Here is a 93579-nt window from a genome sequence, read left to right as displayed (position 1 = left end):
GTGAGGAAATAAAGGCTAGGAAGCACTGGAATCAGGTAAAAGAGATTAAAATAAAGCTAATAGTAAACAACCTTGGCAGGTATGCCAAAATTGTTTGTTTGATTCAAATGAGGATTTCTACAGAGCCACATTTAACATTTATATTATACCCAACCAGACACTATAATTCTGACATTCACTAAGTTCTAAATTATTAAGTTCTGTTAGTATTAGGAGAGATAAACTTATAGATATAATAATATTCTCATATATAAATCATAGGCAATTTTTTCAAAGGAAAAAAGGATTGTTAAGACAATTGAAATTACTGATTCCCATCCAACGGCAACAATAAAAACGTACTACGTGCTCAAAATTGTAATTCCAAAAAAGTGATCGTGCGTATTCTGTTCGCAATCTAAAAAATATCTCTCGAGCTACTTAGAAGAAGTTCACAAGAAGCTTACAGCCCGTCCACAAATGCCCCTATCCTATCAAGTGCCTCTTCTATCTCTTCCTTTGAAGTAGCATAGGAACAGCGCAAAAAGCCTTCTCCGGCTTTCCCGAATACATTGCCCGGGATTGTGACCACTTTCTGCTCGAAGAGCAGGCGTTCGGCAAACTCTGCGGAGCTTAATCCGGTATTCTGGACTGACGGGAAAGCATAGAAAGCACCTTTGGGCTCGAAGCAGTCGAGACCAATCTTGTTCAATCCACTGACGATAAGGTGGCGGCGTCGGTCGTAGTCACGCACCATGCGCTCCATTTCGTAGCTGCCGTTGCGGAGTGCTTCGATGGCTCCGATTTGAGCAATTATAGGCGCACAGAGCATACAGTATTGGTGGATAAGCATCATGGAAGCAATGATCTCTTTGGAAGCCATGGCAAATGCCAACCTGAAACCGGTCATTGCATATGCTTTGGAAAAACCGTTGAGCAATATTGTTCTGTCACGCATCCCTTCCAGAGAAGAAAAGCATGTGTGATTGCCATTATAAGTAAGGCAGTCATAGACCTCATCAGAAATAACCATGATATCATGTTCCGCTACAACATCAGCTATACCTTCAAGGTCCTTCCGGCCCATAGTAGCACCGGTGGGATTATTCGGGTAATTAAGAATCAAAGCCTTGGTCTTGTCAGTGATGACCGCCTCAAGATCTTCCGGCAAAAGCCTGAAATTGTTCTCAATACCAGTTATGACCGGAACAGGCACCCCCCCGGCAAACATTACTGAAGGCACATAGGCAACATAGGATGGCTGAGGTATTATAATCTCGTCACCCGGATTTGTAATAGCACGAATAGCAACATCAAGGGCTTCACTGACACCGGATGTTACCAGTATTTCGGAATCGGGATTGTAAGATACGTTATATTTACCTGAGAACGAACCTGAGATCTCCTCGCGGAGTTCGAGGAGACCATAATTGGATGTATAAGAGGTTTCTCCGCATTCTAAAGAATGGATACATGCCTCTCGAATATGCCAGGGTGTGACAAAATCCGGTTCACCTACGCCAAGAGAGATCGCATCATCTATTTCAGACGCAAGATCGAAATAGCGACGGATTCCTGAAGGGGGCACCTGTTTCATTACATTCGCAATGAATCCGGATGGGCGGCATGTTCTTCTCATACATCAGACTTCCTTTATCCATAATTTTCAGGCATGAGTTAAGGAGTGACAGGTAAACGCGCAACATGATCCTGCTCATGAAGAATCACTCCATCCTCCTTATAGGTCTTAAGGACAAAGTGAGTTGTAGTATGCTGCACCTGATCAAGAGTGGATATCTTCTCCGCAACAAAGAAAGCAACTTCTTTCATTGATCTTCCGGATACGGTGAGGGAGAGATCATACTGCCCGGAAAGCAGTCTCACAGACCGGACCTCGGGGAACTTATAAAGTCGTTCCACAAGAGCCTGATATCCGAGCCTGCGCTCAAGGCTGACCTTCAGTTCGATTATAGCATATACATTCTCATCACCTGCAAGGTCCCAGTCGATAACGGTCTTGTATTTACGGATGACACCGTTATTCTCCATTTCCCCGACCATCCTGCTAACATCTTCAACAGGAATACCCGTCAGGGTTGCAACTTTTTCATGTGAGATCTTCGCATCTGCCTCGAGGCATTCCAGGATATGACGCGTTTTTCCATCCATATTCAGCAACCCATTATAACGAAAAAAAGATGAGATTTCAGATCATTCGATCAATACTGCGTTCACCACACCATCCTGGCCAGGACGGCTTGTGATCTTAGCATTGCCGAGAGCGGTCTTTACTACTGAACCTTTAGTAAGGATATTACGCCTGACGTAGTGTTCACTTGCAGCATTGCCAACAACTGTTTCAATGTCTGATCTCCGGGTCTTTCCCTGTGAATCGGTAACGTTTGCAACATTACACTGCAAAAGTCTGACCTTCCGGTTACCACCTGTTGTGGATATGTTCTTCCTCTTGGTCTCGTTTACGTGTGTGTCAGCAGACTCACGTCCTAATTCGAATTTTCTCTTACCACGGGCTGCCCTTATCTTGGCGCCTGTATATGTTCTTCTGGATCTGCCTTGCCATTTCATGATATATCCTCTTGATTGTGAAAAATGAACTTGATTTTGTTCTAACTAAATATGACTTATGGACGTACCATTAATAATAAGATTGTATATGAACTTTTCGAACGATTTCATTGCCACCCCTTACAAAATAGCATCACATAGTAAAACAAAGAGACCTGTTTTATTGAAATAATATACATTTGTAAAGCAATTAATAAATATCCCAATAACTAAATAGAACCCATGCTTCGTGTAATTTTTCTAGGGACAGCCGGATCTCTTCCAACAACTAACCGAAACACCTCGGCCGTAATGGTCAATCGTGACGGCGAGCTCATGCTCTTTGACTGCGGAGAGGGAACGCAACAGCAGATGATGCGGGCAAAAACAGGAATGAAGGCCCTGACCTCCATATTCATATCGCATTTCCATGCCGACCACATACTTGGCATACCAGGACTGATACAGACAATGTCATTCCACGGAAGGACGGAACCTCTCAAAATATACGGGCCGCACCACGTGCATGAGTTTGTACAGATATTGAGTGCACTGGGATACTATAAACTGCACTTTGAGATAGAGGGGGTCGATCTTGAGCCAGGAGACATTATCAAAAGAGAGGGATACTCGATACAGGCTATCAAAACAGAACATAGTGTACCAAGTCTTGGCTATGCTCTTGTTGAGGAAAAGCGTACCGGGAAGTTCAATCGTGAGAAGGCGACTGAGCTTGGCGTACCTCCGGGACCACTCTTTTCCAGACTACACAGAGGTGAAGCTATAGAGATCAATGGAAGAACAATCCTGCCAGAAGAAGTTGTGGGACAGTCACGTCCCGGAAGGAAGATAGTCTATAGCGGAGATACACGTCCATGCAACGCCATACTGGAAACAAGCAGGGATGCCGACATTCTCATCCATGACGCTACACTGGCAAAAGATCAACAAGAATGGGCCATCGAATCAATGCACACGACTGCTGAAGAAGCAGCTAACCTCGCAAAGAAAGCAAATGTCCGCCAACTCATACTGACTCACATCAGTTCCAGGTACTCGGACGACGTAACACCCCTTTTTGAAGAAGCAAAAGCGGTCTTTGAGAATGTTACTGTCGCCGAAGACATGATGGAGATCGAAGTACCATATCAGGATAGAACTGAATTCAAAAACAAAACAAACAGATAGGTTCAGAGGAAAGTCCAGTCCAGTTTCCGGTCGTCTGCATCGTAGAGAGAAACTTCTGTTTTCATCTCCTCAATTCCGTAAGGAAGAGATTTCACGCCTATGTATAGAGTGTCACCGGGGCCATAACTGAAGCCTTCCTGCTTGACCTTTCCGAAATATACGCGCCCTCCGGACCGAGTCTCTTCGACAACAACTCCTTTCCACATGAGGGAGTCGATCACGTTAATAATAACACACTCAAACCTATCAGATTCCTTTACCTCAGACATGTCTCACCGATATAGTTGTCAGATTTAAAAAGATGATCCTTAAATGTACAGGCTTTCAGGATCCAATTTTGTCTGGACTTTCATTATTTTCTTAACAGAGGTACGCAGATCATCCTGAGTAACATTTTCCCTGTCCTCAATGATAACATTATGAAGTGCGGTTTTGAGCACCTTACCAACAAGATCCCTTCCTGAAAGCCCTTTTGTCATCTTTGCGATGACTTTAAGATTAACATCTTTTACAGGGATCGGGAATGTCTTTATGTTCGATTCGAGTATTGCAAGACGCTCATTTTCATCAGGCAGGGTGAACTCTATCTCCTCTTCGAACCTGCTGCGTACAGCCGGATCGATCGTATCATTACGGTTGGTAGCCCCTATTGTGCAAATACCCGGACGTTCGACAATCCCGTCCATTTCCGTAAGTAATGAATTGACTATCTCGGCCACATCTCCACGCAATTCCTGATGCCTCCTGTCAAGGGCAATAGCATCCAGTTCGTCAATGAAGATAATACACGGAGCCATTTCCTGCGCACGTTCATAGAGCTGGTGTATCTGACGAGCACCTTCACCCACGAACTCCCCTATCAGTTCAGTAGCTTTGACCGGAAGTATAGGGACATGGGTCTTGTTCGCAAGAGCCTTGGCAAACATGGTCTTGCCAGTCCCGGAAGGTCCGAAAAAGAGCACGTTCCTTGGCGCCCAGCGTCCGAACATTTCAGGCTGTTCCAGAAAACGTTCGATAAGCCTGCATTTTCGCCTTGCGCTGTGCTGTCCGATCACATCATCGAAAAAGACATCACTTGTGAATTCGACAGTAGGCGCACTGCTGACCACTAAATCTTTCACTATAATCTTGGTCTTGAGTCCAATTACAGATTCACAAGGTTGCACTTCTGTGATCCGGTAAGCAAAATCCGGATACATTCGCTTGTCGAACAGATATTCACCCTTGCGGGCAACGAATCCATCCCACTGCTCCCGGGCATAATGTTCGAACACACCCGGATTCTCGATCTCCGGATACTCTTCCAGAACACTGGCCATAGGATAACCTGCGGGCTCAAGAACCAGAAACTCGGCGGTACTTTCAACAGGGTTCTTACTGGGATCCCTGATCACTTTAGTATTTACTTTTTGAACAGTCCTTACGATGAATATCATCCCTTTCAGGTATATTATATCTTAAATGAATCGAAGCAATATTAAACTTAACCCTTAAGCTTCAGATACACACTTTTTAAAACACCTACATCAATAAAATACTATATTGACAATATATAAATATATTAAGATATAATATAATTGTATAAATATGGATAGTTCTGCAATTAAGCGCCTGAAAAAGGATGCGCACATGAAGATTCCGAACCTTGCCAATAGTGTATTCTTTCTTATCGTATGCGTCTTTGGAATAATCATAGTAGCATCATTTATACTAACTGACGAAACGGACATGATAGTCCTGAGTTCCGTCCTGATAGCCGCGACCTTTTCAGTTATAATATACGCAAGTTCCCGTATTGACAAGATGAACCTGGAACTGGAGGAAAAGATCCGTGAACTCAAGGATGAAAAAGCAGAAGTAGAGAATCTGGTGGAACAGAATTCAAAGATAGAGACCACTCTCACTTCGCTAATATCATTGTTCATTGCTCCGAAGGATGTAGACAGGGCAATAAGAGAAACGCTGCAGAGAACAGGAAATTTCTGCAATTGCGAGTGTGATTATCTCGTACTATTTGGCAAGGATGGAAATTCATTTCATATCCAGTCTTACTGGAGCCGTGAGAATCCGCAGAACAGGAAAATGATGTTCAAGAATCAGGACATGTCCGGTTATCCCTGGATGGCCGAAAGAATAAATGAAAAAGCAATACTGTCGATTGCAGACATTAATACTCTTTCAGGCCACGCATTAAGGGAAAAAGAAATAATGAAGGATCATGGCATTCATTCACTGATCATTGTCCCCATAGATATTGACGAAAGGATAATAGGGTTCATTAGCATCGAAAATCCGGACATTCCGGAAGAAAGCAGCGATGAGTGGAAGCAAACTCTGAAGATCCTGTCAGAACTCGTCGGAATGGCTATGCAGCATAAATTCTTCCTGAGTGACCTCAGCCTCTTCAAGAACCTGATCGATAAATCGAATGACCTTATCTTTGTGATCGATTCTGTAAAAGGCATCATTATCGATGTGAACAAAACAGCTTGCTACGAGCTGGGTTATTCCAGAGAGGAAATTCTGAAAATGTCTGGAGATAAAGCTGAAAAAATGCTTGGGAGTCGTTTCTGGGAAAAAGAGATACAGGACATATGCGGGAACAGATTCCTTGACATTGACAAAACGATAACCACAAAGGAAGGCAGATCCATACCTGTTGAGATAAACGTTACGTTCACAGACCACGAGAACACAAGCTATGCACTCGCAATAGTACGTGATGTGACAAAACGCAAGGAAGTAGAGGAGATCCTGAAAAACACACAGGAGAGGGTGGAGTTAGCACTCAAAGGTGCGGACCTGGGTATGTGGGACTGGAACATCCATACAAATGAGCTTATCTACAATGAAAGATGGGCAGAGATGGTAGGTTATGAGGCACGTGACATCAGACCGGATTTTGGCTCATGGATGAACATGATCCATTCCGAGGACCTGCCATCCGTAAAGGATAATATCGACCTCCACCTCAGTGAGAAAACACCTTTCTTTGAGTCAGAGTTCAGGATGCAGAACAAAAATAGTAACTGGCAGTGGATACTCAGCCGCGGGAAAGTGGTTGAATGGACAGGCGACAGTGAGCCTTCCAGGCTTGCAGGCACTACCATGGACACCAGTGAAAGAAAGAAGTTCGAAGAAGAACTTCGTTATTCCAACGAACTTAAAGACCTCTTCACGGATATCATGAGACATGATCTGTTAAATCCTGCCGGCAACATCAGGGGATTTACAGATCTTCTTCTGGAGCTTGAAGACAACGAAAAAAAGAAAAATATGGTTAACAGTATAAAGCGCAATAACGATAAACTGATCGAAATGATAGATATTGCTGCCAAGTTCGCCAAACTTGAATCTATTGAAGAGATCCGCCTTGAAAGGATGGACATAGGTGCAATACTAAGGAATGTGGTCGAACAGTTCGAACATAGCCTTGAGGACAAGCAGATGACACTTGAACTGAGAGCAAATGGGACCTATTATTCCATGATTAACCCGATCATAGAGGAGATCTTCGCTAATTTTATTTCCAACGCAATTAAATACAGCCCTGAGGGCGCACTGATAACAATAGATATAGTTGACACAAATTATTACTGGAAGGTAAATGTTACTGATTCCGGCGAAGGCATACCTGATGATGTCAAGGAGCTCATATTCGATCGTTTTAAACGTGTCAACAAAAAAGGCGTCAAAGGAACGGGACTGGGACTTGCGATTGTCAAGAGGATAGCCGAGATAGTCGAAAGTGAGGTCGGAGTGGAAGATAATCCAGAGGGACAGGGTAGCAGATTCTGGATCAATTTAAAGAAAGCTTACAATAACACAGATCAAACTGTGCCTGAAGACACTCTGACGCAAGAGAGTTTACCCCCAAAATCTTTAAGGCAGATGTCTCCTATCAGACCATAATTCTGATAATGATTAAGAGGCGTTTGAATGGAATTGGATGAGCTCGTTATTACAAGGGCTATAGTAGAGGAATATACCAGGACATTCCTTGATTATACGGATGTTGATGTCGCACTTGTCGGAGGAGGACCGGCAAACCTGGTTGCTGCCAGGTATCTGGCCGATGCAGGAGTGAAGACTGTGATATTTGAAAAGAAACTCTCCATAGGAGGAGGGATGTGGGGCGGAGGAATGATGTTCCCACGAATCGTTGTGCAGGAAGAGGCAAAAAACATCCTGGATGACTTTAATATCAACTATCACGAATATGAGAAAGGTTACTTTGTTGCAAGCTCCATAGAATCCGTGGGAAGGCTCATAACCGGCGCTACAGCGGCAGGTGCAGAGATATTCAACCTGATAGATGTAGAAGATGTAATGATACGTGAGAACGATGCAGTATGTGGCCTTGTCATAAACTGGGGACCCGTATCCATGAGCCGTCTTCATGTTGACCCCCTTGCCATCCGTGCAAAACTTGTCATTGACGGCACAGGACATGATGCAGCCATCTGCAGTACCATTCAGCGTAAGATACCCGGTGCACAGATGGGAGAACTCGGAGTCATAGGTGAAAAACCAATGTGGGCTGATGTAGGTGAGCGCATCCTTATGGAGACAACAAAAGAAGTCTACCCCGGACTCATAGTCACCGGCATGGCAGCAAATGCAGTTGCAGGCGCCCCCAGGATGGGACCAATATTTGGCGGCATGATGCTATCAGGAAAAAAAGCTGCCGAAATTGCCATCGAAAAGCTTGGAAAATAAACCTGATACCAGGACATCCATTCCATAGTATTTCCAGCAGTTCCAAGCTTTTTCAAAGGAAAAGTTTATCTAAGAAACGGACATCTATAGGGTGCTTTCAAGCAAACGCACCTTCTTCAAGCCGGGGTAGGGTAGCGGTTATCCTGTAGCCCTGTGGAGGCTACGATCCGAGTTCGATTCTCGGTCCCGGCCCCATTTATCAGTTTTTATTTTCATCGATTTATTAATTAGTCATATTATAATTAGTTTTATATTACATATTTAAAAATCTTGAAAAGTGAATTTTTGACTTTGCACCGGAATTCAGGCCATTACCGAAACCGGAAAAAGTTAACTAATAAATTCTAATATATTGGTCCCTGGTCTCATTTAACCTGCAGGTCAGACATAGACAAAAAAAAGAAAAATACCACAAAATTGGTACAAGCCCTGTAAATGAAGAATTTATACAAATAGACAACAAATGAGCCTGTATATTAGTATAGTTTCCCAGTGTATTATGTTGCAAATATAACGGACGGACAACTACACTGAATTATATGGATTTTTGCATAACTACTGGAACTCATGGATTTTCAGTTGTCTTCGATTACACATCTTCTCTCCCGGTATATCAACAGGATAAGCTCCTGTCAGGCAACCAATACAGAGGTCATCCCTATCGAATCCGATCGAATCCACCAGACCTTCGATGCTCAGATATCCGAGAGAATCTGCATTTATAACAGCTTCAACACCCTTTGTTGTCTTGTGAGCCGCTATCAGCTCATCCCTTGAGGCCATATCTATACCCAGATAGCACGGAGCAACTATAGGAGGGCTGCCGATCCGGGCATGAACTTCCCGGGCACCTGCTTTCTTTATCATATCAATAATACGCCGGGAGGTCGTTCCCCTTACAACACTATCGTCAATAAGAATTATACTCTTGTCTTTAATGTTCTCAGCAATAGTATTCATCTTAAGGCGAACTGCAGTCTCACGCATAGCCTGCCCGGGCAAAATAAAGGTCCGCCCTATATAACGGTTCTTCATGAGGCTCTCTTCATAGTCGATATTGGACTCACGGGCATAACCTATTGCAGAAGTGATTCCCGAGTCAGGCACAGGAGAGACCATGTCGGCGTCCACAGGATAGTCCTTTGCAAGCCTCTCGCCTATCCGTTCTCTCACCTTGTAAACAAGCCTGCCATCTATAATAGAATCCGGACGTGCAAAATAGATATATTCGAAAACACAATGTGCAGAATTGACTTCGTGGAAAAGCTGGTGTGATTCAATATCACCGTCAAGGAACATCACCAGCTCTCCAGGTTTGACATCTCTGAGCAGTTCTCCATTCAAAGTATCGATGGCCACACTTTCCGAAGCCACAACATATCCCGAATCGATGGTGCCTATGCATAGAGGTTTGAATCCAAATGGATCCCTTACAGCTATAAGCACATCATCTATAAGAATAGTCAGTGAATAAGAACCGTTCAACTGCTTCATCACGTTGCTTATCGCTACTACTGAGTCGTATTTAAGAAGTTCTTTCACGAGAAGATGTGCTATGACCTCGGTGTCCGAACTTGCAACAAAGATATGACCCTCTGTTTCAAGTTTTTTTCTAAGTTCAGGACCGTTGATAAGATTACCGTTATGGGCTATTGCAACACTGCCACTCTTGTATTTGACAATGAAAGGCTGGCAGTTCTCAATCCTGGAATCACCCGTTGTGGAATAACGCACATGGCCTATACCCACTTTGCCTTTGAGCCCCAGAAGATCATTCTTTTTATAGACCTCAGGTACAAGCCCCATACCCTTGATAGAGTGGGCTTCTTTACCATCATAGACAGTTATACCCGAGGACTCTTGCCCTCGATGCTGTAATGCATACATGGCATAATACATCTGAAGTGCAGCCGGTACAGGATGTGATTCATCACCATATTTGACCACACCCACAACACCACATTCTTCACGCATTTTAATCCCGGGTGTGTAAAAAAAAACGGGCAGTTAAAATTTGCACTTTGCCTGCCACTGGTAACTTCTCATGCGAGGTGTCTTCCCGAAACCACAGGAAGTACACTGTTTTGTATGAATATTGAGTGAGACACTACCACAGCGCCTGCACTTTACGTGTGTGCGCTTTTGCCTTTTACCCATTGAGGGAGTACCTTTTGACATTTATTATCACCTTTTGACTTGAATTTATAAATATAATCGCATACCGGTTGGAATGACACCTGATATGGCTATTAGTTCTTATATTTTACGTTCGTTTCAGGGGGAAACGTAGACAATGTTATCACCTCTGATAACAACACTACCCAGCTTCCTCAGGATATCTCCTTCTTTCAGTTCTTCCGCTTCGTCAAGTACAAGGTTCATGTGAACATCGTAACCCTGAAGTTTGCCCCTAAATTCTCTTGCACCTTTTAGTCTCACGATCACAGGAGTGTTCAAAGCATTGTTCAATATATCAAGAGGTCTATTTCCCATATTACTTGCCTTCATTAAATAAATTCGAATAACTATAATTTCACGTATCTAATTTGTCTGCGTACATATACGTCTTGTGATGCACCATTGGTGTGAATACAGTATATAAAACTATCGTAAAGAGACGTTTTGAGGAAAATATCTGAACTGAATTGCCTTTCTATACGACCAACTATTATTTAACTTACAAGTCTTTAAGCCAGCATCATTATAAGATCAAAGCAGGAAGTAGCAAAAGGAGAATTCATATGACAAAGGTAACTGTTGTAATGACGATCGCAGGGTCGGATTCCGGAGGTGGCGCCGGCATAGAAGCAGACATCAAAACCTTCTCGGCACTGGGAGCGCATGGAACATGCGCCATTACTTCAGTCACATCACAAAACACCATGGGAGTCCTGAGTGCCTTTGATCTTCCGGAAGAAGTCATCAGGAACCAGATAGATGCGGTTTGCAGTGATATGCACATAGAATGGGCAAAATCAGGAATGTTATCCTCACCGGGCATTACTTCAACTGTGGCTGAGATGGTCAGTAAGTACGGCATCAAACTTGTCGTGGACCCCGTAATGGCTGCAGAAGCCGGCGGGGCCCTGCTCAGAAAAGAAGCAATAGCAACTCTAAAAGAAGATCTTCTGCCTCTAAGTTATGTTGTCACGCCCAACATCAGTGAAGCTGTGGAACTGTCCGGCATGAAGATCACAAATATTGAGGAAGCAAAGAATGCTGCCCGGGCGATCGCAGGGACAGGTGTCAAAGCAGTCATTGTCACCGGAGGCCATCTTGATGCATCAGATGTCGTTTATGAAAGTGAAACTCAGGAATTCACTGTAATCCCTGGAAATTTTGTAAGGGGAGGGACCCATGGCTCAGGATGTACATATTCAGCTTCACTTACATGCTTCCTTGCACAGGGAATGAGTCTGCCGGAAGCTGCCAGGAATGCAAAAGAATTCATAATCAGGGCCATCCAGGGAAGCAAAACGGTCGGAAAAGGTGTTGGACCCGTGAACCCGCTGGCAGGAATGCTATCGGATTCAGGGAGATATGCAGTCCTGGAAGATCTCAAAGAGGCAGCCAGAATTATCAGTTCCTCGGACAGCTTCGGATACCTTATCCCGGAAGTGGGATCCAATATTGCAATGGCCATCCCCGATGCAAAGGATAAAGCCGATGTTGCTGCTGTTGAGGGAAGGATCGTCCGGCTCAGGGGTTTGCCAGAGGTTGTCGGAAATATCGACTTTGGAGCAAGCAGCCATGTTGCCCGCATAATACTGGCAGCAATGAATTACGATTCCCGGATAAGGGCTGCCGTGAATGTGAGGTATTCAGAAGGAATTATAGAAATATGCAGGCAAATGGACCTGAGCACATCTTCCTTCGACAGGAAGGATGAGCCTGAAAAAGCCCAGACGATGGACTGGGGCACCTGCAATGCCATCGAACGGCACGGAAGTGTACCTGACATAATATATGACAAAGGGGGACCCGGCAAGGAGCCCATGATCAGGGTCCTCGGTAAAAACGCAAGAAATGTCACAAGTATTGCCATTAGCATATCTGAAAGGTATAAGAAGATACAGACAGAACATGCCATACCTGCAGACAATTAGCAACGAAAATATGTATTGCATAAGTGTTGCACCAAAGAGTGAACGAAAATGGAAAATAAGACATTCAAAGACCTAAATCTTTCCGAAGAGACAATAAGAAGTATCAGGGAGATGGGCTATCTGGAACCGACTGAGATCCAGAGTCAGGCCATCCCGCTGATAATGGAAGGAAAGGACATAATAGGTCAGGCAAAGACCGGCACCGGCAAGACAGCTGCCTTTGGGATACCACTTGCAGAACTTATAGACCAGGATACTGAACTCACACAGGCAATGATACTCTGTCCTACCAGAGAACTGGCAAACCAGGTAGCAGAAGAACTTGCAGGCATCTCAAAGTACAAAAAGGGATTAAGCATAACAGCAGTTTATGGAGGACGTTCCATGGGACAACAGACACAAGACCTGGAGAATGGCGTCCAGATAGTTGTTGGTACCCCCGGAAGAATAATTGACCATATCGAACGCCAGCATATAAAAATGGACAATATTAGGACAATGATCCTTGACGAGGCTGATGAAATGCTCAAGATGGGATTCAGAGAGGCCATTGAGAAGATACTGGACCTTTCTCCGAAGAAAAGACAGACCCTCCTCTTTTCCGCAACTATGCCAAAACCCATACTTCGTATCACTGATGTATACATGCAAAGTCCGCAACACATAAAGATTACGGGGAAAGAGATGACAGTGCCCGAAGTGAAGCAATACTACTACGAAATGAAAGACAATATGAAAGTAGAGGCCCTGCACCGCCTGATAGATGTTGAGAACATCAGGCTGGCCCTTGTTTTCTGTAACACGATCAAAGAAGTAGATAAATTGTATATCAAACTGGGATCCCGCGGACATGCTGTGGAGACCCTTCATGGAGATATCAAGCAGAAGCGTCGGGAGAAGACCATTGGTAATTTACAGGAAGAGAAGATCAATATCATTATTGCAACAGATGTTGCAGCCAGAGGCATTGATATTGATAATATAGAAGCGGTTGTGAACTATGATCTGCCCCAGGAGATCGAGACCTACATTCACAGAATCGGCAGGACCGCAAGGGCGGGAAGACCCGGGACAGCCTATTCCTTTGTGTCAAAGAACGAAATTGGTAAGTTAACATCCATACAAAGGCATACAAAAACAAAAATCGTTCCAAGGGAGATACCTTCTGTTAAGGATGTAGAGAAGGTAAAGGAAGCTCAGGTAGCAGACAGGGTCAGAATGAGCATCAGGTCAGGAAATCTTCAACGATATGACGAATGGGTCGAAAAGCTTGCTGCTGAAGGAATTAGTCACAGAGAAATTGCTGCATCCCTTGCAAAATTACTACTTAAGGAAGGAAAGAACAGGCCCTGAACGATTCTGGAGATACATAAATGAAAGATTTTGTGATAATAGGCCATAAGGCATTGACAACTGGAGATTTTTCTCTTAACGACCTGCCGGGTTCGGCCGGACGTATGGACATACTTTGCAGATGTATAAATTCTGCACTATTTCTTTCGCACGGAATGAGGCGGGACATAAATGTGCATCTGGTATTGCTTGGAGAACCTGACCCGGGTAAGATCGTCCGTTTTAACGGAGAAGAACTCAGATACCTGAATCCTGACGAAAGAAGCAGTGGCTCACTGATCAAAAAGGCACTTGAGAAGGATGCAACTGATTATGAGACACGTTCTACCCCGGGAGTATGGATCCGCCGCGGAGGGTTGGAAAAGCTCATAAAAGAATTCAGAGAGGAAAAGAGGAATATATACTATCTCAGGGAAGACGGAGAGGATATTGGAAAGATTAATGGCTTAGCGCAGAATGCTGTATTCGTTCTCGGGGATCACATGGGAGTCACTGACGAAGAGGAAGATATCATAAGCCGCGATAGCTCCGCAACATTATCCATCGGACCACTTTCACTCCATTCAGACCATTGTATAACTATTATCCTGAACGAGCTGGACAGGCTTGAGCAGCCGCAACCCAAAAAGGATTAATTAGAGGTCAACCATTTCGTGGCAATCATTCATGAGCCAGATAATATTACAAGTGATCAAATGACAATACTTGAAACTGCTAAAAAAATAATCGATGAGGGTCCCATCTGTGATAACTGCATTGGAAGGCAGTTCGCGAAATTATCCACAGGTCTTACGAACGTGGAGAGGGGACGTGCCATAAAACTTGCCCTTGCCATGGAGGGTGACCTCCTATTGAAGGAAAAGGGAGATGACACCATCCTGAAAGAACTTGCACAGAGTAGTCCTTTTGCAAGAAAGAGCCTTGGCATCACCGAAGAAGATAGTCAGTGCTGGGTCTGCCTGGGGCTGTATGACAATCTTGGCATATGGGCTGACCGCGCCATTGAAGCTATCGGTGACATCGAATACTCCACCTTCCTCGTAGGAACAAAAATCAGTGGATTGCTTGCGGAGAATGAGGAGATACTCTGGAGCGAGTGCGGGATCACGTATGCCGAACAATTCAAGAGCGAGATGAACAGGGAAGCCGGAAAGCTCATTGCAGCACGTAACGGTAAAGAGGTAGAGTTCGAAAGACCTGACATCCTTGTCACCCTCGACATTGCAAACGATAAGGTAAAGCTCCAGATACGCTCGCTTTACATCCAGGGCAGGTACAGGAAAATCGCGAGAGGCATTCCGCAGACCAGGTGGCCCTGCAGGACATGCGGCGGAAAAGGCTGTGAAAGATGTGATCTCACAGGTAAGCAATACCCCGAATCGGTGGATGAGCTCATCCGCGAAGAAGTTGTGAAGATGTGTGATGCTACGGATACGAAGTTCCATGGAGCCGGAAGGGAAGATATCGATGCACTAATGCTTGGTACCGGAAGACCCTTCGTGGTTGAGGCCCTTGAGCCATCCATACGCTCCATTGATGTGGCCGAACTTCAAAAGAGGATTAACGCATTTGCCAGTGAGAAGGTAGAAGTCAGCGACCTCAGGATAGTGACCAAGGAAGTAATAGAGAAACTGAAAACATCCCAGGCGGATAAAGTTTATAACTTAAAAGTTACATTCAATGAGCCAGTTTCCAAGGAAAAGCTTATATCTGCCATCAACAGTCTGATTGGAGTTGAGATCTCACAGAGAACACCACAACGTGTATCCCACAGAAGGGCTGATCTGATCAGAAAGAGAAGTGTTCATGACATGCAGCTTCTGGAATTTACAGATGAGCATGCTGTCATACAAGTGCAATGTGACGGCGGATTATACGTCAAGGAACTTACGTCCGGTGATGAAGGAAGAACGCAGCCAAGCCTAACAGGTGTACTGGGTATACAGGCAAAGGTTACTGAACTGGATGTCATGAATGTTGACATTTAAGCATCTGCCAGGTCCACGGACAAATCATAAACTAATCATTATATAAAAATAGAATTTAATCGAATCTAGTTGATCAACGGAGGAAAAATCATGCCAACATCACACGGAGAGAAATGCTGTACACGCTATAAACTGAAGAAAACTGTTAGAGAAAGGGGACTTTCACCAGTAAGCAAAGCCATCCAGGAGTTTAATGAAGGACAGATGGTACACATCGACATCGATCCCAGTGTACAGAAAGGAATGCCACATGCCAGGTTCCAGGGAAAGACCGGAAAGGTTACGGGTCAGCGTGGCCGTGCCTACCTGCTCCACATAAGGGATGGTAATGCTACAAAAGAGATAGTCTCCCTTCCACAGCATCTGAAATTACAGAAGAATAACTGATCAGGGATATTTTCAGATATTGACCTGAAATTCCCATAACGTCAGATATATCTCTATTGCCAACAATGGGGATAATATCAGACATTTTTTTAACGATGTCAGACGAGAGAACTAGTTAATTTTTGAAAGAGTGTATATCAATGATTGTGAAGCAAATTCTGAGCGAAGAGATGTTGACCCTTCCGGAAGTGAAGGGAGTTTTGCACGAGATTATGGAAGAACGTTTACAGAACGAAGAAGAGCTGGGATATGAATTACGTAAAGCCATAAATCATGCGGACATGTTCTCAAAATCATCGCCGGAAAAATCAAGGGAACTTGTGAACAAGCTTCTTGAGCTTGAAAAGATGAAACCTGAGATTGCGATCAGAATCGCAGATATCATGCCCCAGACAAGGGATGAGCTCAGGTCCCTCTATGCAAAAGAGAGATTCACTTTAGTCGAAGAGGAACTTGACCAGATGCTTGAAATGGTCGAAGAAGCAATGGATTAGATTTATATCATATACATCCTTTTTTAAGAGCAAGAATAATTTATCATTAGCAGTGGGTACACCGGAGAGAAGATATGACAACAAGGGGAAAGCCACCAGAAAAAGAAGAATTTGCATGGGTCCTGGATTACCTGCCGTATGGAAATACTGATGACAGGCGGCCATCCTATCAGAAAAAGCCAGTGGTACAGGTGGTTGGTGAAAAGAATTTCGCCCTTATAGAACTTGTACCGAAAGAAGGCAAGATCCCCGATATCCAATCCCGAGTATATATTGGTGAAGGGGACAGGGACGAGATAGACCATGTCAAACACAGGATATCGTACAGCACCCTCAGTCAGGGTGCTCAGTTAGAACTTCCATTCATCCTGGAGATAAACGTTAAGCATGATGAAGAGAAGTTTGTGAAATTCTTTAATGAAGCACATCCCATAACCAACAGGCTTCACATGCTTGAACTGTTACCGGGAATTGGGAAAAAACTGATGTGGGCCATTATAGATGAAAGGAAGAAAGGTCCGTTTAGCAGTCTTGAAGAACTTCACGAAAGGGTCGGAGGAGTACATTCACCACAGAAAGTGATATCAAACCGTATCGTTGAGGAACTAAAGGACGACAATATAAAATACAGGCTGTTCACCCTTCCTCCCAAACGCCCAAAACAATAAAAGGTGTTCTTTTCTTGGTCAGGGATATTCTCAGGAAATATGGCATCCGCGGAGGAAACCATGACCAGCATTTTCTTGTGGATGAACACATGCTTGACAGGATAGTCAATGCAGCAGACATCCAGCCTGATGAGGTCATACTTGAGATTGGGGCAGGCATCGGCAACCTTACCGAGAGGCTAATGGTACACGCAAAAAAAGTGATTGCCATAGAGCGTGATCCGGCCCTTGTTGATGTACTTATGAACCGTTTTGGCGGAACTGAAAAGCTGGAAATCATCCATGCTGATGTCCTTGATGTTGATTTTCCAAAGTTTGATAAAGTTGTTTCAAATCTTCCATATTCCATCTCCTCTGAAATCACTTTCAGGCTCTTGAAGCATGAATTCAGCCTGGGGATCCTGATGTACCAGTACGAGTTCGCAGAACGTATGGTAGCCCGGGCAAACTCTGGAGATTATAGCAGGCTTTCAGTGAACACACATTATTTTGCTGACGCGTCTATTATAATGAAGGTCCCCAGAGGAGCTTTCTCACCGCCACCTGAAGTGCTGTCCGCCGTTGTGAAACTTGTACCCCGGCCTTCAACTTTCAAGGTTCTTGACGAGAAATACTTCCTTGAATTCGTTACTGCTGTTTTCGGACAGAGACGCAAGAAAATGAGAAATTCCATCATCAGGAACAAACAGCTGCTTGGCATCCCCGACATGAGAGAATTCATAAACGAACTACCCGAGGAAATGCTTGGAAAGCGACCTGAAAATCTTGAGCCTGCAGAATTTGCATACCTTGCGAACCTCTTGTACAGGCATAAACAAGGTATTTAGATGGTCACTATCAACTACAGGAATGCTGCGGTGAAAATTGCAGAGAGCGTCTACGAACCTGCAGAAGATTCTTTTTTACTTGCGGATGCGGCACTTGAAGTCTGCATCGACGGCATGAAGGTGCTGGAAATAGGAACAGGAACAGGTTTTGTGGCTTCCGTCGTGCAGGCGAACAGAAACATCGAACTTACCGCCACAGAGATAAACCCTCATGCAGCCCTGTGTGCAAAGTCCAATGGTGTAGCGGTCATCAGGACAGATATGTTTGCCGGCATAATAAAGGAAAGGCATTTCGACATCATCATTTTCAATCCGCCATACCTGCCGACATCCGATGAAGAGAAAGTCCCGGGATGGCTCAACTATGCCTTCGATGGCGGAAAGGATGGACGTAAAGTCATCATTCGCTTTATAGAAGAAGTCAGCAGCCATCTGAAAGAAGAAGGGACCATAGTGATTATGATATCCTCATTAACGGACATAGAAGAAGTCAAAGCACTTATGTACAGGCACGGATTCAAAACCCGCATAATTGCACGTACCAAATGTTCTTTTGAGGAACTGGTAGTAATTGAAGGAAAATTCAGCTAAAGCACCACGCTAATTAAGTTAAACTTATCTTTTCTGATGAAATACCGATACTCTTTAAGTTCTGAATTTTAACTGCCTGCTTTTCAATATAAATATAAAATAGATCAATTGAAATAGAATAAGGTTACTAAATAAAGTAACATTTGAACTTTAGCAGTATCCTTAAATCATCAATGATTTTCAGCGGCGAGAGTTAATGAGGAATATAACAATAATCGGCCATAAGGAAAAAGCAAACAATAAGCTTGTATTCATGCTTGGTAAGATAGGCCTTTTAACTCACGTTCTAAATCCTCTTGAAAATACATACCAGAGAGAACTGATTAATGAGAATCCGGATTTGCTTTTTTGTTACGCACATTTGAACGAAGGAATAGTTGGTCACGCTCTCCAGTACTCCCGGGATAAGCAAATACCAATCGTATTCATAGTTATAGAATTCTCAGATGATCTTTGCCAAAAAATACTATCGACCGAATATGTCTGGTACGTTAAGGAACCCTTTGAAGAGAATGTGCTCAGACTGATAGTCGAAAGAGCACTCCTATCCGTGAATAAGTGTAATCCTGATACCATTAACGAAATAAACGAACAAAGCTTACAGCTTGCACTTGAAACTGCCAGACTTCAATTGTGGGAGTGGGACTTTAAAGATGATCATATAATACGGGAAACAACACGAGGAGTTAGTACCGTTATACCGCTTGGGATCTTAAATAGAGATTTTGATGCATTTCACAGTTTTATTCACCCTGATGACAGGAAGATGTTCCGGGAAAAGGTAGGACTTTGCCGGGAAGGAAAGTCAATACATGTAGAATTTCGAAGTATACCTTTTGAAAAAAAGACCTACTGGCACTCTTTATTTCTTAAACCCCTGTTCGGTGAGAATGGGAAGCCTGAAAAGATGATGGGTATCTCCCAGGACATAACACAAAGAAAAGAAACAGAAAAAGCCCTGAAGGAAAGCGAAGAAAAATTCCGTCTCATCGCTGAAAGTGCGAACGATGTTATATGGATACTTGACAGGAATAAGAAATTCATGTACATCAGCCCTTCTGTTGAAAAACTCAGAGGTTATACTCCTGAAGAAGTCATGGAACTGCCTCTTGATAAGAGACTGACACCTCATTCCTTTGCACTTATAGACAGCATACTTGAGACATTTTTCAGGGAGTTTAAAAAAGGCATCATTCCAGATACACCCCGCACAATCGAAGTCGAACAACCATGTAAAGGCGGGTCAACCGTATGGACCGAGTTACACATCAATCCTGTTCTTGATGATGAGGGGAATTTCAAGTTGTTCCTTGGTATCAGCCGTGATATTACCGAACGCAGAAAGCATGAAGCTGAGCTGCAAAGACAAAAAAATATGTTAGACTCGATTTTTAACCTTGCACCCACAGTGATGCTACTGGTGAACAAACACGGAATAATTGAAAAAGTCAACAAGGCAGCCATGGAATGTACAACAAGAGATAAAGAGAACATAATAGGCCATAGAGCTGGAGATGTATTCTCCTGCATCAATGCTTTAAAAGGTAATGGGTGTGGCATGAATGTAAATTGCATCCAATGTGTCTTTAAAAAAGCAGAACAGGAAACTCTTAGAAAACGTTCTGGGGTTCAGAAGAAAGAAGGTACAGTAAGATTTCTCCTGCCCAACGGAAGTCAGATGTCACGGAGTTTTCTGGTATCAACATCCTACATAGATATGGGGAGCGAGCCAAAAATAATAGTTAGTGTCGATGACATTACAGATATCAAAAAAATTGAACGATTTGTAGTAGAATCAAAAACAGAAGCTGAAAATGCGAATCGTGCCAAGAGCGAGTTTCTTGCAAATATGAGCCATGAACTCAGGACACCACTCAATGCAATTATGGGTTATTCTGAAATTCTGCAGGACCGGAACTTCGGAGATCTGAGCCAAAAGCAGAAAAAGTTCGCGGAGCATATCCACACAAGTGGAAAACACCTCCTCGAACTTATAAACAATATACTTGACATTTCCAAAGTGGAATCAGGGAAGATGGAGGTGCACTTCCGGGAGCTCCAGGTACTTGATACGATGAGAAACGTACAGAATGTAATCTCACCTCTTGTAAAAAAGAAACATATTGAACTAAAGTTTTCTGTTGACCCGGACAAACTGTCCCTGAATGCCGATGAGATTAAGTTCAGACAGATACTCTATAACCTTCTGAGCAACGCAGTCAAGTTCACTCCTGAGAAAGGGCTAATAAAAGTGGTTGCACGTAAGAAGGACAATATGGCAGAAATATCTGTAACCGATACCGGTATAGGAATATCGGCAGAGGAGCAAAGCAAACTGTTCACGCCCTTCCATCAGATAGATTCCTCTATATCCAGGAAGTATCAGGGCACAGGCCTTGGACTGGCACTTGTAAAAAGGTTCGTCGAACTACACGACGGTGATATAACAGTCGAAAGCGAACCCGGAAAAGGAAGTACATTCACTTTCACAATACCCATCCGAGATGAAGATGTCTTAATAACTGATGCGGAGATTGAGTCATCCGCAGATTAAGGCTTCAGTGCAAGCTTAATAAAAGCACATGAACCTTTTTGTATTTTTATCTAAAGTAAATCATAAATAAATTATACATACCTTTTTTAGTATTTTTAAAAAAACATACAAAATAACTTTAAATACATAAGATACTAATCAGTAATTGACCTACTTTTTCTTGAAAGTATAGAAGTAAAGGTGGTATGATGGTAAAAGACAGTTTGAAAACTGTAATTGTTTTTTTGGTGTGCTTTGCTGTGCTTATGACATCTTTTATTATGATGGCAAATGCTTCCGAAGTAACACCAGGTATTGTTATTGATGAAAACACACAAATAAGTATAACATCTATCGAACTTACATCTGAATCTGATACAAGCCTTTCACCAATGGTGACTGAAACCGGAAAACTAAGCCTTTCAGTTGACGGATTGGGAACTGCCGGCACCGGAATCATCCAGGTTGAAAAACCAGCTGGTGCAACAGTAAGATCAGCATATATGGCTGCTGCCTCTCTCTGGGGCCCAAACCAGATTGCAGATGGCCAGATAGAGATAGATGGCCAGGATGTTAACTGGGATGACTTTGTCTACAAATATACTTACAATCACTGGGCAGATGTCACATCCCTTGTAAAGGCAAAGATCGACAATGCTCCGGCAGGAAGAATCGATTTCACAATTACTGAAGAATATTCCTATAACATAGATGGAAGTGTACTAGTAGTTATCTTTGACGATCCAAGCCAAGTCAATGACAACACTATTGTCCTACTCTTCGGTGCACAGGATATTGATGGGGACACTTTCAACCTGCTTCTTGCAGAACCCATCAACAAAAGCGTTCCTGACATGAGCTTTGATATGGGACTTGGCATATCATACAGCTATCAGTCAGGTTCATCACAGTACAGCATTGTTGAAGTGAACGGACAGAGACTGACATCCGCAGCCGGTGGATCAGATGACGGGGAAATTGCATCCAATGGCCAATTAATCACTGTCGGCGGGCTGGATGATAGTAATGAGAATCCTGTCAGCCCGTTCCAGACAGCTTATAACGACCAACGCCTGGATGATGAACTGTATAACATCCTCTCATTTGTAGAAAGTGGCAACAGCACAATTTCTGTATACACAAGGAATCCATCAAACGATGATAATATTTTCTTTGCATACTTCAATCTCAAATCAACCGTAGCTGTAGTAGGCGAGGGCATTGTACTCGGACCGGCATCAGCAACTAACCCTGTTGGAACTTATCATACAGTAACAGCAACTGTTCAGGACAATAACGGTGATCCTGTTGAGTCAAAAGAAGTTAATTTTGAGATCCTTTCAGGACCCCACCAGGGATTGACAAACTCAGCATATACGGACAGCAATGGTGAAGCAACATTCACTTACCTTGGTACTGATGATGGAAGCGATGTGATTATTGCCAGCTTTATCAATAGCCAGCAATCGACCGTTTACTCCAATCAGATCACAAAGGTCTGGGAAGGGATTACTTCTGACAAACCAAATGAGGATAAAACTGAAATTCCGGAATTCCCGACAATTGTACTTCCAATTGCAGCCGTACTAGGTCTGGCATTCGTATCCATGAGAAAGAAGAATTGATCGATCCATCTATTCTTCTTTTTTACCTGTTTTTTTATTTACCCATAAATAGTTTGAACTATCGACCCTCCGCTGGCTTTCCGGTATGAATAAAAAAGGTAATGAAGACCGATATTTCTATGCTCACATGAACCCATCGATCAGTTCATTCACAAGCTCGGTCTTTGGTTCTTTCCTGACAAGAGGACCGGACTTCAGCGCATCAAGGCTGTCCCCGAAAACAGGCCTTTCGTTGACATAAAGCACGCCAAGAGGTATCCTTTCACCCCATTCCAAAGATTTTTCGAAGGCTTTAACCCTGTCATTTAAAGGATATTCACTTTCATCCATTTCATAGACCCTTTCTGAATACCATTTGAATGTGTTAAGTTTGTTGAAAGTGACACATGGCTGGAGTATGTCAACAAGTGAAAAGCCTTTGTGCTCGATGGCTTTACTGATAAGTTCAGTAAGATGCTTTATATCACCTGCAAATCCCCTGCCGACAAACGAGCAGTCCTGTGAGATTGCCAGGGCAAGCGGATTAAGCTGCCTGTTGAATACCCCTTCCTGATTGACCTTTGTCTTCATGCCACGCTCGCTTGTGGGTGATGCCTGACCCTTGGTAAGACCGTATATCTGGTTGTTATGAACGAGCAGGGTCACATTCGGATTCCGCCGTATAGCATGTATGAAATGATTGCCACCTTCTCCATAGCAGTCACCGTCACCCGCTATTGCCATGACTGTCAACTCATGGTTCACAATCTTCGCAGCTGTAGCCGGCGGAAGGGTTCGCCCATGCAGTCCGTTAAAGAAATTACATTTAAGGTAGTGAGGAAGTTTTCCAGCCTGCCCTATACCGGAAACCAGCAACATTTCATTGGGAGATCTTCCCAGATCCACAAGAGCTTTTTTCAGGGCTTTGAGTATTCCGAAGTCACCACAGCCCGGACACCATGCCGTATCAAAGTTCCCATAATCTTCAACGCTTACCATTTATACCACCCCCTTTTCCCTCAGGGCATCTATTATGGACTCCGGAGTGAAAGGAAGCCCGTCGTACCGGACAACATTATCATACATCTCAATCCCGGTCTCAGCTGCAAGCAAGCGAGCGAACTGGCTCAACCTGTTATTCTCAACACATATCTTCTTTCCAGACCCTGCAAGCAACTTCCTGATCTTTTCTGCCGGAAGTGGGTATACGTGGGTGAAATGTACCAGATTTACAGAGTGGCCCTGCCCGTTGAGAGTATCCACAGATTCAGCCAGAGGTCCGTAGGTTGAACCCCACCCTATAAGAGTCAGCTCGGCATCCTCAGGACCGTGAACACCGGGGACCTGCATCTCTTCCCTGAGTAGTTCCAGTTTGTTCATTCTTTTGTGAACCATACTTATTCTGTTCTCCTGAGTCTCGTCTATATGTCCGAATTCATCATGTTCGTCACTGTCAGCACCAACAAGCACTCCATCCTGTCCGGGAAGAGCCCTGGGAGAGATTCCACTGGAAGTTATCTTGTATCTCCTGTACTCTCCCTGCATGCCTTTTATGTCCTCATCAGACAGCAGATGCCTTTCAATAGAGATCTTTGCCTGATCAAATCTTTCACAAGTGAACAGAGAGTCTGCAAGATACTGGTCGCTCATTACAATAACAGGTATCTGATACTTATCTGCAATATTGAAAGCCTTGGCAGTCATATAGAAGCAATCCTGGGGAGTACCAGGTGCAAGGACACATCGCGGGAACTCACCCTGTGCGGCATGTATTGCAAATAACAGATCACCTTGCTCGGTCATCGTCGGAAGACCGGTCGCCGGCCCCGGACGCTGTGCCTGGAATATAACCACAGGAGTTTCAGTTATGCCTGCAAGACCAAGCGCCTCCACCATCAGGCAAAAACCTCCCCCGGACGTAGTCACCATAGACCGTGCACCTGTAAAAGATGCACCCAGAACCATATTCAGTGCAGCGATCTCATCCTCGGCCTGTTCAAATACCAGACCGAATTTGTTGGCCTTGCCTGCAATATAGTTCATCACACCGGTTGAAGGAGTCATGGGATAGGAGGAAATGAACTGCAGGCCCGCGGCCAAAGCTCCCAGGCCTACGGCCTCATTTCCTGAAATAAGCATTTTGTTGTGATGTTTTTCAGGTTGCTCGATACCGAACTTGCAGCCATGTGGATAGTTATCCCTTGCATGATCATAACCCGCTCGTGCGGCCTTGATATTATTGTCAATAACTTCCTGGCCCTTTTTCTTGAATATTGAAGAAAGTACTTCTGCCAGGACATCAAAGTCCAGGCACATAAGACCCATAACTGCCCCGACTGCAACAGAATTAGCATATAGCTTATTGCCGCCGGTGTCTTTTGCGATCTTCAAAAGAGGCACATGGAAAAGAGAGTCGTGCTCTTCTTGCGGTTTAACAGTATCCATGTCAACTATCACAACCCCATCTGTCATCTCATCAAGATGTTTCTCAATAGAAGCCCGGTCAAGAGCTACCAGCATGTCAACTTTCTCATCCATTGCTTTTATGCTTTCATCACTGATGCGCATCTGAAAAGTATTATGGCCACCCCTTATCCTTGACAGATAATATTGCGTGCCGAAAACAAAAAAACCACATTTCATCAAAGTCCTTGACAGGACACTTCCAATCGTATCCAGGCCCTGACCTGCTGCTCCACCTATTTTTATAGTAAGATCCACTTTCATTGAAATCCCCCTCTTGGTTCTAATCATAATTTCCAGATATGTAGACCGGGAAACAATTCAACCCGGCAGATACATTAAAAGACTTTACTACCACACATTTGAATTATTCGACTCCTGGCCTTATATTTGTAACCGTCCTATTTAATATTCGATAATAAAATAGGAGAATAAATATTTAAAGATAAGGATATATTTATATAAGATACAATATATCATAATCTGTAGAGATAAGAAAAACAAGGCGCAAAGTGATATAAATGGAAAGGATGCCAACGGGTATTGAGAACTTGGACAAGAAGATCGGGGGCGGCTATCCCAAAGGCAGAGGCATACTTGTAACTGGTGTCCCGGGAGCAGGGAAGACTATTTTCGGACTGCATTTTCTGCATAAGTCCTGCATGGATGGAAAAAAATGTATTATGGTCGCAACCGAGGAAATGCCTGAAGACCTTCTGGAACAGGCAGCCATGCTCGGACTTGGCCTTGATTCTTTCATCGAGAAAGGAAATCTGCGGATCAAGCCTGTTGTTGAGTTCAGAACCGGAGGCATTGCACGTGATTCAATGCTCACTGAAGAGTTCAGTGACACTGAAATAGAGATCATTGAAGAAACCGGCCTGGACAGACACATCAGACCCGATCAGACCGGCTTTAATATAGAGGAGATAGATCTTATCGATATCGTAAGGCTTATTCCGGAAGGTACGGATGTCGCTGTCATCGACAATATCGGAGTTCTTGCTTTCGGACTGACTGCAAAGGAATTCAGGGACAGGTTTGACACATTGAATCGCCTGCTTGCAAAACAAAAGACCACCACCCTGCATATAATGGACGAAGCTGCATATGAAATGACACACAGGATAGCGGATTATTCCACCCACGGGGCGGTAAAACTATTCGTGAAAGAGAATCCTTATACAGGAAATAATGAACGGTTCTTAAGCATACCAAAGATGCGCAGCACCAAAATTGCCCTTGATGTAAATGTATTTGATATTACTGCTGCAGGCATAAAGCTCAAGGGTTCAAAAAGTAAACTTGTTGAGATCTGAATTACACAGGAATATCCATTCCCAGCATTATCCTGAATCTTTCATTTTAGGATTTTATGTTAATATATAGTATTTTATTACAATAATCGTGCATAGCGATAGTTATAAAAATAATTAAAATTAAATACTTATATATAAATAAAATTTATAAATATGTTGTAGTATTGCATATTCAGAGGAGTTGTTAACATTCCCAGCGATCAGAAAGCAAAAATCCTCATTGTTGATGATGAAACAATGAATATAGAATTACTCCGGGCATACCTGGAAGACAGATATAGTGTAATCGCTGCCACCAATGGTCATGAAGCAATTGAAAAGGTCAGGAATGAAATTCCGGACATAATTTTACTTGATGTAATGATGCCTGAAATGAACGGGTACCAGGTATGCGAACATTTAAAAAACGATCCGGAAACACAGTTCATCCCGATAGTTATGGTAACAGCACTTTCCGGCAGGAACGACTGGATCACAGGTATTGAAGCAGGAGCCGACGAGTTTCTGACAAAACCTGTGAACAAACTGGAACTTCTTACAAGAATCAATTCTTTGCTCAGACTAAAGGACCTACACTTCGATCTGTTAGCTGAAAAGAATAAACTGGAGCTTCAAAACCGTATACGTTCAGTGCTTACCCAGATAATTCCGGCTCTATTGAAAACACTACCTCCAGAGCAAAAGAACATTGTTATCCATCAGATGATAGATATGGTCGTAGAAGCTATTTTTGAGAATGTCAACACCGAAAGTGATATTCTTGGATATGAATGCATAGGTGAGCTTTGCTGTCAGATAATCAACCAGCTAGGCTCCAATTTTGAAGTAGAGAACATGGATGAAGGCAAAAGCTTTACTATAAAAGGTGACACTTGTCCATGGGGTAAAGAGGAAGCCCGATCCAACCCCATACTCTGCACACTTTCCAGAGGGATATTCTCAAGGATCATACACATGAGAGAAGAGGACATGGAGGTAGATGTCCTTGAGACCATGGGAAATGGAGACGAGCATTGCCTGTTCGAACTGACAAAGCTGGATTAAGGTATGAGGTCAAGTATCCTTATTGCGAGATAAGCTGCATTGGCACCGTTATCCACACCCACACTTGCAACCGGCACCCCAGGAGGCATCTGGGCTGTTGAGAGCAGGGCATCCAGACCCATCATTTTTGCGCTGACCGGGACACCAATAACAGGCATCTTGGTCTTAGAAGCGATAACTCCCGGCAGAGCAGCTGACAGACCGGCAATTGCAATATAGACTTTTGATTCGCTCTGGGATACATACTCATCGAGTTTGTCCGGATTGCGATGTGCCGATATTACCTGCACATCATAGGAATATTTACTGTTATCCAGCACGCCGGTTACCCTGTTAGCAATAGCTCTGTCTGATTCAGAACCCATTATCACTGCAATATCTATCATATATTTTCTCTCCTATGGAAGATTTCCTTCACCGCTTAATTCATGCTGACGTTCAATGTTCATACGTATAAGGATCTCAAATATCTCTTTAATTGATGAAGTATCAAGATTTTTTTCGGTAGCAGCATAAACAGCACGGTCAAGAACCACATGGTTCTGCCCCCTGTCATTTATCTGCATGCCTTCTTTCTGTTTTGATTCAAGAACTTTTTCTGCAAGACCGACCCTTCTGTGGATTAGCTCAATGATCTCATGGTCTATCTTTTCAATTTCCGTACGTACTTCATTTATAGTGGTCATATGTTCCGCCATCTAAAGTTTACTTGCGCCCCTGTTATTAATCTTCGTACTTATCAGAGTTCCGTTTACACCGCACTCTTCCCATGCTTTCCCGAGAGAGTGTGCAGACCGGTCATTCACAAGTGCAACGTAGGAAGGACCGGTACCCGATAATGTTACACCCTTTACACCAAGTTCCAGTGCACGCATTAGGAACTCCGCATCAAAATCCAGTGCGCTGCAATACAGGAAACCATTAAGAGTCATAGCCTTTTCATACTCCCCTTCCAGAGAAAGACCGTATGCCATATCCACCCATGGAGCTACCAGTTTAGAACGGCCTACATTTGTAGAAGAACTAAAAGATTTCCTGTCAGGTGCAAATATCAACACCCTGGATTCCTTTTCAGACCTCCTGACAAGTTCCATTTCCCGATTATCGGTAACAACAAAACCTCCGAAAAAGGAAGCGCATGCATCATCAAAAGCACCGGTTATGGTAACACCCGAATCTTTAGCTGCTCTTACTCCCAGCTGAATAGCTTCCGAAGGGTCTATTTCCTCACCTATGGCATCAAGTGTTGCGAGCACTGTTGCGTTGGCGGCTGCACTGCTGCTTTTCAGACCACTTGCAAGCGGGACTTCAGTTCTTGTCCTCACAACGCCACCCATCTCAATCCCGAAATGTTCCAGCACATACTCCACAGACTTTACAATCAGAGTCGTATCAGCATCAGACACACCTTCAATATTACCCCTGATAGTTGTCCTGTCGCGGGATAACTCCACGTCTGCATACGTCTTCAGATCAATCCCGAATGCTGCACCTTTCCATGTAGCTATTGCGTTGATAACAGTACCTGCACCAAGCGCATAGGCACTTCCTTCCCTAGTCATTACTGCTGCACCATTTTTGATAACGAAGATAACAATATAACAATGTACAAAGTCCATCAGTTAATATCTGCTACTTTGATGATACCGGAGTTTCTTCCATATCTGTGTTGCAACATAGATGGCAATATGCTATTTAAAGTTTCAGAAATACAAGATATAGAGTAATGAGACATTAGATACATTTATTACACAATACGAGAAAACAATTCATAGAACAGGAAACAACCTGTTCGGACAAACTACAGGGGGAGTAAGATTATGGTACCTTCTACTAATGCGTGCAGTGTTATGAAGAAAGGACAGCGGTTTAGCTGTGAAGAATGTGGAATCACTTTTGAAGTCGTCAGCGAGTGCAGTAGTGGTTGCGGAGATGAGTGTGAAATAACACTTAATTGTTGTGGGAAAGAGATGAAACTGGCCGAAGGATAAAATATAAACCGGTTTTTATCCATTTCAATTTTTTAACAATACCTGACAGTTTTGTATATCACAAGACCTCAATATCCTATCTTATAATTTTATATAGCATATAGCGTGGTTTGCTAGTTTTATATCACAAGTTTTTCCTTGAGCTGAACATAAGAACTTTCGTATGCTTCAAGAATAAGAGGGTCCGGAATTTCTCCACCAGTCCTGTTACCTATACAAAAACCTATGCCTTCCACCTTCTCCGAGTTTTTGCCCGCAGTATCGCCCAGGGTCATCATGTGGAAGCGCGACCTTTTAAAATCAGAATAAACATCTGCAAAAGTATCATTTCCAATATCATACAGGAGAAGTACACCGCTGGAAACTTTACCATAGAACTTGATTTTCTCATATGTCTCTTTTTTCACCTTTGACTGGTCATTATGCAGCGAAACACTTTGCAGATCCACTATAACATTGAATCCTTTTTTTTGTTTCAGACCCAGGGGCAACATATCAGGCGATAATTTTTGATATGCAGTCCCAAGTTCATCAAATTCTTTTGCAACATCCGATTTTTTTTCGTTTATTACAATAAGGCATTCTATATCCCGATCTTTTCCAAGCAATTGTGATATTTCCTTTGCAAATATCTCACAACCGATTATACTCATCAATGACATATACATTGCTCCTTATCCCGTATTCGGGCAGGTCCCCGGGTAGAAGAGCCCCCAAAGAAGAGCCCAGTGACAGCAAAAAGAATATTCTGCATACGGGAATGTTTCGGTTTTGTATCCATCTATATATTTCCCAATAGGAAATGGGGGTTCAGGTAGTATATATAATCAGCGAATGATCCCTGTTCCGGCAGAACACAAACATTCATTGCAAATTCCCCGTGAAAAAGTTATAGAACAGTAGCAGATATAAACGATACTTTTATAACAAATACGCGTTACTATAATTACAATTCTCTAAGAAATACAATTCAAGAGAAACAAAATCAGTGACGCGATAATTTAGAATTGAATTTGTGGTTAACTTGATGATTCTTACATTCGGCATAATCGAGTTTACCTTAAAAGGCGTATTCATGCCACAAAGAAAAGAAAAAATGCTCAATAATGGAACGTTCTACGGATCGCTTATAAGGTGGAGTTTTGCCTAAGTGCTTGCATAACGTATCCGTCAACAGCAACGACCTGAAGAAGCATTTGGAGTTACAGGCAGGATTACGGAGAGATCAGATGAACGAAGTAGTGTTTGGAGTAAAAGACGATAAGCAACTGATATATATCCCTGAGAAATGTATTGGTTGTGGAACGTGCACCACGGCATGTCCTAAAGATTCTTTAGTTATCGGTTCAGTAGGAGCCGTTGCAAGAGGACTTATAGACAAGGATTTTCTAGAAAATCAGGAAGAACTCTGCATTTTATGCGGGATCTGTGCTAAGACATGCCCGACTGGCGCACTTGAACTGAGACAGGCCGGAAAGTCTGTAAATGACAACAGCTACATCAGCGTTGCTCTTAAAGATACAACTGTCAGCGACAACTGTGTGCATTGTGGACTCTGTGAGCAAATATGTCCGCAGGGCTGCATAGAGGTCAAACAGTGGCTTTCGGATGATGGAAGCGCAAGTGTTGATGGTGAAACGATAATAGACCAGGAATGCTGTATTCACTGTGGATGGTGTATGGAAGTATGCCCTGTTGATGCTATTGCTGTGGAAAAACCATTCCAGGGTACATGGCACAGGGACGAGGATACCTGTACCGCATGCAGAACATGCGTGGATACCTGCCCATGTAATGCACTTTTCAACCCCGACTGGGAAGCGGGTCAGAGAGTGGACAAGGTTGCACAACGCCCTGATGCATGTATATACTGTGGCGCCTGCGATATGTGCTGCCCTGTAGATGCAATAACAGTTACCAAGACAGCTATTGTACCTGATGTTGAAAAGAAGGGGCTCCTTGAGAAGAAGCTGCTTAACGTGGAAATGCCAAGACCAACACTCACATCCGTACTGGAGACCGACGAGGAAGCATGCCTCGGATGTGGAAATTGTGTCATAGTATGTCCTGTGAACGCAAGCGACGGGGAAGTCGGAGCCGGTTACCTCAATGAGGTCGACGGTAAGAAACTCCTTGAAGTGAGGAACGGTACGGTTAAGGTTGTTGATCAGAGTATATGCGGATCAGACGGAGCTTGTGCCATGATATGCCCTGTAGATGCTATAAAACTTAAGAAAAGGGAGTTATAAAATGGCTGGAACTATAGCAATTAAAAATGGACATGTTTTCGACCCCCTCAACGAGATCAATGGGGACAAGATGGATATCTTCATCAGGAACGGAAAAGTTGTTACTGAACTTTCCGCTTCAGAACTGAAAGATGCCAAGGAGATCGATGCGAGCGGCAAGACCGTAATGCCCGGTGGTGTGGACTCACATTCACACGTTGCAGGAGCAAAGGTAAACGTCGGCAGGATGATGAGGCCGGAGGACCACTATAAATTCTACCAGAAGAAAACACCGATCACGCATTCCGGATGTGGATATAGTGTGCCTTCAGTATACCTTGGAGGATATGAGTATTCCAAAATGGGATACACAACTGTCTTTGAGGCAGCAGTCCCACCAATGGAAGCCCGCCACACACACGAGGAAATGCGCTCGACTCCAATGCTGGACATGGGTGGATACCTGGTTCTTGGAAATAACTGGTTCCTTATGAGATATCTCAAGGAAGGAGATATGGAAAAGGCTGCAGCATACGTTGCCTGGATGATGAAGACACACAAGACCTACGGAATAAAATGTGTGAACCCTGCCGGTGTAGAGAACTGGGGATGGGGAGAGAATGTAAGTGCCCTTGACCAGGCGAACATTCATTTCGAGGTCACTCCTGAAGATATCATCAAAGGACTCACCGAGATCAACGAGATGCTTGGATTCCCGATGCCGGTGCACCTGCACGCAAACAATCTGGGACATCCGGGTTGCTGGGAGATCACAAGGGACTCGCTCAAAATACCAAAGCCCGTCAAGGCAAGGCCAAATACAAGTGTCGAATGGGCTGAGACAAAGGTCAACCCGAAAAGACATGAATCCGTTTACCTTACACACTGCCAGTTCAATGCATTCGGCGGAACATCCTGGAGAGACTTCGAGTCCGGAGTAAAAGGAATCACCGACTATGTGAACAACCATGAGCATGTTGTAATGGACAGTGGGTGTGTCCCGTTCGGTGACGCAACAGTAATGACCGGTGACGGTCCTGCGATCCACGACCTCTATGTACTGACCGGACACAAATGGTCCAACACCGATGTAGAGTGTGAATGTGGTTCAGGAGTATTGCCTTTCACATACCTGAAGAACAATCCTGTACACAGTGTACAGTGGGCAATGGGTCTTGAGGTATTGCTCTACGTGGACGACCCCTGGAAGGTTATTATGACAACAGATAGCCCCAATGGCGGACCATTCATAAAGTACCCGCAGGTAATTGCCTGGCTTATGTCAAATAAGGCAAGACAGGATACCTTCAACGAATGCCACAAGTGGGCACAGGACAGGACCGACCTGAGTGCCGAGGCAAGGGAGATGTCACTCTATGACATAGCCACCATAACCCGTGCAAACTCTGCAAGGACCATTGGTATGTCACACAGCAAAGGCACCCTTGGCATAGGCGCGGACGGAGATGTAGCAATATATGACATCGATCCTACAAAACTCGAGGTAAGCGATTATGAGAGTATCATAAGAGGCTTTGAGAACGCCGCCTACACCATCAAAGAAGGTCAGGTAGTTTCTCAGAAGGGTGAGATAGTTGCAATACCTGAAAAGAAGACATACTACACTGACATATCAACCAGTGCAGACGATGAGAAGAACATGCTTGATGATGTCAAGAACTGGTTCAAGTACTATACTATCGGTTTCAACAACTACCCGACACCGGATAAGTACCTTGCAAACCCGACTCCCATCAAGATAGACGCAGAGGTGTAATTACATGGCAGAAGTAATTCTTAAACCAACAGGTAACTTCAATCTGACAGTTGAAGGTGAAGTTATCACACCTGACAACTTTGCCGGTAAGAATGCCCAGGAGATCGGGCAGCTGCTTGTCTGGCAGGGACCGCAGGAATACCCTCTCTCTAACTATTTTGAAGTAAAGGGAGATGGTGCGGCTTCTGCAGAAAAAACCAGCATTATCATAGACGGCGATGTCACACGGGTCAAGCGTATAGGTGAAGGTATGACCGCCGGAAGGATCCTCGTCAAAGGCTCGACTGGCATGCATGTAGGTGCAGATATGAAAGGCGGAGAGATCATTGTTGAAGGCGATACCGATTCCTGGCCAGGAATGGAAATGAAGGGCGGCCTGCTTCATATTAAAGGAAATACAAAGGATCACGTTGGTTCCGCATACAGAGGCAGCTGGAATGGTATGACCGGTGGACGCATAGTCATTGACGGTGATGCCATCAACCAGGTTGGTGGCGGTATCAGCGGAGGAGAGATCATTATTGGCGGCAATGTCAAGCACTTCTGCGGGATCCGTATAAATGGCGGTCTTATCGTTGTAAAAGGAAACGCTACCAGAGCAGTTGGAGCAGAGATGACAGGCGGCACTATCGTTGTCGGAGGTACCATTGAGAGATTCACTCCGGGCTTCGAACTGGCAGAAGTTGAGTCAGATCTCAAGTTCAATGACATCGAGTGTTTTGGCGAATACAAGAAATTCACAGGAGACTACGCCATCCCACAGAAGGGAAAAGGCACACTGTATGTTTCCTGTACGAATAATGAGTGTCTTTGAGGTGATATTCATGCAAGCATTACTCAATACAGGAAGTACTATCAACGAAGGCAAACTCGCCAAAGGTGGTAACAAGTACTCCGAAGAATACACAAAAGAATGTGCTGTCTGCTGGATGTGTGCAGAGGACTATGCAATTCTCGGATGCCCCGAGAAAGTTGCTGTAATATCCAGAGATGGAAAGCACATGGTTGCAGTTTACCCGAAGGTTACTGAAGCAATGATGTCCGGTCACGTATTCATACCAAGGTCGATATGGGCCAATGTGGTTGTCGAGCCAGACACTTTCTCCACGGGTTCACCACGTTATAAAGGAAGCCCCGTTACTGTTGAACCTACCAATGAAGAGGTCCTCAGCGCCGAGGAAATAGTCCTGAAGCTGTATATGGGAGGTGAATAAAATGGTCTACAAGAACATTATCTGCCCTGTCTGCGGAGGTTCATGTGATGATATTCAGGTTGAACTCAAAGAAGGTTCAATAGACGTTCAGAACGCATGTAAAATGGGTAACGCCAAATTCCAGGAAATCGTGAGCCATCACAGGATCTTAAAACCCACGATCCGAGAGAACGGCAAGGTCAAAGATGTCAGTTGGGAAGAATCCCTTGATAGAGCAGCAGAGATCCTGGTCAATGCAAAGCGTCCACTCTTCTTCCTTGGAAGTGAGACATCATGCGAAGCCCAGGAAGTAGGGATGCATATTGCTGAATACCTTGGCGGTGTAGCAGACTCCAATGCAACTATCTGCCACGGACCAACCGTTATGGGAATACAGGAATCCGGCATGGTAGGAGCTACAGCCGGTCAGGCAAAGAACAGGGCTGACATGATAGTCTATTGGGGTGTCAATGCACTGGAATCCATGCCAAGGCACATGTCAAAGTACGGTGTTTTCCCGAGAGGTTACTGGACAAAGAGAGGAAGATTTGACAGGAAACTCGTTACTGTGGATCCCAGAGTAACCCCGACAGCCACAGCATCCGATCTGCATATGCAGCTCAACCCGAACACCGACTACGAACTGCTCAGTGCTCTGTTCACCATCCTTAACGGCAAGGAACCACATCCATCCGTTGAAGATATCACAGGAATACCTCTTTCCGTCATGAAACAGACCGTTGAGATGATGAAAGAATCAAACTTCGTTGCTATCTACGTAGGTCTTGGAGTCTCATCCTCATACGGAAAGCATAGAAATATAGAGATTGCACTGAACTTTGTGAAGGAAATGAACAACTATACAAAGTGTAACATCGGTGCGCTCAGAGGTCACTGTAATGTGGCGGGATTCAACCAGCTTGCATCCTACCTCTATGGTTACCCGTTCGGTGTTGACTTCATGAAGGGATACCCAAGGTACAACCCCGGAGAGACCACGACCGTGGACCTGCTCAGGGAGAAGGATGTCGATGCAGCATTTGTCATGTCAGCAGATCTTGTAAACCACATACCTGCAGACTGTGCAAAGTATCTCGCCGAGATCCCAATGGTCTGTGTCGATATCGCACCATGTCCTACAACAACCGCATCGGATGTTGTACTGCCAGGTGTTATAGATGCAATGGAATGTGACGGTACCTTCTACAGGCTCGATAACGTGCCGATACACTTCGAACCGTTCACAGACTCTCCTTTTTCCGAGACAAAGAGCAACGAAGAAACCCTCAAGATGCTCTTTGAAAAGATAAAGGCCAAAAAGGAAGCATGAGTGAGAAACGGTACTCAGAGAGGAACAGGAAGACCGAGGTCTTCCGAAAGGATGAGGAAAATATTTCCTCTCCCTTTTATGCACCAATGGAGTGCCTAGAGATCACTGGTAACAACAAACAACACATCAATGTGGACGTCATTCTGGAGAAAAGGTTTGATCTTTTCGTAAACAACGTTCATGTAACCACTTTTTTTGCAAGTCCGAAAGAACTCGAAGAGCTTGCTCTGGGATTTCTCGTTTGTGAGGGATTCATAGAACCTCATACTAAAATAGATTCCGTCAGTATAGAAGACAGATCTATTTCATGTGAGATTGAGATCAATACTCCTGAACTGGAAGAACTGACACACCTTGAGAGATGCGGAACCACATCATACCGCAAGGATGTTGTCAAACATATTGATTCCGGTACATATTTTACCACTGATGCAATCATCCGTGCAGTAGGCCAGTTAAAAGAAGTAGGAAGGGTCTGGCACAGGACCGGAGGAACCCATACATCTATTGTCTGCAACGACCAGGGAAAAGTACTCTGCTTTTGCGAGGATGTGGGGAGGGCATGTTCTGTAGACAAGGCCGTTGGCAAGGCCCTGCTCAATAAAACAAATCTTTCCAGATGCGCCCTGGTAACCACAGGTCGGCTTGCCTCCACGATGGTATCAAAAGCAGTTAACGCAGGTTTCCCCCTTGTTGCGAGTAAGGGAGCCACCGTGCGCGAGGCTGTGGAGCTCGCACGCGAAGCCGGCATAACTCTGGCGGCTTTTGTGAGGGAAAGAAACCTGTATGTATACTCAGGGGAAGAGCAGATAATCTGACCTTCATGAAGCATACTAAAATAACAGCCACAGTTAACACTGAAATCAAAAACATTATATCATATAATCCCATACTAAACCCTCGTTAAGTAACACATTTATGATTAAGAATAATACTAGCATTTAAAAAGAAGGATATATCATGAGCGAAAAAATCGGAATTTTAGCTATTGGGCACGGTAGTAGATTACCTTACAACAACCAGGTTGTAACTGAGATCGCAAATATGATCTCAGGGAACCATCCTGAGTACATCGTAAAGGCAGGCTTTATGGAGAACAGCGAGCCTACAGTTGAAGAAGCACTTCAGTCCTTTGAAGGCACAGGAGTAACAACAATAGCTGCTGCACCTGTCTTCCTTGCATCCGGCATTCACATCACAAAAGATATCCCAGAGATTCTCAAACTTGATCCTGAGACAAACGAAGGTGAAATCGAATTTGACGGACAGAAGGTCAAGATCGTCTACGCAAAACCTCTTGGAAGCGACAAGCTCATTGCAGAACTTATTTTCAAGAGAGCACAGGAAGTTCTCTGAAGTTATTCATCTTTGTTGTAATAATTACAACAACTTTTTTTAACGTCTGCATAAGCTTGCCTCATTGTTTTTCAGGGCATAGATTTTCTACAGAAAATTTGCATAGTCAGTTCATTTAAGAGAGACTATGATCAAAAACCTGGATATTCCCGAAACTGAAACTGTTATGGATATCTGGTTAAAGGTAAATATTACTGCACATCAATTCATACCAGAACATTACTGGATTAGAAATTATAGCGTTGTCAAGGAGCAATACCTTCCGGTTTCTACAACATTTGTTTACAAAGAAGACGGCATGATCAAAGCATTCATAAGTGTCATAGACAATTCATTTATTGGTGCATTATTCGTTTCAGAAGAATACCAAGGACAGGGCATTGGCAAAAAACTGCTGGATCATTGTAAATACTTATACAGTGGCTTAGAATTGAGTGTTTATACGAAAAATATACAAGCAATTAATTTTTACAAAAAATGTGGATTTATAATCAGAAAAAAGCAACTCAATGAAGATTCCGGTTTTTGGGAATATATTATGTCATGGAAAATAGAGGCATAATTACCCTCTGAAAAACATATCCATGAGAGAGTTGAAATAACTGACTTGAGACTTCCATTAAACTAAACCTTTACAGAGGCCATATCCTGTCACTTCACTTACATCTAAAATATCCGAAAATGCAATTCTACATCAAAAATGAAGGTCATTTCGCCCTTGCTTTCTGCATGGGACCTTCATGTATCTTCTCCAGTGCCTCCAGCATTTTCTCCAGGTTTGCATAGGGAATACCTGCGATCATCTCTTCATTCCTGATATCAGTAGACCTGCGACATCCGAAACAGCCCAGACTCATGTTCATTTTACCCGTTAGCAAAGGGATTATCGTGGAATCAACACATGTAGCCTGGAAGGCTGCCGTATTGAAAGCCTGCCGACCTCCCTCGAAAAAAGTAGCTGCGGGAACCAGCCAGTATAAGGTTTCAGGGAGGTCCACCAGAACCACCACATCTGGTTTGAAACTGAAATCCTTAAGAGAACCTACAACCGTTGCGATAGCACTGCCTTCTTCTAACTCAGAACGCTGCTTTATCATATTTGCAGCTGCATCGGCACATTCGAACATACCTATATTTGCATGGAAATCCCCTGTTCTTACCTTCCCGGGAGTCACTATCATGCCCAGGCTCGATGCACCCACCACACATGCATGTTTGTCAGCAGGAATCACAAACGATTCACCTTTCCTTGCCCTCATGATAGACTGGCAGTGCCTTATGTTGGACACTGGCTCCCGGAATCCTTCAGGAATCTTTTCTCCCGTCCTGATGATCTTGACAGCTACAGGTTCATATTTAAGATCAAGCAATTTAATAAGCTTATCAGATATTTCCGCATTTCCCATTTATATGCTCCCTTATAAGTCTATATTGTAGATTTATTCCTTACATTTATCAATCTTTCTGAATGCAAGAAATATTGGACGAACAAACATTCGAGAAATACAGATCAAAAATACAGTATAACTGATTCTGAGATAAGTGGAAAGTATCCCGCAACCTTAAACAGAAAGAAGTAAAGCAAGGTCGAACCCTGCTTATGGAAAATAAATGTTATATCCTGTTTCAGTTTCAATTGAACATTGCTTTAGCAGCACTCACCATATCTTGTAGCTTATCGACCGGAACGCTAATAATCATTTCCTCGTCCTCTATCTGCGTGTATTTTCGGCTTCCACTGCAACCTATGGTGACCCCGGCCTCACCACTCAGGTAAGGCAGTGCAACACCATCGCCGCAAAGGCTTTGTTTACCTGCAAAACTCGAGTTAATCCTTCCACCTTTGGTGTGAAGCACAGCCTGCGAAAGTTGCATTACCTTCCTTGGAGGAGTGACGATAACAACAACATCAGGTACGAAGTTCGCCTTCTCCAGAGGAGCATATAATATCGCTTTTACAGAATAGGAATCAACATGAGGAATATTTTCCATAGTACTTTTTGCAGCCTCAAGACTACCGAAGTGGTTGAGATTGAAGTACAATTCCCCGCTCTTCAATTTTTCGCTCATTTCCCCGAGACCCATGACCGCAGCACCCCCCTTACACTGATGGTCACCTGCTGTCGTATAGAACTGTGAGCCCGTCCGCCTCACATTGTCGATCATCTGACAGTGTCTTGTGGCTTCCCCAATCTTTTGTATACCTTCAGGAATGTCCTTTTCATCATTAACAAGACCTACTGCTACAGGTGATGTTTCCAGATCCAGAATGTCCATCAGTTCTTTACCAAGTTTGTTAATTTCCTCGATTTCCATAATTAAGCTCCTAATGAATTGCAATATCTAATGTTGTTTACGGGTTTGTATGATTCATACACAACTGAAATATATAAGGCTTTTCAGCATGATAAAGTTTAACGAACTTCTGCCATGCACATACTACCTTCAAATCGGGCAGATAGAACCGAAGAATCACCTGTGCTCATATGCTTTGGAAAGTTCCCATTCTGCATTCAGAAGATGAGACAGGGTTGAGGAGAATTCCTTCCCGTTGGTCCATATGGCCTTAAGATCCATATTTTCCTTCTCCTGCGTAATCACGTAGACCAGTATCTCCGAATTATCGACCATTATGACAAAACTTTTCAGTTTACAGGAGAGGTCCAGTCTAGTTTTCACCCGTATAGAGGCAAGAGGTATATTCTTTGAGAGATTACAGGCTTCATTCTCAGTGGAACTGACAAATCGGACTTTAATACCTTCACATGTCTTTTTATTAAAAAGATGTATGATAGCCTCATAATCCTTTTTCAGTGGGGAGTATTTCTCAGCAAGCATACTGAATGGCATGGAAGAGCTCAGGACAAGAATCTCCTCCTGTGCATTACCCATCAACTGGATGATCTTGTCCATAACATTTCTTACACCACTAATCGTCCAGATAGCTTCTTCAACTTCCTCTTGGGCAGAGATGCGGTATATGCGGTCCAGTTCCAGGAGGATGTTGTCACATTCTTCTGCAAAACTGCGCTGGAGTTTATTAACAGCAGCTTCGGGAGGAATGCACTTATAGCAAGCCGGCCTAGTTTTCTGGACCTCAATTATCCCTTTTTTTTCAAGTTTTCTCAATGCTCCGTATATAGCTGAACTCGGAACCCCTGAATCACTGCTCAGAGTAGATACTGTTGCAGCCTCGTTCTTCACCAGCGCAACGAATACCCTGGCTTCATAAGAGGTCAGACCGATGTTCTGGAGAGATTCCAGAAGCATTGTTATGCTGACCACCCCAAATACAATGTAGTGGCATTATGAAGAAAATCCGGAGAGGATATCACTTATCTCCTCCCCTGCCATTAAGCAATTTCCTGCTGAATACATAAACAAGTCCCAGAATAACAAGAATAACCGCACCGACAACAGCGATATTTGTCAAACCGGAACCTGAAGCGCCCGCTGGAAGGGTTTCTACCCGAATCTTGATCGTATCCGATATCTGGCTGTGCCCGTCACTGTCCTCATACTTGATCTCACTGTTAATGGCGTATGCCTTAGACACAGCACTCTCATCGACCTTCAATCTGAATACCGCATCCGTGGTCTTCCCGGGTGCGATTGAGCCAATGAATGACTGGTCATCCGTGGTGCTGAAAGGGTCATCAGCACTTATCCTGACGGTGGCATCGCTTATGGGCTCTTCACCGACGTTCTTGTAAGTGACACGCAATAGTCCTTCCTTACCGGCCTCGAGTTCACCTGTTATATTCACGACCTCAAATTCGGCCTTCTCTTTAACAACAACAGAGATCGGCTGTACCTGCTGGCCAACAGCATACCATAATCCCACCTCCATGTTTGTAATACCGAGATCAGTCTCATGATCACCACTCACCTGTACATTCTCCTGGTAGCCATATTGCAGCAGCAGATCAAGAGGATACTCCCCTGCCGGGGCATTCTTTGATACCTCTATGTTGAACCTCACAGGATTATCCAGTTGCTGGCCACTGGAAAGAGAGCCTGCTTCCTGAGGACCAGATTTTACCCTGATATAAGGGCTGCTTGAATTCAGCATTGCAACAATACCAATTGCAGTGGTCCGTTGTGCTTCATAACCCATTTCTGATCTTTGTAGCTTATGTTCCAGATCTGAACCGAAAGGTGCCTTGTCCTCTGATTTGAAACCGGTGATAACACCTTTGTTCATGAGATTGATGCTAAGTGTCACCTCATCACTTCGGGAAAATTCATTATCCCCGATGAGTGTGGCGCTAACATCCGGACCACCGTAAACTGTATAGTAGTTCTCGTCAAAATTGAAGAAATCAGGGAGTTCCAGGCTCACTGTTGTCATTTCCTGCGCGTATGCCTGTGAAGAGAACAACACCAGGAAGACCATCAGGACAACCGGAACTGACCTTAGTATGTTTTCGATTTTAATCATATCTATTCCTCTTCATTGTTCTTGCGTTTGTTATTGCCACTATTCCTTACATTTTTTCTTATGTTCTTGATGATCAACACCAGCCCCATGACCGCAAGGCCAGCAAGGGCAAGGCCCGTAATATTGAATTGTCTAACAGGTGTTCTAAGGTCTACGTTGACCTTCATGTTATCCGAAAAGGCTTTCTCCTCGTTCTCGTCGACATACCTGATCTCACTGTCGATACCGTAAGTCTTTTCCACTGCACTGTTTTCAGCGCTGATATCAAAGGAGACAGTTCTGCTCTCGCCGGGCTTGAGAGTCCCCAGGCTCCTCAGGGAACCTTCCGAGCTCAGTGGTTTCATAACAACTATCCTTGCCACTGCATCCTTTGCAGGGAGCTCTCCGGTATTCGTATATGTTACATTGATAGTTCCACTCTGACCAGCCGTCAGTTCACCGGATACATCACTAACCTGAAATTCAGGTTCAGGTTTAACAATAACAGGTATCTGCATTGTGATGTTAGCTGTTGTGTAATAGGTAGCATGGTCAGTAGACAGCCCTAGCTGGACAACTTTTCCGGTAGTCATCCTGACATCACTCTGGTATTCGTATACCACGGGCAGTTCCAGAATATAAGTACCTGCAGGAGCATTATTCGATATAGTCAATGTGAATGCCAGGGGATTATCCGGCAACTGCCCGGGAACTATCTTATCCAGTGTATGACTATTGGTTGCCGGGTCCACTTCAATGAGGTCCGTACCTGATATCAGAGTAGCCTTTACTCCGTATGCTGTGGTCCTCCGGGCCTCATATTCCAGTTCTGCCTGAGAAAGCTGGTGCTGGCTTTCCGAATCACCCACACTCTTAATCGACTTCACACCATAGAGAACACCCCTGTTTGCCAGGACTACATCCATCCGGGCTGTCTCGCCCCTGTTGAACTCCGTATCACCAAGTACCGATACGGAAAGCGTCGGTTCTCCATAGGTCTTGTAGTAGTTCTCTGTGTACTCATAACTGAGAGGAATGTAGTCCTTTGCAGCTGCCTGTGGCAAACACATGGCAAACATAGATACAATGAGGATACAGACCAACAGGCAGGTGAAAAATATGCTTTTATTGCTGATCTTTTTGCTTGGGTCATTCATGTAACATTTACCTCCTGAGTTCTTTCATCGGACCGTATCGGAAAAGCCCCGGCTCTTTGTTTTAATCTTTTTTTGTTTTTCCTGTTCTCGCGATTTTTGTCCAGGAACACGATCACGGCCGGGAATATAACAAATGTAGCCACCAGGGCAAGTACTACATCTATGACAGTTATTATACCGAAGCTACTCGTAATGACAAAAGGTGAAGCTATAAGTGCTGAAAAACCGAACACTGTTGTCAGGCCCGAAGTGAATATAGCCTTACCGATCTTCACACTGGCTTCCTGCATCGCTTCTTCGGGTGTTGCACCCCTGTCTTTTTCCTCAAAGTACCTTTCCATCATTAGTACAGCATATTCCGAACCAATACCAAGTATAAGGGCTCCGAGGGTTGCGGTCATCGGAGTGTACTCCATTCCCGAATAGTACATGATTCCGCCTGACCAGCCAACCACCATTATCATGGTTATAACTGGTGTCAGGGCCTTGAGATAGTCACGGTAGATCACAAGAAGTCCGAAAAAGACCAGCATGATACCCAGAAGAGTCATCATTGTCCTTCCTGACGTCAGAGCCGATATAACTGCAACGAAAATCATAGACCCTCCGGTGATGGTGGCACTTGTTCCCGGCGGGGGAGCCATCCAGATTATGTCTTCCTCTACTATATTCCCCAGGGCTTCAATACCTTCCAGACCAAGCTGCTCCATTGCATTGCCGATATTGAGATTGAGCATTGTCATGGAATTACCATGCATGTACCTGTCCCTGGTGGTGTCTGGCATCTCTGCATAAAGTGCCTCTACATCTGCCCTGTTATCAGGGATAGTACCCCCGTTCATATCCTTAACGACATCAACTATACTGCTTGAACCATATATGTGATCCCTGCCCTCTATTTCATGCCTGGAGAACTCATCCATCCACTTAAGCAGTTCAGGATCAGCATTGTCAGCGGTCTTTATGATAATATTAAGTTCGTCGCTCCCACCAAGGATATCACCCATATGTTGCAGATCAATCAGGCCCGGCATGTCCTGCGGCACAAAGGTTTCAGTGTCGGTGCTAATGGGAACCATTGTATCCACATAGATACCACCGACACAAAGCAAGCTTGCGACCGTCAATATAATGAATGGATGATGTATGGATACAGTAGCGATCTTTCCGATCACCCTGTCAAGCAGGCCAGAATCTTTTTCCGCATCAATGGAATTGTTCCCTCTGGGTGCAGAGCCGGGTCTTAGTTTCCTGATAATATTAGTTTTACCCAGCCTGTGAAAGCTATAGATAACTGTCACTCCGACAAACAGAGATGAGAGGAAGCACATCACTATACCTATCATCAGAAGCTTCCCGAAGTCCTGTATCATGGGAACGGATGAGGTGAATAAAGAGAAGAAACCAAGGGCGGTAATTATCAGTGCAATGAGCACCGCCGGACCCGTATGCTTGATAGTTTCCACTACCGCCTCTTCTGCAGATTCACCCTTTGCAAGTTCTTCTTCAATACGATTGTGGAACTGGATGGCATAGTCGATCCCAAGGCCGATGAGCACAGGAAAAGCAGCCATTGAAACCATGGTCATCGGGATATTCAGATATCCCATGGCCCCGAATGTGAAGATAATTCCAAGTAGAACAATAGGTAAGGGTAGCAATCTCCAGCGTACATGTTGGAACGCAAGGTACAGGATAACAATCATCAAAATAACGGAAAGCATGAGTAAAAGACTCATACTTGACATCATTTCATCATTCATCGCCATATTGAATGCAGGGTTCCCTGTCACAATTATAGTATAATCCGCCGGGAAACCTGCCAGTTCCACAGATCTCTCGGTTTCCCTCAGGATATCCTCCTGCATTGCTTCGGAGGCGGACCCTGAAAAAACCACAGATACTACCGCATGGGTTTTATCGGGAATGAAAACCCGAGGTACGCTTGATCCGATGATTTCATCGATTACTTCTGCATCACGGGGAATCTCACTTCTGCCTGTTGCCCGGTAGTTTGCATCCTTGATCACAGACGAGGCAGAAGTCACCTCCAGCACATTCGGGATGTTCTGTGTGGATTGCTGGAGCCGGTCCATCGCCTTTAAAACTTCATACTGGGAGACATCACCCCCCTCCACCATCACAACAATGGACTCTGTACTGAACAGGTTCAGATACAGATGATCGAAATCCTGGTAAAGTTTCGAATCTTTGTCTACAAAAGTATCCGTGCCTGATGCCATTTCGATCAGAGACGCACCCTGGAAGGAGATGATCATCAACAATAATGCAATAATTATGATGGGTATGGAATTGTCTTCAATAAAAACTCCAAGTTTCTCAAAATTGTTTTTTATGATTGACACTCCTTATTATTGATTTGAATAATAAAACTCCTTTTTGGTTGTTTTAATCGTAACGTTGCTATTTAAAGGTTTTACCCTTAAAAAAACCGAAAATAAGTGAAAATATAGTAGGATCAATAGGGAATTATTTGAGGTACAAATCTTATTTCCCGCAGCATAGAGGTATTGGAAATACCTGTTTTGTCTGTGATCAGGCATATTCCCTGCAAATATTTCATAATTAGGACAGATTTGACTATATATCGACATTTGAGACTATTCATTGTAAACTGTAATATTTAACTTTTTCCATTTTATCAACACATTTTATCAACAGATTTACCACAGGCATTACCATTAACAAAACAGAGATCCAAGTATAGAAATTCAAAAGAGTAGAGGCACCTCTTTCCAAAGATGCCTCTTTTTTGGGGTGGTTGGATTGGTGGTACTGAATTCACGACAAAATTTGCCGTGGGTACACGGATAGAAATTAGATTATTAATACATAATCTTTTCTATTAATCGAAACATCTGAATATATAAAAGTTAAAGTGACTGGATATATTAGAACCAAACCTTAATACAGTGTGAAATGAGAAAGAAACCACTCTTGTCAGTACAAAGAGAAGCAGTGAACTTAAAGATTTTACTCTGGAAAAAAGCAATTAAGAGTTGAACTATCTGCATTAATATGATCATGTTTAAGCAAAAAAGTTACAATCTTGAAATTACAGAAGATATACATCCCGTAACTGCAAAATTTTTATTTAAAACCTAGACTTAGTTGTTTTAAACTTTGAAAAACAATAATTATCAATCAATCAATCAATCAATCAATCAGTGAAGAGGGCAGATAAATGGATAATGAGAGATTACTAAGAGACCTGGGGCTTACGAAATATGAATCATCTGCGTACGCCACACTCATAAAAGAGGGAGTTACAGGTGCCCAGGAACTCTCACGTATATCGGGCATCCCTGTGGGGAAGATATACGAGGTGCTTTCAAACCTGAATAACATGGGACTTGTGGAGTTCCAGAGATCAAGACCCAGGAAGTACAGGGCAATAAAACCGGACGTTGCCCTTGATAATCTCTACGCCAGAAAGGAAGAGAATACGAAAAGTGAGCTTGAGAGTTTCAAGCTGAAGATATCGGAACTCAGGGATAGCTTTTCCGACAGCAATTACCCGGACCACACCGAGATCAAGTTCTGGTCAACACTCATCGGCGAAGAAGACATAGTCAGGAGTATAAAGAACACGCTGGATGAAACTGAAAAGGAGATCCTGCATGTCAAGTCCATGAAGGTAAAAGAGGTAATGGAAAGCAAGATCAAGCGCCACAAGGACTTTAACCCTGACATTCTTCTCCCCCCTGTGACAGATGAATTCATCAGGGCTGCAAAATCAGGAATCTGCATAAAAATGCTATTGCCTGCAGATTTTTTTGTAATCCACCTGAAAGATAAATACAACCAAATCCAGGATACCGATGTCAGGAAAACGATAAAAGAGAATCTTGAAGTAAGGATTCTCGAGTGCGACTATGATTTCGTGGTAATAGATGATAACGTGGTGTACATACCCATCCCCGACCCTCTTAACCCGGACGGACTGCTCGGAGAGATGAAGATATTCGACAAAGAGTACGCTGAAAAACTGCGAAAGAGGTATGAGGAATTGTGGGCGAGGGGGAAGAGGACTGTGCTGGAGTGAGAGGTTATTGATCTTGTTTTTTTTCAGGGTTTTACTTATTTTAGGGAGGTTCCAATTGTACCAGTATCATGTGAGTGGGGGGTAATAGTAATAACCAAAAAACGCAACGATATTAGAATAATGACAGAATATATGCCGGATTAATTTCTTAAGTGTCTTCCATTATTAATTTAGAAACATGGGTTTTATCGTTGAAACGTTCACTAATATAAGGTACAAAAACGTCTTTATCTTGCGCTTCCTTAAACATCTCCTTAAGATGCTTATCATTTCTCATTCTTGTATAGAAAGCCCAGTAATCACATTCATCTAATGCCCAAATTGGCATGTTCTTTTGACTTCTCCATATTAGAAAATCTTCAAATAAATGTGCATCTGGTTGATTCAAAATCGTTCTGAGATCAAAATAATTGAAAACACATACTGGATGCTTGCAGTTGTCTAAAGCATTATTAGGCAACAAAGGTTTTACTCTAATATTTGGAAAAATACCTTCAATTACTACAATAATTCCACAAATATTTTTAATCCCATATTTCTTCATATATTTTGAATTTTTGTATGCAATACCTCGCTCTCCTTGTTCTATTCCTTCTTTTATTGCCCTTTTTATGTCCTTTTGTATTTTGTTTCGTTTTCCTTTTAGAGAATCTGAAGAAATATTTCTACTTTTACATTCTATAAACCAACTTGATCGCCTTAAATTAAGCAGACAATCAAGTTCAAATTCTTCATACTCAATGTTCTCATAAATCGTTTTTTTAGCAGGGATTTCTTCAAATAAGTTAAAAATTATGTTTTCAAATTCCTTACCTTTCGATGATCTATATTTTTTAGTTTTTTGAAGTAAATAATCCATTTTATGGGGCAAATATTGGATTAAAGCTAGTGGATTTATGAGGATAATTTTGTCCCTATAGCAGAAAAGAGGATATTCCCGAAACCTTAAATCAGGTTCAGTTTTAATTCTATCGAGGTTAAATGCATATAGCTCTAAATATGTATCGAATTCATCTCGAGTTAAAGAGGAAGTTAACTCAGCTAATTTTTCAGTTTGTACAATTATTTCAAACAATTCATCATAATAAAGTGTAGATATGTTTTTCCATTCTTCTATGTATTCATCGTCAGGTAAAGCAATAAAATTATTATCTAAGTACTCTTCCTTTGTAGTAAATTGATATGGTTTAAGACATGAACTTTGAGACAGTCTATTCGTGTAAGTATTAAATATAATCGTAGAAATAGCCACAAACACATGGAGAGAAATGTTGTATTTTTCAAGAAAAATATCTTCATAACTACCATATCGTAAAAATATGTACTTGAGAACATTTTCTATGCTAAGATTGGAAGTTATGAGGCTATCTTGTTGTTGGAATAACATTTTTAATATTTCAGTTTCAGAGTTATTGGGCGTATCAGAGATTGAAGTAGATACAATGCTCTCAAAAATATTGAAGTTGTCATTGGTTTCGCACAAAAATTGCTTAATCAGAGACTGTGTTAATCCTCTTCTTTCAGAGTTATATTCATGAATAGCCGTTAATTCATAAAATTTATCTAAATTAATTACACCCATACATTATGAAATAATTATAACAATCTTATAAAAGTATATTGTTCAATGTTTAACGCCGTCCCACATTTCCAACCTTTCCCTAACATGAGCATTCAAGTTAAAAGGCTTATGCGCTTCAGCATTCTTTTTCATGTAGTGTAATGTAACCTTAGAGAATCCCATCTCCTTCCATTCAGTATAAGAAATACCGAGCATTTTCTGTAGTATATTGCTTTATTTGTCGTTAGTATTCCATAATCTCGTAAATACTTGTTTTAGCTTCCACATAGGAATTAGTAGCTACGTCCATCGTTCCATCAGTGTTGATAATCTCCATATCAAAGAGTGTTGCAAACTCGGAAGCGTTTCTATGAAAATTATTATCTTTATATTTTTGATTGTTAATCTTGAAAAGAAGACTATACATCGAGTTGCTTAGATATTTTTTAGCATTTTGATAAGATTCAGTAGATTTGTAATCAGTTTCATTCATGATAGATAACCACATTGGAGTTGCATATATAGCCCCTCTGCCGTTGCCAAGTAGCATCGTTTTTGTATAGATCTCATTTCCTCCAAGTGCTACGCTAACACAGTCATCAACAATGTTTTTTTCATCATCCCTCAGAAAATAAACCGGGCAATCAAGCCTCTGCAAATCATCCTGTACTTCTTCAGAACTATAACCACATTTCCCATAGAAAAGAAGGATTCCATCTGATATTTTTGACATTTCTTTTGCATTCAGATATACTTCAGATTGTAAATAATCAATATCAGAATGCAGATCCTTTCTCAGAAGATTTACAACAACTGTTAATTCTCGTTTTTTCTTCCGATTTAAAGCATCGTACATTTGCTTTAAAACCGGAATACTCGAAAACATTTTCGTGAAACCATCAGGTGGACTTCTATTACTTTCAGAAACCATAGAATATAACCTGTCAGATGAAAACACAAAAGGCTTGAGATTCTCAGATCTAAGTTTTTGTACAAATCTGAAACTGTTTATGTTCTCTACTACAAACAAATGTTTAATTTCAAGGTCTGTTGAGAGAACATAAACTAATTCATCTTCGAGCATTTCGCAGGCGACTATACTTAAAAGAGGCATAATTCTTTTTTACATGATTTTGTTCTTTATTTCATCCTTTATTGAGAAGTAGCATTTCTCGAATATTTCCTGATTACCACTTACCTCAAAGGTAGTATAGCCGAACAAATTTGCATATTCTTCAATCTTTGCATCAATATCTTTTACGTATGTCAGGCCAGTATTGACCTTTGCAACCCTTGAATATCCTGCCATGTCGTTGACCATTTTAGCCATCTTGAGCGATTTTTCAGGATCTGGAGCATATTTATCAATGCTTAGAAGTTCTCTCCATGAATTAGCATACATGGGTGTGAAGAAAAAAGCAGGTTCTTTACTGTGGGTTTTAAGCAGCTTCAGATAATTAGCTCCACCACCAACCGTAGCTCCGATGCAGTCATCCACAATTCTCACATCATCCCTAAGTATTCGGACGATGCAACCATCTTTTTCAAGGCAGAAATCCTCTTCTACTTTCCCCAAAACATTACCACAAAGGCCGTAAAAAAGAAGTATGCCATCGGAGAAAGGAATCATTTCCTCAATAGTCTGATATACTTCGGATTTCAGCGTTTTTGGTACTGCATGAAGTCCAAGTTCCAGAATATTAACTATTACAATTGATTGATATTCATCCGTATCCCCGAGAAGATCTGATATTTTTTCAAAAGGAACTATCTCATAAGAGACATGCTGTTCATTCAGTTTTTCTCTAAATTCTGAAATGTTATTGTTTTCTACGATTATGATCATATCAATTTCAGAATCATTAGTAAAAAGCCACACAATTTCATCTTGCATTATCTTACATGAGATTATACTCATAACGGGCATTATCAATCTCCTCCAATATTATGTACTTTATTTGATTCATTTCTTTAGAGCAAAAAGTAATCTAATAATATAACATGCCTACCTATATGTAGATAGGCACATGATTGAATAAAAAATCAATCCCTCCATCCAAGACTAGATTTGATCGAGGAAATTGATCTTACAAGTGTTTTTCTACCTTTAATACTGGATAGTAGTCTGGCTCCCATCAATGTTACGAATACATCTTCCGCACGTGCTTCAACTGAATCTGAAAAATTAAATTCCTTCTGTTCCAGACCAGTTCTTAGAACATTGGTGAGCCAGTCACGTATATCGTCCAGTAGCAATATCTCTTGCTTTTTAACTTTCTCAGGGAGTTCTTCATAATCAATGATTACTGAACCAGGAGGACAGATACTTTTCCCTTCCTCAAACTCTTGCAATGCATAATCGAAATAATATTGAAGTTGCTCACGAGCAGACTTTTTGGACTCCACCATTTGTACAATAGACATGGCTAAGTTTTTTCTTCTTTCTTCAAGCAAAGCAGCAACTAGATCTTCCTTTTTTGGGTAATAATGATGTATTGAAGCATTTTTTATACCAAGTTTTTGGGAAATATCCTTGTAACTGAATCCATTATAGCCTCTACATTGCAAAAAATGCCCAGCATAATGGAGTATCTGTTGATTAGTAGGGTTAAGTTCTGTCATAGAAATCTACATGTTTTCTTATTCTTATAATAATTGAATAATACTCATGCATTAAATACCTACCTATATGTAGGTAGATAATAGTTGATACGGAGAAAATTAAAAAAATCGGATTAATGAAAGGACACCAAAAAAATCAAACGGTTCAAATATACTGTCGATGCTTGCACGTATTTAATAGAATAAGCTCTAACGGCTCTGTAGAAATCCTCATTTGAACTGAATCGAATTGACAACCCTGGCTTACCTGTCAACGTTGTGTGCTATTATTTAATTGGCTTGTAGAAAATAGGTTTTCTACAGAACCGCTCTAACCGTTTGCCCTGCAAACACAGTATTTGCACAAGGACATTTCCTCTACTATATGCTTACTCTTTGCAGGACAATAATAAACGCCATCATTTTCAAAGATCTTCTGATTTTCATTTACGTACATTCCCAGTGGGTGGAGTGGTTCTTTCGCTATAAAGGCAAGATATGTGGAAATAATGCGAGTATATTCCTTCAAATCCCTTTGATAGGAGGCATACTCATCCATATACTTGTTAATCCTGAATGTAAAATCTTCAAGTTTTTCAATGTCTATTTCCTCTAAATTTTCTGGGCAATCTCTTTCTTTTAGCTCAGAAAACTTCTTGCGATTATATCTTGCAAGACATTAGATATTGTACTGGAGAATTCTACAAGGACTCTGAGTATCTTCTTTTTCGTTTATCCTTGTTAAATACTCAGAAGATGTGTTGACAGCTTCTTTCTTTAATATGAGCAATAGTTCACAGGAATTAATATGGAATTCCCCCAATTTCGCATATTGGATATCTTTTAAGCTATGTCTTTATGTTTGTCGCTTTATCCTTTGTGTCTGTCTATTCTTGTCTCTTGTCTGTCTCCTACATTTGTCTCCTGAAGTCATGTAGAAAACAACAAAAAGGATAGCTAAAGGACAATAAAATCAACCATTTGAGACAAGCTTCTCCCACTTATCCAAACGTTCCTTATTATGGGTATTGAGTGTAAAAGGCTTATCACCCTTCGCATTCTTCTCCACATAATGCAAAGTACCTTTAGAGAATTCCATCTCCTTCCATTCAGAATAAGAAATACTCAGTATCTTCTGCCTGAACTCCTCTGAAGTCTCCCCTTCAACAGTATATTCAGACTTGCTAAAATCAACACCCCATATTCTAAACAAAGACACTGAGCAAGCTCCCTCATTTACAATAACAGAGCACAGCCCCAATAAAATACAATCAATGTTTATATTAGAAGCACATTATAATTTACATAGTATCGTATTGGTACGATACAAATTAGGGGCAATTACAGCTAATACAATTTATTTTTAAAACTAATATTTAAGAAAGGTCTGTTTCTGCCTCTGAAGAAAACATTACGGAGGAAAAAAGATGGGATTGATCGATGTTATAGCAGGTGTGGCAACCGGCGGACTCTACACGTTGGGTAAATCAATATATCAGGCAGGAAATGCAGCAGAAGATGCAGGTGATGCTGCAGAGCAAGCCGGACTTGCAATCGCGGTGATCGGCTCAACTATAGAAACACTGGGAGAGCAGCTTGTCTCAACACTGGAGGAGACCGAAGAGCTGCTCACGGTCAACAGGCTTACACCAAGAAGCGAGGACGATCTCTGGGATGAGGAGAAGGCAAGACTTGACAGTCTGAAGCAGGAAAAAACAAGGCTTCTGAATAAACTCAGCGAACTGGGTGTTGAAGATCCTTCGAATTTCAATATTGATTTCTGGGACATGGTCAGTGATATGCAGGATATCCTCAAACAGTTCCGGCTAATAGCTAGACTTGCCGCTGTGAACAAAGAGATACATGATATATTCTACCAGGAACCCGGCATTCTCTCCACAGGTATCTACAATGCAAAGGAAGTGCTGGAACGTTTTAACACAGTAGAGCAGCCCATGGTGGAGGACATACTTGCCTCGGTGGATGACAATCTGGAAGTAAGTGGGGAAGTACTGCAGGAAGTAAAGAAACTCTTTATTACAAAGAAAAAGGTACCTGTTCCGGTCAGCGAACTCATTCCTTCGATCAGGGACCAGCTTGAAGCAATAGATGCTGACAAACTCTATTATGAAAAACTGCTTGAAAGAAAAAGTGTGCTCACTTCCGGTATTGCAGATGTGATTAAAACATACCCTGAGAACACCGTAAAAATAGATATGGGTACGATAAACGTCCCGAAGGAAGATATCTACGATGCCGGGATACTTGATGATCTTATTGATATCGGTGGTGTTTATGACGGAGTGATAGACGACGGCACAATTGCTGATGAGGTCACAAATCCCGGAGGAATAGCGGACGATATTATAGATTCGGGAAAAGAACACGGCGGAGTTATAAATCCCGGCGATATCTATGGAAAAGATACGGGTATCGATGATGCTCACGATATTGTTACAGGGCCGATAGATAATTCTTCTGTAATGAAGGATAAAGAAATCATTAAAGACACCCTTGCTGATTCCGTTTCCGGGTCGGCCAAAGAAAATTTTATCAGGAAAACATCAAAGGGAAATAAGACCCTGCGCACCATGAGTGCAGAAACCCCGGCTGCCACGGGCATGGCAATAAAGAACATTTCGTCCCTCAGAGCTTCCAAAACCAGATCCGGGGGCCGGATGGCCATGATGCAGCCTCACGGAGCCAGGATATCAGCATCACTTAACACCAGATTCGATGGTTACCAGCGCAATTATGATCTGTTGAAGGCACAGAAGGCATTCTATTACAGGCAGACCCTGAAACTCGATAAAGAGTACGAACTGCTGGCAAACGAGTGGATTGAGGAACCAGGTATCGTCCCGAAGACTCTGGACGAGCTTCATGGAGTGCTCAGCAGTATCAGGACCGAGGAACAGCCACGTATCGACCTGCTACTGGATAATATAAATGCGAACCTTGAGGAGTCAAAGCAGACCATTTCAAATGCGAATGACACTATGGGATCTGTCCGGAATGCACTGTCAATCCTGGATTTTGATACAAGGTATGTTAAAGTTGGTGCAATGGCAATCGGTGGTCTGATAGTACTTGACCTTTTCGTTGGCCTGATTGTTCTTACGAGGTTGGCTCTCGGAGTCTGACAGGTTTAAAAAAAGCCGGGTAAAACAAAGGATGACCATTAGACTGGCCATCCTGCACTCAAGCCATTTTTCAATTATTGTTTTTTTTAGTTCCCTTATCCATCACTCATTAAGCATTTTCTCTGACATTGACGAGGATATCCTTTCCGTCCGAATCCACGACCACAGTCGAACCTTCCGGGACCTCACCGGAAACTATGAGCTTGGCTATTTTTGTTTCGACCTCATGCTGTATAACCCTGTTAAGCGGTCTCGCACCAAATGTCTCACTGTATCCTGCCTTACTGAGATATTTCTTTGCAGCATCAGTGATTTCAAAGTGGATACGCTTCTCCTTCAGCCTGCCTTCAAGGTCCTTTACCTTCAACTCGACTATCTGTGACAGCTCTTCAGGTTTGAGCTTGTGGAAGAGAACTACCTCATCAATACGATTCAGGAACTCTGGCCGGAAGTACTTTCCAAGCTCTTCCATCGCCCTTATCTGGAGTTCCGGGTAGCTCAGGCCCGTTTTCTCCTGCGACTCTGGATGGTCCGGCTCCGGCCTGTCAGCATCAGTGCTGCCACCAAGTGTCTCCATCAAGTCCCCTGCAAATATGTTGGATGTCATGATGATCAGAGTATTCTTGAAGTCAACAGTACGGCCCTTGGAGTCTGTCAGCCTTCCGTCATCCAGTATCTGCAGCATGATGTTGAATACATCAGGGTGGGCTTTTTCGATCTCATCGAACAATACAACAGAGTAAGGCCTTCTTCGCACTGCCTCTGTGAGCTGACCTCCTTCCTCATGGCCGATATAACCCGGAGGAGCACCTATCATACGGGCAACAGTGTGCTTTTCCATATACTCGGACATATCTATGCGCACCATGTTGTTCTCATTGTCGAAGAGTTCGGCTGCCAGTGCCTTGACAAGTTCAGTCTTGCCTACACCTGTCGGACCCAGGAAGATGAAACTGCCGATGGGTTTGCGGGGATCCTTTATGCCTGCATAGTTACGTATGACCGCATCCGCCACTGACTCAACGGCTTCATCCTGGCCAATGATATGCTCATGTAGTTTCTCAGCAAAATGAACCAGTTTCTCACGCTGGCCTTCAATAAGCCTTGTTACCGGAATGTGGGTCCATTCACTCACTACCTCTGCAACATCCTCCTCACCTACCTCTTCATTGAGGAGCATATCGGCCTGTACATCCTTGAGCCGTTCTTCTTCTTCTGCATATGCACGCTGGAGAGGTATGAGAGTACCATACTTGAGCCTTGAGGCAAGCTCCAGGTTGTTGTCATTTTCGGCAAGCTCCAGCTGCACCTTCGTTTCCTCGATCTGCTGTTTCAGAGATCCGAGTTTTGAAATAGCCTCCTTCTCGGTATTCCATCTGGCCCGCAGAGCATCGGATTCCGCTCTGATGTCCGCAAGCTCTTTTTCCAATGCTTCGAGCCTTTCCCGGGAAGCCTCATCCTTTTCCTTTTTCAAAGCCTCACGCTCTATCTCGAGTTGCATGATCTTACGGTCAGCTTCATCAAGTTCTGCAGGCTTGCTGTCGATAGCAGTTCTTTTCTTTGCTGCGGCCTCGTCCACAAGATCTATTGCCTTATCTGGAAGGAATCTGTCGCTGATATAGCGGTCACTCATCACAGCAGCTGCAACAAGCCCCGAGTCCTTGAGGCGGACACCGTGATGCACTTCATATTTCTCCTTCAGCCCACGAAGTATGGATATGGTGTCCTCCACGCCAGGCTCTTCCACAAGCACAGGCAGGAAACGACGTTCAAGAGCTGCATCCTTCTCAATATACTTGCGGTACTCGTCAACGGTCGTAGCACCGATACAGTGCAGCTCACCACGTGCAAGCATAGGCTTTAGGAGGTTCCCTGCATCCATGGCACCTTCAGTGGCACCAGCACCTACTATGGTGTGGATCTCATCTATAAACAGGATAATCTGACCCTCTGAGTCAGAGACCTCCTTGAGGACAGCCTTCAGCCTTTCCTCGAACTCACCACGGAACTTTGCACCTGCTACCAGTGAACCCATATCCAGTGCGATTATCTTTTTATCCTTCATTGCCTCAGGGACATCCCTCTTTGCCACACGCTGGGCAAGCCCTTCGACAATGGCAGTCTTACCCACACCTGCCTCACCTATGAGAACAGGGTTGTTCTTCCTGCGGCGTGACAGGATCTCTATAGCATGTCTGATCTCATGGTCTCTGCCTATCACAGGGTCAAGTTTTCCCTGGGACGCAAGTTCTGTGAAATCGATACCGTATTTCTTGAGTGGTTCCATAGTTTCTTCCGGATTTTCTGAAGTGACTCTTCTGTTGCCCCTTATTTGTTTGATGGCCTGTACGAGCCGGTCCTTTGTCACTCCCTCACCGGCAAGTATCCTGCTACCCTCGCAACTCTTCTCATCAACTATGGCAAGCAACAGATGCTCCACACTGACATATTCGTCCTTCATCCTGTTAGCTTCCCTCATGGCCGAGTCAAGTACCCTGCGCAGTGTCTGGCTCATGTAGACCTGCTCACCGCCGGGACCTGATACCTGTGGCAGTCCACCCAGATGCGATTCTACCCTCTTGACGAGTTTCTCCACAGGTACATCCATATTCCGGAGCAAGGTCGGCACAAGGCCTCCACTTTGCTCGAGCAATGCAAGGAGAAGATGTCCACAGTCCATCTGCTGGTTCATGTACCTTGCAGCAATGGTCGTAGAGCCCTGAATTGCTTCCTGAGCCTTCTGTGTAAAACGATTAAGATCCATATTCTAACCCACCTACCTTTATTTACGAAAATTTACCCCTTTATAAATTTGGCCTGTAAATGATATATCCTTTTTGATAAGTCGTATATCCATGAAATGGTAAAACTGAGGATATGACCCAGCCTAACCCAAATACCTGCAAACCCCATGAATGACCCCGATCCAGACCCTGCGAAAATGATGTGAATATTGCCCCGGGTATCGAGGGCAATATTTTTCATCTCAAATTGAAGACCGATCTTTGACGATATTATCGTCTTATCCTATAATGAAAAGGAAATGCGATCAGATTATGATCGCTGCTGTCTGCTTGTCCTTCTCATCATCGTAATCGGTCACTAGTGCCTCTGTTGTCAGCACCATACCGGCGATGGATGCGGCATTCTGGAGTCCGCTCCTTACAACCTTTGTGGGGTCGATAACACCGGCCTCGAAGAGGTCCTCGAATGTATCGGTCTTTGCATTGTAGCCATACTGTTCGTTGGCCTCGGCCCTTATCTTTGCCACTACCTCGGCACCCTCACGACCTGCGTTGATGGCTATTTGTCTCACAGGTTCCTCAAGTGCACGCTTTACGATGTTCAGACCGATTTTCTGGTCCCCCTGGAGTTCCATACCCTCAAGTACTGATGTTGCATGGAACAGGGTCACACCGCCTCCTGCGATAACTCCTTCCTCTACTGCTGCCTTTGTGGCATTGAGCGCATCATCGATCCTCATCTTCTTTTCCTTTACCTCTGTCTCAGTTGCTGCACCTACCTTGATAACGGCAACACCGCCACCAAGTTTTGCAAGGCGTTTCCTGAGCTCCTTCTTTTTGAACTCGGCATCTGTCACGTTTATCTGGGACTCTATAAGGGCCATCCTCCCATCGATTCCATCCTTTTCACCTTTGCCCTCTATTATAGTTGTCTTGTTCTTGTCGATATTGACCTTGCGGGCGTGTCCGAGCATATCCTCGGTGAATTCCTCGATTTTCATGCCCTTGTCCTCGCTTATCACAACGCCACCTGTGAGTACTGCAATATCCTCGAGCATTTCCTTTTGCTCGTCCCCGAACCCAGGTGCTTTGACCGCACATACCTTGAGGGATCCGCGGATGATGTTCAGGATCAATGCTGCTTCAGCATCTCCTTCTATATCCTGGGCGATTATCACAAGAGGTCTGCCCTCCTTTGCTACCTTCTCCAGCACAGGAATGATCTGGTTCATGGTGCTGATCTTCCTGTCAGTGATGAGCAGGTAGGGATCCTCGAACTCACATGTCATTTTTTCGTGGTCTGTTGCCATATATGGTGAAACGAAACCGCGATCGAACTGCATACCTTCCACAACTTCGAGGGATGTTTCCATTGTCTTGGAGTTCTCAACAGTAATGACACCATTGTAACCAACTTTCTCCATTGCAGCAGCAATGAGATTGCCTATCTCTTCGTCGTTGTTCGCTGAGATGGTGGCTACCTGAGTTATCTTGTGCTTGTCCCTGACATCCCTGCTCTTTTCTTTCAGGTGTGCAACGACATTCTCCGTTGCTTTTTCAATCCCTCTTTTCACTTCTATGGGGTTTGCCCCGGATGTGATGTTCCTCAATCCTTCAGTGATAATAGACTGTGCAAGCAAAGTTGCAGTTGTTGTTCCGTCACCTGTGTTATCCTGGGTCCTTGAAGCTACTTCCTTGACCAGCTTGGCACCCATGTTCTCGAACTTGTCAACAAGTTCGATCTCCTTTGCAATGGTCACTCCATCATTGGTGACCACCGGATTGTTTGCTTTGTCGAGCACCACGTTCCGGCCCTTGGGACCAAGTGTAATCTTAACGGTATTGGCAACCTTGTCAACACCATTCAATAATGCTTTACGTGCATCTACGTCAAACATGATCTGTTTAGCCATTTTAATTACCTCTTATTGCAGTATACGTTTACTCCTTATTCTTCCACTACAGCTAATACGTCCTTGAAATCGATGAACAGATGCTTTTCCCCGTCAACATCGACCTCATCGCTTCTGTAGCCTCCGTATATAACACGGTCTCCTGCTTTAAGTGGAAGCGACTTGCCATCTTCAAAGGCACCTACCCCTACGACGATACCTTCTTTCTTCTCTTCCTGAGCTGAGTCAGGAATGAATATACCGCTTTCCGTGACCTCTGCCTTTTTGATAGCTTTGATCAACACTCTTTCTCCGATTGGCCTTATAATCATATAAATAATCCTCCGGGTTTTGTCCGGCATCACACCGGATCACAGACAACTATATCGGCAATCATATATATAAACATTTTGTACAAAGTAGCTTTAATTTATTTTTTGTTGATATGATATCTATTTAAAATAGAAAGATTTATATTAGATATAATAGATAGACAGAAAACATGGCACAGCAGATATTACTTGTCAAACTGGAAAAACCACGAGATAAAGAGCTCGAACAGGATATCCACTGGCTGTGCAACAGCTTTGGATTGTCATCAGGAAGGGATACAGAAAACCTTGCAACAAAGATCGTCATGGACCTGCTGCATCAGATGTCCGCAGATGAAGAAAAAGTGTCACCTGAAAAAATTGCAGAGAGCCTTGAGATCACACACTCCAGGGTCAATCACCACGTACGCAACCTCATCAATTCAGGGCTTATCTACAGGGAAAGAAGGAGACTCTGCCTGCGGGGAGGAAGCCTCAAGGCTGCAGTCCAGGAAATGAGGAAGGACTCCGAGCGCATATTCAATGAACTCGAAGAGATCGCTGAAGAGATCGATAAGCAGATGGGACTGAAGAACAGATAGCCAGCTGCAGTAAGAGAAGAAAACTTTATTCCTGCGTTTTGTCGTGAACCCAGAAATCACCATCTATAGTAAATTCTTTTTTCCATATTGGCACTTCTTCTTTTAACCGTTCAAGAGAGTCCACAAGGGTCACGAACAACTCTTGCCTGTGACCTGCCATGACCACTATATAGACGATATCCCCTCCTGCTTTGATAAGGCCGGCCCTGTGATACATAACGACATCAATTATACCTTCCCTCTGCTTCATCTCGGTGCAGATCCTTTCCATTGCACTCTCGGCAACGTCGGCATATTTCTCGAATTCGAGGGCCGTTGTATGGGCATCCCCAGTGACCTGCCGGACTATACCCGTGAACGTGGCAATGCCTCCTGAGAACCTGATATCAGGATTGCTTTTGACCTTCATGATCAGGGACCCCAGGGTAACCCATTCATCCTGCTTAAGAACAAGATTCACAAGTTCATTGATATCCCAGTCCGCCCTTTCGGGAAGCCTGGCAACGACATTGCTGATGTTTTCATCCCCCCCTGCCCCACCAAGAACTATCTTTGGTAATCGGCTGCTTTTTGCACCCTCCACTACGGCAAAGTCCATACCCATGTCAGCCAGAGAATTGAGGGCCTCTTCAAGATTTGGATTTCGTTTGATGGTAACAAGCTCATTTTCAGTTATGGCAACTACACCCTGCGCACCTGCATCAAAATGTTTTCCGGTATCGGTGTCTGCGGGGTTGAAACGATGATGGAACATCAATTTGACCGTACCCACTGATCCTTTTTCAGAAAGAGCTTTAACAAGACGGGTGACCAACGTCGTTTTGCCGGTCTTCTTATAGCCTGCCACACAAATGACTTTCATGAAAAGTGATTATGATTATTCATGGTATAAGTATACGACGAATAAGGCAATTTGGACTAAAGCCTGAAATAGATCCATCGAATCCAGAGTAGTTTCCCTTGTTTGCCATGAACAATGGACTTTCTTTTATATTCTTTAATATGAGAATCAAAATTATCTGCTGAAGAAAATTCATTGTTACTTTGCACAACCAAACAGCAATAAACTAAACAATAACACAAAAAATTGAGTTGGTATAAAATTTTTTTGATACCACCCTCCTTAAGATTTCTTTATTTTTAACTATTAGATTTATTTTAAAATAATAGCCGATATTGATTTTATACTTATGTGAATTTTTGGACAAAAATAAATTGCCTTATTACAAGAAAGTAATCTGGCAGTGTTGCTCAAGTATTGTTCAGATTAAAGGTGTCACCCACAAATCTGGTTATATTAGTTATATTCCGCTTATAGGAGAGAAACATGAATCCCCCCAGTGTAAGCCAACAAGCAAGATGCACAGAACTTTACCTGTATCTTAGCGTCCTTGCATTGATTATATTGCAAAAAACAGAAGAGAAGTATCCTTAATACATTTATCTAAAAACATACTGCAGAGCAGCTATTTTTCCTTTACTTTATACTTTTCTATTAAAACTTCCATGAGAGTGAATATAGCAAGCGTCTGTTTCAACAACTCATTGAAATAAAATCAAAATAAATATTAAATTATAATAGACTTTTTTCGAATAATTTATAAATGTAAAAATTATTCAGGCTTGCATGAACGAGTACAAGATATGCATTCGTGAGATGCCCGAGGATGAACGCCCCAGGGAAAGATTGTTGAAGTATGGTCCCGAAGCGCTGTCCAGCTCGGAACTGCTGGCCATCATACTGCGTACCGGGTCCCGGAAGGAGAATGTTATCAATATGTGCAGCCGCATCTTCTCGGAGTACAGCCTCAAGCAGCTCAGCCAGGCAAACGTTAGCAAGCTCACGCAGATCCACGGCATCGGGTCCGCAAAGGCCGCCCAGATAGCAGCCGTATTCGAACTTGCACGTAAGCTGGAAGGATTCACAGACGAACCAAAGCGCAAGATCAGGTCCCCTGCTGATGTGTACTCCCTCCTTTACCCAAAGATGCGCGAACATAAGCGAGAAAGACTGGTGGCATTGCTCCTGGACACCAAGAATCATGTTTTGCGGGAAGAAGTGATCTCCATCGGCAGCCTGAATGCTAACATCGTACATCCAAGAGAGGTGTTCAAGGCAGCACTTATAGAGTCATGCGCTTCGGTCATCCTCTCACATAACCACCCATCAGGAGATCCCACACCAAGCAGGGAGGACATCGCGGTGACCGAAAAACTTGCGGAAGGTGGTAAGTTACTGGGAATAGACGTGCTGGATCATGTTGTCATCGGGGACGGCAGGTATGTGAGTTTGAAGGATGAAGGGTATGTGAGGTAGTTGCCCGGGGGAATTCTGACTTTAATATAAGACATTGACCTCCTTTTCCGGCATATTCTTCCGGTGGAAATTTTCATTTTAAAATCTCCATTAGTGACACAATGCTTCTATTGTTGCTTATATCGCTTTAACTGTCGATTATGATCGGTGATTTTGGCCGGTTTTGCCGATCATAATCTATGATTGTTATTTTTTGTTGATCATAATCGTTATTGCAAAAGAAAAACATTTTTTTAGTATGATATGAATGCCATAATAAATGGAAAATAAAAGATTTCAGGTCTTTCACAACTATTTTTGTTTTCCGTAGAATAAAGCACCATTAAATCCGCCAAAAGTAACACTATACAAGAAAGAAACACAGAAAATACAGATTCTATGGATGCAGTTCATCCAATATAAGTCTATTTCTTCCAAAGGCTGATTACTATAATGAGGAGTATGACAATAAAGCCGATCAACTCCAAACTAAAAAACTGGAAGAAATCCGCAGATAATGACCTGCTTAACATTTCGAGTGAATAATCTATTGAACTCCCATAACTTGCTTTATATGGAAAACTCCATCCGAACATCGGCCAGAAAAAGGTAGTTGGCTCTGTCCACATCTGATCTTCAAGCAAGTGGCAAAATGAGGCTCCAGCTATAATGATCACCCTTGCATCACCCCGACTCTGATAAAAATAATATCCCAACAAAAACAGAAGGATGCAAAATACCAGCGTATGTGCAATGATCCTTCCGTTTGCAACAGACTCTGCTAAAATCACTCTTCCTATCGGTTTATCAATGAGATCCGGAAGCAAGGACCCAAATGCAACGTATCGGTAGTCAATATGAGGTTTAATTCCGGGAAAAAGAGAGCCGAGCATGAAGAATATTCCCAGAGTGATGCCTATATGGCCAAATATGAGCATACTGCAGAATAGGTCTTTGGTGCTATAAGTATATAGTATAGAATAGACAAAACAATCTAAATGGATATATTTAATAGATCATTATTTTTGATTTCAATAATCAGCAGATAAAAATGATGAGTTCGATGACAGTCTGATGTCGATTAAAATCACATGATCCGACAGCCATCCACCACGATGACCTCACCGCTGACATAATTCCCGAGATCCGAACTCAGGAACAATATCACTTTTGCGACATCTTCCGGTATGCCGATTCGTCCAAGGGCAATGTTGGACAGCATTTTGTCCCGGACGTCAGCCTTAATATGTTTTATCAGGTCCGTTTCAATAAGACCCGGAGCTACAGCATTGACAGTTATCCCATACATGCCCAGTTCCTTTGCTGCGGATTTTGTAAATCCCACAACTGCAGCTTTGCTTGCTGAATACACAGTCTGTCCGACATCCCCGTTGAGTCCTGCAGTAGATGAAAGATTGATGACCCGTCCAGATTTTTGTTTTCGCATAATGTTAGCTGCATGTCTGGTGCACAGGAACATTCCTTTCAGATTGACATCAATAGTATGATTGAAAAGTTCTGTATTTGAAAGTGCCAGGAGACTATTTTTCATAACTCCTGCATTGTTGACAAGTACATCAAGCTTTGAATAATTCTCCTTTATGTATTTGAACATCCCCTTCACATCATCTTCGGATGAGACATCGGCTTTGATCATCGAAGAGTGAAAACCTTTTTTGCAGAGCAGATCCACCAGCTCAGCTGCCTGGTCTTCACCCTTATTATAATTGATGATCACGTGAGCATGGTTCTCTGCAGCAAGCAGGGCCGTAGCTCTCCCGATCCCCCTGCTTGCCCCGGTAACCAGTACAGTTTTACCCGAAAGCATTTTCAGTGGTTGCCATTTAGAGTGAACACAGGTGCAACAGCACGAATGTACTCTGTATTTTTCTTGACGACATCAAAGTGCTTCTGGGCTCTGACTATTTTCTCTTCAGGCAACCCTGTGTTCTCCCTGACCACATCCAGGGGAAGCTTATGTTCCTGAGCATAAAGTAACTGATCTATTGTATGCATGGGCATACGCCAGTAGAAATCCTGATCAGACGTGTAATGGCTCCACGTATCGGGACTTGGAGGTCTCTCTCTTATCGCCTCATTGACATCTAGGTGTTTTGCCAGAGCATAGACCTGAGTCTTGTAGCAATCAGCCAGCGGTTCGATATCCACACCTCCGTCCCCATATTTCACAAACTGACCCAGAACCATTTCGGTCTTGTTGGTCGTCCCGCAAACGGCATAGTTCATTTTTTCAGCATACATATACTGAACAATCATTCTTGATCGTTGCTTAACGCCCTGCAATCCTATGAGTTCCAGATAATCACTTGCCTTCAACCTGTGCTGTGCAATGACCTCACCGTCTTTTGCCAGCTTAATATATGGAACATTAATCAAACCCCCATCCAGGAAATCAGGCAATACAAGTGATGTTTTATGTACTTCCGGGTCGTACTCCGGACAGGCTCGCTTTATGACCTGATCCTTCTTATTATAGATATCAAGTGATTCAAGTATAGGAGAGATAGGCACCTCTTCATATTGCACTCCCAGACTTTCACATATTTCTGCTCCCAAAGGCGTACTGGAAGGAGCAGATTCTTTCTCAGGGAGAAGGAGACCGTACACATTTTCCGCCCCCAGCTCCTGTACAGAAAGTGTAAGGGCCACTGCGGAATCAATACCTCCCGAGACACCTAAAAGCACTCCTTTCTTCCTGAAATCAACAACATTCTGTTTTATAAAACCCCCGAGGTCCAGAGATAGTTTATCAATGTCTTTGTTCAGTTCATCCAATATCTGCATAGTATTAATCCCCTAAATTATTCCACTTTTAAGTTAAGTTTCTTCGCAGCATTCAATATCAGAGGCTGAGATAATTCCTGATTGAGTTTTTTCAGTCCCTCTTCCCGAGTCATATCACCACTTCTAACAATTCCTGCAATGTCAAAGGCATAGGCATGAATCCCATATTTCTGCAAATGATTATAACATGCAAATGAATTCAGCGTGCAGTTGGTCGAGTTACTGTCGTTGATATCAGGAGGATTCCATCCGATATCAACTAGTTTTTCCAGAATCCTTTCTTCATTATAATCCCACAGGCATAAAGGATGTATGATCTTTGGAACAACATTGTCCATGTTCTCAACTACTTCCTTTTTTATAACAAAGTTCTCATCCCTGTCATCAATACCTATCTTTTGTAGTTGGTCATCAAAAAGATCTCTTGACCACTTTACAAAGCTGGTAGACAGATTGATAATAGGGTTTGGGGTTTGGCCCGGTGTGAATGCAAACACAATGAAGGGTGCTCTGTGAACAATGGACATCTCTACCAGTTTCTGTTTGATGATGCCGATACAGGTATTACATATGTCACTTGCCCTGTATTTGGCAAATCTGGGAAATGCATCACAGGACAGGGCAGCCCTGCGGAATGTGTCATATAGTACTTCATCCCCCATTGTCAGTCTGAAGTAGTCACACTCTGTGATCTCACACATCTTCTTTGCATTCTCAATTGCATTATCAGATATGAAAGCATTATCGAACTGAACAGCCATTACATTCAGGAAAGGGTATTTTCTTTTCAGTTCATAAAGAGTGTATGAAGAATCCTTGCCACCGGACAGTGCAAATATCACGTCATATTCTCCCTTGCCACTTCCCTCTCGGAACAATGCTTCCATCTGAGCAAGATATCCATCTTTTTCTTGAGGAGAAAGAGGTTCATATGTCTGGCAGAATTGACAAAGCCCGCTATCTTCATCGATACTTATACCCGGAACATCCGAGTCCAGAATACATTTTTCACATACTATTCTTGACATTTCGATAACCTTCTATAATAGATCTATTGGATATTTTCCCGTTCTCGCTCAGCGGAAGTTGATCGATACATAACACCTCTAAGGGACATAGGTAGCCAGGCAGATTCTTTCTACAGAAAGATAGAACCGAAGCAACATCAGTACTACTGTTGGGCATCACCATGAGACAGATAGCATTTCCCAGGATATTGTGGGGCACCGGAACAACAAAAACTCCGGAAACATCGATGTTCTTCTGTATATACCTTTCAAGTTCCCTTGGATTGATACGGTGATCGCCTATCTTTATTATATCATCTTTGCGTCCCAGTAACCTGAAATAACCATTGGGCAACTTCTCTGCAAGGTCTCCGGTGTGCATCCAGCCATTGATGATCTTTTTTCCTGTGGCAATCTCATCATCCAGGTAACCCAGCATTATATTGTCGCCACTGGCAACCAGTTCACCTGTTATGTTCGGTCCGACAGAACATCCATCTGCATCAAACACGTCCAATGTAACACCGGGAATGGCTTTTCCTATTGAATCAACAAATTTGTCCACATCTTCTGAAGGAAGGTAGGCGAGCCGGGCTGTAGCCTCGGTCTGACCATACATAGGCACCACCCTTAAATCGCGATTCGAACCTTTCAGATTTTTCACAATGATATCGTCAATAGCTCCGCCTGCCGTCGCAGCAACCTTTATGTTCATGAAAGCCTGTTTGAACTTCGCCGGATACCGAAGCAGCAGGCGATAAGTGCTGGGAACTCCATAGAACATAGATACCCCCGACTTCATCATGCTGAAGACAGAACCTATGAAACTCATAGATCCTATGCGTATGGACCCTCCGACCACCAGATGGGAATCAATGATGGAATTACCAAAAGCATGATGTGGAGATATAACAAGTGCAGCCTTATCATCAGGCTTGATTCCAAGTACCTCTATAATGGAATCTGCATTTGCGACCAGATTCCTGTCACTTAACATTACACCTTTTGGATTTCCGGTTGTACCGGACGTGTACAACACCAGTCTGAGGTGTGGATCATTGGATTCCTCTAAGATCATTTTATGTAAAGTGTTTACAGAGCCATCCTCCGAAACGACTATCACTGTTGCAAAACGATCGAAAAAACTCTCCCCAAACCTTGTGTACTGTACCTCTGTCACAATTATATGCCTGATATTACCAGTATCAAGAATATGTTCCAGACTGAACATTGCCAGTTCGATCGGAAGAGGTATCGCAATATTATCCGACCTATAAACTGCCATAAGCATCTCTATATACTGTATGCCAGATTCTGCCAATACTGCAAATCTGCAATGCCCAAACTCCATCATAGATGAGGCGATTCTGCCTATGTCTTTATCAAGAAATCCATAAGAAATCGTTTTTTCGCCTTCTTCCAGGGCGATCTTACCAGGATCCTCTTTTGCAGTTCTAGTTATAAAGGAATCAATTCTCATGATCTCTCTGTTTTTAGTTTGACTATCAGATTGGTAATTCCCTGCAGTGAGTCCAGATTATCCGGAGTTAGCATGTCTTCCGGAATTTCTATTGAATATCTCTCACTTATGTGATCCAGAAGCTCCAGCAAACCAATAGAATCTATGATCCCGGCCTTGGTGAGAGATTCATTTTCAGCGAACTGAGTATCACTGTCCATGAAAGATTGACTTTTCAAGAAGTAAATTATATCGTTTCTTATTTGTTCCATGCGCTATCCGCACCCCCTTGTGAGAATCAGCATACAATTCAGTACAACTAATACATAAATATCGACTGATTCCCTCCCGCAGTAATCAACGTGCTTATGATATATAAGAATAATTCATAATGACAGGAATGTTCATTCCTGGTTATTCTATTAAAAATTTATCTTCAGTGATATGTAATCCGAAAACGCAAAATCAAGCTCTTGAGAAGACATACATGGAATAGCATATAAATTTTAATATATCTTTTTAAAGAAATTAGTGTTAATTGTATACTGGTCAGAATCAGTAACAACCGTAAGTATATACCTGCCATTGATCAGGTAACTGGAATAACTTATATCATTAGTATCCACGACCTTATTGAGATGAGTAAAAATGCTTTTATTTGAAAATTTGCAATACGCTTCTTTCAGAGTCCATTTCACTAAGAATTGGAGATCTGCTGCGCATTCACTGTCATATGACATTTCTGCCTGCATATACTTTGGGATATTCTTAAAAGGCAATTTTCTCTTTTTTTCTACATCAATACCAACCTCTATCGTCGATATTGCCAGGAAGAATACGTCTTCTGTATACGAAATACAGATATTCAGTTCATTATGGTCACGCACATGGATTCGCCCGTATTCGTCCTTATAGAGAGAAATATCTAGAACGGACCGCTCATCAAGGAGAACACATAGAGTACATTTTAGGACCATTCTGGAAGTGATAAATCTTTTTTTGAAATACCCGGTCTGTAATCTGTCCAGATGCTCCTTTTCCATATTATCAAGGTATCCAGCATCCGGTGTACCATAATCGTTCATGTTTACTATAAGGATAAGAATATCATTCTCTTCCCATAAGCCTGGTATATGCTCCAGAGAAATACGGGATGATATGTTCAAAATCTTGAATTCCATCCTGATACCCTTTTCTCCTTTAGCCTAACTTGTATATAAGGAATGGCAGGTAGGATCAAAACATCTGAATAAAGTCACTTAATCATTTTTCATAATCGGATTTAATGATTTTTATAATAGCTTATTTTAAAGTATAAATACTACCTCTTACAATTGTCATATGGGGAGGACATGCGGAGTTCAGTGAACTCTGTGGTTAAAATGGGTGCTAATTAAATCACACCAGCACCAAAATCGAAGTTTGTGGGGGATATGAAATTACAGACTACTTGCTGTTAATGGCGATAAAACAATTCAAGAGAAATAGTCCTGAGCATAGTCCAGTGTATTTTGAAGTTATGGAAGAGGCTTGTTGCCGCCCATTAAAACTTTGAATATATATTCAATGTATTCAAGAAGGATGAGTATACGACTATGATATTCTGTAATACCAAAATGTAGTTTTAGTGTTGTTATGCAATCTGACAATTATCTCTACCGGAAAATCAAATCAGGAATGGGGACAGCTGTATTGGAAGAAAAAGACCTTATATCGCTTGCTAAAGCAATGGTGGGTCGTTATATCCAAATGTTTGCATTATACGTGCCCATGACACCAAGTATGAGGGTAAAGTGTCAAAGGGCCAGAGGAGTTAATATTGGGAGAAACGTGTTCATTGGCTTTGAAGTTTATATTGATCCCGTACATCCGCATATGATCACTATAGAAGACGATGTGGCTCTCAGTGGGAAAAATCTAATATTGGTTCATACCTCTCCTCCTTCGTATCTTAGTGAATCTCATCCTCAATTATCCAGACTTTTTACAAAAACATTACCTGTAACTATAAAACGGGGAGCTTGGATATCTGTAGGTGTTACTATACTACCGGGGGTCACTATTGGAGAAAATTCAATAGTCACAGCTGGATCAATTGTTAGTAAAGACATTCCTTCAAATTGCATTGCACGGGGTAATCCTGCTGAAGCGGTATTTCGATTTAATAAAAAGCCGGATTCAAAATTATAAATACTATCTCCTAGAATGATATCACGGGATCGAAAGGGGATGTTCTTAAGATAATGCTGAGGACTGATCCGCTAAAAAGTGGATATCACTGGTGATAAGTTAAAACAATACTGACAGATCAGGGAACAGATAGGGGGGTGCGTTCCTAAATGATGCTGATAAATGAGAAATTAAAGAGAACGGGACGGAAGAATAAATTGGGTTTTAGGGAAAGTCCAGAGAAGCCTTTGAGACTATTGGCGGGGAAAGGAGTGGGAAATTGAAGATTGCAATCATCCTCGGCACACGCCCTGAAATAATTAAGATGAGCCCGCTCATCAGGGAATGTGAGAAACTGGGCATTGATCACTATATTCTGCACACGGGCCAGCACTACAGTTTCGAAATGGACAAAGTATTCTTTGATGATCTGAAGTTACCTGTACCCAGGTATAATCTCGACGTGGGCTCCGGTACTCATGGCCAGCAGACCGGCAGGATGCTCCAAGGCATCGAAGAGGTGCTGATAAAGGACAGGCCCGATGTGCTTCTGGTCCAGGGTGACACCAATACCGTACTTGCCGGTGCGCTTGCCGGATCTAAACTCAATATCAGAATAGGACATGTAGAAGCTGGTCTGAGAAGCTTTGACCGGACTATGCCTGAGGAGATAAACAGGATAATTGCTGATCACATCTCTGATTACCTGTTTGCACCTACAGAGAATTCAAAAGAATATCTCCTTGCTGAGGGTATCCCGAAAGAGAAAATATTCGTTACCGGTAACACTGTCGTGGACGCGGTCTACCAGAATCTGGAGATCTCAAAGCAAACCAGGCATACCCTGTCTAAGTTGAACCTGAAAGAAGGTGAATATTTCCTGACAACTGTTCACAGGGCAGAGAACACCGATAAAAAAGAACGTCTTTCAAGGATACTCGCTGGATTTGAACAGATATATCAGACATTCAGGTTGCCGATCATCTTCCCTGCCCACCCGAGAACTGTAAAGATGATAAAAGAATTCGACCTGGAGATTCCCGAAGGTACAAAAATCATCAATCCGGTCGGATATTTGGATTTCCTGCAGCTCGAAGGCGGTGCAAAGCTCATACTCACAGACAGCGGAGGATTACAGGAAGAGGGATGCATACTTGGTGTGCCCTGTGTTACGCTGAGGGACAATACTGAGAGGCCTGAGACAGTTGATGTGGGAGCTAATATCATAGCCGGGATGAACGGCAATATAGCTAAGTTCGTAGAGAGGATGACAGCTTCGGGGATAAGCTGGGATAATCCCTATGGAAGCGGGGATGCAGCCAAATTGACAATTGACAGGATCATTGGTTGCCAAATTTATAGATAAATATAAGAGATGCCATTATGACTAAAATATGTGTTCTGGGACTGGGCTACATCGGCCTTCCGACTGCACTCCTGTTTGCAAACAATGGAATCGATGTTGTTGGAGTGGACATCAACGAAAGAGTAATAAACACCCTTAAAGGCTGCAGTATGCCTTTTGAAGAGAAAGGCTTTCAGGAACTCTTAGAAGAAGTGTGTAAAAAGGAAAGCTTCAGAGCAAGTATGAAAGTAGAAGAAGCTGACGTGTTCCTCGTAGCCGTTCCCACTCCTTTTGATGCAGAGCTCCGTATGGCGGACTTGAAATATGTTGTCTCGGCCTGTGAGATGATAACCACATGCCTGAAAAAAGGCAACCTTGTAATTATCGAATCCACTATCCCTCCAAAGACCTGTGAGAAACGGATAAGACGGATACTGGAACAGTCCGGCCTGAAATCATCCAGGGACTTCTACATATCACATTGCCCGGAACGTGCTATCCCCGGCAATACTCTCGATGAGATGGTCAATAACGACAGAGTCATTGGAGGACTTGATGAAAAAGCCATTGAACTAACCAGGGACCTGTACTTAAGCTTTGTCAAAGGCAATCTCTACCTCACAACGAGTACCACAGCGGAAATGATAAAGCTCATGGAGAATACCTATCGTGATGTAAACATAGCCCTTGCCAATGAACTCGGCATGCTTGCCGAAGACTATAATATCAACATATGGGAGGCCATAGAGATAGCAAACAAGCACCCCCGGGTGAATATCCACAAACCCGGTCCCGGGGTAGGCGGCCACTGCATAGCAATTGACCCCTGGTTCCTCACTGAGAACGCAAACAACAGTAGCCTGATAACCTTAGCCCGTAACATAAATGATTCAATGCCCATTCATGTTCTTAAGAAGGTTAAAGAACTTGTCAATGGTATCGAGAATCCTGTGATCACCGTGTTCGGGGTCGCTTATAAGGGAGATATAGCTGATACCAGAGCAACTCCTGCAATCAAGTTCATTAAATTAGCTGAGAAGGAAGGGTATTCTATTAAAATCTACGATCCCTTTGTCAGGGAGTTCGAGTATCCGATCATAGGTCTAGAGGAAGCTGTGGAGGGAAGCGATTGTATTGTTGTGTTGACGGACCACACTGAGTTTCAAGAAATGGATCTTGATATCTTGTGCCAAAGGATGAGAAACCGGAATATTGTAGATTCAAAGAATATCCTGCCAAAGCAAAGCAAACCCGGATTTAAATGTAATAGGAATGTGGTCTTATTAGGAAAGACATGATCGAAAGTTTATTTATTTAAAGTTCCGGAGGCTGCGATCCAGTTGTTGTAAATGGCAAATACCTACTTTCACTATTTTAAATATGATTTTACATCTTGCGTTATTCAAAAGAATTCTTGTGCCGCTTTTTCTAATCAGCCACTTGGTGAGTAGAAAACGGTCATTCGTTTCTGCCCTTCTGTTTCTGTCCTTCTCAGTGTTTCCTACAATAATAAATACATTGTTTAATACATCATTTAAGAGAATACAGTTGCATTGAGGTAATCCATTATATTTCATAATGCACATCGAATATACATATAATGCATATTGCATATAGCCGTTACAAATGAACTATTGTGCGTGTATAAATCTATAAATATTAAAGATAAAGGTAGTGAATTAACGTAAAGGTTGTAAACTGATGTCACTTATCAAAGGAACACAAGCTGAAAAAACCAATGTGTGTATGATCGCATATCGTTCCATACCTAAATTCATGAATCGGTTAAAGATAGCTCAGTCTTTGTGCAGACAAAACTGTAATGTTGATTTCATTTGTATATTAGACGATAATCAACAACCGGAAGAAAAAATAGACTGTGTTAATATTATTCGAATAAATGGCGACCACATAAGAAAAGGATATGCTGATCTGCTAAAAAATTATTTAACCTTTATCGTAAAAGCTTTTATTAAGGTCCTTGATTTGAATAGAACAAAAAGATATTCTTATTTTCATATTCATACACCACCAGATTTTCTTATAGTAATAGCTATTCCCTTCAAACTTATCTATGGCTCCAGGATCATACTGGACCTGCATGATATGCTTCCCGAATCTGTAGAGAGTAATCTGCGTTTCAAAGGAAGTAGTATTTTAACACAAATGGCAAAGATAATTGAGAGATTATCAATCTATTTCTCAGATGCTATCATAGCCACCAATTCTTATGACAAACAGATCATTTCATCCCGGAATAATGTTAATCCTGATAAAATATTTGTTGTGATGAATACGCCAAATTTAGAACAATATACTATAGAAAACGCATTGAAAGAAGATTATGGATATGATAATAAGTTCATTGTCCTGTTTGAAGGGACCATATGGAAAAGAAGGGGCATTCAAACCATTATTGATTCTGTTGACTTGTTAAAGGACAAAATTCCGATTTGTGCACTGATTGTTGGCGATGGCCCATTCATGCAAAACCTCAAAGATATTGTAACTGAAAAAGGTCTCAATAATCACATTAAGTTTACAGGTTGGGTAGATTTAAAGGCACTTTCAAGATACATTTCCATATCAGATGTTTGCGTGATTCCTTTCTTAAAGACAAAGGTCAACGAAAGAGGTGTTCCAAATAAACTGTTTGAATATACTATTCATGATAAACCAGTAGTTGCGTCAAGATTGAAAGGTATGGCTCAAACATTTTCTGAGGAAGAAATATTATTCTATGAACCTGGGAATGCAGATGATCTTGCAGAAAAAATACTATGGTGCTTTAAAAATCCAGATAAGGTAAGGAAGATGACCATTGGCACCAAAAGAAGGTACGAAAAAGAATATTCATGGGACAGAATGGAGAAAGAATTATTGAGATCATATGATTTATTTGGATGGAAGTGTTCTTTATGAACAGAGACAATAATTTTGACTTTACACTCGATAAATATAAGCAGCTCTGCTCTTCGTTAGAAAGGAACAACTTTTCCCCAATCACTCTTGCTGAGTACATGATGGCAAAGGAACTGCCTGATAAATATGTAATGATGCGACATGATATTGACAGGAATCCCCCAAAAGCACTGGAAACTGCCAAGATCGAGCAGGAACTGAATATAAAGGCAACTTACTATTTTAGAACAGTCAATGATAACCTGTTTTGTCCAGAGATCATAACTGAAGTCAGTAGAATGGGACATGAGATCGGATATCATTACGAGGTATTGAATGAGTGTAAGGGAAATTATGAGAATGCAATAGAACTCTTCAAGGCCAATTTAGATAAATTCCAGGATCTGTATGATGTTAAAACTGTTTGTATGCATGGACAACCTTTATCAAAACATGATAATCGGGATCTATGGAAAAAATATGACTATAGGGATTTTGGAATTCTCGGTGAAGCTTATTTGTCTATCGACAATTCTGTTAATTATCTATGTGATACGGGGAGGAACTGGAATTTCGATCATTGTTTGAGAGATTTCATTCCTAATAAAACAGAAAGCATTAAAGTTGACTCGACTGATGACCTTATTGAATTGATCGAAAGTGGTAATGTCAGCAATTTCTATATCCTAACTCATCCGGAAAGATGGTCATCAAATAGTTTTGAATGGGTATTTTTTTATTCAAAGGATATGATAATTAATCTGGGGAAGAAGTTTTTACGAATGGCAAGAACATGGTAGAAGTAACAGAAAATGTTAACGAATATGAGTGGAAAAAATTTCTATACATGTGTGATGATGCAACTATTTACCATACCCCTGAATGGAAACAATTTTTGGAAAAAACGTTTGACTATAAACCCAAATACTTATTTGCAAAAGATGAATGTGGAAATATTGTAGGATTATTGGCCTTGTTCTATGTCAGAAGTAAACTGAGAGGGAATATGCTTTGCACAATGCCATTTACTTACAGTAGTAGTTGTATTGGGTCCGAAGATGTGAGAAATCTTTTGTTAGAAGAGGGGATAAATCTTTACCATGGATTAAATGCTGGATGCATTGAAATTAGAGGTAAAGTAAATCACGATAAATTCCATATTCAAAAATTATTTTGTGTACATACCATAGAACTATCCACTCATCCTAGTGAAGTTTGGCAAAAAATAAGCAGAGGTGCTAGAAGTTCAACTAAAAAACCAATTAAGCACGGGGTTAAGGTTTACTCTACTAAGGACATAAAAGAGTTGAAAAGTTTTTTTGAGCTAAACTGCACTACTAAGAAAAGAATTGGAGTTCCATCTCATCCATGGAAATTTTTTAAAAACCTGTTTGAGCTGATGAATGAATATGTTGTCCTATATGTTGCAAAATATAACAATGAGATCATTGCAGGGGGAATTTTTGAGTATTTTAAAGATACAGTTACTTTTGGATATGCAGCTCACAATCCCAACCACCTGAGTTTACGTCCTAATAACATACTGGTATGGAAAAGTATTGAAGATGCATGTGTAAATAATTATAAATACTACAGTTTTGGACGTACATCATACGATAACAAAGGATTGATGACTTTCAAAGAAAGATGGGGAGCTGTTGAAACTGAATTATATTATAGCTATTACCCAGACATACCGAATCAATTTCTAATGAAGCGTGATAAAATCCAATATAAGGTTGGGACAAAAATATTTAGAGAAATGCCAATTCAACTTTATAAACCTTGTAGCAGTGTACTTTTCCAACATTTGTATTGAAACTTAATTATTTTAACTATTTCAGAGGGTGAATGACTCAGAATATAAATTCTCACAGGAAAAAAAACCACAGCGTTTGCATGATCGCATATCGATCTTTACCTAAAGATATTAACAGGATGAAAATAGCCAGATCACTACAAAATAATGGATATGACGTAGACTTTATTTCTCTGAACTATGGAGACCATCAGGGCCTGGAGAGAATAAATGACATAAATATAATAAGAGTCGCGGAAGAATTGAAAACAGATAATTTCCCAGCTGTTTTCATAAATCATATAGTATTTAGTATGAAAGCATTTTATCGGCTGTTTCTTTCACAAAGCTCAAAGAAATATTCATATTTCCATGTACATAATCCGCCAGATTATCTAATCCTGATAGCCATTCCATTTAAGCTTGTTTATGGTACCAGAATCATTCTGGACCTGCATGATATGCTTCCTGAAGCTGTTGAAAGTAACTTGCAGTTTAAAGGAAGTGGTATTTTAACGAGAACAGCAGAAATCATTGAAAGGTTCGCAATTCATTTTTCAGATGCTATCATAGCCACCAATTCTTATGACAAGCAGATTATTTCATCCCGGAATAGTGTTGATCCTGATAAAATTTTTGTTGTGATGAATACACCAAATTTAGAACAATATACTATAGAAAACGCATTGAAAGAAGATTATGGATATGATAATAAGTTCATTGTCCTGTTTGAAGGGACCATATGGAAAAGAAGAGGTATTCAAACTGTTATAGATGCCGTGAAACTATTAAAAAACACAATCCCTATTTACTTTATAGTTGTCGGCGATGGTCCCTCCCTTCAATATTTAAAAGATATTGTGCTTGAAAAAGATCTTAATGATTCCGTCAAATTTACAGGTTGGGTAGATTTAACGACACTTTCAAAATACATTTCTATCGCAGATGTTTGCGTAATTCCCTTCTTAAAGACAAAGGTCAACGAAAGAGGTGTTCCAAATAAACTGTTTGAATATACTATTCATGACAAACCAATAATCGCATCAAGATTAAAAGGAATGGCTTTGACTTTTTCTGAGAAAGAAATGCTATTTTATGAGCCAGGAAATGCAGATGATCTGGCAGAGAAAATACATTGGTGCTTTAAGAATCCAGAAAAAACCAGGAAGATGATTGTTAGGTCCAAACGAAGATACAAAGAAGAATATTCATGGAATAAAATGGAGAAAGTATTATACGAGTGTTTTCAAAGTGTATAGTCAATGTTGCTTACTGTGGTCGCATTTTAATGTCAGAGATATTTCAGTGAATGGAACAAAATTGGGACTAATTGAAATGTTGATGACAAGATATTTATTGATGAAATCTACTATTTACGTTGGGGGTTGAGAGCGTGGGTATTGGAAATGATAATAATTTTGTATGGGAATCAGAAAAATCTCTTTATGATTGGACAAAAAAAGAGAATTATTGTGGCTGGGACATTTATGATGCATTGAATAGTAAATTCGTCAAGAAAATCTGCATGGATCAAAAACCACTTCAAATAATGGCAACTCAATTTAACAAATATTCTCCACTAAATTTCAGACCTCTCCTTAAGGTAAATAAAGGAGTTGATATGAAGGGCATGGGTCTATTTAATCAATCCTTTTCTAAAATGTATAATATCACAAAGGATGATAAGTATAAGAACGATATTTTAAACGCTATAGAGATTTTTAAAAAGGAGTCGGTCAAATCTGAATATGGTTATGATTGCTGGTCTCACTATTTTAATTACACAAGTGCTGACAAAAACATATTATCCCCCAGAGTACCCGACGTTATCACAACATCTAACGTCATTAAATCACTAGTTGACAGTTATTTCGTACTTCAAAGAGATGATTTGAAAGACATGAGCCAAAGTGCTTATCAGTTCATACGAAATTATCTTTTAAAAGAAACAGAAGATGGCTTTTCCTATTTAATGTACAGTCCATTGGATAAAGACAAAATGGTGATTAATGCTTCTGCTTTAGGATTAGAAACCATATCTAAATTGATGTATTTGTTTGAGAATGATAAAGAAATGAAAGAAATAGCCCGCAATCTCTGTGATCTCTTAATAAAAACACAACGATCAGATGGTTCCTGGGTATACAGTAAATATCATAATGGAAAAGAAAGGATACAAACAGATTTTCATCAGGGATTTATATTGGATGGATTGATCGAATATTTACCGTTTGCTGCCACGGATGAAAAAGCAACTGTACTTGAAACGGTCCAAAAGGGTATAGACTTTTATCGAAACAAGCAATTCCTTGAAGATGGCAGATGTCATTTCCGATATCCTCGATTTTATCCGATCGACACTCATAGTCAGGCCCAGGGAATAATCACTTTCAGTAAATTCAGTCTCTACGAACCCGAATACTTAGATTTTGCAGAGAAAATTGCCAGGTGGACCATTTCAAATATGCAGGATGATTCAGGTTACTTCTACTATTACAAACATCGGTTTTTCACAAACAAAATCCCTCATATGAGGTGGTGTCAGGGTTGGATGATGTTAGCTTTGTCAACGTATCTGGAAAGAGCAGAGATGGTAAAATGACAAGGGTACTAATGTGTGGACCGATTGCAAAAGCAGGAGGTGTTTCAGCACATACTATTAATTTGACGAATTCACTACTAAGAACAGGCTCAACTGTAATTCCATACAGCTTTCTGGGAGACTCAAAAAAAGAATTGGAGCCTTCTGAAGTAAATGGTTTCAGAAAAACATATTACAGAACATTAGGATTGATCATTGAATCTTATAAGAAAAGAAGTGAATACGATATAATTCATATCCAGACCTCGGGTGGTATTTTCAGTTTCATATCTTCAATTAGCGGAATCGCAGCAGCTAAAATGTTAAAAAAACATTCCGTTGTCACATTCCATTTTTCATGGATCGATTTCTATAAAAGATATCATGGAATTATCAGTTTTGTAATTCAAAATTGTGATACGTTTGTTACTGTTTCGGAAAGGAACAAACGATTATTGCTGGATTATGTTGCTGATAACTGTGCATCGAGAATAAAAGTCATACCGAATGGTTATGATGACAGTTTGTTCAAGCCCCTTTTGAAAGAAGATTCCAAAAAGAAGCTTCAAATTCCCTCTGAATCGATTGTCATTGTAAGTATTGGCAATTTGTTGCCGCATAAAGGACATAAGAATCTGATCGAGGCTGTAAGCATACTGAAACAAAAGTTCCAGCTGGACAATCTGCTGTGCTATATTGTAGGAAACGGTCCTAGCTACAACGAATTAGAGAGTTTGATAAAAGAGTATTCTCTTGAAGATTCTGTAATTCTTACTGGAAGAGTTAAATGGGATGATTTACCACTATATCTGAATTCTTCAGAAACATTGATATTTCCAAGCTTTTTAGATGGAGAAAGTTTTGGTATTGTCCAGATCGAAGCAATGGGATGTGGGAAGCCTGTTGTTGCCACTCGCAATGGTGGTAGTGAAGAAGTTGTAATTTCTGATGATTACGGACTACTCGTTGAACCTGGTGATTCACAGGATCTGGCGGAGAAGATAGGCATTGCTTTGGATAAAAAGTGGGATCAAGAGAAAATTCTGAGTCATGTCCAACAATATCAGTGGGAGAATATAGCTAAGCAAATCCAACATATTTATACTTCCACACCACGTAAATAATATTGTGAATAGAGATGTTATTTTATAAACCTTCTCTGAAAATTTATAATCTGGAATTTCTCTGTTAAGAATCATCCATATTTGACTATGAGCAGTGATAAAAGGTTAGTTAACTTAATGAGGTAGACAATGATCATTAAGGTTCAAAAACCACTTCGAGATAATATTATCATTAATTTAGCTTTAGTTTTGCCATTTCTAATCATTTTTGCTATATTAAGTGGTGTTCTGGCAGCAGTTATCCTCAATAGACTTGACTTACTTATAAGAGGTTCAATAGTAGCAGTTCCAGGAATATTTGCTGCAATTACTTTATCTTATATTTATAAAAACTCAAATGAAAGAAAAGAGCATTCTTCTGGTTTACTCAACTTCAGTGAAAAGAATTGCATTAAATTATATTGTATATTTTATTTATCAAGTCTCATCATCCTGTTCATGTCTCCTACTCGACCTTTAGAATATTTAATAATTATATTAATATTATATTTTGTGATCTTTATTCAGATATTCACTAAATCAAGTAGTTCCCATATGGTTTTGTTTGAAATATTCTTGCTGCTATTAAATTTAATATATAGTGTTACTTTAAAGTATCCATTATACTTTGGTGGAACTGATATATTGCCACATATGTTCCTATCAGAAGTAACTTTTTTGTCAGGTCACACTATCCCTATGGATTTAAGTAGTGCTTATGCAAACTTTCCATTATTTCATATTTTTATATCCGAGGTTTCATACTTACTTGGTTCCAGCATCCAGAGTTCTTATTTTCTAATAACAGCACCTGCGTTTGCAATTTCTGTATTTTTTGTGTATTTAGTGATGATTAATATATCCAACGATAAGAGAGTTTCATTATTATCATCTTTGCTTTTTTCAACTTTTAGTGTTACTATTTATTCTGGCATGTATATGGTGACACGAACTATGGCATTTATTGGTTTTATTGTCATACTATATTTAATATACAATAGAAATAGCAAACATTCACCTCTTTTAAAAATATTAGGCCTTTTATTCGGAATGTTTATTATATTAGTTCATCAGGTATCAATACCACAAATAATTGTCATCTTCTTCCTAATTCTATTTGTTGAAATAGTACTAGGTAAGATAATGCAAGACAAAAGTAGCTATATAAGTAAAACATACGTGCTACTTCTGATAGTTAGTTTCATTGCTTATTGGCTTTTTGTAAGCTATGCCTTTACTCAATCATTAACGGCAATGTACTTTGATTCTACAAATTATGAGTCTTTGTCAATGAAACCAACTATCCAGGCAGGTAACCAATGGTCTTTTATTTTCAACAACATAGGCTATTCTGTAGTTACTTTTTTAGCACTCGTAGGAATCGGAGGGACATGGTATGTACATCAAAAAAGTTACCTACAGGTATTTGCTTTAATTTCGCTGTTGATACTACCACTATATATCCCCACTCCTTTGCAACTTTTCTGGAATACAATGACATTCTTTAGGTTTGATAGATTTATATTGTTAGTGAGCCCATTCATAGCTTTTATGATGGCCTTGGGTTTAACTTACTTAATGGAACTTCTTCAATCTAAAAAGGTAAGTAAAAATTATTTTTACACTATTTCACTTTTACTTCTATCAGTACTTGTGGTTTCTTCAATAATATCCACATCTCCGGAGCCTAATTATAGCATAGACTCTGAAAGAAGATATTTTGATTCAGCGGAAGTAGCTTGTTTCAACCATATCTTAGAGTATGTCCCATATGGTTCCCAATTATATTCAGATTATTTTACTAGAAGATATATACCATTCCAAAAGTTTAGTCAGACTGAAAGTTTAGGGCTGCCCTATTATAATAATAGTTTTCGGACTTCTCTTAGCGTGCGCAATATTCAGAGAAATAGTGGATATATTGTCTGGCGCAATAAAGCTTTCCTTGAGTCCGGTTTAAGAGTAGGGGATGGAGGAATGGTGGATATTATATCAGATATTCCAGAATGGGATAGGATGAACTCAGAGTTTGAAAAAAGGAATAAACTTTACTCAAATTCTCATGCAGAGGTATTTTATTAAAAGTCCTGTTCAAATCGAGTGAATTTTATGCATTTCAATTAAAGGCGGTAGTATGGTCAAAATTTGTATGTTAGTCACAAATCCTTGTATAAACGACGCAAGAGTATTAAAAGAGGCCACATCCCTCTCAAAAGACGGATATGAGTTAGTTATCCGGGCAATATCCAATGATGGAATACTGCCGGTTCAACAAAAGGATGGTTTTTGCATAAAAAGGATGAACAGGAAAATTAGACAAAATACTCTACTGGGAAAGCTTTCGTATTCATCAAAGTTCATCTATCATTCAATAAAAGAAAACGCAGACATTTATCATGCGCATGACATGAGTACCTTATTAGAATGCTATATTGCTTCAAAATGGAACAGATCAAAAGTAATTTATGACTCTCATGAATTATTCATTAGGAATTTTGATAATAAAAAGAACTATAAGAACCCATACTTTTATCTAGAGCGTTTCCTTATCAAAAAAGTGGATCTGGTAATTACTGTCAATGATTTTATAGCCAAAGAATTACAACAGCGCTATAGCCTTAAAAATGCTCCCTCTGTGATCATGAACTGTCCCTCTTTATACAATTCCAACGAATTCGATACAAAAAGTGAACTTCGGTCAAAGTGTAATAGCAAAAATGTTGTTGTTTTCCAGGGTGTTATAAGGGAAGGCCTGGGTTTGAGAAATCTTATAAGATCGATTGGCTATTTGAATAACGATTATAAGTTACTCATTATTGGTGATGGACCTATCCTTGATGAACTGATCGACTTGTCCAAACAACTATCATTAGACCACAAAATATATTTTACAGGGAAAGTTCCCCACGAAGAATTGCTTTCATATACAAAAATCGCACATCTTGGTCTGATCTATCCTGAAAAATATAATTTAAGCCATTATTACATGGCCCCAAACAAATTCTTTGAATACATTCATGCCAACATTCCAGTATTAGTTCCAGACTATCCATTTCTGAGAGAGAATGTACTGAAATACGGGATTGGCCTGTTAGCGGATAGTGAGAATCCAGAGGATTTTGCAAAACATATTACAGAAGTTTTCAGCGATAGAAAAAAATATGCTAATATGAAGCGAAATACCGAAACTGCAAAAAACAACTTGAACTGGGAAAATGAAGAAAAAAAACTGATAGAACTGTACAGTGGATTATAAGTGATTCTCAGAAGTAACACTGATAATACAAATTTACACTGGATAAGAACTCTAAAACAAAAGGATTAAGAAATGAAATATTCAGAGGCAAAAGAGAATGAGAGCCCAGCACATCAAAAAAAGGATAAAAGCTTTGCATCTGATGTCTTAACACTCGTTGGTGGAACAGCTTTTGCTCAGATAGTCGCTCTGTTGGCAGCTCCCATACTTACAAGGCTTTATGGACCAGAGGATTTTGGAGTATGGGCTCTATTCATTTCCGTTACCGGAATCATAGGAGTTATTGCCTGTCTGAGATATGAACTCTCAATAATGCTGCCAGAGTCAGATGAAGATGCTGTAAATCTTCTCGCCCTTAGTCTTGCAATTGTCCTATTAATATCGATAATAACAATTCCATTAATATACGTGTTCAAGAACTCTCTTGTTTTAGTTCTCAATTCTCCTCAACTTGGAGATTATGTATGGCTGATACCTCCGTTTATCTTTATTAGTGGGGTATTTCTTGCGCTGAATTACTGGAACTCCAGAACAAAAAAATTTAAAAGATTATCTTTTGCTCGCGTTTCCAGCTCACTTTCATCAACAGGAACCCAGATAGGTGCCGGTATTGGTGGATATGCAACAGGTATTGGCTTGATTGCAGGAAGTTTGGTTGGGAACTTTATCTCTACAATTGTCCTTGGAGCACAGATCTGGAAAGATGATAACAAACTATTCAGAACATACACTAATCCAAAAATGATGTTACAGGGTCTGAAAAGACACCGGAAATTCCCACTGATTGACAGCTGGTCTGCTCTTCTGAATTCCATATCGTGGCAACTTCCTGCATTTTTACTTGCATTTTTTTTCTCACCTGCCATTGTAGGATTCTACTCACTGGGCTTCCGTCTGCTTCAAATGCCTATGAACTTCGTCGGTAAATCACTTTCACAGGTGTTCTTCCAGAGAGCTTCAATTGCCAGTTCTGAAAATAACTTGAATTCACTTGTCGAAAATGTGTTTAGGGTCCTCGTGATAGTGGGAATGTTTCCCATACTTACTGTTACGGTTGTAGGAAGTGATATTTTCAGCGTGGTCTTTGGACAGGAGTGGACCGAAGCAGGAGTATATGCACAGATCCTGAGCATATGGGCTTTTGTATGGTTCATTTCCTCTCCGTTGAGTTCGATCTATGTGGTATTGGAAAAACAACAATTTGGCCTCAAATTCAATGCTTTCAATTTCGCGACTAGGATATTATCCCTTTCAATTGGAGGCTATCTGGGTAATGCAAGGATAGCCTTGATCCTTTTTGCCGTATCGGGTGTTCTGGTATATGGATATTTATGTCTGAAGATGATGCATTATGCAGAAGTGAAAATGTCCAGAGTAGTAAAGATAATTATTTCTAATTTACTATATTTCATCCCTGCAGGAATTATTCTTATATTTTTGAAACTGTACGGAGTGGACCAGTTTATCATAGTAGGAGCATCTGGTATGCTTGTTGCCAGTTATTATCTATATATTATCGCAACAGACAAGCAACTACGTTTAAGAACCTACCTTTTTTAACTTATTTCCTTAAAGGACATATTCATTTTTAAAAACCGGGCTTTAAAGAGCTGGAAATGCACTTGCTGTTCCCGCTTTTTTCTAAGATACAATTGAAGCCTTTGTTGCTCTTAAAAGAACAAATTATATCAAAGATCTGCCAGATTCTGACAACATGAATTACAATTAACATTTACAGCTTTAATATATTGTAAATAATAATTTTCTGTTGAAAAAAGTCCTAAAAAGGCTTTAAAATGATTTCCGAGTAACTTAAAGTCTTTTTTGAACCTGCAAGGATATATATACTCCAAAGCATATTATCGAGGAGCTCGTCACAAAATATAGTTACCCCACTTGACCCCATGACGAAATAACGACACATCCCCAACGTGTCATACATGTTTTTCTTCAAAGGACAAGTTTGACCCATAGACTTGTTTTTGACAGCTTGACCCAGATAACCGAAAAACGGCTATTGCATACTCAATAGTGAGAGGTCTAAAATGGTTTATAGAAGAAAGATCACAAGCTTTTTAATGCTTTGTCTGCTCCTTGGCTTAAGCCTTGGGACAGCAATTGCTTCAGCGGGCGACACCACCGCCGGTGAAGAGAACAACTACACAGTGAGCGCTTCCAAAGACAACACCATTTCATCAGTAACGTCCATTTATGTTTCCAGTGATGGCAGTGGTGACTACAATTGCGATGGAATAGCTGACCAGGTGGAAATTAATGAAGCATTACAAGATGCCAATAAAAATGCTATTAGTACAGTATACCTGAAATCAGGGACTTATATTATAGACGATAGTATTAAGGTTCCTAATGATATGACACTGACAGGTGATTCAGATGCAACTGTGAAACTCATTGCAAATTGGGACGTTACACGTGCTGATATGTTCACACCAATGATCACAGGAACAGTCACGATCAGTCAAAATATTACGATTTGCGGATTCACATTAGACGGTAACAAATATAATCAAGATGTAATAACTGCAATGAAAGAAATTGACTCCTTCCCAGCTATTCAATATTATGATTCGGAGCGTATTACAATCAAAGATATGGTAATTAGAGAAATACCGGGAGATGGTATCAAGCTTAACGGTGGAAAAAGCCACCATCAGATTCTGAATAATACTATCCATGATACCGGCCATGATGACATTTTCATAAAGTATGGAAACCATGATATCGTTGATGGTAACACACTCTCCCTTGTTGCGCACGATTGTGGAATCAGGCTTGATGATTCCGCAAATATGAAGGTTACAAACAACACTATGTGGGTTGACAAAGATGCCCTTTACGGATGTTCTGGCATATATTTACTAAAACACGACAATAGCTATGATTCATATAATACTACAATTGCCTATAACACCATATACGACACACGCGAAATGGGTATTGTATTAGCAATAGGTGCGGGTGCTAACGATTTGCCTGCCACAAGTGCAAGAGATGTACATATCCACCACAATACCATCCATGGTGCAGGTACCAATTACAGGGTCGGATATCCCTATGGAGGAGGTATCTGGTTAGATGGATGGACCGATACAATCATCGAGAACAATGTCATTGACGGTAGTATGGGAGATGGAATAGCATATGGCCAGAGATTCGCCAATACCCAAAGTGCTACCTACAAAACAATTGTGAGGAATAACATCATCACAAACACTGTAGACTCACCCGTCCTGACCAATGATGGTTATGGCATCAACAACCGTCTTGGCAGCAACTACAGGTTCGTTCTGGAAAACAATGTTGTCTGGAACAATGTGAACGGGAACTACAATAATATTGATTCATATGATACCGATATAAATGCAGACCCACTCTTCGCAGACCCCTCAGACCGTGACTACCACTTAAAGAGTGCTGCAGGAAGATGGTCCGATGGTGACTGGATACTTGATCCGGTAACAAGTCCGGCTATCGATGCAGGACATCCAGTGTCTGATTACAGTAACGAGCCCGGACCAAACGGTAACATGATCAACATTGGAAGATACGGTAACACTGCAGAAGCATCCAGAAATACTTCCGATACCAGTTCGAATAATATTTCTGAGAATATTTCGGATGAGCCAACTTCAGTGAATGATAATCGTGCACCAATAATCACCCTCTTTGAGCCTGCAGATGCTGCTGAGTTTAAAGAAGGAGATACTGTCAATATCAGCGTAGAGGCAGTTGATTCTGAAGGTGACGAACTCATCTACAGTATTGTCATCGATGGCTTGGAGGTCAGCACTTCCACAACCTATGAATGGGAGCTTGAAGATTCATCTGCAGGCTCGCATACCATTGAGGTCACTGTGAGCGATGATGTGAACACCGTCACCAGTTCCCATACCGTTTCAGTAACTGATAAATGATGTAAACGATTACATAACCTTCTATGGTCCTGATCGAAACAATCAGGATCATAGGCTATAACTAAGTATTGACGACACTGCATCTAACAAATAGCACCCGATAATAACGAGAGTGCAGATGTTGAAAATACTCTGAGTTTCACTGTCAGTATCTCGGATGGTGATGCTCTTATTTATTTTACATAGGTCTGCCTGAAGTAAGGCTTTTATATTCACAATGAAACTGAAGCATGATACAAATTGCAGATCAGACAGCTATAAACTGTCATTTTTGAAGTAACAGATGGACAGGTTTGGATCAGAAATATCAATCAATATGAATCGTGGAAACATTACTCCATACAGAGGTCTGGAGTGAAAATAATATTTATTTTTAATTCATTGTGTTCAAACCCTGCATGAACTTGTCTTTAGTCCTGAAAATGCTCAAGTAAATAGTCTGCTAGTAGATACGTCTGCTTTGCTGATTGCTACTTAATGAGTAAGTCGTTCATGGACATGTAACTATAACTTATGTCCATAAAGTTATACAGTTATATACAATGCTATATATATTATGAGTCCTATATAACGGAGTTTGAGGACCAATCAAAACTAAAAACGGTCATCAGTAAGGTGGTCTTTAATGACAAAAAACGTAAAAAAAGTACTAATTGGGTTATTTGTGCTATTGTGCATCAATGCTCCTCTGGCCCAAGCTGACTCTTCATCACCAGTCACATCTGTAGCTACAGATGGCAGTGGTGATTATAATTGTGACGGGACAGCTGACCAGGTGCAAATTAATGCAGCATTACAATATGCAAAGAACAACAATATCGACACAGTATACTTGAAATCAGGAACCTATACTATAGACGACAGTATCAGAATTCCAGATGGCATGACACTGACAGGCGATCCGGATGCAACTGTGGAACTGATTGCGAACTGGGACGTTACACGTTCTGACATGTTCACACCAATGATCACAGGGACAAATGCATTCAGTGGAGTCTACAAAAGCGGTTCACATATCACAATTACTGGATTTACGGTGGATGGTAACAAATATAATCAAGATGTAATAACTGCAATGAAAGAAGTTGATTCCTTCCCTGCAATCCAATTCTATAATTCAGAATATATTACGATCAAAGACATGATGATCAGAAATATAGCGGGGGACGGTATCAGACTCAATGGTGGAAAAAGCCACCATCAGATTCTGAATAATACTATCCATGATACCGGCCATGATGACATTTTCATAAAATATGGAAATTACGATGTAATTGATGGTAACATACTCTCACGGGTTGCCCACGATTGTGGCATCAGGCTCGATGATGCTACAAATACAATGGTTACAAACAATACCATGTGGACAGACAAAGATGCCCTTTACGGATGTTCCGGCATATATCTGCTAAAACATAACCTTCCAAATCGCGATATGTACAATATAACAATCGCATACAATACAATATATGACACTCGCGAAATGGGTATTGTATTAGCAATAGGCAAGGATGCTAACGATTTGCCTGCCACAAGTGCAAGAGATGTACACATCCATCACAACACCATTAATGGTGCAGGTACCAATTACAGGGTCGGATACCCTTATGGAGGAGGAATATGGTTAGATGGATGGACTGATACCATCATCGAGAACAATGTAATTGACGGTAGTATGGGAGATGGAATAGCATATGGCCAGAGATTCGCCAATACCCAGAGTGCTACCTATACAACAATTGTGAGGAATAACATTGTCACAAACACTGTAGACTCACCCGTCCTGACCAATGATGGTTATGGCATCAACAACCGTCTTGGCAGCAACTACAGGTTCGTTCTGGAAAACAACCTGGTCTGGAACAATGTGAACGGGAACTACAATAATGTTGGATCACATGATACCGATATAAATGCAGACCCACTCTTCGCAGACCTCTCAAACCGTGACTACCACTTAAAGAGTGCTGCAGGAAGATGGTCCGATGGTGACTGGATACTTGATCCGGTAACAAGTCCCGCTATCGATGCAGGCCATTCAGTGTCTGATTACAGTAACGAGCCCGGACCAAACGGTAACAGGATCAACATTGGAAGATACGGTAACACTGCAGAAGCATCCAAGAGTGCTTTCGGTAATCCAACTATAGCCTACGATAACCGGCTTCGTGAAGCTTCTCCTGATGTCAACATTGGAGGAAGCAGTTTTGCCGATATCGGAAATCTTGATGGCGTAGGAAGTTACAGGGATGTTATGTGGTTCGACCTGAGCGAATATAGCTCAACAGATACGATCACAAATGCAACACTTTCCCTGTACTGGTATTATCCTGCAAACACCACAAGAGGCAGTGATACTATAGTAGAGATCTACAGGCCGGCAGACTGGAACCCGCAGTACGTAAGCTGGAACAACAGAGACGAAAATACACCATGGGACAACCTGGGTGGAGACTGGTTCGACAGCAATGGTGTAGCTCAGGGTGATGTACCTTATTCATCAATGACCTTCAACGCTGGCGACATGCCTGACAACAGACATTATGAGTTTGATGTCACAGAACTTGTGCAGGACTATGTAAATGGAGAATACGAAAATACCGGCTTTTTCCTGAAAGCACGGGATGAGAACAACAACTACATAGCCTTCTACAGTTCTGAATGGAGCATCCCCGAGCAGAGGCCACAGATGAATATTGACAGCACATCGTCTGAAAACACAGAACCTGACAACACGGAACCTGTCCTGGAAACTATTGGCAACAGGACCGTAGATACCGGAGATACACTGAGTTTCACTGTCAGCGCCTTTGATGCTGATGGAGATACTCTCACTTACTCTGCATCGGATCTCCCCGAAGGTGCAACCTTTGACAGTGCAACCGGAAGCTTTAGCTGGACACCGGCTGCAGCTCAGGCTGGCGACCATATCGTCACATTTGAAGTGACAGATGGACACGCAATTGGATCGGAAACTATTACCATCACGGTGATGAGCAGTGAAGACATTACTCCAACTCCGGGTATAGTGTACGACAACAGACTGCGTGAAGCCTCTTCTGATTCCAACCTTGCAGAAAGCAGTTATATTGACATAGGAAATCTTAATGGCATAGGTAGTTACAGGGATGTTATGTGGTTCGACCTGAGCGAATATAGCTCAACAGATACGATCACAAATGCAACGCTTTCCCTGTACTGGTATTATCCTGCAAACACCACAAGAGGCAGTGATACTATAGTAGAGATCTACAGGCCGGCAGACTGGAACCCGCAGTACGTAAGCTGGAACAACAGAGATGAAAATACACCATGGGACAACCTGGGTGGAGACTGGTTCGACAGCAATGGCGTAGCTCAGGGTGATGTACCTTATGCATCAATGACATTCAACGCTGGCGACATGCCTAACAACAGACATTATGAGTTTGATGTCACAGAACTTGTGCAGGACTATGTAAGTGGAGAATACGAAAATACCGGCTTTTTCCTGAAAGCACGGGATGAGAACAACAACTACATAGCCTTCTACAGTTCTGAATGGAGCATCCCCGAGCAGAGGCCACAGATGAATATTGACAGCACGGTAGCCAGCAATAATCGTGCACCAATAATCACCCTCTTTGAGCCTGCAGATGCTGCTGAGTTTGAAGAAGGAGATACTGTCAATATCAGCGTAGAGGCAGTTGATGCTGAAGATGACGAACTCATCTACAGTATTGACATCGATGGCTTGGAGGTTAGCACTTCCGCAAGCTACGAATGGTACCTTGACCATGCATCCGCAGGGTCACATGTCATTGAGGTCACTGTGAGCGATGGCGTGAACATCGTCACCAGTTCCCATACCGTTTCAGTGACTGATGTGCACCCAAGATGGGATGTAAACGAGGACGGAGTTGTAGATATTCAGGATATCAATCTGATATGTCAGAATAGTGGTCCAGTATACACAACACCCCTTCCACGATGGGACGTCAATCAGGATGGAACCGTGGACATCCAGGACGTTTCTATTGTAGTAGATCACTTCGGTGAAACTGTGAATTGAGGCGCATGCTTTGCGCCACTTTTTTATTTCTTTTTAATTAATATACATTTACATGAAAGATAACATGATAAATGGTTTATACCTCCAAATGCTTATATATTTACATGCAATACTCGATTGCGCACAGTATATTCTTTATATCTTGCATCAGTGCGGTTATAGCCTATGCAATCCTTGAAGTCTTCTTCCGAAAAGAATTTTCACATAAGAATTATATGCACATCCTATTGCTGCTGTTTGTAGGAAGTGGTGGTGCGCTGTTGTCGGACCATATGGCGGTGCACAGCACCTTTACAGGTGGTCCTATAGAGCAAGCTAGTATTGGCCCTGCTTCAGCAAATTCCATATCCACATCTGTGCCAGGTATAACTGTAGCCATAGATGGCAGTGGTGACTACAATTGTGACGGGACAGCTGATCAGGTGGAAATTAATGAAGCATTACAAGATGCAAAGAACAATAATTTCGACACAGTATACCTGAAATCAGGAACTTATACTATAGACGATAGTATTGAAATTCCGGATGATATGACACTGACAGGCGATCCGGATGCAACTGTGAAACTCATTGCAAATTGGGACGTTACACGTGCTGATATGTTCAAATCAATGATTACAGGAACAACAGTGATTACTGGAAATTTCAATAAGGGTTCAAACATTACAATTAGCGGGTTTACATTAGATGGCAATAAACATAACCAAAATACAATATCAGAAATGAAAGCTATTGATTCCTTCCCAGCGATTCAGTTTTATTATTCAGAGTATATTACGATCAAAGACATGGTGATCAAAGAAATACCAGGAGACGGCATTAGATTAAACAATGGGATAAGTCATCACAAGGTTTTAAATAACTTGATTTATGATACCGGTCATGATGACATTTTCATAAAGCATGGAAATTACGATGTTGTTGATGGTAACACACTCCCCCTTGTTGCGCACGATTGTGGGATCAGGCTTGATGATTCTACAAATATAATGGTTACAAACAACACCATATGGACAGACAGCACTGCACTTTATGGACTTTCTGGGATATACTTATTAAAACAGGACTCTGATAATGACTCATATAATATTACAATTGCATATAACGCAATATATGACACTCGGGAAATGGGTATTGTACTAGCCACAGCCAGAGGTGCTAACAATATGCCAGTCACAAGTGCAAGAGACGTACATATCCATAACAACATTATATATGGGTCAGGTACAAATTATAGAACCGGACATCCATATGGAGGAGGCATCTGGTTGGATGGATGGAACAATACAACTGTTGAAAATAATATCATTGACGGCAGTATGGGAGATGGCATTGCATATGCTCAAAGATTCTCAGGTCATAATGATACTGCTATCTATACAACATTTGTAAGAAATAATATCATCATGAATACTGTCAATTCTCCCATCCAGACCGGTGATGGTTATGGCATCAGCAACCGTCTTGGAAGTAACTATAATTTCGTCCTGGAAAACAACGTTGTCTGGAACAATGAAAATGGGAACTATAATAATATCAGTTCACATGATACTGACATTAATATAAACCCGCTATTCGCCGATCCCTGGAACTATATAAACTACAAGGTATCCCTATGGCGGTGGCACCTGACCAGGTGAATGAATACTACATTCAGCCAGGTATTTCAAAGGGTAACAAGACCACTCATCAATACTGGATATGTAATATATAGTACACCACATCCTCAATACGTTTTTATTAATATATATTTACCTTAAAGATAACATGATAAATGGTTTATAGTTTCAAGCACCTATCCATTATCATGCCATACCCGGTTGCACACATTATGTTCTTTGCACTTTGCATCAGTGCAGTTATGATCTATTCAGTTCTTGGAGCTTTCTTCCGTAAAGAACTTTCACGTAAGAATTATATGCATATCTTATTGCTGCTGTTTGTAGGAAGTGGTGGCGCGCTGTTGCCAGATATTATGGCTGCGTACGGTATCTTAACAGGCGGTTCTCTGGAACATTGTACAATTGGTCCTGTTTCAACGCATTCCCTGCTTTTCAGTTCTTCTGCAATCCTGTTTGGAATTGTTGTTGGATATGTGGCGTACAGAAATTCATCCAAGGCGGCATACATGGGCGTATTTGCAGGATCTGCATTCCTTTCACACCTATTACTGGATGATCTCGCAAGATATGAAATGGACTATTTTTATCCATTCTATCAGCCCATCAGTATATTCTCATATCTGGATTCGGAAGTCGCCAGGACTGATTTCCTACATTATGAGCTGGCATCCTATGCATTCGTATTATCTATCTTTCTTGTAATAATGATAGCATTGTTTGCATTGAGCCATCTTGGTTTTGAGTTCAGGTACAAGTCAGACAAGTGATACTGTCCGTACTTTTTCTCGAAATACCGGACCGTATCTGTAAAATAATTTTTGGCCAGAATATTTGTGGAGATATCGTTACAGTTTATATTATAATAAAAAAGCATTTCACGGCTCTGTAGAAAACCTATTTCCTACTTAATTTAGTCCGTAATCATTTAAAAAGGATAAAACCCCAAAGTGTTAACTTGCTAGCGAAAACACAAAGGGGATGTTTAGTGTTTTGTCTAATAAGTACTTAAACTTTGTTGATGCAGCGCTAGCTGCATCAGGAAACTCACATT

At 41.7% G+C, this 93579-nt stretch carries 81 protein-coding genes, 1 tRNA gene and 2 pseudogenes; 47 read left to right on the top strand and 37 right to left on the bottom strand.

Translation table 11 applies throughout. The features are described from left to right. A pseudogene (locus CUN85_RS13160) lies at positions 1 to 182 on the top strand (hypothetical protein); the annotation flags it as partial. 260 nt (positions 183 to 442) lie between these two features. Here the strand turns inward: CUN85_RS13160 and CUN85_RS09770 are convergent. The 3 genes from CUN85_RS09770 to CUN85_RS09760 are packed head-to-tail and all read right to left on the bottom strand — an operon-like array spanning position 443 to position 2565. Then, positions 443 to 1618 (bottom strand): aminotransferase class I/II-fold pyridoxal phosphate-dependent enzyme, encoded by a 1176-nt coding sequence (locus tag CUN85_RS09770; protein ID WP_135390143.1) that lies wholly within the window; start codon positions 1616 to 1618, stop codon positions 443 to 445. Between the two features lie 38 nt (positions 1619 to 1656). Continuing rightward, positions 1657 to 2148: an Lrp/AsnC family transcriptional regulator gene (locus tag CUN85_RS09765; protein WP_135390142.1), complete on the bottom strand. Its 492-nt coding sequence runs from the start codon at positions 2146 to 2148 to the stop codon at positions 1657 to 1659. A gap of 42 nt (positions 2149 to 2190) precedes the next feature. Continuing rightward, on the bottom strand, positions 2191 to 2565 hold the full coding sequence (locus tag CUN85_RS09760; protein ID WP_135390141.1) for a 30S ribosomal protein S8e: 375 nt from the start codon (positions 2563 to 2565) through the stop codon (positions 2191 to 2193). A 222-nt stretch (positions 2566 to 2787) separates the two neighbouring features. On the opposite strand from CUN85_RS09760, the gene CUN85_RS09755 reads away from it, so the two are divergent. Next, complete coding sequence (locus CUN85_RS09755) at positions 2788 to 3732, top strand: ribonuclease Z (RefSeq protein ID WP_135390140.1); 945 nt, start codon at positions 2788 to 2790, stop codon at positions 3730 to 3732. 2 nt (positions 3733 to 3734) lie between these two features. Here CUN85_RS09755 and CUN85_RS09750 read toward each other — a convergent pair whose 3' ends face one another. After that, on the bottom strand, positions 3735 to 3953 hold the full coding sequence (locus CUN85_RS09750) for a hypothetical protein (protein WP_328591260.1): 219 nt from the start codon (positions 3951 to 3953) through the stop codon (positions 3735 to 3737). An 87-nt stretch (positions 3954 to 4040) separates the two neighbouring features. Next, positions 4041 to 5168: an AAA family ATPase gene (locus CUN85_RS09745; protein ID WP_135390138.1), complete on the bottom strand. Its 1128-nt coding sequence runs from the start codon at positions 5166 to 5168 to the stop codon at positions 4041 to 4043. Positions 5169 to 5319: 151 nt separating this feature from the next. Between CUN85_RS09745 and CUN85_RS09740 the strand changes: the two genes are divergently transcribed. The 3 genes from CUN85_RS09740 to CUN85_RS09730 all read left to right on the top strand — a co-directional run bounded on the left by CUN85_RS09740 (position 5320) and on the right by CUN85_RS09730 (position 8646). Then, on the top strand, positions 5320 to 7644 hold the full coding sequence (locus CUN85_RS09740; RefSeq protein WP_135390137.1) for a sensor histidine kinase: 2325 nt from the start codon (positions 5320 to 5322) through the stop codon (positions 7642 to 7644). A gap of 27 nt (positions 7645 to 7671) precedes the next feature. Then, positions 7672 to 8451: a sulfide-dependent adenosine diphosphate thiazole synthase gene (locus CUN85_RS09735; RefSeq protein ID WP_135390136.1), complete on the top strand. Its 780-nt coding sequence runs from the start codon at positions 7672 to 7674 to the stop codon at positions 8449 to 8451. Between the two features lie 120 nt (positions 8452 to 8571). Next, a tRNA-His gene (locus tag CUN85_RS09730) sits at positions 8572 to 8646 on the top strand. A 360-nt stretch (positions 8647 to 9006) separates the two neighbouring features. Here CUN85_RS09730 and purF read toward each other — a convergent pair. The 3 genes from purF to CUN85_RS09715 all read right to left on the bottom strand — a co-directional run bounded on the left by purF (position 9007) and on the right by CUN85_RS09715 (position 10944). Next, positions 9007 to 10425: an amidophosphoribosyltransferase gene (gene purF / locus CUN85_RS09725; protein ID WP_135390135.1), complete on the bottom strand. Its 1419-nt coding sequence runs from the start codon at positions 10423 to 10425 to the stop codon at positions 9007 to 9009. A gap of 33 nt (positions 10426 to 10458) precedes the next feature. Next, on the bottom strand, positions 10459 to 10629 hold the full coding sequence (locus tag CUN85_RS09720) for a 50S ribosomal protein L37e (RefSeq protein ID WP_135390134.1): 171 nt from the start codon (positions 10627 to 10629) through the stop codon (positions 10459 to 10461). Between the two features lie 96 nt (positions 10630 to 10725). Next, positions 10726 to 10944, bottom strand: coding sequence for an LSm family protein (locus CUN85_RS09715; protein ID WP_135390133.1), 219 nt, complete (start codon positions 10942 to 10944; stop codon positions 10726 to 10728). A 248-nt stretch (positions 10945 to 11192) separates the two neighbouring features. Here CUN85_RS09715 and thiD point away from each other — a divergent pair, with 248 nt between their 5' ends. The 11 genes from thiD to CUN85_RS09660 all read left to right on the top strand — a co-directional run bounded on the left by thiD (position 11193) and on the right by CUN85_RS09660 (position 23023). Then, on the top strand, positions 11193 to 12557 hold the full coding sequence (gene thiD, locus CUN85_RS09710; RefSeq protein WP_135390132.1) for a bifunctional hydroxymethylpyrimidine kinase/phosphomethylpyrimidine kinase: 1365 nt from the start codon (positions 11193 to 11195) through the stop codon (positions 12555 to 12557). A gap of 48 nt (positions 12558 to 12605) precedes the next feature. Further along, positions 12606 to 13910 carry a DEAD/DEAH box helicase gene (locus CUN85_RS09705; protein WP_135390131.1) on the top strand — a complete coding sequence of 435 codons (1305 nt, stop codon included), beginning with the start codon at positions 12606 to 12608 and terminating at the stop codon, positions 13908 to 13910. A gap of 20 nt (positions 13911 to 13930) precedes the next feature. After that, the gene (gene trmY, locus CUN85_RS09700; RefSeq protein WP_135390130.1) at positions 13931 to 14545 is read left to right on the top strand and encodes a tRNA (pseudouridine(54)-N(1))-methyltransferase TrmY; all 615 of its coding nucleotides are present in this window, start codon (positions 13931 to 13933) and stop codon (positions 14543 to 14545) included. 60 nt (positions 14546 to 14605) lie between these two features. Next, positions 14606 to 15898 carry a tRNA pseudouridine(54/55) synthase Pus10 gene (locus CUN85_RS09695; protein ID WP_135390129.1) on the top strand — a complete coding sequence of 431 codons (1293 nt, stop codon included), beginning with the start codon at positions 14606 to 14608 and terminating at the stop codon, positions 15896 to 15898. Between the two features lie 90 nt (positions 15899 to 15988). After that, positions 15989 to 16285, top strand: a complete 297-nt coding sequence (locus tag CUN85_RS09690; protein WP_135390128.1) for a 50S ribosomal protein L21e — start codon at positions 15989 to 15991, stop codon at positions 16283 to 16285. A 140-nt stretch (positions 16286 to 16425) separates the two neighbouring features. Then, positions 16426 to 16779 (top strand): RNA polymerase Rpb4 family protein, encoded by a 354-nt coding sequence (locus tag CUN85_RS09685; protein WP_135390127.1) that lies wholly within the window; start codon positions 16426 to 16428, stop codon positions 16777 to 16779. A 74-nt stretch (positions 16780 to 16853) separates the two neighbouring features. Continuing rightward, entirely contained in the window at positions 16854 to 17447 is a 594-nt protein-coding gene (locus CUN85_RS09680) for a DUF655 domain-containing protein (RefSeq protein ID WP_135390126.1), read from the top strand. A gap of 14 nt (positions 17448 to 17461) precedes the next feature. After that, a complete protein-coding gene (gene rsmA, locus CUN85_RS09675) occupies positions 17462 to 18274 on the top strand; it encodes a 16S rRNA (adenine(1518)-N(6)/adenine(1519)-N(6))-dimethyltransferase RsmA (RefSeq protein WP_135390125.1) in 813 nt (270 codons plus the stop codon). After that, positions 18275 to 18865 carry a HemK2/MTQ2 family protein methyltransferase gene (locus tag CUN85_RS09670; protein WP_135390124.1) on the top strand — a complete coding sequence of 197 codons (591 nt, stop codon included), beginning with the start codon at positions 18275 to 18277 and terminating at the stop codon, positions 18863 to 18865. It begins immediately after the preceding gene. 196 nt (positions 18866 to 19061) lie between these two features. After that, a complete protein-coding gene (locus CUN85_RS09665; protein ID WP_135390123.1) occupies positions 19062 to 21419 on the top strand; it encodes a PAS domain S-box protein in 2358 nt (785 codons plus the stop codon). 245 nt (positions 21420 to 21664) lie between these two features. Next, the gene (locus tag CUN85_RS09660) at positions 21665 to 23023 is read left to right on the top strand and encodes an Ig-like domain-containing protein (protein WP_235856277.1); all 1359 of its coding nucleotides are present in this window, start codon (positions 21665 to 21667) and stop codon (positions 23021 to 23023) included. A gap of 123 nt (positions 23024 to 23146) precedes the next feature. Here CUN85_RS09660 and CUN85_RS09655 read toward each other — a convergent pair whose 3' ends face one another. Together CUN85_RS09655 and CUN85_RS09650 are read right to left on the bottom strand one after the other, a co-directional pair. Continuing rightward, positions 23147 to 24001, bottom strand: a complete 855-nt coding sequence (locus tag CUN85_RS09655) for a 2-oxoacid:ferredoxin oxidoreductase subunit beta (protein ID WP_135390121.1) — start codon at positions 23999 to 24001, stop codon at positions 23147 to 23149. Then, positions 24002 to 25729, bottom strand: a complete 1728-nt coding sequence (locus CUN85_RS09650; RefSeq protein WP_135390120.1) for a 2-oxoacid:acceptor oxidoreductase subunit alpha — start codon at positions 25727 to 25729, stop codon at positions 24002 to 24004. A gap of 257 nt (positions 25730 to 25986) precedes the next feature. Between CUN85_RS09650 and CUN85_RS09645 the strand changes: the two genes are divergently transcribed. Together CUN85_RS09645 and CUN85_RS09640 are read left to right on the top strand one after the other, a co-directional pair. Continuing rightward, positions 25987 to 26784 carry an ATPase domain-containing protein gene (locus CUN85_RS09645; protein ID WP_135390119.1) on the top strand — a complete coding sequence of 266 codons (798 nt, stop codon included), beginning with the start codon at positions 25987 to 25989 and terminating at the stop codon, positions 26782 to 26784. A 168-nt stretch (positions 26785 to 26952) separates the two neighbouring features. Beyond that, positions 26953 to 27828, top strand: coding sequence for a methanogen output domain 1-containing protein (locus tag CUN85_RS09640; protein ID WP_328591261.1), 876 nt, complete (start codon positions 26953 to 26955; stop codon positions 27826 to 27828). On the opposite strand, the gene CUN85_RS09635 is transcribed toward CUN85_RS09640, so the two are convergent. Genes CUN85_RS09635 through CUN85_RS09625 form a run of 3 tightly spaced genes read right to left on the bottom strand, consistent with a single transcriptional unit; the run spans position 27825 to position 29390 of the window. Next, a complete protein-coding gene (locus tag CUN85_RS09635) occupies positions 27825 to 28214 on the bottom strand; it encodes a 5-(carboxyamino)imidazole ribonucleotide mutase (protein WP_135390117.1) in 390 nt (129 codons plus the stop codon). The two genes, CUN85_RS09640 and CUN85_RS09635, sit on opposite strands and share 4 nt — an antisense overlap. Before the next feature lie 12 nt (positions 28215 to 28226). Next, a complete protein-coding gene (locus tag CUN85_RS09630; RefSeq protein WP_135390116.1) occupies positions 28227 to 28514 on the bottom strand; it encodes a chorismate mutase in 288 nt (95 codons plus the stop codon). Positions 28515 to 28526: 12 nt separating this feature from the next. Beyond that, the gene (locus tag CUN85_RS09625) at positions 28527 to 29390 is read right to left on the bottom strand and encodes a shikimate kinase (protein ID WP_135390115.1); all 864 of its coding nucleotides are present in this window, start codon (positions 29388 to 29390) and stop codon (positions 28527 to 28529) included. Between the two features lie 258 nt (positions 29391 to 29648). On the opposite strand from CUN85_RS09625, the gene CUN85_RS13010 reads away from it, so the two are divergent. Continuing rightward, complete coding sequence (locus CUN85_RS13010) at positions 29649 to 29819, top strand: hypothetical protein (RefSeq protein WP_167848853.1); 171 nt, start codon at positions 29649 to 29651, stop codon at positions 29817 to 29819. A 119-nt stretch (positions 29820 to 29938) separates the two neighbouring features. On the opposite strand, the gene CUN85_RS09620 is transcribed toward CUN85_RS13010, so the two are convergent. After that, positions 29939 to 30481 carry a hypothetical protein gene (locus tag CUN85_RS09620; protein WP_135390114.1) on the bottom strand — a complete coding sequence of 181 codons (543 nt, stop codon included), beginning with the start codon at positions 30479 to 30481 and terminating at the stop codon, positions 29939 to 29941. 567 nt (positions 30482 to 31048) lie between these two features. On the opposite strand from CUN85_RS09620, the gene CUN85_RS09615 reads away from it, so the two are divergent. The 8 genes from CUN85_RS09615 to CUN85_RS09580 all read left to right on the top strand — a co-directional run bounded on the left by CUN85_RS09615 (position 31049) and on the right by CUN85_RS09580 (position 38265). Further along, positions 31049 to 32068 (top strand): 4Fe-4S binding protein, encoded by a 1020-nt coding sequence (locus tag CUN85_RS09615; RefSeq protein WP_135390113.1) that lies wholly within the window; start codon positions 31049 to 31051, stop codon positions 32066 to 32068. A gap of 1 nt (position 32069) precedes the next feature. Next, positions 32070 to 33824 carry a formylmethanofuran dehydrogenase subunit A gene (locus CUN85_RS09610; protein ID WP_135390112.1) on the top strand — a complete coding sequence of 585 codons (1755 nt, stop codon included), beginning with the start codon at positions 32070 to 32072 and terminating at the stop codon, positions 33822 to 33824. Between the two features lie 4 nt (positions 33825 to 33828). Continuing rightward, positions 33829 to 34638: a formylmethanofuran dehydrogenase subunit C gene (locus CUN85_RS09605; RefSeq protein WP_135390111.1), complete on the top strand. Its 810-nt coding sequence runs from the start codon at positions 33829 to 33831 to the stop codon at positions 34636 to 34638. 10 nt (positions 34639 to 34648) lie between these two features. Beyond that, entirely contained in the window at positions 34649 to 35038 is a 390-nt protein-coding gene (locus CUN85_RS09600) for a molybdopterin dinucleotide binding domain-containing protein (protein WP_135390110.1), read from the top strand. 1 nt (position 35039) lies between these two features. Further along, on the top strand, positions 35040 to 36347 hold the full coding sequence (locus CUN85_RS09595; protein ID WP_135390109.1) for a formylmethanofuran dehydrogenase subunit B: 1308 nt from the start codon (positions 35040 to 35042) through the stop codon (positions 36345 to 36347). Continuing rightward, positions 36344 to 37165, top strand: a complete 822-nt coding sequence (fdhD, locus tag CUN85_RS09590; RefSeq protein WP_135390108.1) for a formate dehydrogenase accessory sulfurtransferase FdhD — start codon at positions 36344 to 36346, stop codon at positions 37163 to 37165. The genes CUN85_RS09595 and fdhD overlap by 4 nt, the downstream gene beginning before the upstream one ends. Before the next feature lie 142 nt (positions 37166 to 37307). Beyond that, the gene (gene cfbA / locus CUN85_RS09585) at positions 37308 to 37703 is read left to right on the top strand and encodes a sirohydrochlorin nickelochelatase (protein ID WP_135390107.1); all 396 of its coding nucleotides are present in this window, start codon (positions 37308 to 37310) and stop codon (positions 37701 to 37703) included. Positions 37704 to 37830: 127 nt separating this feature from the next. Beyond that, on the top strand, positions 37831 to 38265 hold the full coding sequence (locus tag CUN85_RS09580) for an N-acetyltransferase (protein WP_135390106.1): 435 nt from the start codon (positions 37831 to 37833) through the stop codon (positions 38263 to 38265). Between the two features lie 145 nt (positions 38266 to 38410). On the opposite strand, the gene CUN85_RS09575 is transcribed toward CUN85_RS09580, so the two are convergent. The 6 genes from CUN85_RS09575 to CUN85_RS09550 form a co-directional block, all read right to left on the bottom strand. Continuing rightward, complete coding sequence (locus CUN85_RS09575) at positions 38411 to 39109, bottom strand: DUF169 domain-containing protein (RefSeq protein ID WP_135390105.1); 699 nt, start codon at positions 39107 to 39109, stop codon at positions 38411 to 38413. 226 nt (positions 39110 to 39335) lie between these two features. Continuing rightward, positions 39336 to 40019, bottom strand: a complete 684-nt coding sequence (locus CUN85_RS09570) for a DUF169 domain-containing protein (RefSeq protein WP_135390104.1) — start codon at positions 40017 to 40019, stop codon at positions 39336 to 39338. Between the two features lie 156 nt (positions 40020 to 40175). Next, complete coding sequence (locus tag CUN85_RS09565; RefSeq protein ID WP_135390103.1) at positions 40176 to 40973, bottom strand: TrmB family transcriptional regulator; 798 nt, start codon at positions 40971 to 40973, stop codon at positions 40176 to 40178. A gap of 61 nt (positions 40974 to 41034) precedes the next feature. Continuing rightward, entirely contained in the window at positions 41035 to 42144 is a 1110-nt protein-coding gene (locus tag CUN85_RS09560; RefSeq protein WP_135390102.1) for a COG1361 S-layer family protein, read from the bottom strand. 2 nt (positions 42145 to 42146) lie between these two features. Then, the gene (locus CUN85_RS09555; RefSeq protein ID WP_135390101.1) at positions 42147 to 43280 is read right to left on the bottom strand and encodes a COG1361 S-layer family protein; all 1134 of its coding nucleotides are present in this window, start codon (positions 43278 to 43280) and stop codon (positions 42147 to 42149) included. Continuing rightward, entirely contained in the window at positions 43277 to 45646 is a 2370-nt protein-coding gene (locus tag CUN85_RS09550; protein ID WP_394346221.1) for a hydrophobe/amphiphile efflux-3 (HAE3) family transporter, read from the bottom strand. The genes CUN85_RS09555 and CUN85_RS09550 overlap by 4 nt, the downstream gene beginning before the upstream one ends. Positions 45647 to 46485: 839 nt before the next feature. Here CUN85_RS09550 and CUN85_RS09545 point away from each other — a divergent pair. Continuing rightward, the gene (locus CUN85_RS09545; RefSeq protein ID WP_135390100.1) at positions 46486 to 47346 is read left to right on the top strand and encodes a TrmB family transcriptional regulator; all 861 of its coding nucleotides are present in this window, start codon (positions 46486 to 46488) and stop codon (positions 47344 to 47346) included. A 148-nt stretch (positions 47347 to 47494) separates the two neighbouring features. Here the strand turns inward: CUN85_RS09545 and CUN85_RS09540 are convergent, their stop codons facing one another. The 6 genes and pseudogenes from CUN85_RS09540 to CUN85_RS09510 form a co-directional block, all read right to left on the bottom strand. Beyond that, the gene (locus tag CUN85_RS09540; RefSeq protein WP_135390099.1) at positions 47495 to 48928 is read right to left on the bottom strand and encodes a hypothetical protein; all 1434 of its coding nucleotides are present in this window, start codon (positions 48926 to 48928) and stop codon (positions 47495 to 47497) included. Between the two features lie 223 nt (positions 48929 to 49151). Beyond that, a complete protein-coding gene (locus CUN85_RS09530; RefSeq protein ID WP_167848852.1) occupies positions 49152 to 49991 on the bottom strand; it encodes a DUF1638 domain-containing protein in 840 nt (279 codons plus the stop codon). Between the two features lie 39 nt (positions 49992 to 50030). Continuing rightward, a complete protein-coding gene (locus CUN85_RS09525) occupies positions 50031 to 50834 on the bottom strand; it encodes a DUF1638 domain-containing protein (protein ID WP_135390097.1) in 804 nt (267 codons plus the stop codon). Between the two features lie 116 nt (positions 50835 to 50950). Continuing rightward, complete coding sequence (locus CUN85_RS09520; RefSeq protein ID WP_135390096.1) at positions 50951 to 51529, bottom strand: TetR/AcrR family transcriptional regulator; 579 nt, start codon at positions 51527 to 51529, stop codon at positions 50951 to 50953. Positions 51530 to 51839: 310 nt separating this feature from the next. Continuing rightward, positions 51840 to 52169 (bottom strand): annotated as a pseudogene (locus tag CUN85_RS09515) (DUF2115 family protein); the annotation flags it as partial. Between the two features lie 312 nt (positions 52170 to 52481). Further along, positions 52482 to 52727 (bottom strand): hypothetical protein, encoded by a 246-nt coding sequence (locus tag CUN85_RS09510; RefSeq protein WP_135390094.1) that lies wholly within the window; start codon positions 52725 to 52727, stop codon positions 52482 to 52484. A 208-nt stretch (positions 52728 to 52935) separates the two neighbouring features. On the opposite strand from CUN85_RS09510, the gene CUN85_RS09505 reads away from it, so the two are divergent. Beyond that, positions 52936 to 54651: a hypothetical protein gene (locus CUN85_RS09505; RefSeq protein ID WP_135390093.1), complete on the top strand. Its 1716-nt coding sequence runs from the start codon at positions 52936 to 52938 to the stop codon at positions 54649 to 54651. A gap of 109 nt (positions 54652 to 54760) precedes the next feature. Here the strand turns inward: CUN85_RS09505 and clpB are convergent, their stop codons facing one another. The 3 genes from clpB to groES all read right to left on the bottom strand — a co-directional run bounded on the left by clpB (position 54761) and on the right by groES (position 59619). Then, positions 54761 to 57415 (bottom strand): ATP-dependent chaperone ClpB, encoded by a 2655-nt coding sequence (gene clpB, locus CUN85_RS09500; protein WP_135390092.1) that lies wholly within the window; start codon positions 57413 to 57415, stop codon positions 54761 to 54763. A 285-nt stretch (positions 57416 to 57700) separates the two neighbouring features. Further along, a complete protein-coding gene (groL, locus tag CUN85_RS09495; RefSeq protein WP_135390091.1) occupies positions 57701 to 59308 on the bottom strand; it encodes a chaperonin GroEL in 1608 nt (535 codons plus the stop codon). A gap of 35 nt (positions 59309 to 59343) precedes the next feature. Beyond that, positions 59344 to 59619, bottom strand: a complete 276-nt coding sequence (gene groES, locus CUN85_RS09490; RefSeq protein ID WP_135390090.1) for a co-chaperone GroES — start codon at positions 59617 to 59619, stop codon at positions 59344 to 59346. A 170-nt stretch (positions 59620 to 59789) separates the two neighbouring features. Here groES and CUN85_RS09485 point away from each other — a divergent pair, with 170 nt between their 5' ends. Beyond that, positions 59790 to 60200 (top strand): MarR family transcriptional regulator, encoded by a 411-nt coding sequence (locus CUN85_RS09485; RefSeq protein WP_135390089.1) that lies wholly within the window; start codon positions 59790 to 59792, stop codon positions 60198 to 60200. Between the two features lie 25 nt (positions 60201 to 60225). Here CUN85_RS09485 and CUN85_RS09480 read toward each other — a convergent pair whose 3' ends face one another. Next, positions 60226 to 61062, bottom strand: a complete 837-nt coding sequence (locus CUN85_RS09480; protein ID WP_135390088.1) for a molybdopterin synthase — start codon at positions 61060 to 61062, stop codon at positions 60226 to 60228. A gap of 765 nt (positions 61063 to 61827) precedes the next feature. On the opposite strand from CUN85_RS09480, the gene radC reads away from it, so the two are divergent. Next, the gene (gene radC, locus CUN85_RS09475) at positions 61828 to 62517 is read left to right on the top strand and encodes a RadC family protein (RefSeq protein ID WP_135390087.1); all 690 of its coding nucleotides are present in this window, start codon (positions 61828 to 61830) and stop codon (positions 62515 to 62517) included. Positions 62518 to 62921: 404 nt separating this feature from the next. On the opposite strand, the gene CUN85_RS09470 is transcribed toward radC, so the two are convergent. The 7 genes from CUN85_RS09470 to CUN85_RS09440 form a co-directional block, all read right to left on the bottom strand. Next, entirely contained in the window at positions 62922 to 63434 is a 513-nt protein-coding gene (locus CUN85_RS09470; protein WP_135390086.1) for a metal-dependent hydrolase, read from the bottom strand. A 149-nt stretch (positions 63435 to 63583) separates the two neighbouring features. Then, positions 63584 to 64324 carry a 3-oxoacyl-ACP reductase family protein gene (locus CUN85_RS09465; protein ID WP_205804412.1) on the bottom strand — a complete coding sequence of 247 codons (741 nt, stop codon included), beginning with the start codon at positions 64322 to 64324 and terminating at the stop codon, positions 63584 to 63586. Between the two features lie 2 nt (positions 64325 to 64326). Further along, on the bottom strand, positions 64327 to 65301 hold the full coding sequence (gene nadE / locus CUN85_RS09460) for an NAD(+) synthase (protein WP_135390084.1): 975 nt from the start codon (positions 65299 to 65301) through the stop codon (positions 64327 to 64329). Between the two features lie 17 nt (positions 65302 to 65318). Further along, positions 65319 to 66329 carry a hypothetical protein gene (locus tag CUN85_RS09455; protein WP_135390083.1) on the bottom strand — a complete coding sequence of 337 codons (1011 nt, stop codon included), beginning with the start codon at positions 66327 to 66329 and terminating at the stop codon, positions 65319 to 65321. After that, complete coding sequence (locus CUN85_RS09450) at positions 66310 to 67788, bottom strand: class I adenylate-forming enzyme family protein (RefSeq protein ID WP_135390082.1); 1479 nt, start codon at positions 67786 to 67788, stop codon at positions 66310 to 66312. The genes CUN85_RS09455 and CUN85_RS09450 overlap by 20 nt, the downstream gene beginning before the upstream one ends. Further along, the gene (locus CUN85_RS09445) at positions 67785 to 67988 is read right to left on the bottom strand and encodes an acyl carrier protein (protein ID WP_235856276.1); all 204 of its coding nucleotides are present in this window, start codon (positions 67986 to 67988) and stop codon (positions 67785 to 67787) included. The genes CUN85_RS09450 and CUN85_RS09445 overlap by 4 nt, the downstream gene beginning before the upstream one ends. A gap of 285 nt (positions 67989 to 68273) precedes the next feature. Then, the gene (locus tag CUN85_RS09440; protein WP_135390080.1) at positions 68274 to 68948 is read right to left on the bottom strand and encodes a 4'-phosphopantetheinyl transferase family protein; all 675 of its coding nucleotides are present in this window, start codon (positions 68946 to 68948) and stop codon (positions 68274 to 68276) included. Between the two features lie 511 nt (positions 68949 to 69459). On the opposite strand from CUN85_RS09440, the gene CUN85_RS09435 reads away from it, so the two are divergent. The 16 genes from CUN85_RS09435 (at position 69460) to CUN85_RS09360 (ending at position 93295) form a co-directional block, all read left to right on the top strand. Beyond that, on the top strand, positions 69460 to 69957 hold the full coding sequence (locus CUN85_RS09435) for an acyltransferase (RefSeq protein ID WP_205804410.1): 498 nt from the start codon (positions 69460 to 69462) through the stop codon (positions 69955 to 69957). A gap of 259 nt (positions 69958 to 70216) precedes the next feature. Next, a complete protein-coding gene (gene wecB / locus CUN85_RS09430) occupies positions 70217 to 71302 on the top strand; it encodes a non-hydrolyzing UDP-N-acetylglucosamine 2-epimerase (protein ID WP_135390078.1) in 1086 nt (361 codons plus the stop codon). 17 nt (positions 71303 to 71319) lie between these two features. Continuing rightward, on the top strand, positions 71320 to 72579 hold the full coding sequence (locus CUN85_RS09425; protein ID WP_135390077.1) for a nucleotide sugar dehydrogenase: 1260 nt from the start codon (positions 71320 to 71322) through the stop codon (positions 72577 to 72579). 403 nt (positions 72580 to 72982) lie between these two features. Next, positions 72983 to 74203, top strand: a complete 1221-nt coding sequence (locus CUN85_RS09420) for a glycosyltransferase family 4 protein (protein ID WP_135390076.1) — start codon at positions 72983 to 72985, stop codon at positions 74201 to 74203. Further along, positions 74200 to 74982, top strand: a complete 783-nt coding sequence (locus tag CUN85_RS09415; RefSeq protein ID WP_135390075.1) for a hypothetical protein — start codon at positions 74200 to 74202, stop codon at positions 74980 to 74982. Before CUN85_RS09420 ends, CUN85_RS09415 begins: the two co-directional genes overlap by 4 nt. After that, on the top strand, positions 74976 to 76001 hold the full coding sequence (locus CUN85_RS09410; RefSeq protein WP_135390074.1) for a lipid II:glycine glycyltransferase FemX: 1026 nt from the start codon (positions 74976 to 74978) through the stop codon (positions 75999 to 76001). The genes CUN85_RS09415 and CUN85_RS09410 overlap by 7 nt, the downstream gene beginning before the upstream one ends. A gap of 119 nt (positions 76002 to 76120) precedes the next feature. Further along, on the top strand, positions 76121 to 77239 hold the full coding sequence (locus CUN85_RS09405; RefSeq protein ID WP_167848851.1) for a glycosyltransferase family 4 protein: 1119 nt from the start codon (positions 76121 to 76123) through the stop codon (positions 77237 to 77239). A 134-nt stretch (positions 77240 to 77373) separates the two neighbouring features. Continuing rightward, on the top strand, positions 77374 to 78582 hold the full coding sequence (locus tag CUN85_RS09400; RefSeq protein WP_235856275.1) for a hypothetical protein: 1209 nt from the start codon (positions 77374 to 77376) through the stop codon (positions 78580 to 78582). Beyond that, on the top strand, positions 78528 to 79685 hold the full coding sequence (locus CUN85_RS09395) for a glycosyltransferase family 4 protein (RefSeq protein WP_135390072.1): 1158 nt from the start codon (positions 78528 to 78530) through the stop codon (positions 79683 to 79685). Before CUN85_RS09400 ends, CUN85_RS09395 begins: the two co-directional genes overlap by 55 nt. A 129-nt stretch (positions 79686 to 79814) precedes the next feature. Beyond that, positions 79815 to 81746 carry a hypothetical protein gene (locus CUN85_RS09390; protein WP_135390071.1) on the top strand — a complete coding sequence of 644 codons (1932 nt, stop codon included), beginning with the start codon at positions 79815 to 79817 and terminating at the stop codon, positions 81744 to 81746. 67 nt (positions 81747 to 81813) lie between these two features. Next, entirely contained in the window at positions 81814 to 82920 is a 1107-nt protein-coding gene (locus CUN85_RS09385) for a glycosyltransferase (RefSeq protein WP_167848850.1), read from the top strand. Between the two features lie 72 nt (positions 82921 to 82992). Further along, complete coding sequence (locus CUN85_RS09380) at positions 82993 to 84480, top strand: lipopolysaccharide biosynthesis protein (RefSeq protein WP_135390069.1); 1488 nt, start codon at positions 82993 to 82995, stop codon at positions 84478 to 84480. A gap of 485 nt (positions 84481 to 84965) precedes the next feature. Beyond that, positions 84966 to 86855, top strand: a complete 1890-nt coding sequence (locus CUN85_RS09375; RefSeq protein ID WP_135390068.1) for a right-handed parallel beta-helix repeat-containing protein — start codon at positions 84966 to 84968, stop codon at positions 86853 to 86855. A 625-nt stretch (positions 86856 to 87480) separates the two neighbouring features. Continuing rightward, positions 87481 to 90906 carry a disaggregatase related repeat-containing protein gene (locus CUN85_RS09370; protein WP_135390067.1) on the top strand — a complete coding sequence of 1142 codons (3426 nt, stop codon included), beginning with the start codon at positions 87481 to 87483 and terminating at the stop codon, positions 90904 to 90906. 260 nt (positions 90907 to 91166) lie between these two features. Beyond that, positions 91167 to 92546, top strand: a complete 1380-nt coding sequence (locus tag CUN85_RS09365; protein ID WP_167848849.1) for a right-handed parallel beta-helix repeat-containing protein — start codon at positions 91167 to 91169, stop codon at positions 92544 to 92546. Positions 92547 to 92713: 167 nt separating this feature from the next. Continuing rightward, positions 92714 to 93295 (top strand): metal-dependent hydrolase, encoded by a 582-nt coding sequence (locus CUN85_RS09360; protein ID WP_135390065.1) that lies wholly within the window; start codon positions 92714 to 92716, stop codon positions 93293 to 93295. The last annotated feature ends 284 nt before the right edge of the window (positions 93296 to 93579 follow it).

This window comes from Methanolobus halotolerans (assembly GCF_004745425.1).
GTDB lineage: Archaea > Halobacteriota > Methanosarcinia > Methanosarcinales > Methanosarcinaceae > Methanolobus > Methanolobus halotolerans.
This window is presented reverse-complemented; position numbering and strand designations above follow the sequence as displayed.

Excerpts from the sequence above, each read along its gene's own strand:
- CUN85_RS09770 (WP_135390143.1), bottom strand. The coding sequence starts at position 1,618 with ATGAGAAGAACATGCCGCCCATCCGGATTCATTGCGAATGTAATGAAA.
- CUN85_RS09765 (WP_135390142.1), bottom strand. The coding sequence starts at position 2,148 with ATGGATGGAAAAACGCGTCATATCCTGGAATGCCTCGAGGCAGATGCG.
- CUN85_RS09760 (WP_135390141.1), bottom strand. The coding sequence starts at position 2,565 with ATGAAATGGCAAGGCAGATCCAGAAGAACATATACAGGCGCCAAGATA.
- CUN85_RS09755 (WP_135390140.1), top strand. The coding sequence starts at position 2,788 with ATGCTTCGTGTAATTTTTCTAGGGACAGCCGGATCTCTTCCAACAACT.
- CUN85_RS09745 (WP_135390138.1), bottom strand. The coding sequence starts at position 5,168 with ATGATATTCATCGTAAGGACTGTTCAAAAAGTAAATACTAAAGTGATC.
- CUN85_RS09740 (WP_135390137.1), top strand. The coding sequence starts at position 5,320 with ATGGATAGTTCTGCAATTAAGCGCCTGAAAAAGGATGCGCACATGAAG.
- CUN85_RS09735 (WP_135390136.1), top strand. The coding sequence starts at position 7,672 with ATGGAATTGGATGAGCTCGTTATTACAAGGGCTATAGTAGAGGAATAT.
- purF (WP_135390135.1), bottom strand. The coding sequence starts at position 10,425 with ATGCGTGAAGAATGTGGTGTTGTGGGTGTGGTCAAATATGGTGATGAA.
- CUN85_RS09720 (WP_135390134.1), bottom strand. The coding sequence starts at position 10,629 with ATGTCAAAAGGTACTCCCTCAATGGGTAAAAGGCAAAAGCGCACACAC.
- CUN85_RS09715 (WP_135390133.1), bottom strand. The coding sequence starts at position 10,944 with ATGGGAAATAGACCTCTTGATATATTGAACAATGCTTTGAACACTCCT.
- thiD (WP_135390132.1), top strand. The coding sequence starts at position 11,193 with ATGACAAAGGTAACTGTTGTAATGACGATCGCAGGGTCGGATTCCGGA.
- CUN85_RS09705 (WP_135390131.1), top strand. The coding sequence starts at position 12,606 with ATGGAAAATAAGACATTCAAAGACCTAAATCTTTCCGAAGAGACAATA.
- trmY (WP_135390130.1), top strand. The coding sequence starts at position 13,931 with ATGAAAGATTTTGTGATAATAGGCCATAAGGCATTGACAACTGGAGAT.
- CUN85_RS09695 (WP_135390129.1), top strand. The coding sequence starts at position 14,606 with ATGACAATACTTGAAACTGCTAAAAAAATAATCGATGAGGGTCCCATC.
- CUN85_RS09690 (WP_135390128.1), top strand. The coding sequence starts at position 15,989 with ATGCCAACATCACACGGAGAGAAATGCTGTACACGCTATAAACTGAAG.
- CUN85_RS09685 (WP_135390127.1), top strand. The coding sequence starts at position 16,426 with ATGATTGTGAAGCAAATTCTGAGCGAAGAGATGTTGACCCTTCCGGAA.
- CUN85_RS09680 (WP_135390126.1), top strand. The coding sequence starts at position 16,854 with ATGACAACAAGGGGAAAGCCACCAGAAAAAGAAGAATTTGCATGGGTC.
- CUN85_RS09670 (WP_135390124.1), top strand. The coding sequence starts at position 18,275 with ATGGTCACTATCAACTACAGGAATGCTGCGGTGAAAATTGCAGAGAGC.
- CUN85_RS09665 (WP_135390123.1), top strand. The coding sequence starts at position 19,062 with ATGAGGAATATAACAATAATCGGCCATAAGGAAAAAGCAAACAATAAG.
- CUN85_RS09660 (WP_235856277.1), top strand. The coding sequence starts at position 21,665 with ATGACATCTTTTATTATGATGGCAAATGCTTCCGAAGTAACACCAGGT.
- CUN85_RS09655 (WP_135390121.1), bottom strand. The coding sequence starts at position 24,001 with ATGGTAAGCGTTGAAGATTATGGGAACTTTGATACGGCATGGTGTCCG.
- CUN85_RS09650 (WP_135390120.1), bottom strand. The coding sequence starts at position 25,729 with ATGAAAGTGGATCTTACTATAAAAATAGGTGGAGCAGCAGGTCAGGGC.
- CUN85_RS09645 (WP_135390119.1), top strand. The coding sequence starts at position 25,987 with ATGGAAAGGATGCCAACGGGTATTGAGAACTTGGACAAGAAGATCGGG.
- CUN85_RS09635 (WP_135390117.1), bottom strand. The coding sequence starts at position 28,214 with ATGATAGATATTGCAGTGATAATGGGTTCTGAATCAGACAGAGCTATT.
- CUN85_RS09630 (WP_135390116.1), bottom strand. The coding sequence starts at position 28,514 with ATGACCACTATAAATGAAGTACGTACGGAAATTGAAAAGATAGACCAT.
- CUN85_RS09625 (WP_135390115.1), bottom strand. The coding sequence starts at position 29,390 with ATGACTAGGGAAGGAAGTGCCTATGCGCTTGGTGCAGGTACTGTTATC.
- CUN85_RS13010 (WP_167848853.1), top strand. The coding sequence starts at position 29,649 with ATGGTACCTTCTACTAATGCGTGCAGTGTTATGAAGAAAGGACAGCGG.
- CUN85_RS09620 (WP_135390114.1), bottom strand. The coding sequence starts at position 30,481 with ATGTCATTGATGAGTATAATCGGTTGTGAGATATTTGCAAAGGAAATA.
- CUN85_RS09615 (WP_135390113.1), top strand. The coding sequence starts at position 31,049 with ATGAACGAAGTAGTGTTTGGAGTAAAAGACGATAAGCAACTGATATAT.
- CUN85_RS09610 (WP_135390112.1), top strand. The coding sequence starts at position 32,070 with ATGGCTGGAACTATAGCAATTAAAAATGGACATGTTTTCGACCCCCTC.
- CUN85_RS09605 (WP_135390111.1), top strand. The coding sequence starts at position 33,829 with ATGGCAGAAGTAATTCTTAAACCAACAGGTAACTTCAATCTGACAGTT.
- CUN85_RS09600 (WP_135390110.1), top strand. The coding sequence starts at position 34,649 with ATGCAAGCATTACTCAATACAGGAAGTACTATCAACGAAGGCAAACTC.
- CUN85_RS09595 (WP_135390109.1), top strand. The coding sequence starts at position 35,040 with ATGGTCTACAAGAACATTATCTGCCCTGTCTGCGGAGGTTCATGTGAT.
- fdhD (WP_135390108.1), top strand. The coding sequence starts at position 36,344 with ATGAGTGAGAAACGGTACTCAGAGAGGAACAGGAAGACCGAGGTCTTC.
- cfbA (WP_135390107.1), top strand. The coding sequence starts at position 37,308 with ATGAGCGAAAAAATCGGAATTTTAGCTATTGGGCACGGTAGTAGATTA.
- CUN85_RS09580 (WP_135390106.1), top strand. The coding sequence starts at position 37,831 with ATGATCAAAAACCTGGATATTCCCGAAACTGAAACTGTTATGGATATC.
- CUN85_RS09575 (WP_135390105.1), bottom strand. The coding sequence starts at position 39,109 with ATGGGAAATGCGGAAATATCTGATAAGCTTATTAAATTGCTTGATCTT.
- CUN85_RS09570 (WP_135390104.1), bottom strand. The coding sequence starts at position 40,019 with ATGGAAATCGAGGAAATTAACAAACTTGGTAAAGAACTGATGGACATT.
- CUN85_RS09565 (WP_135390103.1), bottom strand. The coding sequence starts at position 40,973 with ATGCTTCTGGAATCTCTCCAGAACATCGGTCTGACCTCTTATGAAGCC.
- CUN85_RS09560 (WP_135390102.1), bottom strand. The coding sequence starts at position 42,144 with ATGATTAAAATCGAAAACATACTAAGGTCAGTTCCGGTTGTCCTGATG.
- CUN85_RS09555 (WP_135390101.1), bottom strand. The coding sequence starts at position 43,280 with ATGAATGACCCAAGCAAAAAGATCAGCAATAAAAGCATATTTTTCACC.
- CUN85_RS09545 (WP_135390100.1), top strand. The coding sequence starts at position 46,486 with ATGGATAATGAGAGATTACTAAGAGACCTGGGGCTTACGAAATATGAA.
- CUN85_RS09540 (WP_135390099.1), bottom strand. The coding sequence starts at position 48,928 with ATGGGTGTAATTAATTTAGATAAATTTTATGAATTAACGGCTATTCAT.
- CUN85_RS09530 (WP_167848852.1), bottom strand. The coding sequence starts at position 49,991 with ATGCTCGAAGATGAATTAGTTTATGTTCTCTCAACAGACCTTGAAATT.
- CUN85_RS09525 (WP_135390097.1), bottom strand. The coding sequence starts at position 50,834 with ATGCCCGTTATGAGTATAATCTCATGTAAGATAATGCAAGATGAAATT.
- CUN85_RS09520 (WP_135390096.1), bottom strand. The coding sequence starts at position 51,529 with ATGACAGAACTTAACCCTACTAATCAACAGATACTCCATTATGCTGGG.
- CUN85_RS09505 (WP_135390093.1), top strand. The coding sequence starts at position 52,936 with ATGGGATTGATCGATGTTATAGCAGGTGTGGCAACCGGCGGACTCTAC.
- clpB (WP_135390092.1), bottom strand. The coding sequence starts at position 57,415 with ATGGATCTTAATCGTTTTACACAGAAGGCTCAGGAAGCAATTCAGGGC.
- groL (WP_135390091.1), bottom strand. The coding sequence starts at position 59,308 with ATGGCTAAACAGATCATGTTTGACGTAGATGCACGTAAAGCATTATTG.
- groES (WP_135390090.1), bottom strand. The coding sequence starts at position 59,619 with ATGATTATAAGGCCAATCGGAGAAAGAGTGTTGATCAAAGCTATCAAA.
- CUN85_RS09485 (WP_135390089.1), top strand. The coding sequence starts at position 59,790 with ATGGCACAGCAGATATTACTTGTCAAACTGGAAAAACCACGAGATAAA.
- CUN85_RS09480 (WP_135390088.1), bottom strand. The coding sequence starts at position 61,062 with ATGAAAGTCATTTGTGTGGCAGGCTATAAGAAGACCGGCAAAACGACG.
- radC (WP_135390087.1), top strand. The coding sequence starts at position 61,828 with ATGAACGAGTACAAGATATGCATTCGTGAGATGCCCGAGGATGAACGC.
- CUN85_RS09470 (WP_135390086.1), bottom strand. The coding sequence starts at position 63,434 with ATGCTCATATTTGGCCATATAGGCATCACTCTGGGAATATTCTTCATG.
- CUN85_RS09465 (WP_205804412.1), bottom strand. The coding sequence starts at position 64,324 with ATGCTTTCGGGTAAAACTGTACTGGTTACCGGGGCAAGCAGGGGGATC.
- nadE (WP_135390084.1), bottom strand. The coding sequence starts at position 65,301 with ATGCAGATATTGGATGAACTGAACAAAGACATTGATAAACTATCTCTG.
- CUN85_RS09455 (WP_135390083.1), bottom strand. The coding sequence starts at position 66,329 with ATGTCAAGAATAGTATGTGAAAAATGTATTCTGGACTCGGATGTTCCG.
- CUN85_RS09450 (WP_135390082.1), bottom strand. The coding sequence starts at position 67,788 with ATGAGAATTGATTCCTTTATAACTAGAACTGCAAAAGAGGATCCTGGT.
- CUN85_RS09445 (WP_235856276.1), bottom strand. The coding sequence starts at position 67,988 with ATGGACAGTGATACTCAGTTCGCTGAAAATGAATCTCTCACCAAGGCC.
- CUN85_RS09440 (WP_135390080.1), bottom strand. The coding sequence starts at position 68,948 with ATGGAATTCAAGATTTTGAACATATCATCCCGTATTTCTCTGGAGCAT.
- CUN85_RS09425 (WP_135390077.1), top strand. The coding sequence starts at position 71,320 with ATGACTAAAATATGTGTTCTGGGACTGGGCTACATCGGCCTTCCGACT.
- CUN85_RS09420 (WP_135390076.1), top strand. The coding sequence starts at position 72,983 with ATGTCACTTATCAAAGGAACACAAGCTGAAAAAACCAATGTGTGTATG.
- CUN85_RS09415 (WP_135390075.1), top strand. The coding sequence starts at position 74,200 with ATGAACAGAGACAATAATTTTGACTTTACACTCGATAAATATAAGCAG.
- CUN85_RS09410 (WP_135390074.1), top strand. The coding sequence starts at position 74,976 with ATGGTAGAAGTAACAGAAAATGTTAACGAATATGAGTGGAAAAAATTT.
- CUN85_RS09405 (WP_167848851.1), top strand. The coding sequence starts at position 76,121 with ATGAAAATAGCCAGATCACTACAAAATAATGGATATGACGTAGACTTT.
- CUN85_RS09390 (WP_135390071.1), top strand. The coding sequence starts at position 79,815 with ATGATCATTAAGGTTCAAAAACCACTTCGAGATAATATTATCATTAAT.
- CUN85_RS09385 (WP_167848850.1), top strand. The coding sequence starts at position 81,814 with ATGTTAGTCACAAATCCTTGTATAAACGACGCAAGAGTATTAAAAGAG.
- CUN85_RS09380 (WP_135390069.1), top strand. The coding sequence starts at position 82,993 with ATGAAATATTCAGAGGCAAAAGAGAATGAGAGCCCAGCACATCAAAAA.
- CUN85_RS09375 (WP_135390068.1), top strand. The coding sequence starts at position 84,966 with ATGGTTTATAGAAGAAAGATCACAAGCTTTTTAATGCTTTGTCTGCTC.
- CUN85_RS09370 (WP_135390067.1), top strand. The coding sequence starts at position 87,481 with ATGACAAAAAACGTAAAAAAAGTACTAATTGGGTTATTTGTGCTATTG.
- CUN85_RS09360 (WP_135390065.1), top strand. The coding sequence starts at position 92,714 with ATGCCATACCCGGTTGCACACATTATGTTCTTTGCACTTTGCATCAGT.